The sequence below is a fragment of the Pseudomonas sp. genome (genome assembly GCF_030683065.1).
In the GTDB taxonomy this organism is placed as follows: Bacteria; Pseudomonadota; Gammaproteobacteria; order Pseudomonadales; family Pseudomonadaceae; genus Aquipseudomonas.
Genome location: NZ_JAUXMX010000007.1, coordinates 55,780 through 170,634 on the forward strand (window position 1 = coordinate 55,780; position 114,855 = coordinate 170,634).

The 114,855-nt window shown below is 62.3% G+C and carries 108 protein-coding genes and 2 riboswitches (2 of these 110 cut by a window edge); of the genes, 46 read left to right on the top strand and 62 right to left on the bottom strand.

Annotated features, from left to right (window positions below; translation table 11 throughout):
- Positions 1-201, top strand: partial view of an apolipoprotein N-acyltransferase gene (gene lnt / locus Q8K09_RS01315; protein ID WP_305253178.1) — the final stretch only. The gene continues 1,320 nt to the left of window position 1, outside the view; 201 of the gene's 1,521 nt are visible here — the last part of the coding sequence; the start codon falls outside the window, past its left edge; the stop codon is at positions 199-201.
- Between the two features lie 110 nt (positions 202-311).
- On the opposite strand, the gene Q8K09_RS01320 is transcribed toward lnt, so the two are convergent.
- Entirely contained in the window at positions 312-1,079 is a 768-nt protein-coding gene (locus tag Q8K09_RS01320; RefSeq protein ID WP_305253180.1) for a YdcF family protein, read from the bottom strand.
- 26 nt (positions 1,080-1,105) lie between these two features.
- A complete protein-coding gene (locus Q8K09_RS01325; protein WP_305253182.1) occupies positions 1,106-1,552 on the bottom strand; it encodes a hypothetical protein in 447 nt (148 codons plus the stop codon).
- 201 nt (positions 1,553-1,753) lie between these two features.
- Between Q8K09_RS01325 and leuS the strand changes: the two genes are divergently transcribed.
- The 5 genes from leuS (at position 1,754) to Q8K09_RS01350 (ending at position 7,830) form a co-directional block, all read left to right on the top strand.
- Positions 1,754-4,375, top strand: coding sequence for a leucine--tRNA ligase (gene leuS, locus Q8K09_RS01330; RefSeq protein WP_305253183.1), 2,622 nt, complete (start codon positions 1,754-1,756; stop codon positions 4,373-4,375).
- Positions 4,376-4,450: 75 nt separating this feature from the next.
- Positions 4,451-5,062 carry an LPS assembly lipoprotein LptE gene (gene lptE / locus Q8K09_RS01335; protein WP_305253185.1) on the top strand — a complete coding sequence of 204 codons (612 nt, stop codon included), beginning with the start codon at positions 4,451-4,453 and terminating at the stop codon, positions 5,060-5,062.
- Between the two features lie 42 nt (positions 5,063-5,104).
- Positions 5,105-6,151 (top strand): DNA polymerase III subunit delta, encoded by a 1,047-nt coding sequence (gene holA, locus Q8K09_RS01340; RefSeq protein WP_305253186.1) that lies wholly within the window; start codon positions 5,105-5,107, stop codon positions 6,149-6,151.
- A gap of 155 nt (positions 6,152-6,306) precedes the next feature.
- Positions 6,307-6,465, top strand: a complete 159-nt coding sequence (gene arfA / locus Q8K09_RS01345; RefSeq protein ID WP_305253187.1) for an alternative ribosome rescue factor ArfA — start codon at positions 6,307-6,309, stop codon at positions 6,463-6,465.
- A gap of 72 nt (positions 6,466-6,537) precedes the next feature.
- Complete coding sequence (locus Q8K09_RS01350; RefSeq protein WP_305253189.1) at positions 6,538-7,830, top strand: lytic murein transglycosylase; 1,293 nt, start codon at positions 6,538-6,540, stop codon at positions 7,828-7,830.
- Between the two features lie 229 nt (positions 7,831-8,059).
- On the opposite strand, the gene Q8K09_RS01355 is transcribed toward Q8K09_RS01350, so the two are convergent.
- Positions 8,060-8,869 carry a formate/nitrite transporter family protein gene (locus Q8K09_RS01355; RefSeq protein WP_305253190.1) on the bottom strand — a complete coding sequence of 270 codons (810 nt, stop codon included), beginning with the start codon at positions 8,867-8,869 and terminating at the stop codon, positions 8,060-8,062.
- Between the two features lie 239 nt (positions 8,870-9,108).
- Here Q8K09_RS01355 and lipA point away from each other — a divergent pair, with 239 nt between their 5' ends.
- The gene (gene lipA / locus Q8K09_RS01360; RefSeq protein WP_305253192.1) at positions 9,109-10,161 is read left to right on the top strand and encodes a lipoyl synthase; all 1,053 of its coding nucleotides are present in this window, start codon (positions 9,109-9,111) and stop codon (positions 10,159-10,161) included.
- A gap of 136 nt (positions 10,162-10,297) precedes the next feature.
- On the opposite strand, the gene lipB is transcribed toward lipA, so the two are convergent.
- The 11 genes from lipB to Q8K09_RS01415 form a co-directional block, all read right to left on the bottom strand.
- The gene (gene lipB, locus Q8K09_RS01365; protein WP_305253194.1) at positions 10,298-10,951 is read right to left on the bottom strand and encodes a lipoyl(octanoyl) transferase LipB; all 654 of its coding nucleotides are present in this window, start codon (positions 10,949-10,951) and stop codon (positions 10,298-10,300) included.
- Positions 10,951-11,226, bottom strand: coding sequence for a DUF493 domain-containing protein (locus Q8K09_RS01370; protein ID WP_305253195.1), 276 nt, complete (start codon positions 11,224-11,226; stop codon positions 10,951-10,953). The genes lipB and Q8K09_RS01370 overlap by 1 nt, the downstream gene beginning before the upstream one ends.
- 73 nt (positions 11,227-11,299) lie before the next feature.
- Positions 11,300-12,475 carry a D-alanyl-D-alanine carboxypeptidase family protein gene (locus Q8K09_RS01375; protein ID WP_305253197.1) on the bottom strand — a complete coding sequence of 392 codons (1,176 nt, stop codon included), beginning with the start codon at positions 12,473-12,475 and terminating at the stop codon, positions 11,300-11,302.
- A gap of 122 nt (positions 12,476-12,597) precedes the next feature.
- A complete protein-coding gene (locus Q8K09_RS01380; RefSeq protein WP_305253198.1) occupies positions 12,598-13,608 on the bottom strand; it encodes a septal ring lytic transglycosylase RlpA family protein in 1,011 nt (336 codons plus the stop codon).
- A complete protein-coding gene (gene mltB, locus Q8K09_RS01385; RefSeq protein ID WP_305253200.1) occupies positions 13,608-14,618 on the bottom strand; it encodes a lytic murein transglycosylase B in 1,011 nt (336 codons plus the stop codon). The genes Q8K09_RS01380 and mltB overlap by 1 nt, the downstream gene beginning before the upstream one ends.
- An 18-nt stretch (positions 14,619-14,636) precedes the next feature.
- Positions 14,637-15,740 (bottom strand): rod shape-determining protein RodA, encoded by a 1,104-nt coding sequence (gene rodA / locus Q8K09_RS01390; RefSeq protein WP_305253404.1) that lies wholly within the window; start codon positions 15,738-15,740, stop codon positions 14,637-14,639.
- Between the two features lie 38 nt (positions 15,741-15,778).
- A complete protein-coding gene (mrdA, locus tag Q8K09_RS01395; protein WP_305253201.1) occupies positions 15,779-17,668 on the bottom strand; it encodes a penicillin-binding protein 2 in 1,890 nt (629 codons plus the stop codon).
- Positions 17,669-17,707: 39 nt separating this feature from the next.
- Positions 17,708-18,175, bottom strand: a complete 468-nt coding sequence (gene rlmH, locus Q8K09_RS01400) for a 23S rRNA (pseudouridine(1915)-N(3))-methyltransferase RlmH (RefSeq protein ID WP_271348977.1) — start codon at positions 18,173-18,175, stop codon at positions 17,708-17,710.
- Positions 18,176-18,177: 2 nt separating this feature from the next.
- Complete coding sequence (rsfS, locus tag Q8K09_RS01405) at positions 18,178-18,543, bottom strand: ribosome silencing factor (protein ID WP_305253405.1); 366 nt, start codon at positions 18,541-18,543, stop codon at positions 18,178-18,180.
- A 37-nt stretch (positions 18,544-18,580) separates the two neighbouring features.
- Positions 18,581-19,225 carry a nicotinate-nucleotide adenylyltransferase gene (gene nadD, locus Q8K09_RS01410; protein ID WP_305253203.1) on the bottom strand — a complete coding sequence of 215 codons (645 nt, stop codon included), beginning with the start codon at positions 19,223-19,225 and terminating at the stop codon, positions 18,581-18,583.
- 2 nt (positions 19,226-19,227) lie between these two features.
- Complete coding sequence (locus Q8K09_RS01415) at positions 19,228-20,496, bottom strand: glutamate-5-semialdehyde dehydrogenase (RefSeq protein ID WP_305253204.1); 1,269 nt, start codon at positions 20,494-20,496, stop codon at positions 19,228-19,230.
- Positions 20,497-20,668: 172 nt separating this feature from the next.
- On the opposite strand from Q8K09_RS01415, the gene Q8K09_RS01420 reads away from it, so the two are divergent.
- On the top strand, positions 20,669-21,385 hold the full coding sequence (locus tag Q8K09_RS01420) for a DNA-3-methyladenine glycosylase (protein WP_305253205.1): 717 nt from the start codon (positions 20,669-20,671) through the stop codon (positions 21,383-21,385).
- Positions 21,382-22,698: a bifunctional DedA family/phosphatase PAP2 family protein gene (locus Q8K09_RS01425; protein ID WP_305253206.1), complete on the top strand. Its 1,317-nt coding sequence runs from the start codon at positions 21,382-21,384 to the stop codon at positions 22,696-22,698. The genes Q8K09_RS01420 and Q8K09_RS01425 overlap by 4 nt, the downstream gene beginning before the upstream one ends.
- Here the strand turns inward: Q8K09_RS01425 and Q8K09_RS01430 are convergent.
- The 3 genes from Q8K09_RS01430 to Q8K09_RS01440 are packed head-to-tail and all read right to left on the bottom strand — an operon-like array spanning position 22,692 to position 24,377.
- Positions 22,692-23,288 (bottom strand): LON peptidase substrate-binding domain-containing protein, encoded by a 597-nt coding sequence (locus Q8K09_RS01430; RefSeq protein ID WP_305253207.1) that lies wholly within the window; start codon positions 23,286-23,288, stop codon positions 22,692-22,694. The genes Q8K09_RS01425 and Q8K09_RS01430 overlap by 7 nt on opposite strands.
- A 13-nt stretch (positions 23,289-23,301) precedes the next feature.
- On the bottom strand, positions 23,302-24,018 hold the full coding sequence (locus Q8K09_RS01435) for an LrgB family protein (RefSeq protein ID WP_305253209.1): 717 nt from the start codon (positions 24,016-24,018) through the stop codon (positions 23,302-23,304).
- Positions 24,015-24,377, bottom strand: a complete 363-nt coding sequence (locus Q8K09_RS01440) for a CidA/LrgA family protein (protein ID WP_305253210.1) — start codon at positions 24,375-24,377, stop codon at positions 24,015-24,017. Before Q8K09_RS01440 ends, Q8K09_RS01435 begins: the two co-directional genes overlap by 4 nt.
- A 224-nt stretch (positions 24,378-24,601) precedes the next feature.
- Between Q8K09_RS01440 and Q8K09_RS01445 the strand changes: the two genes are divergently transcribed.
- From Q8K09_RS01445 to Q8K09_RS01470, 6 genes are all read left to right on the top strand, one after another.
- Complete coding sequence (locus Q8K09_RS01445) at positions 24,602-25,057, top strand: MaoC family dehydratase (protein ID WP_305253213.1); 456 nt, start codon at positions 24,602-24,604, stop codon at positions 25,055-25,057.
- A gap of 130 nt (positions 25,058-25,187) precedes the next feature.
- Positions 25,188-26,954 (top strand): C13 family peptidase, encoded by a 1,767-nt coding sequence (locus Q8K09_RS01450; protein ID WP_305253215.1) that lies wholly within the window; start codon positions 25,188-25,190, stop codon positions 26,952-26,954.
- Positions 26,955-27,004: 50 nt separating this feature from the next.
- Complete coding sequence (locus Q8K09_RS01455) at positions 27,005-27,646, top strand: oxidoreductase (protein WP_305253217.1); 642 nt, start codon at positions 27,005-27,007, stop codon at positions 27,644-27,646.
- A 20-nt stretch (positions 27,647-27,666) separates the two neighbouring features.
- Positions 27,667-28,014, top strand: a complete 348-nt coding sequence (locus Q8K09_RS01460; protein ID WP_305253218.1) for a DUF5629 family protein — start codon at positions 27,667-27,669, stop codon at positions 28,012-28,014.
- 19 nt (positions 28,015-28,033) lie between these two features.
- Positions 28,034-28,645, top strand: coding sequence for a class I SAM-dependent methyltransferase (locus tag Q8K09_RS01465; protein WP_305253220.1), 612 nt, complete (start codon positions 28,034-28,036; stop codon positions 28,643-28,645).
- 97 nt (positions 28,646-28,742) lie between these two features.
- Complete coding sequence (locus tag Q8K09_RS01470) at positions 28,743-31,334, top strand: EAL domain-containing protein (protein ID WP_305253222.1); 2,592 nt, start codon at positions 28,743-28,745, stop codon at positions 31,332-31,334.
- 9 nt (positions 31,335-31,343) lie between these two features.
- Here the strand turns inward: Q8K09_RS01470 and Q8K09_RS01475 are convergent, their stop codons facing one another.
- The 4 genes from Q8K09_RS01475 to Q8K09_RS01490 all read right to left on the bottom strand — a co-directional run bounded on the left by Q8K09_RS01475 (position 31,344) and on the right by Q8K09_RS01490 (position 38,287).
- A complete protein-coding gene (locus Q8K09_RS01475; RefSeq protein WP_305253223.1) occupies positions 31,344-32,300 on the bottom strand; it encodes a stealth family protein in 957 nt (318 codons plus the stop codon).
- A 239-nt stretch (positions 32,301-32,539) separates the two neighbouring features.
- Complete coding sequence (locus tag Q8K09_RS01480) at positions 32,540-35,191, bottom strand: EAL domain-containing protein (protein ID WP_305253224.1); 2,652 nt, start codon at positions 35,189-35,191, stop codon at positions 32,540-32,542.
- A gap of 169 nt (positions 35,192-35,360) precedes the next feature.
- Positions 35,361-36,005: a response regulator transcription factor gene (locus tag Q8K09_RS01485; protein ID WP_305253226.1), complete on the bottom strand. Its 645-nt coding sequence runs from the start codon at positions 36,003-36,005 to the stop codon at positions 35,361-35,363.
- The gene (locus tag Q8K09_RS01490; RefSeq protein ID WP_305253228.1) at positions 36,002-38,287 is read right to left on the bottom strand and encodes a PAS domain S-box protein; all 2,286 of its coding nucleotides are present in this window, start codon (positions 38,285-38,287) and stop codon (positions 36,002-36,004) included. The genes Q8K09_RS01485 and Q8K09_RS01490 overlap by 4 nt, the downstream gene beginning before the upstream one ends.
- A gap of 257 nt (positions 38,288-38,544) precedes the next feature.
- On the opposite strand from Q8K09_RS01490, the gene Q8K09_RS01495 reads away from it, so the two are divergent.
- From Q8K09_RS01495 to Q8K09_RS01515, 5 genes are all read left to right on the top strand, one after another.
- On the top strand, positions 38,545-40,167 hold the full coding sequence (locus tag Q8K09_RS01495; RefSeq protein WP_305253230.1) for an acyl-CoA synthetase: 1,623 nt from the start codon (positions 38,545-38,547) through the stop codon (positions 40,165-40,167).
- 122 nt (positions 40,168-40,289) lie between these two features.
- Positions 40,290-41,663, top strand: coding sequence for a solute carrier family 23 protein (locus Q8K09_RS01500; protein WP_305253231.1), 1,374 nt, complete (start codon positions 40,290-40,292; stop codon positions 41,661-41,663).
- 118 nt (positions 41,664-41,781) lie between these two features.
- Positions 41,782-43,554, top strand: a complete 1,773-nt coding sequence (locus tag Q8K09_RS01505; RefSeq protein ID WP_305253232.1) for an acyl-CoA dehydrogenase C-terminal domain-containing protein — start codon at positions 41,782-41,784, stop codon at positions 43,552-43,554.
- Positions 43,555-43,691: 137 nt separating this feature from the next.
- Complete coding sequence (locus Q8K09_RS01510) at positions 43,692-44,873, top strand: acetyl-CoA C-acetyltransferase (protein WP_305253233.1); 1,182 nt, start codon at positions 43,692-43,694, stop codon at positions 44,871-44,873.
- Positions 44,874-44,974: 101 nt separating this feature from the next.
- Positions 44,975-45,841, top strand: a complete 867-nt coding sequence (locus tag Q8K09_RS01515; protein WP_305253406.1) for an MBL fold metallo-hydrolase — start codon at positions 44,975-44,977, stop codon at positions 45,839-45,841.
- 45 nt (positions 45,842-45,886) lie between these two features.
- On the opposite strand, the gene Q8K09_RS01520 is transcribed toward Q8K09_RS01515, so the two are convergent.
- From Q8K09_RS01520 to mpl, 3 genes are all read right to left on the bottom strand, one after another.
- On the bottom strand, positions 45,887-46,165 hold the full coding sequence (locus tag Q8K09_RS01520) for a YceK/YidQ family lipoprotein (protein WP_305253407.1): 279 nt from the start codon (positions 46,163-46,165) through the stop codon (positions 45,887-45,889).
- Between the two features lie 13 nt (positions 46,166-46,178).
- Complete coding sequence (gene ubiX, locus Q8K09_RS01525) at positions 46,179-46,808, bottom strand: flavin prenyltransferase UbiX (RefSeq protein ID WP_305253235.1); 630 nt, start codon at positions 46,806-46,808, stop codon at positions 46,179-46,181.
- A 164-nt stretch (positions 46,809-46,972) separates the two neighbouring features.
- The gene (gene mpl, locus Q8K09_RS01530; RefSeq protein ID WP_305253237.1) at positions 46,973-48,322 is read right to left on the bottom strand and encodes a UDP-N-acetylmuramate:L-alanyl-gamma-D-glutamyl-meso-diaminopimelate ligase; all 1,350 of its coding nucleotides are present in this window, start codon (positions 48,320-48,322) and stop codon (positions 46,973-46,975) included.
- 263 nt (positions 48,323-48,585) lie between these two features.
- On the opposite strand from mpl, the gene Q8K09_RS01535 reads away from it, so the two are divergent.
- On the top strand, positions 48,586-49,041 hold the full coding sequence (locus Q8K09_RS01535; RefSeq protein ID WP_305253238.1) for a GNAT family N-acetyltransferase: 456 nt from the start codon (positions 48,586-48,588) through the stop codon (positions 49,039-49,041).
- Between the two features lie 61 nt (positions 49,042-49,102).
- Here Q8K09_RS01535 and Q8K09_RS01540 read toward each other — a convergent pair whose 3' ends face one another.
- Positions 49,103-50,698 (bottom strand): protein kinase, encoded by a 1,596-nt coding sequence (locus Q8K09_RS01540; protein ID WP_305253239.1) that lies wholly within the window; start codon positions 50,696-50,698, stop codon positions 49,103-49,105.
- A 121-nt stretch (positions 50,699-50,819) separates the two neighbouring features.
- On the opposite strand from Q8K09_RS01540, the gene Q8K09_RS01545 reads away from it, so the two are divergent.
- The 7 genes from Q8K09_RS01545 (at position 50,820) to ispA (ending at position 57,811) form a co-directional block, all read left to right on the top strand.
- Entirely contained in the window at positions 50,820-51,659 is an 840-nt protein-coding gene (locus tag Q8K09_RS01545; RefSeq protein WP_305253242.1) for a zinc-dependent peptidase, read from the top strand.
- Positions 51,660-51,735: 76 nt separating this feature from the next.
- A complete protein-coding gene (ppa, locus tag Q8K09_RS01550) occupies positions 51,736-52,263 on the top strand; it encodes an inorganic diphosphatase (RefSeq protein WP_305253243.1) in 528 nt (175 codons plus the stop codon).
- Positions 52,264-52,412: 149 nt separating this feature from the next.
- Complete coding sequence (locus Q8K09_RS01555; protein ID WP_305253244.1) at positions 52,413-53,345, top strand: ABC transporter substrate-binding protein; 933 nt, start codon at positions 52,413-52,415, stop codon at positions 53,343-53,345.
- A complete protein-coding gene (locus Q8K09_RS01560; protein WP_305253245.1) occupies positions 53,339-55,735 on the top strand; it encodes a bifunctional diguanylate cyclase/phosphodiesterase in 2,397 nt (798 codons plus the stop codon). The genes Q8K09_RS01555 and Q8K09_RS01560 overlap by 7 nt, the downstream gene beginning before the upstream one ends.
- Before the next feature lie 17 nt (positions 55,736-55,752).
- Complete coding sequence (locus Q8K09_RS01565; RefSeq protein WP_305253246.1) at positions 55,753-56,523, top strand: sulfite exporter TauE/SafE family protein; 771 nt, start codon at positions 55,753-55,755, stop codon at positions 56,521-56,523.
- 161 nt (positions 56,524-56,684) lie between these two features.
- The gene (locus Q8K09_RS01570) at positions 56,685-56,927 is read left to right on the top strand and encodes an exodeoxyribonuclease VII small subunit (protein WP_305253247.1); all 243 of its coding nucleotides are present in this window, start codon (positions 56,685-56,687) and stop codon (positions 56,925-56,927) included.
- On the top strand, positions 56,924-57,811 hold the full coding sequence (gene ispA / locus Q8K09_RS01575) for a (2E,6E)-farnesyl diphosphate synthase (protein WP_305253248.1): 888 nt from the start codon (positions 56,924-56,926) through the stop codon (positions 57,809-57,811). Before Q8K09_RS01570 ends, ispA begins: the two co-directional genes overlap by 4 nt.
- 191 nt (positions 57,812-58,002) lie before the next feature.
- On the opposite strand, the gene Q8K09_RS01580 is transcribed toward ispA, so the two are convergent.
- A complete protein-coding gene (locus tag Q8K09_RS01580; RefSeq protein WP_305253249.1) occupies positions 58,003-58,923 on the bottom strand; it encodes a LysR family transcriptional regulator in 921 nt (306 codons plus the stop codon).
- Positions 58,924-59,081: 158 nt separating this feature from the next.
- Between Q8K09_RS01580 and Q8K09_RS01585 the strand changes: the two genes are divergently transcribed.
- From Q8K09_RS01585 to Q8K09_RS01600, 4 genes are all read left to right on the top strand, one after another.
- Positions 59,082-60,773 (top strand): AMP-binding protein, encoded by a 1,692-nt coding sequence (locus Q8K09_RS01585; protein WP_305253251.1) that lies wholly within the window; start codon positions 59,082-59,084, stop codon positions 60,771-60,773.
- Between the two features lie 89 nt (positions 60,774-60,862).
- A complete protein-coding gene (locus tag Q8K09_RS01590; protein WP_305253252.1) occupies positions 60,863-64,144 on the top strand; it encodes a carboxyl transferase domain-containing protein in 3,282 nt (1,093 codons plus the stop codon).
- A 209-nt stretch (positions 64,145-64,353) separates the two neighbouring features.
- A complete protein-coding gene (gene dxs, locus Q8K09_RS01595; protein ID WP_305253253.1) occupies positions 64,354-66,261 on the top strand; it encodes a 1-deoxy-D-xylulose-5-phosphate synthase in 1,908 nt (635 codons plus the stop codon).
- 40 nt (positions 66,262-66,301) lie between these two features.
- A riboswitch (cobalamin riboswitch) is annotated at positions 66,302-66,539 on the top strand.
- Positions 66,540-66,639: 100 nt separating this feature from the next.
- Positions 66,640-68,535: a TonB-dependent receptor domain-containing protein gene (locus tag Q8K09_RS01600; RefSeq protein ID WP_305253255.1), complete on the top strand. Its 1,896-nt coding sequence runs from the start codon at positions 66,640-66,642 to the stop codon at positions 68,533-68,535.
- A 377-nt stretch (positions 68,536-68,912) separates the two neighbouring features.
- Here Q8K09_RS01600 and Q8K09_RS01605 read toward each other — a convergent pair whose 3' ends face one another.
- From Q8K09_RS01605 to nrdR, 12 genes are all read right to left on the bottom strand, one after another.
- Positions 68,913-69,329, bottom strand: coding sequence for an MFS transporter (locus Q8K09_RS01605; RefSeq protein ID WP_305253257.1), 417 nt, complete (start codon positions 69,327-69,329; stop codon positions 68,913-68,915).
- Entirely contained in the window at positions 69,326-69,946 is a 621-nt protein-coding gene (ribA, locus tag Q8K09_RS01610; RefSeq protein WP_305253259.1) for a GTP cyclohydrolase II, read from the bottom strand. Before ribA ends, Q8K09_RS01605 begins: the two co-directional genes overlap by 4 nt.
- 151 nt (positions 69,947-70,097) lie before the next feature.
- Positions 70,098-70,745, bottom strand: a complete 648-nt coding sequence (locus Q8K09_RS01615) for a TIGR02281 family clan AA aspartic protease (protein WP_305253261.1) — start codon at positions 70,743-70,745, stop codon at positions 70,098-70,100.
- Between the two features lie 17 nt (positions 70,746-70,762).
- Positions 70,763-71,488, bottom strand: coding sequence for an ABC transporter substrate-binding protein (locus Q8K09_RS01620; protein WP_305253263.1), 726 nt, complete (start codon positions 71,486-71,488; stop codon positions 70,763-70,765).
- Between the two features lie 16 nt (positions 71,489-71,504).
- Positions 71,505-72,017: a phosphatidylglycerophosphatase A gene (locus tag Q8K09_RS01625; RefSeq protein ID WP_305253265.1), complete on the bottom strand. Its 513-nt coding sequence runs from the start codon at positions 72,015-72,017 to the stop codon at positions 71,505-71,507.
- Complete coding sequence (gene thiL / locus Q8K09_RS01630; RefSeq protein WP_305253408.1) at positions 72,010-72,978, bottom strand: thiamine-phosphate kinase; 969 nt, start codon at positions 72,976-72,978, stop codon at positions 72,010-72,012. Before thiL ends, Q8K09_RS01625 begins: the two co-directional genes overlap by 8 nt.
- 101 nt (positions 72,979-73,079) lie before the next feature.
- The gene (nusB, locus tag Q8K09_RS01635) at positions 73,080-73,571 is read right to left on the bottom strand and encodes a transcription antitermination factor NusB (RefSeq protein ID WP_305253409.1); all 492 of its coding nucleotides are present in this window, start codon (positions 73,569-73,571) and stop codon (positions 73,080-73,082) included.
- 2 nt (positions 73,572-73,573) lie between these two features.
- Positions 73,574-74,050 (bottom strand): 6,7-dimethyl-8-ribityllumazine synthase, encoded by a 477-nt coding sequence (gene ribE / locus Q8K09_RS01640; protein ID WP_305253267.1) that lies wholly within the window; start codon positions 74,048-74,050, stop codon positions 73,574-73,576.
- 51 nt (positions 74,051-74,101) lie between these two features.
- Positions 74,102-75,196 carry a bifunctional 3,4-dihydroxy-2-butanone-4-phosphate synthase/GTP cyclohydrolase II gene (gene ribBA, locus Q8K09_RS01645; RefSeq protein WP_305253269.1) on the bottom strand — a complete coding sequence of 365 codons (1,095 nt, stop codon included), beginning with the start codon at positions 75,194-75,196 and terminating at the stop codon, positions 74,102-74,104.
- Between the two features lie 12 nt (positions 75,197-75,208).
- On the bottom strand, positions 75,209-75,871 hold the full coding sequence (locus Q8K09_RS01650) for a riboflavin synthase (RefSeq protein ID WP_305253270.1): 663 nt from the start codon (positions 75,869-75,871) through the stop codon (positions 75,209-75,211).
- Positions 75,872-75,996: 125 nt separating this feature from the next.
- Positions 75,997-76,159: riboswitch (FMN riboswitch) on the bottom strand.
- Positions 76,160-76,347: 188 nt separating this feature from the next.
- Entirely contained in the window at positions 76,348-77,466 is a 1,119-nt protein-coding gene (ribD, locus tag Q8K09_RS01655) for a bifunctional diaminohydroxyphosphoribosylaminopyrimidine deaminase/5-amino-6-(5-phosphoribosylamino)uracil reductase RibD (protein WP_305253271.1), read from the bottom strand.
- Positions 77,463-77,930, bottom strand: coding sequence for a transcriptional regulator NrdR (gene nrdR / locus Q8K09_RS01660; RefSeq protein ID WP_305253272.1), 468 nt, complete (start codon positions 77,928-77,930; stop codon positions 77,463-77,465). Before nrdR ends, ribD begins: the two co-directional genes overlap by 4 nt.
- 145 nt (positions 77,931-78,075) lie before the next feature.
- Here nrdR and Q8K09_RS01665 point away from each other — a divergent pair, with 145 nt between their 5' ends.
- The 3 genes from Q8K09_RS01665 to trxA all read left to right on the top strand — a co-directional run bounded on the left by Q8K09_RS01665 (position 78,076) and on the right by trxA (position 80,123).
- Positions 78,076-78,525 carry a hypothetical protein gene (locus Q8K09_RS01665; RefSeq protein WP_370869475.1) on the top strand — a complete coding sequence of 150 codons (450 nt, stop codon included), beginning with the start codon at positions 78,076-78,078 and terminating at the stop codon, positions 78,523-78,525.
- Positions 78,522-79,178 carry a methyltransferase gene (locus Q8K09_RS01670; protein WP_305253275.1) on the top strand — a complete coding sequence of 219 codons (657 nt, stop codon included), beginning with the start codon at positions 78,522-78,524 and terminating at the stop codon, positions 79,176-79,178. Before Q8K09_RS01665 ends, Q8K09_RS01670 begins: the two co-directional genes overlap by 4 nt.
- A 72-nt stretch (positions 79,179-79,250) precedes the next feature.
- Positions 79,251-80,123 (top strand): thioredoxin, encoded by an 873-nt coding sequence (gene trxA / locus Q8K09_RS01675; protein WP_305253277.1) that lies wholly within the window; start codon positions 79,251-79,253, stop codon positions 80,121-80,123.
- Positions 80,124-80,233: 110 nt separating this feature from the next.
- On the opposite strand, the gene Q8K09_RS01680 is transcribed toward trxA, so the two are convergent.
- On the bottom strand, positions 80,234-80,575 hold the full coding sequence (locus tag Q8K09_RS01680; protein WP_305253278.1) for a hypothetical protein: 342 nt from the start codon (positions 80,573-80,575) through the stop codon (positions 80,234-80,236).
- 128 nt (positions 80,576-80,703) lie between these two features.
- On the opposite strand from Q8K09_RS01680, the gene Q8K09_RS01685 reads away from it, so the two are divergent.
- From Q8K09_RS01685 to Q8K09_RS01700, 4 genes are all read left to right on the top strand, one after another.
- The gene (locus Q8K09_RS01685) at positions 80,704-81,315 is read left to right on the top strand and encodes a DUF2796 domain-containing protein (protein WP_305253280.1); all 612 of its coding nucleotides are present in this window, start codon (positions 80,704-80,706) and stop codon (positions 81,313-81,315) included.
- Positions 81,316-81,382: 67 nt separating this feature from the next.
- On the top strand, positions 81,383-82,093 hold the full coding sequence (locus Q8K09_RS01690) for an ABC transporter ATP-binding protein (protein ID WP_305253282.1): 711 nt from the start codon (positions 81,383-81,385) through the stop codon (positions 82,091-82,093).
- A gap of 2 nt (positions 82,094-82,095) precedes the next feature.
- The gene (locus Q8K09_RS01695) at positions 82,096-83,361 is read left to right on the top strand and encodes an ABC transporter permease (RefSeq protein ID WP_305253284.1); all 1,266 of its coding nucleotides are present in this window, start codon (positions 82,096-82,098) and stop codon (positions 83,359-83,361) included.
- Positions 83,362-83,398: 37 nt separating this feature from the next.
- Positions 83,399-83,920: a DUF3299 domain-containing protein gene (locus Q8K09_RS01700; protein WP_305253286.1), complete on the top strand. Its 522-nt coding sequence runs from the start codon at positions 83,399-83,401 to the stop codon at positions 83,918-83,920.
- Positions 83,921-84,069: 149 nt separating this feature from the next.
- Here Q8K09_RS01700 and Q8K09_RS01705 read toward each other — a convergent pair whose 3' ends face one another.
- From Q8K09_RS01705 to Q8K09_RS01730, 6 genes are all read right to left on the bottom strand, one after another.
- Complete coding sequence (locus Q8K09_RS01705) at positions 84,070-85,167, bottom strand: hypothetical protein (protein ID WP_305253287.1); 1,098 nt, start codon at positions 85,165-85,167, stop codon at positions 84,070-84,072.
- A gap of 1 nt (position 85,168) precedes the next feature.
- Positions 85,169-85,858 carry an energy transducer TonB gene (locus Q8K09_RS01710; RefSeq protein WP_305253288.1) on the bottom strand — a complete coding sequence of 230 codons (690 nt, stop codon included), beginning with the start codon at positions 85,856-85,858 and terminating at the stop codon, positions 85,169-85,171.
- The gene (locus Q8K09_RS01715; RefSeq protein WP_305253289.1) at positions 85,858-86,268 is read right to left on the bottom strand and encodes a biopolymer transporter ExbD; all 411 of its coding nucleotides are present in this window, start codon (positions 86,266-86,268) and stop codon (positions 85,858-85,860) included. The genes Q8K09_RS01710 and Q8K09_RS01715 overlap by 1 nt, the downstream gene beginning before the upstream one ends.
- A gap of 193 nt (positions 86,269-86,461) precedes the next feature.
- Entirely contained in the window at positions 86,462-86,947 is a 486-nt protein-coding gene (locus Q8K09_RS01720; RefSeq protein ID WP_305253410.1) for a MotA/TolQ/ExbB proton channel family protein, read from the bottom strand.
- A 55-nt stretch (positions 86,948-87,002) separates the two neighbouring features.
- Positions 87,003-88,352, bottom strand: a complete 1,350-nt coding sequence (locus Q8K09_RS01725) for a MotA/TolQ/ExbB proton channel family protein (protein WP_305253290.1) — start codon at positions 88,350-88,352, stop codon at positions 87,003-87,005.
- Complete coding sequence (locus Q8K09_RS01730; RefSeq protein WP_305253291.1) at positions 88,349-89,119, bottom strand: DUF3450 domain-containing protein; 771 nt, start codon at positions 89,117-89,119, stop codon at positions 88,349-88,351. Before Q8K09_RS01730 ends, Q8K09_RS01725 begins: the two co-directional genes overlap by 4 nt.
- A 481-nt stretch (positions 89,120-89,600) precedes the next feature.
- Between Q8K09_RS01730 and Q8K09_RS01735 the strand changes: the two genes are divergently transcribed.
- Positions 89,601-90,287: an OmpW family protein gene (locus tag Q8K09_RS01735; protein ID WP_305253292.1), complete on the top strand. Its 687-nt coding sequence runs from the start codon at positions 89,601-89,603 to the stop codon at positions 90,285-90,287.
- 59 nt (positions 90,288-90,346) lie between these two features.
- Here Q8K09_RS01735 and Q8K09_RS01740 read toward each other — a convergent pair whose 3' ends face one another.
- From Q8K09_RS01740 to Q8K09_RS01755, 4 genes are read right to left on the bottom strand one after another with little or no spacing between them, the layout of a single operon-like run.
- Positions 90,347-91,279, bottom strand: coding sequence for an NAD-dependent epimerase/dehydratase family protein (locus Q8K09_RS01740; protein ID WP_305253293.1), 933 nt, complete (start codon positions 91,277-91,279; stop codon positions 90,347-90,349).
- The gene (locus Q8K09_RS01745) at positions 91,272-92,156 is read right to left on the bottom strand and encodes a sugar nucleotide-binding protein (protein WP_305253294.1); all 885 of its coding nucleotides are present in this window, start codon (positions 92,154-92,156) and stop codon (positions 91,272-91,274) included. Before Q8K09_RS01745 ends, Q8K09_RS01740 begins: the two co-directional genes overlap by 8 nt.
- Before the next feature lie 22 nt (positions 92,157-92,178).
- The gene (locus tag Q8K09_RS01750; protein ID WP_305253295.1) at positions 92,179-92,679 is read right to left on the bottom strand and encodes a single-stranded DNA-binding protein; all 501 of its coding nucleotides are present in this window, start codon (positions 92,677-92,679) and stop codon (positions 92,179-92,181) included.
- Between the two features lie 18 nt (positions 92,680-92,697).
- The gene (locus tag Q8K09_RS01755; protein WP_305253296.1) at positions 92,698-94,086 is read right to left on the bottom strand and encodes an MFS transporter; all 1,389 of its coding nucleotides are present in this window, start codon (positions 94,084-94,086) and stop codon (positions 92,698-92,700) included.
- Between the two features lie 371 nt (positions 94,087-94,457).
- On the opposite strand from Q8K09_RS01755, the gene uvrA reads away from it, so the two are divergent.
- On the top strand, positions 94,458-97,292 hold the full coding sequence (uvrA, locus tag Q8K09_RS01760) for an excinuclease ABC subunit UvrA (RefSeq protein WP_305253297.1): 2,835 nt from the start codon (positions 94,458-94,460) through the stop codon (positions 97,290-97,292).
- A gap of 133 nt (positions 97,293-97,425) precedes the next feature.
- Here the strand turns inward: uvrA and bfr are convergent, their stop codons facing one another.
- The 3 genes from bfr to Q8K09_RS01775 form a co-directional block, all read right to left on the bottom strand.
- Complete coding sequence (bfr, locus tag Q8K09_RS01765; RefSeq protein WP_305253298.1) at positions 97,426-97,890, bottom strand: bacterioferritin; 465 nt, start codon at positions 97,888-97,890, stop codon at positions 97,426-97,428.
- Between the two features lie 112 nt (positions 97,891-98,002).
- Positions 98,003-99,286: a lipid IV(A) 3-deoxy-D-manno-octulosonic acid transferase gene (waaA, locus tag Q8K09_RS01770; RefSeq protein ID WP_305253299.1), complete on the bottom strand. Its 1,284-nt coding sequence runs from the start codon at positions 99,284-99,286 to the stop codon at positions 98,003-98,005.
- Positions 99,287-99,319: 33 nt separating this feature from the next.
- Positions 99,320-100,204, bottom strand: coding sequence for a LysR family transcriptional regulator (locus Q8K09_RS01775; RefSeq protein WP_305253300.1), 885 nt, complete (start codon positions 100,202-100,204; stop codon positions 99,320-99,322).
- Positions 100,205-100,289: 85 nt separating this feature from the next.
- Here Q8K09_RS01775 and Q8K09_RS01780 point away from each other — a divergent pair, with 85 nt between their 5' ends.
- From Q8K09_RS01780 to Q8K09_RS01795, 4 genes are all read left to right on the top strand, one after another.
- The gene (locus Q8K09_RS01780; RefSeq protein ID WP_305253301.1) at positions 100,290-100,622 is read left to right on the top strand and encodes a multidrug efflux SMR transporter; all 333 of its coding nucleotides are present in this window, start codon (positions 100,290-100,292) and stop codon (positions 100,620-100,622) included.
- 69 nt (positions 100,623-100,691) lie between these two features.
- Positions 100,692-101,864: an FAD-binding oxidoreductase gene (locus tag Q8K09_RS01785; protein WP_305253302.1), complete on the top strand. Its 1,173-nt coding sequence runs from the start codon at positions 100,692-100,694 to the stop codon at positions 101,862-101,864.
- The gene (locus Q8K09_RS01790; RefSeq protein ID WP_305253303.1) at positions 101,864-102,673 is read left to right on the top strand and encodes an aldo/keto reductase; all 810 of its coding nucleotides are present in this window, start codon (positions 101,864-101,866) and stop codon (positions 102,671-102,673) included. The genes Q8K09_RS01785 and Q8K09_RS01790 overlap by 1 nt, the downstream gene beginning before the upstream one ends.
- 136 nt (positions 102,674-102,809) lie before the next feature.
- A complete protein-coding gene (locus Q8K09_RS01795; RefSeq protein ID WP_305253304.1) occupies positions 102,810-103,757 on the top strand; it encodes a metal ABC transporter ATPase in 948 nt (315 codons plus the stop codon).
- 111 nt (positions 103,758-103,868) lie between these two features.
- On the opposite strand, the gene hldE is transcribed toward Q8K09_RS01795, so the two are convergent.
- From hldE to Q8K09_RS01810, 3 genes are read right to left on the bottom strand one after another with little or no spacing between them, the layout of a single operon-like run.
- On the bottom strand, positions 103,869-105,290 hold the full coding sequence (gene hldE / locus Q8K09_RS01800) for a bifunctional D-glycero-beta-D-manno-heptose-7-phosphate kinase/D-glycero-beta-D-manno-heptose 1-phosphate adenylyltransferase HldE (protein ID WP_305253305.1): 1,422 nt from the start codon (positions 105,288-105,290) through the stop codon (positions 103,869-103,871).
- 39 nt (positions 105,291-105,329) lie between these two features.
- Positions 105,330-107,138 (bottom strand): lipid A export permease/ATP-binding protein MsbA, encoded by a 1,809-nt coding sequence (gene msbA / locus Q8K09_RS01805; protein ID WP_305253306.1) that lies wholly within the window; start codon positions 107,136-107,138, stop codon positions 105,330-105,332.
- Positions 107,139-107,145: 7 nt separating this feature from the next.
- Entirely contained in the window at positions 107,146-108,327 is a 1,182-nt protein-coding gene (locus Q8K09_RS01810; protein ID WP_305253307.1) for an O-antigen ligase, read from the bottom strand.
- Between the two features lie 177 nt (positions 108,328-108,504).
- Between Q8K09_RS01810 and Q8K09_RS01815 the strand changes: the two genes are divergently transcribed.
- Positions 108,505-109,110, top strand: coding sequence for a toluene tolerance protein (locus Q8K09_RS01815; protein ID WP_305253308.1), 606 nt, complete (start codon positions 108,505-108,507; stop codon positions 109,108-109,110).
- On the opposite strand, the gene Q8K09_RS01820 is transcribed toward Q8K09_RS01815, so the two are convergent.
- The 7 genes from Q8K09_RS01820 to Q8K09_RS01850 all read right to left on the bottom strand — a co-directional run.
- Entirely contained in the window at positions 109,096-109,956 is an 861-nt protein-coding gene (locus tag Q8K09_RS01820; RefSeq protein WP_305253309.1) for a glycosyltransferase, read from the bottom strand. The genes Q8K09_RS01815 and Q8K09_RS01820 overlap by 15 nt on opposite strands.
- Positions 109,957-110,220: 264 nt before the next feature.
- Positions 110,221-110,994: a glycosyltransferase family 2 protein gene (locus Q8K09_RS01825; protein ID WP_305253310.1), complete on the bottom strand. Its 774-nt coding sequence runs from the start codon at positions 110,992-110,994 to the stop codon at positions 110,221-110,223.
- Between the two features lie 3 nt (positions 110,995-110,997).
- Positions 110,998-111,867 (bottom strand): DUF6625 family protein, encoded by an 870-nt coding sequence (locus Q8K09_RS01830; protein ID WP_305253311.1) that lies wholly within the window; start codon positions 111,865-111,867, stop codon positions 110,998-111,000.
- The gene (locus Q8K09_RS01835) at positions 111,864-112,826 is read right to left on the bottom strand and encodes a glycosyltransferase (protein ID WP_305253312.1); all 963 of its coding nucleotides are present in this window, start codon (positions 112,824-112,826) and stop codon (positions 111,864-111,866) included. The genes Q8K09_RS01830 and Q8K09_RS01835 overlap by 4 nt, the downstream gene beginning before the upstream one ends.
- On the bottom strand, positions 112,823-113,548 hold the full coding sequence (locus Q8K09_RS01840; RefSeq protein ID WP_305253313.1) for a CatB-related O-acetyltransferase: 726 nt from the start codon (positions 113,546-113,548) through the stop codon (positions 112,823-112,825). Before Q8K09_RS01840 ends, Q8K09_RS01835 begins: the two co-directional genes overlap by 4 nt.
- A gap of 12 nt (positions 113,549-113,560) precedes the next feature.
- Positions 113,561-114,703: a glycosyltransferase gene (locus tag Q8K09_RS01845; protein WP_370869469.1), complete on the bottom strand. Its 1,143-nt coding sequence runs from the start codon at positions 114,701-114,703 to the stop codon at positions 113,561-113,563.
- Positions 114,675-114,855, bottom strand: the 3' end of a protein-coding gene (locus tag Q8K09_RS01850; protein WP_305253315.1) for a carbamoyltransferase. It continues 1,574 nt past the right edge of the window; 181 of the gene's 1,755 nt are visible here — the last part of the coding sequence; the start codon falls outside the window, past its right edge — the gene reads right to left on this strand; it ends in the stop codon at positions 114,675-114,677. The genes Q8K09_RS01845 and Q8K09_RS01850 overlap by 29 nt, the downstream gene beginning before the upstream one ends.

Sequence of the window (114,855 nt, forward strand, 5' to 3'; positions counted from 1 at the left end):
GGCATGACTGTGCTGATCGACCCCTTCGGCCGAATCACCGAGCAACTGCCACAGTTCGAACAAGGCGTGCTATATGGCGAAGTGGTGCCCATGCAACAACTAACGCCTTACTTGTACTGGCGCGGCTGGCCGTTGCTGATTCTCTGCAGTCTGCTCCTCGCCTGGGCGCTGTTGGCCGCACGCATGGCCAGAACGCTGTAGAGCACAGGCAGGCTTGCGGATCCGGCAGCCTGCTTTCGTAGCCCGGATGCAATCCGGGAAGTTCGCGGACAGAGCCTCTCCCCGGCCTCATCCGGGCTACGTACTGCAACTTACGGCCGGCCGTAGACCACCGGATAGATCAACAAGCCCAGCGCCTCATTGAGCAGCAGGCTACTCTGCCACAACGCCTTGCTTTCCGGCAGCCAGCCACCAGCAGGGCGCCCGTTGGCCACGCCGAGAAACCCAACCGGTGCGCTCAACACCTGAAAACCGGCCTGTTCGAAACACCAGCGCGCCCTGGGCATATGCCACGCCTGAGTGACTAGCACTACACGCTTGATCCCGTCCTTGTGCAGCAATTCAGCGCTGCGGGTCGCATTCTCCCAAGTCGTGCGGCTCGCCTCTTCCTGCCACTGCACCGGCATGCCGTAGTCGCGCAGCAGAACTTGAGCCATCAGGGCGGCCTCGCTGGGCGGCTGGCCATAATGCAGACCACCACTGATCGCCAGCGGCAATCCCGAAGCCTTGGCCAGGCGAGCGGCATAGCGCAGGCGCTCCAGCGCCATCGAACTGGGCTGGTCATCGCCCCAGGCCGGATCACCCTGCTCGCGTCCGCCGCCGAGTACGACAATCACATCCACCTGCTGCGCCAGATCGGCCCAGCGGGCCTCGACCAGCGCGGGTTCACGTTCCAACAGTCGCGCCGACCACTCCACCACAACCGGCAGACTCATCAGCCACAATCCGCCAATCGCCAGACCGAAACAGGCAGCGGCCACTCGCGGAAACCGCTTGCGCAACCACCACGCAACAAGCAACACGAGCAATAACACGCCCGGCGGCAGCAACAACTGCTTGAATAGATAACGAATCGGCATCGGACACCTCTGAGGTGCCCAGCAGCCTAACGGGGATCGCTCGCCCGGAACAACTGCGAGCCGCATGAAGTGCACGCCTTAACACCCTGCCCCGGCTTCCAATCGGCAACCGCACCACAAAGCGCGCAACACAACTGAACCCGGCGTTTGACCAGCGGCTTGAGCTTGCCTGGCGGCCTAGCCGGCGCTCTTGCTGTGGCGCGACTGACTTTGGCTGCGCGTGCGGGCCAACGCTCAATCACCGCCAACTCCTCAGCCGCAGCATGCCAACCACGCAGCCAATTCAGATCGTGATCCATATAGGCATGAATCAGTTCCAGCTCAGCCCCAGTCAGATCGCGCAACTCCAGTTCATCCGGCACCTTGGCAGACAGGCGGGCCATACTGTCGGCCTCATCCAGCGCCACTGACAGGCGCTGCAACAACCGCTCGTACAAACCACCCGACGCCTCTGCACGTCGCAATTCACCCATCCAGTCACCTCATGCCGGGCGCCATCGCCCAACTCATACATCAAGCTTAGCGGCAGCCTTTGAACCAGCCCGCCGCCGCGACAGACGGCGATGCGCAGGCCTGGCGCCTGCCTTGCAGTGCAATCAAGGTTTCCCTCAGTTGCGGGGGGTCATGTATGCTACGGCGTTTCCCGAAAGTCCCTTTCCTTAGCGCCAGTAGCCATGCACGAACAGTATCAGCCACGCGAAATCGAAGCCGCCGCGCAATCCCATTGGGACTCGCAAAAATCCTTTGTAGTGAGCGAACAGCCCGGCAAGGAAACATTCTATTGCCTGTCGATGTTCCCCTACCCCAGCGGCAAGTTGCACATGGGTCATGTGCGCAACTACACCATTGGTGATGTGATTGCCCGCTACCAGCGCATGCTGGGCAAGAACGTGCTGCAGCCGATGGGCTGGGACGCTTTTGGCATGCCGGCAGAAAACGCCGCGATGAAGAACAAGGTCGCACCCGCCAAGTGGACCTACGAAAACATCGAGTACATGAAGACCCAGCTGAAAAGCCTGGGCCTGGCGGTAGACTGGTCGCGCGAAGTGGCTACCTGCAAGCCGGACTACTACCGCTGGGAGCAGTGGTTGTTCACCCGCCTGTTCGAGAAAGGCGTGATCTACCGCAAGAACGGCACGGTCAACTGGGACCCGGTGGACCAAACCGTGCTGGCCAACGAGCAGGTCATCGATGGCCGCGGCTGGCGCTCCGGCGCAGTGATCGAAAAACGCGAAATCCCCATGTACTACTTCAAGATCACCGCCTACGCGGAAGAACTCTTGAGCAGTCTGGACGACCTGGATGGCTGGCCAGAACAGGTCAAGACCATGCAGCGCAACTGGATCGGCAAGTCGCGCGGCATGGAAGTCAGCTTCCCCTATGACGTCGCCAGCATCGGCCAGGCCGGTGCCCTGAAAGTCTTCACCACTCGGCCCGACACCCTGATGGGCGCGACCTATGTCGCGGTGGCCGCCGAGCATGCGCTGGCCGCCATTGCCCTCGACAACCTGGCTGCCGACAAGGCTGCCGAGCTGCGCGCGTTTATTCACGAATGCAAAAGCGGCAGCGTCGCCGAAGCCGACGTTGCCACCCAGGAAAAGAAAGGCCTGCCCACCGGCCTGTTCGTTGAACATCCGCTAACCGGCGAAAAGCTGCCGGTCTGGGTCGCCAATTATGTGCTGATCCATTACGGCGATGGTGCGGTCATGGCCGTACCGGCCCACGACGAGCGCGATTTCGAATTCGCCCATAAATATGACCTGCCAATCAAGCCGGTGATCCGCACCAGCGCTGGCGACGAAACGCCCGCACCCTGGCAGGACGCTTACGGTGAACATGGCCAGCTGATCAATTCCGGCGACTTCAACGAGCTGGACTTCCCGGGCGCTTTCGATGCCATCGAAGTCGCACTGCAGAAGAAGAGCCTCGGTCAATCGCGCACCCAGTTCCGCCTGCGCGACTGGGGCATCAGCCGTCAGCGCTACTGGGGCTGCCCAATCCCGATCATTCATTGCGATACCTGCGGCGACGTGCCGGTACCGGAAGACCAGTTGCCAGTGGTACTGCCCGAAGACGTGGTGCCGGACGGTGCTGGTTCGCCATTGGCGCGCATGCCCGATTTCTACGAATGCAGCTGTCCGAAATGCGGTGCGCCGGCCAAGCGTGAAACCGACACCATGGACACCTTCGTCGAGTCGTCCTGGTACTTTGCCCGCTACACCTCCCCGCAGTACAGCAAAGGCATGGTCGACCCGGCTGCTGCCAACCACTGGCTACCGGTAGATCAATACATCGGCGGTATCGAGCACGCCATTTTGCACCTGCTTTATGCGCGCTTCTTCCACAAGCTGATGCGTGACGAAGGCCTGCTCGACTCCGATGAGCCGTTCAAGAACCTACTGACTCAGGGGATGGTGGTCGCCGATACCTACTACCGCACCCTGGATAACGGCGGCAAAGACTGGTTCAACCCGGCCGATGTCGAGCTGGAGCGTGATGCAAAAGCCAAGGTCATCAGTGCCAAACTGAAAAGCGACGGTCTGCCGGTGGAAATCGGCGGCACCGAGAAGATGTCCAAGTCGAAAAACAACGGCGTCGACCCACAGGCGATGATCGATCAGTTCGGCGCCGACACCTGCCGCCTGTTCATGATGTTCGCTTCACCGCCGGACATGAGCTGCGAATGGTCCGACGCTGGCGTTGAAGGCGCCAATCGCTTCCTGCGCCGCGTCTGGCGCCTGGCGCAGAATCACGTCAACCAGGGCACCGCAGGCGCACTCGACCTTGCAAGCCTTGATGACGAGCAGAAGGCCGTGCGTCGCGCTATTCATCTGGCCATCAAGCAGTCCAGTTTCGATATTGGCCAACACCACAAATTCAACACCGCCATCGCCCACATCATGACGCTGATGAACGTGCTGGAAAAAGCCGCGCAAACCACCACTCAGAATCGCGCCCTGCTCCAGGAAGGCCTGGAAGCAGTGGCCTTGCTGCTGGCCCCAATCACCCCGCATATCAGCCATCAACTGTGGCAGGAACTGGGCCACGATGGCGCGATCATCGACGCCCAGTGGCCGCTGGTGGATGAGTCTGCGCTGGTGCAGGACAGTCTGCAGCTGGTGATCCAGGTAAACGGCAAGCTGCGCGGACATATCGACATGCCTGCTTCGGCCACCCGAGAAGAAGTCGAAGCGGCAGCGCGGGCCAACGAAAACGTAGTGCGCTTCACCGAAGGCTTGAGCATTCGCAAAGTGATTGTGGTGCCGGGCAAGCTGGTCAACATAGTCGCCAACTAAAATAGTCGCCAACCGACAAAACTCGACGCCTCCGCAGGGCGGTGCGTCGAGAGGCTCGCCAAGGGGAGAGCAAAGATGATGAAACGGAATCTGTTGGTAATCGGTCTCGCTGCGCTGCTCGGCGCCTGCGGCTTCCAGCTGCGCGGCACCGGCGACGTCGAGTTTGCCCTCAAGGAACTCGACGTCAGCGCGCGCAACGCCTATGGCGATACAGTCAAGTTGGTAAGCGAGGTACTGCAGAACAATGGCGTGCGCGTTCACCCCGGCGCCGCCTATCGCCTGGTCCTGAGCAACGAGCAGGAAAACCAGCGCGCCGCCAGCTACACCAGCTCCGCACGTACAGCTGAATACGAATTGACCATGACCCTCGATTACGAGATTCGTGGCGCCCAGAACCTGCTACTGAGCAGCAACCAGCTGGAAGTGCAGAACTTCTACGCTCAGGATGGCAACAACCTGACCGGCTCCGATCAGGAAGGCGCCCAACTGCGCAGCGAAATGCGCCGTGAGCTGGTTCAACAGCTGGTTCAGCGCCTGCAACAGGTCACCCCGGCCCAGCTCGACCAGCTGCAACAGACCGCCGAAGCCAGGGCCAAGGCCGAAGCAGACGCCCTGGAAGCTGCACGTCAGCGTGAAGCCGCACAACCGCAGCAGTCGCCCGTGCAACTGCTGACACCCGGCCAGTAAGCCTGCCAGGGCCGCCGCTGCGGCCCTGCCGGTTAACACCTGATGAAACTCACCCCCGCGCAACTTGGCAAACACCTCCAGGGCAACCTGGCTGCGGTGTATGTGGTAAGTGGCGACGAACCCCTGCTGTGCCAGGAAGCGTGCGACGCGATTCGTGCCGCCACCCGCGAGCAGGCATTCAGCGAACGCCAGGTATTCAACGCCGACGCCAGCTTCGACTGGGGCAACCTGCTCCAGGCGGGCGCCAGCATGTCGCTGTTCGCCGATAAGCGCCTGCTGGAGCTGCGCTTGCCCTCCGGCAAGCCCGGCGACAAGGGCGCGGCCGCCCTGCTCGAATACCTGGGCCGCCCGCCGGAAGACACCGTGCTGCTGATCAGCCTGCCAAAACTCGATGGCAGCGCACAGAAAACCAAGTGGGCCAAGGCCCTGATCGATGGCCCGCAGTGTCAGTTCGTGCAGATCTGGCCGATCGATGCTCACCAGTTGCCGCAATGGATTCGCCAACGCCTGGCCCAGGCCGGATTGAGCGCTAGCCAGGAAGCGGTCGAGATGATCGCGGTGCGAGTGGAAGGCAACCTGCTAGCCGCCGCTCAGGAAATCGAAAAACTCAAGCTACTCGCCGACGGCAAACAGATCGAAGTCAGTACCGTGCACGCCGCAGTGGCCGATAGCGCCCGCTTCGACGTGTTTGGCCTGATCGACGCGGCACTCAACGGCGAAGCCGCCCACGCCCTGCGCATGCTCGACGGGTTGCGCGGCGAAGGGATCGAGCCGCCAGTAATCCTCTGGGCCTTGGCCCGCGAAATCCGCCTGCTCGCCACCATCGCCCAGCAATTCGGCCAAGGCATGCCGCTGGACAAGGCCTTCAGCTCGGCACGTCCACCCGTCTGGGACAAACGCCGACCGCTGGTCAGCAAAGCACTGCAACGTCTTTCTGCCGCACGCTGGGCCGCACTTCTGCAAGACGCTCAGCGCATCGACGCGCAGATCAAGGGTCAGGCGGCGGGAGACCCCTGGAGCGGCTTGCGCATGCTGACGCTGAGCCTGTGTGGGCAACGCTTGAGGCTGCCCGGCGACGCCGACCTCTAAAATTGCGCCCACCGGTCAAGATCAGCCAAGCGCACGCCTGATCCGGCAAACGCTGGCGCAACTTTCTCACAGCCAAACTGTCGTCTGGACATTTTTTAACCAGCGAATCATCATTTGCTTACCCGCACCTCGCGGGCTGTTTATGAGGATCCAGCATGGCCAAAAATCGCCAACAACACCCGAACAAAGCTAAATCCATGATTGCTCAGCCACTGTTCCGCTGCCGCCAGGAAAAACCCGGCAAAGGCAAAGGCAGTTATCGCCGCGAAGCCTCCCAGCAAAACTGGGAGGCTTCAGTCCTTCGGGCAGCCTGAAACCCCGCTGTGGCACGCCTACAAGCTCATTCGTGCTAAGGTAACGGCCTGCAAAAATGCCTTGAGACCATCATGCCCAACCTGCTACTTCGCAGCCTGAGCCACATCACCTCGGCCTGCCTCCTGTTACTCCTGACAGCTTGCGCCGAAGCGCCCGCACAGTCGCTGGCCACTGCAGCCGACAGCCCGATCAGCGCCTCGCTCAAACAGCCTGAGCCGCTAGTCGCTGTGGCAAAACTCAGTTTCGCCGACTGGCGCGCCCTGCTACGCAGTGATGCGATTGCCGCAGGCATCGATCCCAAACTGTTTGATCGCGCCTTCGCCGGTATCAGCCCTAACCCCGACGTCCTGGTCGCTGACAGCAGCCAGCCGGAATTCACCCGTCCGGTATGGGAATATCTGGATGGCGCAGTATCTTCACAGCGCATCGCACGCGGCCGCAGCCTGATGTTGCAGCACGGCAATACCCTCTCGCGCATCGAAACACGCTACGGCGTAGACCGGCAAACGCTGGTCGCGATCTGGGGTCTGGAGAGTAACTTCGGCAGCAACATCGGCAATCACAACGTGATCCGCTCGCTCGCCACCCTGGCTTATGAAGGCCGCCGCCAGGTGTTCTGGCGCAGCCAGCTGCTTGCGGTGCTGCAGATCCTCCAGCATGGCGACATCAGCCCGGAACGCCTGGTCGGCTCCTGGGCCGGCGCCATGGGCCAGACCCAGTTCATGCCCACCACCTACAACGAACATGCCGTGGATTTCGACGGCGATGGTCGCCGCGACTTGTGGAGCTCCTCGGCTGACGCCCTCGCCTCGGCTGCTCATTACCTGCAGGCCTCGGGCTGGCAGCAAGGCCAGCCCTGGGGCTATGAGGTGCGCCTGCCAACAGCCTTCGACTACAGCATGGCCGACCCGGAGGTTCGCCGCAGCCTTGCCGAATGGACAGCTCTCGGTGTCGAAGCGCTTACGCCGCCAGCGCAGCATGTGACAAGCGAAACCAAGGCTACCCTGATGCTGCCGGCCGGCCACCGCGGTCCAGCCTTCCTGCTGCTGAGCAATTTCCGCAGCATTCTCAAATACAACAATTCGACCTCCTACGCCCTGGCTATTGGCCTGCTGGCTGATAGCCTGCGCGGTAGTGATGGCGTACGCGCTGCCTGGCCCCGCGAGGAGCGCCAACTGGGTCGCAGCGAGCGCATCGAACTGCAGGAGTTGCTCGCCAAGAATGGCCTGGAGCCAGGACCGGCCGACGGCATCATCGGTGCTAACACACGCAAGGCCGTGCGCGCCTTCCAGCTGCAGCAGGGCTGGCCAGCCGACGGTTACCCAACCCAAGACTTGCTGGTACGTCTGCGCACGCCACTCTGAGAGCGGATGACCGAGCCACCTTGTTTGGGCGTATGCAAATAGGCCGAGGTCGCGCTGCCGAGTGAGCAACGCGACAAAGCCAGTAAGGCACCCCGCCGTCTTTGCGTAGCTGGAGAGGCTTGAGGATCAATCGCGCACCACGCTGTTGATAACAGCGTAAGCCCCGCACACCAACCTCACTTCAGCGGCCAAATAGCCAGATAACGCCAGGCGCCAGCATCGCATTGACTCAGCGGGCATGCGGCTCGTTACGCAGGTAGGCCAGCCAGTAGACGCCTGCGACCAGCAGCGTGCCGCCAACGATATTACCCAGGGTTACCGCCACTAGGTTGCGTCCAACCCCGCCAAGCGCCACCACCCCCTGACCGTCAAGAACCAGCCCATAGGGCAGGAAAAACCAGTTGGCAATCGAGTGCTCGAAGCCGATGGTAACGAAGGCACTGATCGGTAACAGGATGGCCACAATCTTGTCGCAGACACTGCGCCCACCCATGGCCAGCCACACTGCCAGACACACCAGGACGTTGCTGAGGATACCGCGGGCAAAAGCCTCGAGCAGCGACAGCTCGGCCTTGCTTCGCGCAATTTGCACCGCCATTTCACCGACAACACCGCTGCCCATGCTGGCAATATCGGCCCAGACCACCAGCAGCACCGTGCCCAGGCAACCCAGAACATTACCAAGATAGACCAGCCACCAGTTGCGCAGCACCGCGCCGGCGCTGATCAGCTTGCTCGCCCAGGCCATCGCCAAGAGGTTGTTACCGGTGAACAGCTCGGCACCGCCGACTACCACCAATACCAGGCCCAGACTGAAACTCAGTCCACCCAGCAAACGGGTCACGCCAAAACCGAGATTACTGTCGCTAACGACCACAGTGAAAAACAAAGCGCCAAACGAGATGAACGCACCGGCCAGCAACGCCAGCACAAACACGCTCAAGCTATCCGCATGCGCCTTGGCAACGCCCATTTCCTCAACCCGACGCGCGATTTGCCGCGGCTGATAGGCATCGGCAAACAGATGTTCTTCCGCCATGAGCGTTCTACCCTCCCCGCGATCGACAAGATATTCGAGTCCATCCACCTGAACCCGCCCGCCATCAGTCTAGTCACTCGACGCCGGGTTGGAGCGTAAGTCCGAAGCGCCTTATACACCCCTGCCACCAGCCCGGACCGCACGGCGCCCGACGGACTGCACAGTCAGCTCTGTGATAAACTCGGCGACGGTTAAAAACCGTCTCGTCCACGGAGCCTCTAGCGGAGCCCAGATTGCCGATGTCCGATATCTCCCAGCCCAAAACCGTTGCCAGCGGAGAAAAATTCCGCACCACTCAGGGCATCACCGCGATCAAGGACGGGCAAAAGCACCGCGCCTCGAGCGAACCCCAAGTGTTTGAACCCAAGCCCAAGTGGCTGCGGGTCAAGGCCCCTGGCGGCAGTCGCTTTGAAGCGGTCAAGCGCAATGTCAGCGAACACCGGTTAAGCACCGTGTGCCAGGAATCGCATTGCCCGAACATGGGTGAATGTTGGTCCAATGGCACGGCGACCATCATGCTGATGGGTTCGGTATGCACGCGCGCTTGTCGCTTCTGCGCGGTGGATACCGGAAATCCCAACGGCTGGCTAGACCTGGAAGAACCGCAGAACACCGCCAAGTCGGTTGAGCTGATGGCGCTGCGCTATATCGTGCTGACCTCGGTGGATCGCGACGACCTGGATGACGGCGGCGCAAGCCACTACGCCGCCTGCGTGCGAGCGATCAAGGAGCGTACCCCACAGGTGGTTGTGGAGGCCCTGACCCCGGACTTCGACGGTGACCTGCAAGCCATCGAACGCGTAGTGGACTCGGGTCTTGAGGTCTTCGCGCAGAACGTCGAGACCGTCAAGCGCCTGACCCATGAAGTACGCGACCCACGCGCCGGCTACGAGAAAACCCTGCGCGTCCTGGAACACGCCAAGCGCCATCGCCCACAGATGCTGACCAAAACCAGCCTGATGCTGGGCCTGGGCGAGACCGACGCAGAGATCCTGGAAACCATGGATGACCTGCGCGCCATAGGCGTGGACATCCTCACTCTCGGCCAGTACCTGCAGCCCACCCGCAATCACCTCACGGTCAAGCGCTGGGTCAGCCCGGAAGAGTTCAATCGCTTCCGAGAGCTGGGCCTGGAGAAGGGTTTTATGGAAGTGGCCGCCGGCCCACTGGTTCGTTCCAGCTACCGCGCCGACAAGGTGTTCGAGAAGAACAACCTGGGCTTGGCCGCGCCAGTGCCGGTGCCAGGCCAGCAGCTCAACAGTAGCCTGATCCCGACGCTCAATCTGAACTGATCGGGCTGCAGCACAACGCCTGGCCTCGGGTTTTGCCTGGGGCCGGGCGTTTTTTTATGCTCCCGTACCTGGATTCGTAGGGTGCGCCGTGCGCACCAACATCGGCGCTGCCACAGCAGCAGTGCCTGCGTAAGGCTTAGCCGTCTATTGCACCCGCCAGGGTCTGCTGCTCTGGATAGTCGAGGTGTTTGACCAGCTGCTCGCGCAACCGCGCACTGACCTGCGCCATATCCAACGGTTCAGCCACCTGATCGGCCAGCTGGGTAATGGCCATGCCGACATAGCCGCAGGGATTGATACGCTGGAACGGCTGCAGATCCATACCCACATTCAATGCCAAGCCATGAAAGGATCGGCCTTTACGGATGCGCAGGCCGAGCGAGGCGATTTTCGCCCCATCCACATAGACCCCTGGCGCATCTGGTTTGGCCGTGGCAATCACGCCATAGCTGGCCAGCAAGTCAATCAGGCTACGCTCGATCCGGCTGACCAGCTCACGCACGCCAATGCCACTACGGCGCACATCCAGCAGCAGGTAAGCCACCAACTGGCCAGGGCCGTGATAGGTCACCTGACCACCGCGATCCACCTGCACCACCGGAATATCGCCCGGGAACAGCACATGCTCGGCCTTGCCTGCCTGGCCCTGGGTAAATACAGGCGCGTGCTCAAGCAGCCAGATTTCGTCAGGCGTATCCGCACCGCGGGTATCGGTAAAGCGCTGCATCGCATGCCAGGTCGGCTCATAGTCGACCAAGCCAAGCTCGCGAAAGCCGAGCGGCAAACTCATCAGAGCACCATATGGACGATACCGGTCGCGCGCAGGGCGCTGTTGATATCGCGCAACTGGTCTTCACCGGTTGCCTCGATGTGCAGCTGCACAGTGGTGTACTTGCCGTTACGACTCTGGCGCTCGGCCAGGGTACTGAGATCGACCTTGGCATGCTTGCTGAGGATTTCGATCACCATATCCTTGTAAGCGGCTCCAGTGTCGCCAACCACTTTGATCGGGTAATCGGCGCAGGGGAATTCGATTTTGTGCGATTTGACGTCAGGTTGATTCATGGCAGTAACGGCCTCGTAAGCCGTGGCAACAGCAACGCCCCTGCGGGTCGGCAGGAGCGTGCAGGTCGCGATATCAGTTGAATAAGCCGAAGAAGAACAGCCGGATGCTATCCCACAAACGACGGAACAAGCCACCTTCCTCGACAGCCTCCAGGGCCACCAGATCGGCGCTGTGTACGATTTCATCGCCCAGCTTGACGTCGACCTTGCCGATCACATCACCCTGCTGGATGGGTGCGACCAGTTGCGGGTAGAGGGTCATGCCAGCCTGTAACTTGTCCAGCTGACCTTTAGCCATGGTCATGGTCAAGTCACTGGCAAGACCCGCCTTGAGCTGACGGGTGACACCCTTCCAGACTTGGGCCTGCGTCAACTCGACACCTTTCTGATAAAAGGTGCGAGTCTCGAAGAAGCGAAAGCCATAGGTCAACAGCTTCTGGGTTTCTGCGGCGCGAGCTGATTCGCTATCAGTGCCGAACACCGAGGTAATCATCCGCGCACCGTCGCGTACGGCAGAAGCTACCAGGCAATAACCTGCTTCCTCGGTATGGCCGGTTTTAAGCCCGTCGACAGTCTTGTCGCGCCACAGCAGCAGGTTGCGGTTGCCCTGCTTGATGTTGTTCCAGAGGAACTCCTTCTGCGCGTAAATGGCGTAGTGTTCCTGGTCTTCGTTGATGATGGCGCGGGCCAGGATGGCCATGTCGTGAGCACTGGAGTAATGCTCGGGATGCGGCAGACCCGTGGAGTTCATGAAGTGGCTGTTGCTCATGCCCAGTCGCAAAGCGGCTTCATTCATCATGTCGGCGAAGGCATCTTCGCTACCGGCAATATACTCGGCCAGAGCAATGCTGGCGTCGTTACCCGACTGGATGATCACGCCATGCAGCAGGTCGTCGACGCTGGCCTGACTGTTCACCGGTAGAAACATCGTGGAGCCGCCGGAGGCTGCGCCGCCGGTACGCCAGGCGTGCTCGCTGATCGGCACCATGTCCTGCTCGCCGATCTTGCCTTTGCGGATTTCCAGGGTAGCGATGTAGGCGGTCATCAGCTTGGTCAAGCTGGCTGGCGGCAGGCGCTGGTCACCATTGTTTTCTACCAGCACCTGGCCACTGGCGGCATCGAGCAGCACATAAGATTTAGCCGCCAGTTGTGGCGGAGCAGGAATCGCCTGCTGGTTGGCCCAGGCCGCAGGTGCACCAAGCAGAAGAAGTGACAAGAAAACGCGTTGCGCAAAGCAGGTGATATTCATCCGTCTCTCTAAGTTGCTAATGATCGAACATGCCCCAAAAGACACATCAGGTAGTACTGCAAGCCGCAGCATGCCGCGACTTACATCGCATCGTTAGTACGCAAAACTGCGCAAAAGTGCGCTCAATCCGCCTTGACCAGCGTGGGCTGGCCGAGATTGGCCAGGCGCACACTCTGTTGCAGTTGTTCAGCCTCGCCCTGGCTGCTCAACGGCCCCAGACGCACCCGGTGGAGAATCTGCTGATTGCGCACCACTGAGCTGATGAACACCGGCGCAGCCACCGTATCGCTCAATTTGGCCTTGAGCAACTCCGCAGCGTCCGGATTGGCGAAGGCTCCCACCTGGAGATACAGGCCAGAGGCTACGCCTGAATCGTTTTTTTTTGCGTCAATCTGTACCGGCAGTACGGCCGCAGCATGCTGCTGGGCAGGCGGCGTGTACTGCTCAAGGGGTTGCGCAATCGGCTGGGCCACCGTCTTGACCTGCGAGACCTGCTGCGGCTGCGCCAGGACCATGGGCACCGGCTGGCCCTGCTGAGCCCACCACTCATGGGGGTCGATACCCTCGACCTTGACCCGCGCCGTACCGCTCTCGGCATAGCCAAGTTTCTTCGCCGCGGCAAAGGACAGGTCGATAATCCGGTCCGAATAGAACGGCCCGCGGTCGTTGACCCGCAGAATCGCGCTCTTGCCGTTTTCCAGGTTGGTCACCCGTACATAGCTGGGCAGCGGCAACGTCTTGTGCGCGGCGGTCATACCATACAGGTCGTAGGTTTCGCCGTTGGCGGTGGCCTGACCGTGAAACTTGGTGCCATACCAGGACGCCGGGCCTATCGCCTGGTAGCGACGCGCATCGGGGATTGGGTAGTACTGCTTACCAAACACCACATAGGGGCTGGCCTTGACCCGACCATAATGCGGCATCGGCACGGCATCCTGGATCAGCGAGACATCGACATCCCACCACGGCGCCCCGTCCTTGTGCGGACGACTGAAGTCACTAGGGCCGCTAATAGTTGCGCCCGGCTTGGCTGGCGCTACCCCTACTTGCTGCGGTGCACGTGTGGACGTACAGCTGGCCAGCAATAGGGCGAGCGCAGAACAGGCAACAAACTTGAACGGCAAAACCGGCATTAGTTGGCCCCTCGTGCGTCTACCAGCAACTCGGCCAACTGATTGACCGCCATGGCGTACATCACGCTGCGGTTATAGCGGGTGATGACGAAGAAGTTCGGCAGCCCCAACCAATACTCGTCACCTTGAGCACCGTCAAGGCGGAAGGCGGTGACCGGCATTTCGCCGTCCAGCTTATCGCTGCTGGTCCAGCCGAGGCCACGCAACTGGTCGACGTTCAGCTGCGGGTCAAGGCCGGCGCTCAGGCCCTGCTCAACTTGCTCACCCGCCACCGTAGCGGCGCTGACCACCGGCTCGCCCGGCAACCAGCCGTGGCGTTTGAAATAGCTGGCCACGCTGCCAATGGCATCCACTGGATTGGTCCAGATATTGATACGGCCGTCGCCGTCAAAATCCACCGCATAGGCGCGAAAGCTGCTCGGCATAAACTGCGGCAGGCCCATGGCCCCAGCATAGGAACCCTTGAGAGTCAGCGGGTCGACCTGCTCCTCGCGCGAGAGCATCAGGAACTCGCGCAGCTCCTTGCGGAAGAACGGCGCGCGCGGCGGATAATCGAAGGCCAGGGTCGACAGCGCATCCATCACCCGGTAGTTGCCGGTGTTGCCGCCATAAAAGGTTTCAACACCGATGATGGCCACAATCATTTGCGCCGGCACGCCGTATTCGGCCTCGGCGCGCGCCAGGGTCGCCTCATGCTGACGCCAGAAATCCACACCGCGGGCGATGCGCGAGTCGGTGATAAAAATCGGCCGGTATTCCTTCCAGGGCTTGACCTTCTCCGCCGGACGCGAGATGGCGTCGAGAATCGCCTGCTTACGCTGCACTTCGGCGAACAGGCGCCCCAGTTGCTCAGAGGCAAAGCCATAATCGCGGTTCATCTCGACGATGAACTCGCTGACCAGCGGCGAATCATTGTAATCAGCAGCGAACGCCGGCTGAACCATAGCGCAAGCAGCGGCCAAACCGAGCCAATGTGTGTGCCGTGCAGCCCAGCCACGCAATATGTGCATTGAATTCATAACCCCAATTTAAGCCTGTGCAATCCACTTACGGTGTGTGTGAATCGACATCAAAATGCCAAACCCTGCCAGCAGGGTAATCAGCGACGTACCGCCATAGCTGATGAAGGGCAACGGCACCCCCACCACCGGCAACAAGCCGCTGACCATACCGATATTGACGAACACGTAGACGAAGAACGTCATGGTCAGCGCGCCGGCCAGAAGCTTACCGAACAGCGTCTGCGCTTGCACGGTAATCACCAATCCTCGAGCGATCAACAGCAGGTAAACCAGCAGTAACAAACAAACGCCTACCAAGCCAAATTCTTCGGCAAGTACCGCGATAATGAAGTCGGTGTGGCTTTCCGGAAGAAAGTCCAGGTGCGACTGAGTGCCGAGCAGCCAGCCCTTGCCGAGCACTCCGCCCGAGCCGATTGCGGCCTTCGACTGAATGATATTCCAGCCGCTGCCCAACGGATCGCTCTCCGGGTTGAGAAAGGTCAGTACCCGCTGCTTCTGGTACTCACGCAGCACGAACAACCACATAGCCACGGCGATCGGTACCAGCGCCGCCGCTGCACCGATTATCCAGCGCCACTGCAAGCCGGCGATGAACAACACAAACACCCCTGACACAATCACCAGCAGCGAGGTACCCAGATCTGGCTGCAGCAAAATCAGCACGAACGGCAACACAATCAACCCCAGACTGATGGTGATGTGCTTCAAGTTCGGCGGCAGGCTGCGCTTGGCCAGGTACCAGGCGATGGTCGCCGGCATGATGATCTTCATGAACTCCGAAGGCTGAAAGCGAATCACCCCGGGGATATTGATCCAGCGGGTGGCGCCCATGGCGTTATGCCCCATCACGTCCACCACCACCAGCAGGCCGACACCCGCCACATAAGCCAGTGGTACCCAGCGCGCCATGAAGCGCGGTTCAAACTGGGCGATGATGAACATGCCCACCAGACCGATGCCAAAGGAGCTGGCCTGTTTGATCAACAGGTCGACGTTCTTGCCACTGGCCGAATACAGGATGAATAGACTGCCGACTGCCAGGATCATCAACAGCAGCAGCAGAATGCCGTCGATATGCAAGCGCTGCAGCAGGCTGGCACGGCGGCGCAGCACGTCCTCGCTGGACAGCACCCGATCGAAATTACTGTTCATCGCTTACCGACCTCTGCGCTCACGGGTGTAGCGTATTCGGCCTTGAGCTGACCGTTGGCGTCGAGCAACCAGGCATCCATCACCAGCTTGGCCACTGGCGCGGCCACGCCCGAGCCGGACTCGCCGTTCTCGACCATTATCGCCACGACAATTTGCGGGTTATCTGCCGGCGCGTAAGCGACGAACAAGGCGTGGTCGCGATGGCGTTCCTGGATCTTGTTGCGGTCATATTTCTCGCCCTGCCTGATCGCTACCACTTGCGCCGTACCGCTCTTGCCGGCAATTCGATAGGCCGAACTGTCACCCACCTTGCGCGCCGTGCCGCGGGGGCCATGCATCACCTGTTCCATGCCGAAACGAGCAAAATCCCAACTTTTCGGGTCACGTAACTGGATATCCGCCAGCGGCTGGGTATCGACCGGCGGCAAACCCTCGATCGTCTTGGCCAGGTGCGGACGAATCCACTTGCCGCGGGTGGCCATCAGCGCAGTGGCCTGGGCCAATTGCAGCGGCGTGGTTTGCATATAGCCCTGGCCAATGCCGAGAATCAGGGTCTCGCCGGGATACCAGGCCTGACGGTAGCGCGCCCGCTTCCACTCACGCGACGGCATCAATCCGGCAGTTTCCTCGAACATATCCAACGACACTCGCTGCCCCAGGCCGAAACGGGTCATGTAGTCGTGCATGCGGTCGATGCCCATCTTGTGCGCCAAATCGTAGAAATAGGTGTCATTGGAGCGCGAGATGGCCAGCTCCAGACTCACCCAGCCGTCGCCACTGCGATTCCAGTTGCGGTATTTGTGGCTGTGGTTGGCCAGTTGATAGAAACCCGGATCGAATACCCGCGACGTATTAGTGATCACGCCAGCGTCCAGGGCTGCCACGGCCATCATCGGCTTGATGGTCGAGCCCGGCGGGTAGAGACCGCGCAACACGCGGTTGAACAGCGGCTGATCGATCGAGTCACGCAGCTCGGCATAGGCCTTGAAGCTAATACCGGTGACGAATGGGTTAGGGTCGAAGCTCGGCTGACTGACCATCGCCAGCACCTCGCCGGTACTTGGCTGGAGCGCCACGATGGCGCCGCGACGCCCGGCCAATGCCGCCTCTGCAGCTTCCTGCAGGCGCACATCGAGGGTCAGAATGACGTCTTGGCCCGGCAACGGATCAATGCGCTTGAGTACCCGCAGCACCCGGCCACGGGCATTGGTCTCGACCTCTTCGTAGCCGACCTCGCCATGCAAACGCTCTTCGTAGAAACGCTCGACACCGGTTTTACCGATATGGTGGGTGCCGCTGTACGCCACCGAGTCGAGTCCTTTCAACTCCTTCTCATTGATCCGCCCCACGTAGCCGACCGAATGGGCAAAGTGTTCGCGCTGGGGATAATGACGGACCAGTTGCGCCACCACCTCAACCCCGGGCAGGCGGAACTGATTGACCGCGATCGCGGCAATCTGCTCTTCGCTCAACTCGAACAGCACCGGCACCGGCTCGAACGGCCGGCGCCCCTGACGCACGCGCTTCTCGAAGAGTTCCCGCTCGTCCTCGCTCAACCCCAGCACATCGACGATCACATCCAGAACCTGAGCCCAGTCGCCCGCCCGCTCGCGGGTCAGGGTCAGGCTGAAGCTCGGTCGATTGTCGGCAACTATTACGCCGTTGCGATCGAATATCAGGCCACGCGTCGGCGGAATCGGCTGCACGTGAACCCGGTTGTTTTCCGAAAGGGTCGAGTGGTATTCGTACTGCACCACCTGCAGGTAATACATGCGGGCGACCAGAACCGCGGTCAGCAGCAGAAACACCAGAGCACCGACCAGCGCACGCTTGCGGATCAGGCGCGCGTCTTTTTCGTGGTCTTTGAGGCGAATCGGCTGCGGCATCGATGACTGCTGATTAAGGGTGGAAAATCTGCTGGCAAATCATTTGTGGTACGGGTGGCCGGACAATACCGTCCAGGCCCGATACATCTGCTCGCCGATAACAATGCGCACCAGCGGGTGCGGCAGGGTCAGCGGCGACAGCGACCAGCGCTGCTCACTGCGCGCCTGCACTTCCGGCGCCAAGCCTTCGGGGCCGCCCACCATCAGGTTGACGGTGCGCGCATCCAAACGCCACTTGTCCAGCTCGACGGCCAGTTGCTCGGTGCTCCAGGGCCGTCCTTCGACTTCCAGGGTCACGATGCGTTCCCCCGGTTGCACTTTGGCCAGCATGGCCTCGCCTTCCTGGCGAATCATCCGCGCCACATCGGCATTCTTGCCACGGGTGGTCAGGGGAATCTCGACCAGCTCCAAGGCAAGTTCCGCCGGCATGCGCTTGGCGTATTCCTGCCAGCCGTCTTCCACCCAGCGCGGCATGCGCGAACCAACAGCGATCAGTTTAATCCGCACTCTTACTCTTGTTCCGGCTCAGGACTGAACTGCGCACGGCTCTGCTCGGCACCCTGCCAGAGACGCTCAAGGTCGTAGAACTGACGAGCGGTTGGCAGCATCACGTGGACGACGATATCGCCCAGGTCGAGCAACGCCCATTCGCCAGAGTCCAGGCCTTCGCTACCGAGCGGGCGCACGCCTTTTTCCTTGACCTTCTCCAGCACGTTGTCGACCAACGACTTGACGTGACGGCTGGACGTACCGCTGGCAATCACCATGAAGTCGGTGATGCTGGTCTTGTCGCGCACATCAATGGTGATGATGTCTTGCGCCTTGATGTCTTCCAGAGCAGCGATGGCCAGTTTGACCAGATCTTCGCTGAGCATTTTTTGCTTCTTCATAAGTAACTCATTTGCCTTGTGTTCAGTTCGACGCACGGTAAAGCCCGTGCGCATGGATATACGTGAGTACCGCATCGGGCACCAAAAAGCGCACCGATTTACCGCTCGCCAGCAGCGTGCGGATTTGCGTGGCAGACACCGCCAGGGGCGTCTGCCAGATAAAGGAAATCTGCCCGCCGGGACCCTCCAGGGTCAACGGGTCGCTGATGCTGCGGGCTGCCAGCAGGTTGCGCAAGGTTTCTGGCGCCTCGCTGTCCGCATCCGGGCGCTGCAGCACCAGAATATGGCAGTGCTGCAGCAACTCGTCCCAGCGATGCCAGCTGGGTAGCCCGCAAAAGGCATCCCAGCCAAGAATCAGGAATAACTGGTCATCGCCCGCCAACTCGGCACGCAACGACTCCAGGGTGTCGATGCTGTAGGACGGTTTGTCGCGTTTGAGTTCGCGGTCGTCGACACACAGCGGCGCCAAGTCTGCTACAGCCAGCGCGACCATGGTAAGCCGATCAGGCGCCGCAACCTGCGGCGCCCCGCGGTGCGGCGGCCGTGCACTGGGAATCAGGCGCAACTCGTCGAGAGCCATCATATCCGCCACTTCCAGCGCACTGCGCAGGTGGCCGATATGCACCGGATCAAAGGTGCCGCCAAATATACCGATGCGTTTTGGCATTGCTATGCAGTCTGCCCGCGCAACTGGCCGTCGCCGATCACCACATACTTCTCGCAGGTCAGGCCTTCCAGGCCAACCGGGCCACGGGCATGCAGCTTGTCAGTGGAAATACCGATTTCCGCGCCCAGGCCATACTCGAAGCCGTCGGCGAAGCAAGTGGGCGCATTGAGCATCACCGAACTGGAGTCAACCTCGGCGAGAAAGCGCCGGGCACGGCCCTGATGCTCGGTGACAATGGCGTCCGTGTGGTGCGAGCCATAGCGATTGATGTGCTCGATGGCCTGATCCAGGCCGTCGACCACCCGGATCGACAGAATCGGCGCCAGGTATTCGGTGCTCCAGTCTTCTTCGGTCGCAGGCGTGGCCTGGATCAGTGCACGGGTGCGCTCGCAACCACGCAGCTCGACGCCCTTTTCGAGGAACATCCGCTCCATGGCGGGCAGAAATGCAGCCGCCACGGCCTGGTCGACCAGCAGGGTCTCCATCGCGCCGCAGATGCCATAACGGTAGGTCTTGGCGTTGAAGGCAATACCCTGGGCCTTGGGCAACTCGGCCAGGGCGTCGACGTACACATGACAAATACCATCGAGGTGCTTGATCACCGGCACCCGGGCGTCGCGACTGATGCGCTCGATCAAGCCCTTGCCACCGCGCGGCACGATGACATCGACGAACTCAGGCATCGTGATCAGCGCGCCGACTGCGGCGCGATCGGTGGTTTCTACGACTTGCACGGCGGCGGCCGGCAGATCAGCCGCTGCCAGGCCGCGCTGAATGCAGGCGGCTATCGCACGGTTGGAGTGAATCGCCTCAGAGCCGCCACGCAAAATAGTGGCGTTACCGGATTTCAGGCACAGACTCGCGGCGTCGATGGTCACGTTAGGCCGCGATTCATAGATGATGCCGATCACGCCTAGCGGCACGCGCATCTTGCCAACCTGGATACCCGACGGACGGTAGCTCATATCGCGGATCGCGCCGACCGGATCGGCCAGCGCCGCGACCTGGCGCAAGCCTTCAATCATGCTGTCGATACGCGCAGGGGTCAGCGCCAGGCGGTCCAGCAGTGCCGGTTCCAAGCCATTGGCGCGACCAGCGGCCAGATCCAGCTCGTTAGCAGTCGTCAGCTCGGCGCGCGCAGCGTCCAGCGCCTCGGCAGTAGCCTGCAGGGCATGGTTCTTCTGTGCGGTGCTGGCACGGGCGACCACGCAGGCGGCGGCGCGGGCCGCGCGGCCCAAGCGGGTCATATAGTCGAGTACGGACTCGGTCATGGTCTCGGTTAGCCTGGCAATAACTAAAGCGGCTGATTATAGCGGCGCCACCGCCCCGCGCACAGCGGCGCCTGGCGGATACCGTGACAATTACCTGCTCAGCTGGACAAGTCCAGACCCGGTGCTTGTTGTTATCATCGTCGTCTTCGCCTGCCTCAGCTCTCGACCCCACATGCCTGACGCACCCACTCCAAGCCTGCCCTGGCCAGATGCCAAGCCCTTGCCCGCGGGCTTTTTCGACCGTGATGCTCGCCTGCTCGCCCGCGAACTGCTGGGCAAGGTGATTCGCCACCGTGACGGCGAACGCTGGCTAAGCGCGCGCATTATCGAAACCGAAGCCTATTACTGCGCGGAAAAAGGCAGCCATGCCTCGCTCGGCTATACCGAGAAACGCCGCGCGCTGTTTCTCGATGGCGGGTACATCTACATGTATTACGCCCGCGGCGGCGACTCGCTGAATTTCAGCGCCCAGGGCCCAGGCAACGCAGTGCTGATCAAATCGGCCCACCCTTGGCTCGACGCCTGCTCGGACTCTGCCAGCCTGGCGCAGATGCAGGCCAACAACCCGGACGCTCAGGGCCGGCCTCGCCCGCAGGAAAAACTCTGCGCCGGACAGACCCTGCTGTGCAAGGCCCTGGGCCTGAAAGTGCCCGACTGGGATGCCCGGCGTTTCGACCCACAGCGCCTGTTCGTCGAGGATCTCGGCGAGCGCCCAACGCAGGTCGTACAGACGTCGCGCCTGGGCATTCCCGCCGGGCGCGACGAGCACCTGCCTTACCGCTTCGTCGACGCCGCCTTTGCCCGGCATTGCACACGCAACCCATTGCGCCGCGGACAGGTCGAAGGTCGAGACTTTTATCTACTCGGCCCCGAGGATGCACATCGATGAGCCAATGGCTGACTGACGCAACCCTCTGGCTCACAACCAACCCCGAGTGGCTGGGCCTGGCGATCTTCCTCATCGCCTGCCTCGAATGCCTGGCGATTGTCGGCATTCTGGTGCCTGGCACCATTTTGCTGTTCACCGTCGCCGTATTGGCCGGCAGCGGCGCCCTGACGCTCGGCGAAACCCTGCTCCTGGCTTACTGCGGCGGGCTGCTCGGCGACCTGCTGTCCTACGCCGCCGGGCGCTATTTTCACCAGGATATTCGCCGCCTACCGGGGCTGCGCCACCACCCCGAATGGATGGCGGGTGCGGAGTTCTACTTCCAGCGCTATGGCATCGCCAGCCTGCTGGTGGGCCGTTATATCGGCCCGCTGCGACCAATGCTGCCGATGATCGCCGGCATGCTCAACATGCCGTTCGGCCGCTTTGTATTGGTCAGCCTGCTGGCCTCGACCGGCTGGGTCATCGCCTACCTGCTGCCGGGTTGGGCTACCGGCGCGGCACTGCGCCTGCCGCTGCCCGAGGGCTTCTGGCCACAAGCCGCAGTTCTAGCCGCCAGTTTGGCCGCCCTGCTGCTGCTCAGCGTGCATGCCAGCCTGGGCGAGCGCCGCCGCGCCAGCTGGACCGCCGCAGGCTTGAGCCTGCTGCTGTTGTGCGGCGTATTTATCGGCTGGCAACGCCTCGATCAACTCGACCGCGGCCTGCTCGCCCTGGTGCAGGAACAGCGCAGCGCCAGCCTGGACACTATGATGGTGCTGATTACCCGTCTCGGCGACTTCCACAGCCAGCTGGCCGTTGGCGTATTGCTTTGCCTGTTGCTGCTGCTGGCTCGGCAGTGGCGGGCGCTGTTGTTTGCCGGCGGCGCCCTACTTGCGACCGCACTGGCCAATGGCGCACTTAAAGCACTGCTCGCCCGCCAACGTCCGGATGTATTGCTTGAGCCCTTGAGTAGCTTCAGCCTACCCAGCGGCCACAGCTCGGCGGCGTTCGCTTTTTTTCTGGTACTCGGCGTACTCGCAGGACGCGGCGCGCCTGCGCGGCTGCGCCTGGCCTGGCTATTAGTGGCCAGTTTTCCAGCCATGGCGATTGCCATGTCGCGGGTGTATCTGGGGGTGCATTGGCCGAGCGACATCATCGCCGGCGCCCTGCTGGCAGGGGGGATGTGTGCGCTCAGCCTGGGCCTTACGCAATGGCGCACGCCGCAGAGCGCATTACCCGCCAAGGCGTGGTGGCTGATTTTACCGGCATGCCTGGGACTGCTCGGCGCCATCGCCACCTGGCAATTGTCCGCGCAAGTGCTGCGCTATGGCTACTGAACGGCGCCGTTCTCGCCCTGCATCTGGTCGAGCCAGACTTGCAGCTGAGTCAGGCGCGCCTGCGGCATGTCGAGCTCGAGCAACTGGAGCTTCTGCTCGGGCGCCAATGGCAGCAGGTAGGCCAGTTGATTGGCCAAGGCCGCTTGACCGCTGACCCCGCCGGTCATGCCCAGCGCGGCGACCAGCGGATGCTCGGCCAACGCCTCGAGTAACGCGAGCAGATCCGCATGCTCGGAGCCCAGGGGCTGCTCTGCCGGCTCATCCAGCCAATCGACTTCGGCGACAGTCAGTTGATCCGCCAACACCTGCGCGTCACGAACCTTGAAGCGCCGGCCGCCCTCGACACGAATCCCCAGCAGGCCATTGGCTTGCTGCTGAAAGTCGCAGATCCGCGCCTCGCAACCAATCGATGAGAACTGCCCGGCGGCCTCACCGGCTTCCTGCCCGTCGACGATGCACACCACGCCAAAACCTTCGCCCTGCCGCATACAGCGGCTGATCATGTCCAGGTAGCGCGCCTCGAATATCTGCAAATCGAGCAGGCAGCCCGGAAACAACACGGTATTAAGCGCAAACAGGGGGAACGTCATGGGGGGTTGCCTCTCAGAGTAGGAACAGGATCGCCAGCGGCAACAGCACTGCGGTAAGCATACCCATCAGGCTCATCGCCAGGGCGGCGAACGCCCCGCATTCTTCGCTTTCCTGCATGGCCCGCGCCGTCCCGACTGCATGCGCGGTGATGCCCAGGGCCATACCGATGGCTGCGTGATGGCGCACACCGCACCAGCGCAACAGCGGCGGCCCGAGCATCGCCCCAACCACCCCGGTGATCATCACGAAGACCGCGGCCAGCGCGGCAATGCCGCCAATCTGACTGGCCACCAGCATGGCAATCGGCGAGGTCACCGACTTCGGCGCCATGCTCATCAACATGATCGAGTCAGCACCGAACCACCACGCCAGCGCCGTGCCAAGCACCGTCGCCACTACGCCGCCGACCAGCAAGGTCAGCACGGTCGGCCAGAATAACTGGCGAATCCGCCGCAGATTCAGGAACAACGGCACCGCCAAGGCTACGGTAGTCGGACCGAGGAGCAGGGTCAGGGCTTCAGCGCTAACTCGGTACTCGGTAAAACTCAGGCCGCACAACAACAGTACGCCGATCACAATCGCCGTCGACACCAACACCGGCTGCAGGAACATCCAGCGCGTTTTCTCGTACGCAGCAACCGCCAACTGGAATGCCCCCAAGGTGATGCCGATGCCAAACAAGGGGTGATGGATGATCGCCTGCCAGGCAGCATGCCACTCAAGACTCATACGTCCTCCCGGCGACGCTGCTGGCGCTCGATCAGCTTTTGCATCATCCAACCGACAAATACCACCGACAGCACCAGCGACAGCACCAAGGCACCGATCACCGCCCAGAAGTCCGCAGTAATTGCATCGGCGTAGGCCATCACCCCGACTGCCGGCGGTACCAGCAACAGCGGCAGGTACTTGAGCAGGCTGCTGGCGGCAACGTGCAAGGGCTCGTTCACCTCGCCATGCACCAGCAGGAACACCAACAGCAACAGCATGCCGATAATCGGCCCTGGCAACATCGGCAGGAACAATACGTTGAGTCCCGTGCCGAGCAACTGGCAAAGCACCAGCCAGGACAGGCCGCGTAACAGCATGAGTGAATCTCCGATTTAAGTGACGAACAGCGGCGAGCGCATAAGCATAAACGCAGCCATTATAGGCCGGCACCACGCTTGCCTATAACCCGCTATTCAGCAACACAGCGCAGACTTGACCCGGCGGCAGCCCGCGTGATGATCTAGAGACTGAGCGTTTGTAAAAAAACGCTAGGCGATTCGACTCGAAAAACAACAACTACCCGTCTCCTCAAGGAGGAATCATGCCGTCAGTACCCATAGCAGAACTCAATAACTATGTAGGCAAGGAACTGGGACGCTCCGCCTGGTTGACCATCGACCAGCAGCGCATAAATCAATTCGCCGAGTGCACCGGCGACCACCAGTTCATTCACGTCGACCCGGAAAAAGCCAAACTGACTCCCTTCGGCGGCACCATCGCCCACGGCTTTCTCTCGTTGTCGCTGATCCCCATGCTGATGGAAGACATCATGATCATGCCCCAGGGCCTGAAAATGGCCATCAACTATGGCCTCGATAGCGTGCGCTTTATCCAGCCGGTCAAAGTCGACTCCAAGGTTCGCCTGGTGGTGACCCTGACCGACGCCACCGAGAAAAATCCCGGCCAGTGGCTGCTCAAGGCCCGCGCGGTATTGGAAATTGAAGGCCAGGACAAACCGGCCTATGTGGCCGAACCGCTGACCCTCTGTTTCGTCTGATCGACGCCAGCGTCCCCGGCGCTCGCTCAGCCGAGCGAACGCCGGTCATGCCTCAGCCCTTGCGCTACGGCAGCGCAGAGCCAACGGTTTGCGGCATACTTGCGGCAACACCCGAATCTGGATGCTTGCCATGCGCTGCCTCGCCAAACTGGCCCCCCTGAGCCTCACCCTCCTGCTTGCCGCCTGCGGCGACGGCGAACGCTTGCTGCCCGCCGACGCGATCCTGCCCGACGGCTCGCGCTATCGCGGGGAAGTGGTTGACGGCTTGTTACAAGGCGATGGCCGCCTGGATTATCGCAACGGCAGCCAGTTCGTCGGCACCTTCAAGGATGGGCAACGGCACGGCCTCGGCGAATGGCACGACGCGAATGGCGAGCATTATGTCGGCGCATTTGAGCACGGCGACTTTCATGGCCAGGGCACCCTTCGCTACCGTGACGGCAGTACCTACCAAGGTGGTTTTGCCGCGGGCCGACTTGCCGGCGAAGGCACGCTCAAGCGAGAGGGCCTGGTCTATCGCGGCACATTCAAAAATGACCTGTTCCATGGCCTGGGCAGCCTCGAACGCGCAGATGGCAGCAGCTTCCACGGCGAGTTCAGCCAAGGCCTGGCCAATGGTCAGGGCGTCAACAGCGACGAGTATGGCAGCCAGCTCAGCGGCGAATTCGTCAAGGGCCAACTGCACGGCGCCGGCAGCTTCAAGAGCAGTGACGGCGATCTTTACAGCGGCGCATTCAGTGACAATCAGTTCCATGGCACAGGCCGCTACCAGACCGCGGCTGGCGATGTCTGGAGCGGACAGTTTGTTGCCGGCGCACTCAACGGCGCTGGCGAGTTCCAGGGAGCTGACGGCGAGCGCTACCGCGGCGAGTTCCGCGACTGGGCCTACCATGGCCAGGGCACTCTGCACCTAGCTGACGGCAGCGTTTACCAGGGTCACTTCAACGATGGTGAATATGCCGGTAACGGCACCCTGACGCTTGCCGGGGGCACGCAACAGAGCGGCACCTGGAAGCGCGGGCAACGCCTGCGCGACGAACAGGGCCACATGCTGCCCGACCCTCTGGAGCTCGGCCTGCTGGCCCAGGGTCGCCTGCTCGAACAGGCCATCGCCGACCTCCCCGCCTCTACCCCGGCCATCGAGCTGTACGCACTGACTCTGGCCGGCGACGGCAAGCAGAGCGTGTTCATGCGCGAGGCCGATTATGTCGCCAACCTGCTTGGCGAACGCTTCGCCGCCCATGGCCGGATTACCCTGACCAATCATCGCGAGCAGATCAGCAAGCGCCCACTGGCCACCCGCGAAAGCCTGCGCCGCGCACTGCAGGCACTGGCCGAGCGCAGCGGACCGGAGGACCTGATCTTCATTTACCTGACCAGCCACGGGTCGAGCCGGCATGAGCTGAACCTCGACCAACCGCGCCTGCAACTGAGTGACCTGCCGGCCAGCGAACTGGCCGTCCTGCTGCAACCGCTGCGCGAGCGGCACAAGGTGGTGGTGATCTCGGCGTGCTATTCCGGCGGTTTCATTCCCCTGTTGCAAGACGACAAGACCCTGGTGATGACCGCCGCACGGGCTGACCGGGTGTCCTTCGGCTGTTCGGAAGAAAACGACTTTACCTATTTTGGCCGGGCGCTATTCGCCGAAGCCCTCAACGAGACCGATGACCTGCAGCACGCCTTCGAGTTGGCCAAAACAAAAGTTGCCGAGCGCGAGCAAGCCGATGGCTTCGAGGCCTCCGAGCCGCAAATCTGGCCCGCCAAAGCCGTCCTGCAACGCTGGCGTGCCCTGCGCGCGCAACAGGCCGATGGCGAATTGCACAGCGCCGCCGCTGACCCGACAGCCGCCAGTTCCACCCCACCCCGGGATCAAAGTATCGGGCGCAACGCGCAATAGTTTTTCAACGGCCTGTTAAGCTGATTGATATCAGCGGAGACCACACAACCATGTACTTGACGCCCCAGCACATCCTCCTCGCGGGTGCCACCGGCCTGACCGGCGAACACCTGCTGGACCGTCTACTCAACGAACCTACGGTTGCGCGCGTGCTGGCGCCGAGCCGCCGGCCATTGGCCGAGCACCCGCACCTGGAAAACCCGGTGGGCGAACTGCGTGATCTGTTGCCGCAGCTCACCGGCCCCATCGACACGGCTTTCTGCTGCCTGGGCAGCACAATCAAGCAAGCCGGCTCGCAGGAGGCATTTCGCGCTGTCGACCACGACCTGGTCGTGGCGTTTGCCCAACAAGCCCGCGCCCTCGGTGCGCGCCACCTGCTGGTGGTGAGCGCCCTGGGTGCCGACGCCACGTCATCGGTATTCTATAACCGGGTCAAAGGCGAAATGGAGCAGGCGCTGCAAGCCCAGGACTGGCCACAGCTGACCCTGGCACGGCCATCCCTGCTGCTTGGACCGCGCAACGAATTCCGCCTCGGCGAACGCCTGGCTGCGCCGCTGGCGCGCTGGTTGCCAGGCAAGTACCACGGCATCGAAGCCACCGTCCTGGCCCGCGCCCTGTGGCGACTGGCCCTGGAAGAAGGCCGCGGCGTACGCGTCATCGAATCCGACCACCTGCGCCGTCTAGGCCGCTAACCTCCCTACCGAGCAAACCCATGAGCACAGCCCACAGCAGCCTGATCGAAGCCCTAGAAGCCGCCGACATGCTCGAAATCAACGACCTCTACGCCTGGCAATTCAGCCTGGACAAGGAATTGCTGGCTCAAGTCAGCGCCGGCTCGGCCAGTGCCGACAGCCAGGACCAGCCGCTACTGAACATCGACTGCGTCGACGGCAGCGCTCGGCGCCACTGGCAGTTCTCCCTGGCCACGGTCAACGCGGCGCGCTTCGACGCCGACACGGACAGCTGGCGCCTGAACGACGGCGATACAGAGCACCGGATCAAATGCTTCGCGGCGATCAGCGGCAACAATCTCGACAGCGACGACGCCAGCAACGACTGACGCCCCTGCGGAGCGCGCCATGCAACTCTATGACCGCTATATTCTGCCGCACCTGATCGATTTCGCCTGCGGCATGGGCGAAGTGATGCAGACCCGCGCGCAGATCGTCCCGCTGGCCGAGGGACGGGTGCTGGAGATCGGTATCGGTAGCGGCCTCAATCTGGCGTTCTACGATGCTGAAAAAGTCAGCGCGATTGTCGGCGTCGATCCGGCCGCCGAGATGCAACGCCTGGCCCGAGACCGCGCGGCACGCTGCGCCATACCGGTGCAGATGATCGCCCTGGAGCTGGGCCAGATCCAGGCCGACGACGCCAGCTTTGACAGCGTCGTCTGCACCTTCACCCTATGCACCATCCCGGACGCCGTGGCCGCGCTTAGAGAAATGCGTCGGGTCCTGAAACCCGGCGGCCGCCTGCTGTTTTGCGAACATGGCCTGGCCCCGGATGCAGCCGTAGTGCGCTGGCAGAACCGCCTGACGCCCTACTGGAAGCCCCTGGCCGGTGGCTGCCACCTCAATCGGAATATCCCGGCACTGATCGAGAGTGGCGGTTTCATCATCGGCCAACTGCATACCCGCTACCTGCAAGGCCCCAGGCCCATGACGTTCGTCTATCGCGGCTGGGCTCACTAGGTTTGAGACCGCCATGACGGCCTTCTGCCACACGCAATAGAGCCGTATGCTGTCTATGGTTGCTGGATACATTTATAGGATTGAAACCGGTTAGCGCATGAAGCCACCCTCGACACGTCCCTTCACTATCCGCCACACCTGCCTGACCAGCTTGCTGGCACTGTGCATGGTCTGCGCCTCGCCGACCTGGGCACAACCGCGCGAAGTGCGGGTTGGCGTCTACGCCAACGCACCGAAAATCATGCTGGATCAGAACGGGCAAATCTCCGGCATCCTCGGCGAATTGCTGGCTGAAATCGCCCGCCAGGAAAACTGGCGACTCACCCCGGTGGCCTGCGATTGGCAGGCCTGCCTGGATCTGGCGAAAAACGGCACTATCGACCTGCTGCCAGATGTCGCCTTCAGTGAAGCGCGCGCGCAGCAACTGGACTTCCACCAGCAGCCCTCGCTGTATAGCTGGTCGCAGCTGTATAGCCGCGAGGAGACCAACTTGCAGTCGGTCCTCGACCTCGATGATCGACGGATCGCCGTGCTGGCCGGCTCCATCCAACAGAACTATCTGCAAACGCTGCTCGACAGCTTCGGCCTGCAAGCACGGCTGATCCCCGTGCACAGCCTGGCCGAGGGCTTAGAGCTGGTGGCCAGCCAGCAGGCCGAAGCAGTAGTGGCCAATCAACAATATGGTGACTTCCATGCACCGTACTACCGGCTCCGCAGCACGCCAATCATGTTTCAGCCTGCGCAGCTGTTCTATGCCACCCGCAAGGGTGCCAACAGTGACCTGTTGAGCAGTATCGATCGCCATTTGCTGGCGTGGAAAAGTACGCCCTCCTCGTATTACTACCAGACCCTGCAGCGCTGGGGCGGCCAGCAACCCCAATGGCGGATACCGGTGGCTGCCTGGTGGGGCTTGGCCATCCTCGCCGGCCTGCTGATGGCGGCGCTCGGTGGCGCCCTGCTGCTGCGCCGCCAAGTCGCCGAAAAGACTCGCCACCTGACCGCCAGCGAGCAGCGCCTGAATACCATTCTCGACAGTGTTGAAGCCTACATCTACATCAAGGATCCCGAGCTGCGTTACCAGTACGCCAACCGCAAGGTCTGCGAGCTGTTCGGCCTGCAGCTAGCGCAGGTGGTCGGTCAGACCGATGACAGCTTCTTCGACGTGACTACCGCAGCCAACCTGCATGAGAACGATCGTCGTGTGCTGCTGCTCGGCGAGCGGGTGGATACCGAGGAAGTCAACCGTAGCCCGGACGGCGCCCGCGAGCAGACCTTCCTCTCAGTGAAGCTGCCGCTGCGCCGCCCTGACGGCAGCATCTATGCCTTGTGCGGCATATCCACCGACATCAGCGAACACAAGAAGAACCTCGAACAGATCCATCGCCTGGCCTTCTACGACCTGCTCACCGGTCTGCCCAACCGCCGCTTGCTGCTCGATCGCCTGCAACATGCCCTGGCCCAAGGCGTGCGCGGCCATTTGGATGGCGCGCTATTGTTCATCGACCTGGACAACTTCAAGGATCTCAACGACACCCAGGGCCACGACATGGGCGACCAGTTGCTGCAGCAGGTGGCCCAGCGCCTGAGCAGCCATGTGCGCGAGGAGGACACCTTGGCCCGCCTCGGCGGCGACGAGTTCGTACTCATGCTTGAAGGGCTGCACCCGCAGCACTCCGAGGCCATCGCACAAATCGACAAAGTGGCGGCCAAGCTGCTGCAGACCCTCGCCGAGCCCTATAGCCTGCTCGGGCGCAGCTACAGCAGCACCGCCAGCATCGGCATCGCCCTGTTTTCCGAGGCCCAGGGCACGGTGGACGAACTGCTCAAGCGTGCCGACCTTGCCATGTACAAGGCCAAGGCCGCCGGACGCAACACCCTGAGATTCTTCAACCCTGAGATGCAGGCTGAGGTCAGCGCCCGCGCCACCCTGGAAAACGACCTGCGCCAGAGTCTGAGCGCACAGCACTTCGTGCTGCACTACCAACCACAGGTCAACGCGCAGGGCCAACTGTTCGGCGCCGAAGCCCTGGTGCGCTGGCAACACCCCAGTCGTGGCCTGGTAGCGCCGGGGGAATTTATCCCACTGACGGAAAGCACTGGCCTGATTCTGCCGCTCGGCCGCTGGATCTTGCACAGCGCCTGCCAGCAACTGGTGACCTGGGCTGCAGATGCCGAGCGCGAGCACCTGATCATGGCGGTCAACGTCAGCGCCAAGCAATTTCACCACCGCGACTTCGTCGCCGAGGTGCTTGCCGTGCTCGATGAAACCGGCGCCAACCCGCAGCGCCTGGAGCTGGAGCTGACCGAGAGTCATCTGGTGCAGGACGTCGAGGCCATGATCGTCAAGATGGGCCAGCTCAAGGCGCGCGGCGTGCGTTTCGCGCTGGACGACTTCGGCACCGGCTACTCGTCACTCAGCCACCTCAAGCGCTTGCCCCTTAACCAGCTGAAGATCGACCGCTGTTTCGTCCGCGACCTGCTCAGCGCACCCAACGATGCCGCCATCGTGCGCACCATAGTCGCATTGGGCGACAGCCTGAACCTGGACGTGATTGCCGAAGGCGTGGAAACCCCGGCCCAACGCGACGCCTTGCTGCTCCTGGGCTGTAAGCGGTTTCAGGGATATCTGTTCGGCAGACCGGCACCGGCGCTGAAGCTCGAACAGTGGTCCGACGCCAGCAACAGCTGAACCGGCGCCTCAGGCAACCTCGGTAAAGAGGTTTTCCATGACCATCCGTAGCGCCTGCGGTACACGCTTGAGCTCGCGGTCATCGCCTTGGTCATTGATGCACAGGCTGAGCTTGCGACCCAGTACATCCGCCGCAATAAACTCGGCGACCTGCGCTGGCGACTGCTCCAGTGCATCAGTAAACAGGTAGGCGCATTGATTGTTACGCACCTCGCCGCGCCCCTGGCTCAGGCACCAGTCGCCATACAGATTGGCGAGAATGCTCTGACCACTGCTGCGTCTGAACTTCTCCTCGCGCACCTCGGCAAACATCTGCGGATGACGTTGTTCCAGCTTATCCATCCAGCTCTTGCGCACGCCCCTGGGGGCATGTTCCATGATGCGATTGACGGATGAGCGACCGTAATGCTCGAGCATCCAGCGCCGGGCATTCAGCGCATCGTTGTACCCTGACAAGGTCTGCGCATCACTGCTGGCGGGCAATGCCTCGTCAGTCAGGTACACCACACACCCCAGGGTGCCGAAGAAGTCCGCAAAATCGGCGGGGCGCATCAGAAACACATCATCATTGAAGGCAACGAAATGCTCGGCGATACCTGGAATCAGGTGCAGGGACGCTTCAATCGCCCGCGAAGAAAACGTCGGCAGGTACTCGGCCGCAATAAAGTCGCGATGATCGACCAGTTCGACTTCAGGGAACTCGTCAAGAAAGTGTGGCCGCTGCCCGGCAGTCACCAAGAAGATCCGGCGCAAGCCGGTGCAGAAGGCGCGCAAGGAATACAACAGGTAGCGTAACTCGCCGTTATCGCGAAAGCGCCCCTCCACGTTACTGGTCGACAAGGTCTGCTGCTGGTTCACTTCGCCCTGATGCAATGCCCTGATTGCACGCCACAGTGGATCAGCGCCATTAACCCAGGTAATCACCACATCGAACGGTTGCGGCCTGGTACTGCTATCCACATCCATGAATACGGTTGCTCATTGAAATACCGTGAAAGTCACGCCCACTCATGACGCTGGCAAACCGGGCACAGTAGGCGCCCGGTTTACAGGACCGTTTGCTTGCTTCAGCCAAGTAACCCAAGGCGTCCGGCCAGGCAGGACCACCGCTGAGGCAGGGAGAGGTTCGGCTTGCAGCTTGATAATGAAAAAACTCGTCACGCATGGTAACAAAGCCCCGGCGAACGCGAGCAGTACACTGCTATTCAACTAGCGGACGCTGGTGCATCGGCCCTCGGCTGAAACAAGGCAGAGGCTTCAAAACTCTGCACAGCCATGGGACGGCCAAAATAGTAACCCTGAAAGTGCGAACAACCATTGCTCAGCAGACTGTCACGCTGCTCCAGCACCTCCACACCTTCGGCAATCACTTCCAGATTGAGACTTTGCGCCAAGGCGATAGTGGCGCGCACGATGGCCAGGCTGCCGCTATTGTCCGGCAACTGACGCGTGAAAGATTGATCGATCTTCAGTTGATCCAGAGGCAGCTGCTGCAGGTAGGCCATGGACGAATAACCCGTGCCGAAGTCGTCGATGGAGAAGCGGATGCCGATGTCCCTGAGCTTCTGCATGCGCACGATGGCTTCATCCATGTCTGTCAGCAGCAATGACTCGGTCAGCTCCAGCTTGAGGCGCTGGGGGTTTGCGCCGCTATGCCGCAGCGTCTGCTTCAGCGTCTCGACAAAGCCTGCCTGATACAGCAGGCGCGCACTGAGGTTTACCGACAGGCTCAAGCCGGCGCTGTGCGGCTGGCGCGCCCACTGCGCGAGCACCTTGCAGGCGGCATCGAGCACCTGCATGTCCAGGGCCTCGATCAGCCCGCAGCGCTCGGCGATGCTGATAAAAGCCCCTGGCGCCAATAAGCCGCGCTGCGGATGCTGCCAGCGCACCAGCGCCTCAGCACCGGTCAGGCGCCCCACCTGATCCACCTGGGCCTGCAGGTACAGAAGGAACTCGCCGGCCCGTAACCCGCGGTGCATATCCTCTTCCAGTTGCAGGCGAGCGCTCACCGCTTCCTGCATCTGTGGGTCGTAAAAGCTCAAGGCGTTCTTGCCCTCGGCCTTGGCCGTATACATCGACAAATCGGCGCACTGCATCAGCTCATCCACCGAGTACTGCTCGTCACAGAACAGCACCACACCCAAGCTGGCACTGCTGAACAGGCTATGACCGCCAATCTGATAGGGCTGGCGCAGGGCATCGAGCACCTTGCCCCCCAGGTGTTCGACCTGGGAGGCAGCTTCCTCGGCACAGCTATCAAGCCCTTCAAGCATAACCACGAACTCGTCGCCGCCCAGGCGGGCCACGGTGTCGCGCTCACGCAAACTATGGCGCAAGCGCTCGGCGACCTGGCACAGCAGTTCGTCACCGACCTGATGACCATACAGGTCGTTCACATTCTTGAAGTTGTCGAGGTCGAGAAATACCAGCGCGGCATACTCGCCACTGCGCCGACTCAAAGCGCGCGCCTGCTGCAGACGGTCACGTAGCAGACGCCGATTAGGCAGGCCGGTGAGGGCATCATAAAACGCCAGGTGCTTGATCTTTTCCTCGGCGGACTTGCGCTCGCTGATATCGGTCAACGAAGCCACATAATTGATGACCATGCCCTTCTCATCGCGCACCGCGCTGATGGCCAGCCACTCGGGAAACACTTCGCCATTCTTGCGCCGGTTCCAGATTTCCCCCTCCCAGATGCCGGTCTCGATCAGGGCTTGCCACATGGCCTGATAGAACTCCGGCCCCTGGCGACCGGAGCCGAGCATCTGGGTGGACTGGCCGATGACTTCGGCGGCGCTGTAGCCCGTGATCTGGCTGAAGGCCCGATTGACCTTGAGGATCCGCGTGCTGGCATCGGTAATCAGCATGCCCTGCTGGGACTCGAAGGCAATTGCCGCAATCCGCCGATCGAGTTCGAAATTGACCCTTTCGGTAATATCACGGGCAATAAACACCACCGCCCGCTTGCCCTGCAGCGGGGTATCCAGACGTTTGGCGCGCCCCTCGAACAGCCGGTGGCCGGAAGGCGTCTGCATCCCGTATTCCAGGGTTTGCGCGCTGTCGCTGGCCAGGGTACGGGCAATAAACGCCATGAACAGCTCCGACTGCCCCACAGGCAGTACCTCGCTCAGGCACTTGCCCAGCAAATCCTTGCCGCCGCCGTGCAGCAGCTGCGGATCGGGGGCCATCACCTCCAGGTAGCGCCCCTCCTCGTCCAGCACCAGGGTCAAATCCGGACTGGCCTCATTGATCGCGCGCAGGCGCGCCTCGCTCTCGCGCAGGGCCTGGCGATCACGGGTCTGCAGGTAAATGTCCTGCAGCAGCAACCCCAACAGCAGGGTGGCCGGCGTCAGCACCAGGAAAATAGAAATGGCCACCTGCGGCAACGCCTGACTGAAATCCCTGACGGGTAACAGGCCCAAGCTCAGCGCCAGCAACAGATTCACCAGGGCACCAAACAGCAGCAACTGCCAGACACCTATGCGCAACCAGTTGCGCTGGCAGGCCGCCCGATAGGCCAGGCCCATCAGTAACGGCATGACGACATTGAACAGCCCCACATGCGTCCCGACACCGCCCAGCCAGAGCCGATAGGCGCCGGCGATCAGCCCGGCTATGGCTCCCACCAGCGGGCCGCCGAACAACCCAGCCATGCTCAGTACCACGCTGCGCGCATCGAAGATCAAGCCCTCGCTGAGCGTTAGCGGAGCCAACATACCAATCACGCAGGTAGCCCCGAACAGACCACCGGCCACCAGTTGGCGCAACAGTTGCTGCTGGATGTAGCGCATATTCAGGGCATGCAGCCAGCACAACGCGATCAGCAGAGCCGCGCTCTCGATAAATTTCAGAATCATTAGACAACTCGACGGGGTTACCGGCACTGGCCAGCGGTGGGGAGTGACCGGAAAGGCCACATAATAGCAATTTACCAGCAGCAGATCAGGCCACAGGTCGGTCGTTTTTGGCGACCCGGATCACTCGCAGCAGCCGGCGGCGCTGGCGTGGAGCGCCTGCGACGCAACCCTAAGGCAGCGCACGCAACTGCAGGGCGTCCACCAGACCCGCAGCGATGGCCATACCGACCAGATCGGCGAGGGTATCGGCCTGCATGCGCTTCATCACCCGCGAACGGTAGAGGTCAACGGTTTTGACGCTGATCGCCAGCTGTTCGGCCACCTCCCGGTTGGTGTAACCGCACACCAGCGGCAGCAGTACATCGCGCTCGCGCGGGGTGAGACTGTCGAGGCGCGCCTGCACCGCCTGCAAGCGTTGATCCGCCAGCGGCGTCGCCGGTTGCCGACTCAATGCCTGCTGCACGCTGTCGAGCAGCAACTGCTCGTTGTAGGGTTTCTCGATAAAGTCCACCGCGCCCGCACGAAAGGCGCGCACCACAATCGGCACATCGGCATGACCGCTGACAAAAATAATTGGCATGTCGATGCCGCGCGCTCGCAGCGCTTCCTGCACATTCAAGCCACCCATGCCGGGCATCCGGACATCGAGCAACACACAGCCGCGAGTCTCGGCCGCGCAGGCCTCGAGAAACGCCCGGCCGCTGGTAAAGGGCAACGCCTTGAGCCCCACCGACTCCAGCAACCACACGGTGGAGTCGAGCATGCCCTGGTCATCGTCGACCACATACACCTGGTGTTGCATTTGCCCGCTCATCCCCTGCTCCTCGTATTGTTCTCGTCGACTCGCCCCAGCGGCAACCGGCATTCCAGGCACAGGCCGCCCGCCTGACCTGGATGAGCCTCCAGGGCGCCACCAAAGCCTTCGATAATGCTGCGGCTCATCGACAGCCCCAGGCCCAGCCCTTCCGCCTTGCTGGTGTAGAACGGGGTAAAGATATGCTCCAGCTGCGCCGCCGCCACGCCCGGCCCCTGGTCACTGACCCAGACACACAACTGGCCGCCACGCTCGCCGGCGCTCAGTTCGATGCGCGAGGGCTTACCCGGGTGCGCTTCACGGTTGGCGTCAATAGCATTGCGCAGCAGGTTGAGCAGCACCTGTTCGAGCAGCACCCGGTCGGCATACACCGGCGGCAGATTATCCGCCAGTTGCTCGACGATATTCACCTGCCAGTTGCTCGCCTCCCACTGACACAGGCGCATCGCCTCGCGGGCCACCTGGGCCATGTCCAGCGCCTGGGTGCGGCGCTGCCCCTTGCGCAGGAAGGCGCGCAGGCGCTTGATCACCTCGGCGGCGTGGTTGGCGTGCTCGGTGATGCGCTCCAGCCCCTGGGCGACTTTGTCTGCCGCCTCGGGATTAGTGCCCAGAACCTTGAGGTAGCGCTGGCTGGCCCCGGCGTAATTGACCACCGCCGCCAGTGGCTGGTTGATCTCATGGGCAATCCCCGAGGCCAGTTCACCGAGGGTGACCAGCCGCGCGGTGTGCGCTAGCTCATCCTGGTGATGGCGCTGCTGAGCCTCGCGCAATTCGCGCTCGGTCATGTCGCGGGCCACCAGCGAATAGTAATGCTCGCCGCCACTGCCGCGATGGGCCAGCAGCACCAGCGACACCAGCAAGGGCGCCGGCTGCCCCAGTGGTCGCAGGCGCACCTCGGCGCTCCACACGCCACGGCTATCGGCGGCGGCCCAACCGTGGGCCTGCAATTGCTGCAAATCATCTTCGGCGAGCAGCGCATCCAACTCTGGCAGAGGCTGATCTGCGGCGATATGCAGGGCATGCCGAGCCGACGGATTGAGGTAGGTCAGGCGCCCGGCCGGGTCGATAAACAACACCAGGTCGGTGTTGGCCTCGACCACCTCGGCCAGCCGCCGTTTGTTCTCCTCCGCCTGCACGCGCGCAGTAATGTCGCGCGACACGCTGACCACTTCGACCACCGCGCCGGTGTAGGTTTCGCGGATTGCCCGGCTGGCTGTCTCGAACCACAGGTAGTGGCCGTCACGGTGGGCAATGCGGAAGGTCATGGTGTGGTAGCCGTCCTGCTCCAGCGCTTCGTGTGTGCGCTGCACCAGTTGCGCCTTACCCTGGCGATGGAGCAGCGCCTGCACCCGGGTGCCGCGCAATTCTTCGGGCCAGTAGCCGAGCAGCGTCCAGCTGGCCGGCGAGGCATCCAGGAACCGCCCGTCCGGGGTGTGCCGGGAAATCAGGTCCGTGGTGTTCTCGGTGATCAGGCGATACAGGCGGCTGGCTTTGGCCGCCTCACGTTCGGCGCGTACCTGGGCGGTGGCCAACCGACAACGGGCCAGCACCCGCTGCTCGAGGGGATCGGGCACGAACAGCCAGATCAGAATCTGCCCGTCGACCTGCGCCTCAACCTCCTCAATGGCCCGATCCTGCTGCAAACAGGCGCGCACCAGTTGCGCGGCATTGACCGGCAAAAAAGCCGCCACCGCCGGCAACGGCCGCTCACCCAGCAGCTTGAGCATGGCCGCATTCAGCTGCAGCGGCTGCGCCTGCGCATCCAGCAGCAGGCTCGGCTGCGGATCGGCACCAAGCAAGGCCGTGCCGCGCGCCTGCGCGGGCAGGCTGGCCAGCAGGGTCAGTAACAACTCATGGATAAAGCCAAGCCAGTCGAGACTGACGCCCTCCTGCAGCTCGATCAGCAGCAAACCGGGCCGCCCCTCATCCAGCTGCAAGGCCAGCACCTGACCGTGACTGAGGCCAGCGCGGCGCACCCGCCCGGCCAACCAGCAGGGCAAGCCGCGCAACTCGGCCAGATCCAGCCGCGGCTGCTGAGCCAGCGCCTCGAACAACAGCTGGTCGCTGGCCTGCAAGGGATCGCCAAAACCAGGCGGCAGGTGCGGGGCGCTGCCTTCATGGCTGTAGATACCGGTGCCCGGCTGCCAACCCAGAAAGAACGCCTGACGCACTTCGGGACAAGCGTGCAGGGTGCGGCGCAAGGCATCGGCGCGCACCGCCAGGGGCAACGCCTCGCGCTGTAAAGCCAGCCAGCTGTGCAGCTGCACGCGAATTTCACTCATTTAAATCTGCTTCCTCACAGCGGGCTACCCGCAGGTGCGTGTTGACCATCCGCAAGCATCACGGCAACGCACGCGCAACGCAAAGCGACCAAGGGATATACCCCACAGAGCAATATAGTAAACATACTATAGAACTATGGTTTAACTTCCATATTTTACTAGGTGAATATATAAATGCCCCCCAGTTGAAACATGAAACGCCTATTCGCCAGCCGAACTGGCGCTACAAGAGCAAATAATCTGCCATGGGTACTCGCATGTCGATCTACGAACAAGGCCTTGCGCCTGCCCCCGTTAACCACATCGCCCTCTCGCCGTTGAGCTTTCTCGAGCGCACCGCAAGCGTCTACCCGCATTACCCGGCGGTGATCCATGGCTCGATTCGTCGCGACTGGGCCGAAACCTATGCCCGTTGCCGGCGCCTGGCGTCGGCCCTGGCCGGCCGCGGTATCGGCAAGGGCGACACGGTGGCACTGATGCTGCCCAATACCCCGGCGATGCTCGAAGCGCATTTCGGCGTGCCGATGATCGGCGCAGTGCTCAACCCGCTTAACGTGCGCCTGGATGCCGAGGCCATCGCCTTTATGCTGCAGCATGGCGAGGCCAAGGTGCTGATCACCGACCGCGAGTTCTATGACGTGATCCACGCCGCCGTCGGCATGCTCGACCACCCGCCGCTGGTGATCGACGTCGATGACCCTGAATATGGCGAAGGCCAGGCGGTCAGTGACCTCGACTACGAGGCCCTGCTGGCCGAAGGCGACCCGCAATTCGCCTGGCAATGGCCGGATGACGAATGGCAGGCCATCAGCCTCAACTACACCTCCGGCACCACCGGCAACCCCAAGGGCGTGGTCTACCACCACCGCGGCGCCTACCTGAACTCGCTGGGCAACCAGATGACCTGGGCCATGGGCCACCACCCGGTGTACCTCTGGACCCTGCCAATGTTCCACTGCAACGGCTGGTGCTACCCCTGGACCATCACGGCCCTGGCGGGCGTGCATGTGTTTTTGCGTCGGGTCGACCCGCAGAAAATTCTGCACCTGATCCGCGAGCACAAGGTCAGCCACCTGTGCGGCGCACCGATCGTGCTCAACGCACTGGTCAACATGCCCGAGTCGGCCAAGGCTGCCATCGAGCACCCGGTCAATGCCATGGTCGCCGGCGCGGCGCCACCGGCCAAGGTCATCGGCGCAGTGGAAGAGATGGGCATCAAGGTCACCCACGTCTACGGCCTCACCGAGGTCTACGGCCCGGTCACCGTGTGCGCCTGGCATGCCGAATGGGATGCGTTGCCGCTGGAGCAGCGGGCGCAGATCAAGTCGCGTCAGGGCGTGCGCTATCCGACCCTGGAAGGCCTGATGGTCGGCGATCCTAAAACCCTGGAGCCGACCCCACGCGATGGCGAAACCATCGGCGAAATCTTCATGCGTGGCAACACAGTGATGAAGGGCTACCTGAAGAACCCCAGCGCCACCGCCGAGGCCTTCGAGGGCGGCTGGTTCCATACCGGCGACCTGGCCGTGTGTCACCCCGATGGCTACGTGGAAATCAAGGACCGGCTGAAAGACATCATCATCTCCGGTGGCGAGAACATCTCCACCATCGAGGTGGAAGCCGTGCTCTACCGCCACCCCGCCGTGCTGGAAGCAGCCGTGGTCGCCCGCCCGGATGAGAAGTGGGGCGAAACCCCCTGTGCCTTCATCACCCTCAAGGTCGACCAGCAGACTGCTCGCGAGGCCGACATCATCGCCTTCTGCCGCGAGCACCTGGCTGGCTTCAAGGTCCCGAAAACCGTGGTCTTCACCCAGTTGCCGAAGACCAGCACCGGCAAGATCCAGAAGTTCGTCCTGCGCGACATGGCCAAGGCGCTCTGATTGACCAACCGCGCTCGCCCCAGCGAGGGGCGAGCGGCTGTTTACCCCTTTCAACAGCAATAAAACACAACAACAAAAAGCGTCATGCGCGCTGAATGCGCGGTGCCGACGGAGGCAACCCTATGCAACTGTACAAACGCAAAGATGGCGAACAGCAACCGTGCTGGTCTTTCGGGCCTTTTCGGGTACGCCTGCCGTTTATCCACTACCGTTGGGAAACCGCGGAGATGCTCCAGGCCCTGATCATGTTCGTGGTCAGCCTGGCGATGATTCCGCTGCTGGAAAAATACCTTGGCCTGCCCTACGACGTGGCCCTGGCCTATGTGGTGGTGTGCGGCATCGGCTTTATGCTGCCGGCGCTGCTCGGCGTGCCTTTCGTGCCCGGCTGGATCACCCCGGGCATCCCGGTGGTGCTGCTGTTCCTGGGCAACTTCGAGCCCGGCCCGGAAGCGATTCAGGCGCTGTTTGCCCTGCAGTTCCTGGTCTTCGTGATCTTCCTGGTGCTCGGCGTCACCCGCCTGGGCAGTACCCTGGTGAAGGTCATTCCCAACTCGATGAAAGGCGGGATCATCATCGGCGCCGGTATCGCCGCACTGATGGGCGAAATCTCCACCGGCGGACGCCTGGCCAACACCCCGATCTCCCTGGTGCTGGGCAGCCTGATCTGCCTCTACCTGATGTTCTCGGTATCCTTCAAGGGCCTCACCGAGCGCGTGCCCCTGGCCCGCAAGATCGTCAACTACGGCATGGTGCCGGGGATGCTGATCGCCATCTTTATCGGCATCGCCGTCGGCGAGTACAAGATGCCCGACGTGAAATTCGGCATCACCGCACCAGCCTTCGCCGAGATGTGGAACTACCTGCCGTTCAACGTCGGCTTCCCCGGCCTGGACGTGTTCCTGCTGGCGGTACCCACTGCCGTAATCGCCTACATCATCGCCTTCGGCGACATCATCGTCGGCCAGTCGCTGATGCAGCGCGCCGACGAACTGCGCCCAGATGAAGTGATCGAGAACAACATCGACCGGGTACACCTGGTAACCGCCCTGCGCAACGCCCTGCACGCCTTCTTCGCCCCCTACCCAGGCCTGGCTGGCCCGCTGTGGACTGCCGTCGCGGCAACCATGGCGGAGCGTTACAAGTACGGGCGCAAGGCCATGGACTCGATTTACAGCGGCGGTGGCACCTTCTGGATCACCGGTTTCATCGCCCTGTTCATGCTGCCACTGGTGAGCTTCTTCCAGCCGGTACTGCCGATTGCCCTGTCGCTGACCCTGATCCTCACTGGCTACATCTGCCTGATGGTCGGTTTCGAGCAGCTCAACAACAACACCGAACGCGGCGTCGCCGGCACCATGGGTGTCGTTCTGGCTGTCTATGGCGCAGGCTGGGGCCTGGCCGCCGGTGCAGCACTGTACATCCTGGTCGAGCGTACCCACCTGCTCAAGTTCACCTCGGCCAAGGACAAGACCAGCGGCGCGCCAGAGGTCGACTGACGCGCTATACCCCTACTGAGAGCCTGTTGCCGGCTCATCGCACAGCGCGATGAAACGGCCGCAGCCCCTGGTTTCCACGCCGCAGGTTCACCTGCGGCACTCTGCTTTGAGGTGCCCCATGCCTGACTACAACGCCCCCCTGCGCGATCTGCGTTTCGTCCTCCACGAAGTCTTCGACGCCCCCACCTTGTGGGCACGCTTGCCAGCGTTGGCCGAGACCGTAGACGCCGACACCGCCGACGCCATCCTCGAAGAGGCGGCCAAGGTCACCGGCACCCTGATCGCCCCGCTCAACCGCAGCGGCGACGAGGAAGGCGCGCAGTGGATCGCCGGCGAGGTGCGCACCCCGGCTGGCTTCAAGCAGGCTTACACCACCTATATCGAAGGCGGCTGGGTCGGCCTGTCCGGCAACCCGGCCTACGGCGGCATGGGCATGCCCAAGATGCTCGCGGTGGCCTTCGAGGAAATGCTCTATGGCGCCAACAACAGCTTCGCTCTTTATTCAGCGCTGAGTTCCGGCGCCTGCCTGGCCATCGACGCCCACGCCAGCGAAGCCTTGAAGACCACCTATTTGCCGCCGATGTACGAAGGCCGCTGGGCCGGCTCCATGTGCCTGACTGAAGCCCATGCCGGTACCGATCTGGGCCTGATCCGCACCAAGGCCGAAGCGCATACCGACGGCAGCTACGCGATCAGCGGCAGCAAGATCTTCATCACCGGCGGCGAGCAGGACCTGACCGAAAACATCATCCACCTGGTGCTGGCCAAGCTGCCAGGCGCGCCGGCCGGGCCCAAGGGCATTTCGCTGTTTCTGGTGCCAAAGGTGATGGTCAATGCTGACGGCAGCCTGGGCCCGCGCAACGCGGTGAGCTGTGGTTCGATCGAACACAAGATGGGCATCAAGGCCTCGGCCACCTGCGTGATCAACTTCGACGCCGCCAGCGGCTACCTGATCGGCGAGCCGAACAAAGGTCTGGCGGCGATGTTCACCATGATGAACTACGAGCGCCTGTCTATCGGCATCCAGGGCATCGGCTGCGCAGAAGCCTCTTACCAGGCTGCCGCCGCTTACGCCCGCGACCGCCTGCAGAGCCGCGCCGCCACCGGTAAAGTGGCGCCTGAGAAGGCCGCCGACCCGATCATCGTGCACGCCGACGTGCGCCGCATGCTGCTCAGCATGAAAGCCATGACTGAAGGCGGCCGCGCGTTTGCCTGCTACGTCGGCCAGCAACTGGACCTGGCGAAGTTCTCCGCAGACGCCGAGGAACGCCAACAGGCCGAAGCCCTGGTCGCCCTGCTCACCCCGTTGGCCAAGGCCTTCTTCACCGACATTGGCCTGGAAAGCTGCGTGCACGGCCAGCAGGTATTCGGCGGCCACGGCTACATTCGCGAGTGGGGCCAGGAGCAACTGGTGCGCGACGTGCGCATCGCGCAGATCTACGAAGGCACCAATGGCATCCAGGCCCTCGACCTGCTCGGACGCAAGGTGGTGGCCAACGGTGGTGCCGGGCTGCGCCAGTTCGCAGCCGAAGTTCGCCACTTTGCCCACCAGCATGAAACGCCCTATGGCAGCGAACTGGTCACCGCCCTGGAGCGCCTGGAGGCGGTCAGCGGCTGGCTGCTTGAACAAGCCAAGACGGACGCCAATGCAGTAGGCGCCGCCTCGGTGGAGTACCTGCACCTGTTCGGCTACGTCGCCTACGCCTATATGTGGGCCCGCATGGTCGCGGTAGCCGAGGCCAAGCGCGACGAGGAGCCAGCGTTCTACAGTGGCAAGCTGGCCACTGCGTCGTTCTATTTCACCCGCTTGTTACCGCGCACCCTGAGCCTGGAAGCCAGCATCCGTGCCGGCAGTGCGCCGTTGTATGAGCTGGACGCCGAGCAGTTCTAAGCAGCAATAGTTGAGCGTTTGCGCGACGTCCCCACCGAGGCGTCGCGTTTTTTTATTCAAGCCGTCAGGTACGCGGGGCCGCCCAGGCCACGCGCACCCGATACTATCGCCAGGCGCATCGCCTGCGAGGAAACCTTATGCGTGAAGTCGTCATAGTCGCCGCCACCCGCACTGCCGTTGGCAGCTTCCAGGGCTCGCTGAGCCGGATCCCGGCGCCAGAACTGGGCGCCGCGGTGATCCGCCGCCTGCTTGCCGACAGCGGCCTGCCCGCCGAGCAACTCGACGAGGTGATCCTCGGCCAGGTACTCACCGCAGGCGCCGGGCAGAACCCCGCGCGCCAGTCGGTGCTCAAGGCCGGCCTGCCACACACAGTGCCCGCCATGACCCTGAACAAGGTCTGCGGCTCCGGCCTCAAGGCGGTAATCCTCGCCGCCCAGGCCATCCGTTGCGGCGATGCCGATGCGATCATCGCCGGCGGCCAGGAGAACATGAGCCTGTCGCCCTACGTCATGGCGCAGGCGCGCAATGGCCTGCGCATGGGCCACGGGCGGCTGCTCGACAGCATGATCCACGACGGCCTGTGGGATGCGTCCAACGATTACCACATGGGCATCACCGCAGAAAACCTGGCCGAGCAATATGGCATCACCCGCGAAGAACAGGATGCCTTCGCCGCCCGCTCGCAGCAGCGCGCATGCGCGGCCATTGAGGCTGGACGCTTCGCCACGGAAATCACCCCGATCGAAATCCCCCAGCGCTATGCCGACAGCCTGCTGTTCCAGGTGGATGAGCAACCCCGCGTCGACAGCAGTCTCGACTCGCTGGGCAAACTGCGTCCGGCCTTCAAGCCTGACGGCAGCGTCACCGCCGGCAACTCCTCGACCCTCAACGATGGCGCGGCCGCCGTGCTGCTGATGAGCGCCGAGAAAGCCGCCGCCTTAGGCCTGCCGATACTGGCGCGGATCAAGGCCCATGCCAGCGCCGGAGTCGACCCGTCGATCATGGGTATCGGCCCAGTGTTCGCCACCGGCAAGGCCCTGGAAAAAGCCGGCTGGAGCCTCGACCAACTCGACCTGATCGAGGCCAACGAAGCCTTTGCCGCCCAGGCCATCGCCGTCGGCCGCGAACTCGGTTGGGACAGTGCCAAAGTCAACGTCAACGGCGGCGCCATCGCCCTCGGCCATCCCATCGGCGCGTCCGGTTGCCGTATCCTGGTCAGCCTGATTCACGAGATGGTTCGCCGCGACGCGCACAAGGGCCTGGCCACCCTGTGCATCGGCGGCGGTCAGGGCGTGGCCCTGGCCATCGAGCGCGACTGAACCGCACCCCGACCTTAGGGTGCGCGCGGCCGCCCAGGGGCCTGCCGAACCGTGCCTCGCGTCCGCGTGCGCACCCAAAGCAGCTCCTGGAGGAGAATATGATGCGCACCCTGACCACCCTCACCGGCAACAGCCAGAAACTCGACGGCGGCGCCATGTTCGGCAACGCCCCCAAGGCGCTGTGGCAGCGCTGGATGAGGCCCGACGAACTGAACCGCATCGACCTCGGCTGCCGCGCCCTGCTGGTGCAGGACGCCGAGCGCAATATCCTGGTGGAAACCGGCATCGGCGCTTTCTTCAGCCCCGAGCTGAAACAGCGTTTCGGCGTCCAGGAAGAGCGCCACGTACTGCTCGACAGCCTGGCCGAACTGGGCCTGAGCGATGCCGATATCGACATCGTGGTGCTTAGCCACCTGCACTTCGACCACGCCGGCGGCCTGCTGGCTGCCTGGGAAAAAGATCAACCGGCGCGGCTGCTGTTCCCCAATGCCCGCTTCGTTACCGGTAAGCGCCAGTGGCAACGCGCCTGCCAGCCCCATGCCCGCGACCGCGCCTCGTATATCCCGGAGCTGCTGACCTTGCTGGAAAGCAGCGGCCGCCTGACCCTGCTGGAAGAAACCGCACATTGCCAACTGCTCGGCCCAGACTGGCGCCTGCACTGGAGCGATGGCCATACCCCAGGGCTGTTGCTGCCGGAAGTGGCCATGCCTGGCGGGCCGGTGGTCTTCCCCAGCGACTTGATCCCTGGTGCGCCTTGGGTGCACCTGCCGATCACCATGGGCTATGACCGCTTTGCCGAAGGCCTGATCGAAGAGAAAACGGCACTACTGGCGGACTTGGTCGAGCGCGGCGGTCGCCTGGTATTCACCCATGACCCACAGATCGCCATGGGCCGGGTCGCGCGCGATGAAAAGGGCCGTTACGGCCTTGCGGATGCCCAGGCCGGCGTGTGCAAGCTGGCCGAATAAGCAGTCAATGATTTGGTGCGCACTCCGCCGTGCGCACCGCTGCCGTTAAAGCCCGCCGCTGACGCCCAGGCTTACGCCCAATTCGGTCGCCAGCGAGAACGGCAACAACAGAGTGTCCAGCAGGGCACTGGCGGGTAGGTCGATGCCGGGGTATCTGGGCGCCTCGGCACCGAAGCGCGCCTCGGCGCAGCAGCCATTGTTCAACGCATACAGGTCCAGGCGGGTGCCGGCATAAATCACCGGCGCGCCCGGTTTGGCGGCATCCAGGGTGCGCACCGTGGCGCAACCGCTGCTCAGCAGGATGAGCAGCAGCAGACAGCCCATCCGCGCGACTCGGTTACTCACCCGACACCTGATGGTGTTCGCCCCAACGTGGCAGCATGTCCTGGGGCACGCCCAGGCAATTGAGGATCCGCGCGACCACAAAGTCGATCAGATCGTCGATGGTCTGCGGCTGGTGATAAAAGCCCGGCGCAGCCGGCAGGATCACCGCGCCCATGTTCGACAGCTTGAGCATGTTCTCCAGATGGATGCTGGAGAACGGCGCCTCGCGCGGCACCAGGATCAACTGCCGCCGCTCCTTGAGCACCACATCGGCGGCGCGCTCGATCAGGTTGTTGCAGGCACCCATGGCAATCGCCGACAAGGTGCCCGTGCTGCAGGGCACCACCACCATCGCCGAGGGCGCGCCAGAGCCGGAGGCCGCCGGTGCCATCCAGTCTTCTTTGCCATAAACGCGAATCTGCCCCGGCGTAGCGCCGGTGTACTCGTTAAGAAACGCCTGCATGGCGCGGGGGTTGGCCGGCAGACTCACATCGGTCTCAGTCGCAAGCACCAGCTGCGCGGCCTTGGATATCAGAAAATGCACTTCACGATCTTCCCGCACCAGGCAGTCGAGCAGGCGCAGGCCGTACTGGGCGCCGGAAGCGCCGGTCATGGCCAGGGTTATACGTTCAGGTCCGCTCATAAATTCACTCTCAAAGCTGCTGCGCTTGCTTATGCTGCGTTGAAAGCCTGCTCGGAATGCTCATTTACAGCAGTAAACTCGCGTGCGAGCTCAGTCCGCTTCCTCGCAGGCTTTCGCCTTGCCTAATCTGCGCTCGCGACGCTTTGAGCGCGAATTTTGGCTCTCTATAAAAGGGCCGCGGCCAGCTTGCCGTGCAAACCGCCAAAACCGCCGTTGCTCATCACCACTATCTGAGTACCCGGCGCGGCCTCGGCCTTGACCCCGGCGATGATCGCCTCCAGGGAGTCGCAGACCTGGGTCGGCACCGTGGATGCAGCCACGGTCGCCGCCAGATCCCAGCCGAGGTTGCTCGGGGCGTACCAGTACACCGAATCGGCTTGCACCACAGACGCCGGCAGGCCATCGCGATGGGCGCCAAGCTTCATCGAATTGGAGCGCGGCTCGACGATGGCGATCAGCTTCGCGCTACCTATGCGCTTGCGCAGGCCATCGAGGGTAGTGGCGATAGCGGTCGGGTGATGGGCAAAGTCATCGAAGATGGTCACGCCATTCACTTCGGCGACCTTTTCCATGCGCCGCTTGGCGTTGATAAAGCTGCACAGCGCGGCGATGCCGAGTTCTGGCACCACGCCGACATGCCGCGCCGCCGCCAGGACCGCCAGGGCATTGGCCACGTTGTGCTGGCCCGTCAGTTGCCAATCGACCACGCCAGCGGTTTTACCCTCGAAACTCACCTCGAAACGCGAACCGTCGGCGTTGAGCAGCCGCGCCAGCCACTGGCCGCCTTCGCCAGTGGTGGCGACCGGGGTCCAGCAGCCCATCTCGATCACCCGCTGCAGCGCAACGTCCGCCGCTGGGTGAATGATCAGCCCTTCACCGGGAATGGTCCGCACCAGATGGTGGAACTGCCGCTCGATAGCCGCCAGATCCGGGAAGATGTCCGCGTGATCAAACTCCAGGTTATTGAGGATCGCGGTGCGCGGGCGGTAGTGGACGAACTTGCTGCGTTTGTCGAAGAAGGCGCTGTCGTACTCGTCAGCCTCGACCACGAAGAACGGCGTGCCTCCCAGGCGCGCAGAAATTCCGAAATTCTGCGGCACCCCGCCGATCAGAAAGCCCGGGCTCATGCCGGCGTGCTCCAGCACCCAGGCCAGCATGCTGGCGCTACTGGTCTTGCCATGGGTGCCGGCCACTGCCAGCACCCAGCGCCCCTGCAACACATGGTCGGCCAGCCACTGTGGGCCGCTGACGTAGGGCAGGCCCTTGTTCAGTACGTACTCAACGGCCGGATTGCCCCGCGACAGGGCATTGCCGATCACCACCAGATCCGGCGCCGGCTCGAGTTGCGCGGCATCGTAGCCCTGGGTCAATTCGATGCCCTGGGCCTGCAACTGGGTGCTCATCGGCGGGTAGACATTGGCGTCGGAGCCGGTGACGCGATGCCCCAACTCCTTGGCCAGCACGGCCAGCGAACCCATGAAGGTGCCGCAAATACCGAGAATATGGATATGCATGATTTACCTTAAAGGCGTCCTCAAAAACCGGCCAGAACAGGCGCTGAAAAATCTTGCCGCAGGTTAGCACAGCGCCTGGCGCTCGATCTCGGCGTGTAGTGTGCAGACTTCGACCGATCATCCACGGACACGTTTCAGGGCACGACGAAAAATCAAACGCTTGCTTGGATTGCACTTTCCAAAAGCATTAGGCAGCATCGAAACGTCCGCTGGCATAGCTCATGCAGTGCCAACCCAGCCAACTACTAATGCCGAGGCTCGCCATGCGTATCGTCCCAGCCACCCTGGAACACTTGGACCTGCTGACCCCGCTGTTCGTCAAATACCGTGAATTCTATGGCGAACTGGCTTTTCCCGACTCCTCGCGCAAGTTCCTGGAAACCCGTCTGCGCCGCAAGGAATCGGTGATTTACCTGGCGATGGCCGACGATGAAGACAAACTCCTCGGCTTCTGTCAGCTCTACCCCAGTTATTCCTCGCTCTCGCTCAAGCGCGTGTGGATCCTCAACGACATCTACGTCGCCGAAGAGGCGCGGCGCCAGCTGGTTGCCGATCGTCTGCTGCAAACCGCCAAGAAAATGGCCAAGGAAACCAACGCCGTGCGCATGCGCGTCGCCACCAGCCGGGATAACGAGGTGGCGCAAAAGGTCTACGAGTCAATCGGCTTCGTCGAAGACGAGCAGTTCAAGAACTACATACTGCCTATCAGCAGCGACTGAGCGGGTAGCGCCGCCCCGCCCAGCAGACAGATCAGCCACTGAGCGGGAATCGCGCGCGCACCTACAGCTGCAGGCTCAGCCATAAACCAACCCCCAGTTGAGCCACCAGGCCAGCGAGCAACACCAGCCGCCAAGGCTGAGTGCGCAGACTGGCCCGGGCTGGGGCTGGCGGGTGTTGCAGGGGCTGTTTCAACGCCTGGCGAAACTCCGACAGCGCCTCGAACCGTGCAGCAGGTTGCGGCGCCAAGGCCCGCGCCAGCACTCCGTCCCAGCCAGCGGGCAAGTGCGTGGCAAAGTTGGCCAGCGGAACATAACGACTCGACGATGCGCCTTCCGGGCGCGCGATTTCCGGCCACTGCCCACAGATCAACCAATAGGCCAGTGCCGCCAGGGCGAACTGATCGGCACGCCCATCCACCCGCTGCTCACCGCGCAACTCCGGCGCCAGCGGAATAGCCTCGGCGGGCAACTGCTGACGTGGTACGCCCGGTAATAGCGCGGCATGCTCCGGCAACAGCAGCAGACGCCCGTTCGGGCTGATCAGGATGTTCCGCGGGTTCAGCCACAACCCCTGCATGCCGCGGCGCTGCAGAGCGCGCACCGCCGCAATGGCCTGATCGAGCAAGGCCAGCAGAGTGACCGCATCCACGGGTCCATGAGCCGCCACCCAATCGACCAGGCTGCGCAAGCCCGCTGCAGGCGACTCGAACAACATGAAGGCATGCTGGCGCGGCCAGTGCGACGATAAAACCCGTGGCAAGCTGGCCACCGGGCTGCGCCGCAACGCCCACTCACGCTGCCAGAACACCTCGTCTGCCGCCTGCTCGGCGAGCCACAGCAAGGCCTCGCGCCCGCTTTCGTCACGCGCCTGGAACAACCGACCGGGCGGCCCGAACGAACACTCGCCGAGCAACGTCCAACCATCCAACTGGCTTCCCGCAACGGCCCCGGGCGCTGCCGGCCACTGCTCCCGCAGCGTAGGCGGCGCCAGGTTTGCGGGCGCGCCCGGCAGCAGCAAAACGGCAGCACCTGGCGCCCTGAGCCAGGGCGCCAACAGCGCAGGCATGCCCTGCACCGCAAGCCCCGCACAACCGGCACGGAAGGCATCCAGATCGGCTATAGCAAGCAACGGCTGCGGCGCCAGCAACAATGCCTCCCCCTCAGCCAACGGCAAACTGTGCTGTACCAGCGCCAACTCGGCCTGCATACCCAGCTGCAGATCATCACGCCCCGGCAGGCTCTGCAAATCCCCACCCTTGTAGCGCAGCAAACCCACCGCACCAGCCTGCAGGAACTGCGCATCGCCGCCCTGCAGCAATAGCAGCCCAGCATCCATACGCGGCACACTGCGTCCCGTCTGCCGGCGGCGGAACAGTTCCTGATTGAGCGCCGCCAACACCTGACGCGCCGCCTGCGCCTCGCTCCAGCCCGCAGGCGTGCAGCGATAGTCAGCCAACAGCGCATCCAGATAATGCTCCAACTGTTGCACCACATCGGGGCACTCACGCGTCCACAACAGAGCCACCAGCAACAGCGGCGGCCGCCCTTGGCGGCCCGCCACCCACATCGCCCGCGCCCGCGCAGCCTGGGCTGGCAGGTCTATGCCGTAGCCCAGCAGCAGGCTGACGGTCGGATGATCCATGCGTTCTATCGACATCGGCAGCCCTCCCCGCGTACCACTGCCCAATCCACTGCAGCCTTTATGCCGGTTCGCTGCAGCTTGCCGCACACACACGCGCCGCTTATGGTGAGCAGCCATACAAACCGAGCCTGTTCCCATGTGGTCGTTCCGCGCCTGGCGCCGCCAGCGCATCATTGCCCGCCATCCCGTAAGCGCCTCGACCTGGGCCGAGGTGCGTCAGCGCCTGCCCCTGCTCGATGGCCTAAGCACCCGCGAAGAGCAGCGCCTGCGCGAACGTGCCGTGCTGTTTTTACATGGCAAACACCTGAGCGCCCTGCCCGGCCTCGAGCTGGACGCCATCGATCGCCTGACCCTGGGGGCGCAGGCCGAGCTGCCGCTGCTGCACCTAGCAGACCTCAACTGGTACCAGAGCTTTCATGAAATCGTTCTCTACCCGGACGACTTCGTCAGCCCGCAACGCCACCGCGACGCCAGCGGCGTGGTTCACGAATGGGATGGCGCGCACAGTGGCGAAGCCTGGCAGCAAGGGCCAGTGATCCTCGCCTGGCCTGGCGTGTGCGCCAGCGGTGGCTGGGACGGCTACAACCTGGTGATCCACGAACTGGCGCACAAACTGGACATGCTCAATGGCGCCGCCAATGGCCTGCCGCCGCTGCACAGCAGCATGCGCATCAGCGACTGGGCCAGCGCCATGCAAAGCGCGTATGACGCCATGAACGCCCAGCTCGACGCCGACCCGCACAGCGCAACCGCCATCGACCCTTACGCAGCCGAAGACCCGGCAGAGTTCTTTGCCGTCACCAGCGAGTACTTCTTCAGCGCTCCGGATCTGCTCGTCGAGGCCTTCCCCGCGGTCTATGCGCAGCTGGCGTTGTTCTACCGCCAGAACCCGCTGGCGCGCCTGCAGCGTTTGCAAGTGGAGCATCCTGACTATCGCGCTACGCCTAAAGACCGCCACCACACGACCAATGGCTAGCCACCCCGGCATAGCAACGGCTGGGGAATATGCCTATAATCGCGCCACTTTTTTAGCCCTAACCGGGAGTCACTCCATGAGCTACAGCAAGATTCCAGCCGGTCTCGACCTGCCGAACGACATCTACGTCGCCATCGAAATCCCGGCCAACCATGCGCCGATCAAATACGAAATCGACCACGACATCGATTGCCTGATGGTCGACCGTTTTATGGCTACCCCGATGTTCTACCCGGCCAACTACGGCTACATCCCCAACACCCTGGCCGACGACGGCGACGCCCTCGACGTGCTGGTCGTGACCCCGTACCCAGTGGCTCCGGGCTCGGTCATCCGCGCCCGTCCGGTCGGCGTGCTGCACATGAGCGACGAAGCCGGTGGCGACGCCAAGCTGATCGCCGTGCCCCACGACAAACTCACCGTGTTGTACAAAGACGTACAGGAATACACCGACCTGCCCGCCCTGCTGATCGAGCAGATCAAGCACTTCTTCGAGAACTACAAGGATCTCGAGAAAGGCAAATGGGTCAAGGTTGAAGGCTGGGGCGGCGCTGAAGAAGCCCGCGACTTGATTCTCAAGGCAGTGGCGGCTTACCAAAAATAAGCTGACACCACCCCCTAAAAACCGGCCACAAGCCGGTTTTTTTATGCCTGCCCTTTGACCTTTCAACGACAGTCTCCTTAGACATTGTGGGGATTCCACGGGCACTGGCATTCCGCTACCATCAAACTTTGTGACAGTGGAGCGGTTACATGCGCAGAGTCGTTCTCCTGCTTGTCTGCCTGACCTTGTTGGCTTGCCAGGGAGAGCAGGAAGAGCTGCGCATCGGCGGCAACCGCTGGCTGGGCTATGCGCCTTTCTATTTGACCGATGAGCTGCAGCAGCTGCAAGCCAGCGGTCTGCGCTTGGTCGAGTACCCCAACGCCACCGGCGTGCTGCGCGGTTTTCGAAACGGCCTGCTGGATGCCGCGCTGCTCACCCTGGACGAAGCACTCGCCCTGCAGAGCAGCGGTCTTGATCTGGAGTTGCTGCTCGTCACCGATATTTCCGCAGGTGCCGACGCCCTGTTCGCTCGGCCGCCGATCATGCGTATCAGTGAACTCAAAGGGCAGCGCATCGGCGTGGAAAACACCGCCCTGGGTGCCTTTATGCTTGCCCGCGTGCTGGACAAGGCTGGCCTTCAACGCAGCGACGTAAAAGTGATCGATCTGCCCGTACATGAGCAGGTCGGTGCGCTGCGCCATGCGCGTATCGACGCGGTTATCAGCTTCGCCTCCGAAGGGCCGGCTCTTGAAGCACTGGGGGCTCGACGCATCTTCGACAGCCGGGAAATACCCGAAGAAATCATCGATGTTCTGGTGGTCGAGCGCAGTCGGGTCGACGAAGAGAGCCGCGAGCGCATCAAACAGTTGTGGTATGAATCCCTAGACAACTGGCAGCAAAATCGCGCCCGCAGTGACCCCCATCTGCACACACGCCTGAACCTGGATCCGCAAAGCCTGAAGGTAACGCTTGACGGCTTGGTGATGGGAGACCGGGCGCTCAACCAGCAGATGCTTAATGAGGGCCTACTACTGCAGCGCATGCAACGGGTTCACCAATACATGCTCGACTATCAGTTACTCAAACAGCCTGGTCAGCCAGAAGCCATGTTGCCCGCAGCCTGTGGGAGACGCGAATGCTGAACCGCCTGCCCTTGCGCAAGTCACTACCCCTGCTGCTGGGGTTGTTCGCCGTGGTATTCACGCTGCTGCAGACCTCGATCTATCTGCCGCGCAGTGTCGACAACGCCCTGCACAGCTGGCGCACCCACAGCAGCCAGATATTTGTGCTGCTGCAGAGCAGCCTGGGCGATCATCTGCGCCAGGGTCGCCAGGAAGAGCGGGCCACCGAACTGTCCGACTTGGCCAGCCTGCGCGGCGTGCGCTGGGCCATGGTGGTCGATCAGAATCAGCACGTGATCGCCACCAGTCGCCTGGGCTTGCACACCGAACAGATCAGTCAGCTCGACAGCGCCGAGCTGCATAAGCGTATCGCCAGCGGCCAACCCAGCTGGCTCGAACTTGGTCCGCAGCGCTACCTGGCGATCTACCCTCTGGAACGCGGACACCAGGACACCAGCGTCGACCTCCAGGCGCTCTTGGTGGAGATGGATTTCACCCCCCTGCTGTGGCAGACCAAACGCACTGCCTGGCTGCACTTGGCGCAGACGCTTGGCCTGTTATTGCTGCTAGGCCTGCTGCTTAACCACCTGTATGGCCGCCTGCTGACCAAGCGTCTGGCGCGCATCGAACAGGCGGCCACGCAGTTTGCCGAAGATCAGCAACCCCGGACAATTGAGGTTACAGGCCATGATGAAATCGGCCAGTTAGCCACCAGCTTTGAACAGATGATGACCCAGCTCAACCAGCGCCAGCGCGATGTACGCGAAAGCGAAGCGCTGTTTCGTAGCCTGATCGACAGCGCGCCACTGGGCATGCTGGTGGTGGATAGGGAGCTGCGTGTGGAGCAGGCCAACCCCGCTGCCGCCGCGCTGTTTGGCTGCAGCACGACGCAGCTGCTGGGCAACTTGCCAGCTGATCGCCTGGTAGAAAGCAGCGCAGTAGAGCGCCTGCAGCAAACACCACCCAATGTCGCCATCGAGCTGACCGGTCGACGCGGCGCACAGCATGTACCCTTGGAAATCACCTGCACGCCCTTTGTGCGTCACGGCAAGCGCTATTCCCTGATACTGCTGCGCGATATCAGCGATCGCCTCAAGGCTGAGCAGCGCCTGCGCTTTCTCGCCCATTTCGACCCGTTGACGCGCCTGGCCAACCGTCACTCCATGGTGCAGCGCCTGGAGCAGTTGCTTTTGGCTAACTGCCGCCTGGGCCTGCTATTTATCGACCTGGATCACTTCAAACGCATCAACGATACCCTCGGCCATGAGATCGGCGACAACTTGCTGGTGGAAATCGCCGGCCGCCTACAGGTGCACCTACCCAAACAAAGCCTGCTGGCGCGTAGCGGTGGTGACGAATTCATCGTGCTACTGGAGGGTGCCAGCCTTCGCGAAACCCATGCGCTTGCCGAACAGTTAGTGGGGCATTTCGTGTTGCCCTTCCAGGTACGTCAATACGAGTGCTTTATCAGCCCCAGCATTGGCCTAACCCATTGCAATAGCCATGGCAGCAGCGCCAGTGAGCTACTCAAGCAGGCCGACCTGGCCCTGTATGCAGCCAAGGATCGCGGACGCAATTGTATCGCCAGCTTCAGCGCCGAGCTAAGCAGCGCCGCCGAACTGCGACGCCAGCTGGAGACGGAGCTGCGCCGAGCCATCGACCAGCAGGAGTTTGCCCTGCATTACCAGTTACAGGTGGACAACCAGGGCCAGCCACAAGCCATGGAAGCGCTGCTGCGCTGGTACTCGCCAACTCGCGGACTGGTTTCTCCGGCCGAGTTCATTCCCATTCTGGAAGAAAGCGGCATGATCATCGAAACCACCCGCTGGGTGTTCCGTACGGCCTGCCGCCAGGCCTGCCAGTGGCGAGATGAAGGGCGTGGGCTGCGCATTGCCATCAACTTGTCACCCCTGGACTTCCGCCAGGCTGACCTGGCCGGCAACCTGCTGCGCATCCTCGCTGAAGAAGGTGCAGAAGCCGAACTGCTGGAACTGGAGATCACCGAAAGCGCCTTATTGGATAGCGGCGACGAGGTACAGCAATGCCTGGCCCGACTTAAAGCTGCCGGTTTCCTCCTGCTGCTGGACGACTTTGGTACCGGCTACGCCTCGCTGACTTACCTGCAGCGCTTCCCCTTCGACGGCATCAAAATCGACCGCCAGTTCGTCGCCGGCCTGCCAGACAGCCCGCACTCGGTCGCCCTGGTGCGCGGTATTCTGACCATGGCCAAGCACCTGGGCCTGCATGTGGTTGCCGAGGGCGTGGAAAACCAGCGCCAGGCGGCCTTTCTGCGCCTGAATGCATGCCCCAGCCTGCAAGGCTTCCTTTATGCGCGCCCATTGCCCGCCGAGCAGTGTCATGCCAAGCGCCTGGATGGCAAACTGGTTAGATTAAATCCGCAGGATTACTGACAGGCTCGCTCATTTTCATGCCCTTATTCGATATTGCCTTGCTCGCCCTGGCCGGCTTCGCCGCCGGCGGCATGAATGCCCTGGCCGGTGGCGGCACCTTTTTCTCCTTCCCGGCGCTGCTCGCTGCCGGTCTGCCGCCGGTCACGGCCAATGCCACTAATGCCGTGGCACTGTGGCCCGCCAGCCTGGCCGGGGCCTGGGCCGCGCGCGCCTCGCTGCGCCCGCTCGGTCGCTACCTGCTGCCGCTGCTGGCGGCCGGGCTGGCGGGCGGGTTGCTCGGCGGCCTGTTACTGCTGGCCGGCGGCGACGATGTGTTTGCCAACCTGATCCCCTGGCTGCTGCTTACCGCCACCGCACTGTTCGCCGCCAGTCCTTGGCTCAGCCGCTGGCTGGCGGCGCGGCGCGCCGAAGCCGCGCAGCCACCGCACAACAAACTGTCGCTTGGGGCGCATATCGGCGTGTCGATCTACGGCGGCTATTTCGGCGCAGGCATGGGTATTCTGCAGCTGGCGGCATTTTCCATCGAAGGCCACCCGCTGGGTCGCGCCAATGCCCTGAAGAACCTGATTTCGGCGGTGATCTACAGCGTCGCCAGCATCACCTTTATCGTCGCCGGGCGGGTCAGTTGGTATGAACTGGCCATTCTGCTGGTCGGCGCAACACTCGGCGGCTATGCCGGCGGCGCCTTGGGCCAGCGCTTGCCGCCGACGTTGCTGCGCACCTTGGTGATTGTGGTGGGTGGCAGCATGACCCTCTATTATTTCTGGGTGACCTACTTCGCCGGATGAGTTGATGCGCAGCAGTTCACACGTGTCGGGCGTTGCGCAGCCCGGCCCAGGTCGCCAACCAAGAAGTAGGTAAATTCCGTCGATTTGCCCACGCGGCGAGGCTCTGCTAGTGTCGCGCCGGTTACAATCCCCGCCCGAGCCTCTGCCAGAGAATGCCCGCCATGGCCCGTAAAAAAGCCTCACTCGACTTCGAGCAATCCCTCACCGATTTGCAAACCCTGGTCGAGCGCCTGGAAAACGGCGAGTTATCGCTGGAAGATTCACTGACTGCCTTCGAACAAGGTATCCGCCTGACCCGCGACTGCCAGGCCGCCCTGACTCAGGCCGAGCAGAAGGTACAAATCCTCATGGAACGCGATGGCGAACTCGAGGAAGCCCCCTTCGACGCGGATCGACAGGCATGATCGCGACCTACCAGGCGCAGTGCCAGCAGCGTGTCGACACGGCGCTGGCAAGCCTGTTCGCGGCCCCGCATAGCGAGTTGCAACGCCTCTATCAAGCCATGTGTTACAGCGTGACCAACGGTGGCAAACGGGTCCGCCCGCTACTGGTTTACGCCGCCTGTGAAGCCCTCGGCGGCCAGCCGGAACAGGCCGATGGCGCGGCTTGCGCAGTCGAACTGATCCACGCCTATTCGCTGGTGCACGATGATTTGCCGGCGATGGACGATGACGACCTGCGCCGTGGCCAGCCCACCACCCACAAGGCGTTCGACGAAGCCCTGGCCATCCTCGCCGGCGATGCTCTGCAGAGCCTGGCCTTCGAAGTGCTCGCCGACCCAGTACGCAACCCGCATGACGCCGAGTTGCGCCTGACCATGATTACCAGCCTGGCCCACGCCGCTGGCCCGGCCGGCATGGTCGGCGGCCAGGCCATCGACCTCGGCTCAGTCGGTCATAAGCTCGATCAAGCGGCACTGGAGCTTATGCACAGGCACAAGACCGGCGCCCTGATCGAAGCCAGCGTGCGCCTTGGCGCTCTGGCCAGTGCCCGCGCCGATGATCGCGAACTGCAAGCACTGCACACCTATGCCCGCGCCATCGGCCTGGCATTCCAGGTGCAGGACGACATCCTCGACGTGGAAAGCGACACCACCACCCTGGGCAAAACCCAGGGCAAGGATCAGGCCCACGACAAACCGACCTACCCGGCACTGCTCGGCCTCGACGCGGCCAAGGCCTACGCCCTGGAGCTACGCGATCAGGCACTACACGCCCTGCGCCCCTTCGACCACGCCGCCGAGCCACTACGCGAGTTGGCCCGTTATATCGTCGAACGCCAGCACTAGCAGTGCTGTCGGGTTTAGGGCTCTTGTAGCCCGGATGAAATCCGGGGAACTCCAGTACCGAGCAACCGCTCCCGGATTGCATCCGGGCTACGCTCAAGCAACCCGTATATCATTGATTTTATAGGTTATGACGTTTTCTGTAGGAGCGGGCGAGGGAACTCCCACCTTAATCGGATACAGCCGTCACCCGATCAAAACCGCTGCCGCACCAACTCCAATAATTGCCCGCGCAGCCATTGACTGCCCGGCTCATTCTCGGCCTGGCGCGACCAGTACAGATTGAGGGTCACCGGCGGCAGTACCAGGGGCATCGCCAGTAGGCGGTTGTCCAGCCCGGCATTGATCAGCTCTGCATAGCGCCTGGGCATGGTCAGCAACCAGTCGCTGCGCGCCACCAGCAGCGCCGCGGTCAAGTAATGCTGGCAGCGCTGGCGCACCTGACGAACCAGACCAAGATGGCCGAGGGCCAGATCTTCCACGCAGATCCCGCGGCGGCGCGAGGTGACCGCCACATGCTCGGCGGCCAGGTAGCGCTCGGCGCTCAGTTCGCCCGTGAAGGCCGGGCCGGCGACCACGCACAGCGGCTCCTGCAGCAGTAATTGTTGGCGCAGCTCGGCATCGGTGGGACGGGCGATCTCGATGGCCAGATCAACTCGCCCGGCGATCAGCTCCAGCTTCAGCGCCGCCCAATGCACGCTGCTGCTGCGCACCTCCAGTTGCGGCGCGAGCTGGCGCAATTGGCCGAGGATGCCCGGCAGCACCAGGGGTTCCAGCTGCTCCGGCATATTCAGGCTGAATACACGCCGATCGTGCTGCGGGTCGAAGCCATGGCCGCGGCCGAGATTGCGCCGCAGCCCCTCCAGCGCATCCTGAATGCCCGGCGCCAACTGCTCGGCCAGGGCCGTCGGCGCCACCCCGCGTCCCGAGCGGACGAACAGTGGATCGCCCAGCTGCTCGCGCAAGCGCGCCAGGGCGTGGCTGACCGCCGACTGACTGAGGTGCAGCAATAGCGCCGCGCGGGTCAGGTTGCGCTCGCGGTAGACCACCTCGAACACCCGAAACAGGTTGAGGTCGAGGCGCTCCAGGGTTGGCCATTCATGCGCTTGATTCATGGTTATTTCCGCATTATCCGAATCAGTCCGAGCCTAGCAGTGCCAAGCCTCGGCGCAACCATGCATAGCATTCATGGATGGCGATGCATAAGCATCAGTTCTGCTCCTCAGCCCGACCGCCTAAGCTGCCCGCAGAGCCAAACGACAGGGCACAACAGATGACCGAAGACCTCTACCTGCAACAGCTGCATGCACTGCAGGCGGCCGCCTGGCCGATCGGCACGCCGCGCGAGCCGGATTACCCGCACGGCCAGCAGCCGCTGTCCGAGTACCTGCGCACCTGGGCCCGCCTGCAGCCCGAGGCCCCGGCCCTGGACTTCTATGGACTGTCCCTGAGCTATGCCGAACTGGATCGGCTGTCTGATCGCTGCGCCGCGCTGCTGGTGGAACTGGGGGTTGCGGCGGGGGATCGGGTCGCACTGTTCATGCCCAACTGTCCGCAGCTGCACATCGCCTTCTACGCCATCCTCAAGTGCGGCGCGGTCTATGCGCCGGTCAGCCCACTGAGCAAGGCGCTGGAACTGAGCTACCAGCTCAAGGACAGCGGCGCGCGCACCATCCTCTGTTTCGACCAGTTGCTGCCGCTGGTCCGGGCGGTGCGCGAGGACTGTCAGCTCGTCCATGTGCTGGCGACCAGCCTGTCCGAACTCTGCCCGGCCGAGCCGAGTATCCCCGTGCCGGATCTGCTGCTGGCGGCGAAGGTCACGGGGGACGATTTCATCGACTTCTACCCGGCGCTGTCGGCCTGCAAGGCGCCGACTCCGACGCATCGTCCGCAGCTCGACGACATCGCCGCGCTCAACTACACCGGCGGCACCACGGGTCTGCCCAAGGGCTGCGTGCATAGCCATGGCGACATGCTCTACACCTGCGCCAGCTTCCTTGCGGTGGCTCTGCAACTGCGCCCGGACAGCGTGCTGCTCAACTTCCTCCCGGAGTTCTGGATCGCCGGGGAAAACGCCGGCCTGCTGTTCCCGGTATTTAGCGGCTGCCGCCTGGTATTGCTGGCGCGCTGGGATGCGCTGGCTTTCATGGGCGCGGTCGAGCACTACCGGGTCAGCCACTGCGGCCTGCTGGTGGACAATGCCGCCGAGGTGCTGGAACACCCACGGGTCGGCGATTATGACTTCGGCTCGCTGCAGCAGACCGGCAGCATCTCCTTTATCAAGAAACTCACCCCTCAATACCGTCGCCGATGGCACGCGCTGACCGGAACCAGTCTGTTCGAGTTCAGTTTCGGCATGACCGAGAGCCATACCTGCGACACCTTCACCGCCGGCATGCAACAGGACGACTTCGACCTCAGGAGCGCGCCGACCTTCGTCGGCCTGCCAGTGCCGGGCACCCAGTTCAAGGTCTGCGACTTCGCCACTGGCGAACTGCTGCCGCTGGGCCAGGAGGGCGAGCTGTGCCTGCGCAGCCCTTCGCTGTTCAAAGGTTACTGGAATCGCCCGGAGGAATCCGCCACGACGCTACGCGACGGCTGGCTGCACAGCGGCGACATCGGCCAGATCACTGATCAGGGCTTTATCCGCTACCTCGGCCGGCGCAAGGAAATGCTCAAGGTCAACGGCATGAGCGTATTCCCCAGCGAGCTGGAGGCCCTGCTCGGCCAGCACCCGGCGATCCTCGCCAGCGCCGTGCTCGGCCGCAGCGACGACCACAGCGGCCAGCGCCCGGTGGCCTTCGTGGTGCTCAAGCCCGGCAGCGGCGCCAGCACGGACAGCCTGCAGGCCTGGTGTCGCGAGGCTATGGCGGTTTACAAGGTGCCGGAAATCCGCCTGCTCGACAGCCTGCCGATGACCGCCACTGGCAAGGTGAAGAAGAACGAACTCGAAGCCCTGCTCTAGGAACCTGTGGGGCTTGACCGTTCGCCCGACAGGCTCCTAAGCCCCCAATCAACCCAACCGGTGCGCACGCCGCACCCTATGGAGCCACTATGCCCTTTACCGCCCTGCTGATCGCCAACCGCGGCGAGATCGCCATCCGCATCGCCCGCGCCGCCGCCGAACTGGGCATTCGCTCGGTGGCGGTGTACGCCGAGGACGACGCAGCCTCCCTGCATGTGCGCAAGGCCGACAGCGCGGTCGCCCTCAAGGGTCGCGGGGTGCCGGCCTATCTGGACATGGACCAGCTGATCGCCATCGCCGAGGAACAGGGTTGCGCGGCGATCCATCCCGGTTACGGCTTTCTCGCCGAGAACGCCGAGTTTGCCCGCCGCTGTCAGGCTGCCGGCCTGTGCTTTATCGGCCCCGCTGCCGAGGTGTTGGAACTGTTCGGCGACAAAGCCGCGGCGCGCGCACTGGCCGAACGCTGCGATGTGCCCCTGGTGCGCGGGCTCAATCACGCAGTCAGCCTGGATCAGGCCCGCGAGTTCCTGCGCAGCCTGGGCGACGGTGGCGCGGTGATGCTCAAGGCCCTGGCCGGCGGCGGCGGTCGCGGCATGCGCCCGGTATTCGCCGCAGCGGAACTGGACGAGGCCTTCGCCCGCTGCCAGTCGGAAGCCCGTGCGGCCTTCGGCAGTGACGCGTTGTATATCGAGCAGCTGGTGGGCGATGCCCGGCATATCGAAATCCAGGTGCTGGGCGACCATACGGGCGCGGTCAGCCACCTGTGGGAGCGCGATTGCAGCCTGCAGCGGCGCCAGCAGAAGCTGGTGGAGATCGCCCCCAGCCCGGACCTGCCAGCGGCCACCCGCGCGCGGATGATCGCCGCCGCGCTGAAGCTGGCCGGTGCGGCGCGCTATCAGGGCCTGGGCACCTTCGAGTTCCTGCTGGATAACCAGCAGCCCGAACGCTTCTACTTTATGGAAGCCAACCCGCGCATCCAGGTCGAGCACACGGTCACCGAGCAGGTCACCCGCATCGACCTGCTGCAGACCCAGCTCAGGCTGGCCGCCGGGCACAGCCTGGCGCAACTGAACCTGCTGCAGCCGCCGGCCCTCACTGGCTGCGCCGTGCAACTGCGGATCAACCTGGAAAGCATGAGCGCCGATGGCAGCACCCACCCGGCCGCCGGCACATTGACGGCTTACGATCCACCCAGCGGCCCCGGCCTGCGTGTCGACGGCTATGGCTACGCCGGCTACCCGGTCAGCCCCAGCTACGATTCGCTGCTGGCCAAACTGATCGCCCACGCGCCGGACTACCCGAGCGCACTGCGCCGCGCCTACCGCGCGCTCTGCGAGTTCCGCCTGGAGGGCGTGGCGAGCAACCTGCACCTGCTGCAGAACCTGTTGCGCCTGCCAGAAGTTGCCGCCAATCAGGTCAGCACACGCTTGGTCGAAGGCCGGCTGGCGCAATTGCTGGCACCCCAGCAGCAGGCCCATCCCCACCTGTTCTTTGCCGGCAGCCCAGCGGCGGCCGGTGCGGCGCAGCAGGCGATCGATGCGCCGCCCGGCTGCCTGTCCTTGCACGCGCCGAGCAGCGGCGTACTGGTGTGCCTGGAGGTAGCCGAGGGCGATGCCGTGGCGGTCGGCCAGAGCATCGCCGTGCTGGAGGCGATGAAGATGGAGTTCGTGGTCAAGGCCAGCCACAGCGGTATCGTCCGCGCCCTCACCGTGCAGCCCGGCAGCGTGGTCGGCGAAGGCCAGCCGCTGCTGTTTATCGAACCGGCCGAGGTCGACGCCGATCAGGCGCAAAGCGAGCAAAGCCTGGACCTCGAACATATCCGCGCGGATCTCGCCGAGGTGTTCGAGCGTCACGCCATGACCCGCGACGAACGCCGCCCACTGGCCGTGGCCAAGCGGCGCAAGACCGGCCAGCGGACAGTACGCGAGAACCTCGCCGAGCTGCTCGATGACGGCAGCTTCAACGAATACGGCGCCCTGGCCCTGGCCGCGCAACGTCGGCGGCGTTCGTTGGAGGAGCTGATCGAACAGAGCCCGGCCGATGGCCTGGTGGCCGGCATCGGCACAGTCAACGCCGACGTGTTCGGTAGCCAGGCGGCGCGCTGCATGGCCATCGCCTACGACTACACGGTATTCGCCGGCACCCAGGGGGTGATGAATCACAAGAAGACCGACCGCATGCTCGGCCTCGCCGAACAGTGGCGCCTGCCTCTGGTGCTGTTCGCTGAGGGCGGTGGCGGCCGGCCGGGTGACAGCGATTTCGTCGGCGTCGCCGGACTCGACTGCCACACCTTCGTCGGCATGGCCAGGTTGTCCGGGCTGGTACCTCTGGTGGGGGTGGTCTCCGGGCGCTGCTTCGCCGGCAATGCGGCGCTGCTCGGCTGCTGCGATGTGATTATCGCCACCGAGAACGCAACCATCGGCATGGCCGGCCCGGCGATGATCGAAGGCGGCGGCCTCGGTAGCTTCACCGCGGAGCAGGTCGGACCGGTCTCGGTGCAGGGGCCGAACGGGGTGATAGACGTACTGGTCGCCGATGAGGCCGAGGCGGTGCGCGTGGCCAAGCAGTACCTGAGCTACTTCCAGGGCGCGCTAACGGATTGGCAGTGTGCGGATCAGCGCGCGCTGCGCCATTTGATCCCGGAAAACCGCCTGCGCGTCTATGACATTCGCCAGGTAATCGCCATCCTGGCCGACAGCGGATCGGTACTGGAACTGCGCCGGCAGTTCGCCCCCGGCCTGATCACCGCCTTGGTGCGTATCGAGGGCCGGCCCTTTGGCCTGCTCGCCAACAACCCCGCGCACCTGGGCGGCGCCATCGATGCCGTGGCCGGCGACAAGGCTGCGCGCTTTATGCAGCTGTGCGATGCCTTCGACATCCCCATGCTGTCGCTGTGCGACACCCCCGGCTTTATGGTCGGCCCGGAAGCCGAAAAACAGGCCACGGTGCGCCATGTGTCGCGTATGTTCGTCGCCGCCGCCAGCCTGACGGTGCCTTTTTTCACCGTGGTCTTGCGCAAGGGCTACGGCCTCGGCGCCCAGGCCATGGCCGCCGGCAGCTTCCATTCACCGCTGTTCACCATCGCCTGGCCCAGCGGAGAATTCGGCGCCATGGGCCTGGAAGGCGCGGTGCGACTGGGTTTCGCCAAGGAGCTGGCAGCCGTCGAGGAGCCTGGCGCCCGCCAGCAGCTGTTCGACAAACTGGTGGCCAAGGCCTACCAGAGCGGCAAGGGCATCAACATGGCCAGCTTTCTGGAGATCGATGCGGTGATCGACCCACTGGAAACTCGCGCCTGGCTGGTGCGCGGGCTGAATGCGGCGCCACTGCCGGCAACACGCGCGGGTAAGAAGCGCTGCGTCGATAGTTGGTAGCAGGTTCGAAGTAGCCCGGATGCAATCCGGGGAGCCCCGGACAACATCCCCCGGATTGCATCCGGGCTACTAGAGCCGGGTGGATGTCGCAGACCTTGCACATGAACATAGGATCTACGGGTTGCGCCGATCCGAAGCTTGTTTGGGCAGTGACCGGCGCTTCGGGTAAACTGCTGCATCTTTTGCACCTAGAACGAACGATCAGCCTGATGCCGACGACCTTCCACGAGATTCCTCGCGAACGCCCACTGACGCCCTTGCTCGACTGCGCCAACACGCCGGACGAACTGCGCCGACTGGGCGAAGCCGAGCTGGAAACCCTGGCCGACGAACTGCGCCAGTACCTGCTCTACACGGTCGGCCAGACCGGTGGGCATTTCGGTGCGGGCCTTGGTGTGATCGAGCTGACTGTCGCCCTGCATTACGTCTTCGACACCCCGGATGACCGCGTGGTGTGGGATGTCGGCCACCAGGCCTATCCACACAAGATCCTCACCGGCCGCCGCGAACGCATGTCCAGCCTGCGCCAGAAAGACGGCATCGCCGCCTTCCCGCGCCGCTCCGAGAGCGAGTACGACACCTTTGGCGTCGGCCACTCCAGCACTAGCATCAGCGCCGCCCTAGGCATGGCCATCGCCGCACGCATCCAGGGCAGCAAGCGCAAGAGTGTGGCGGTGATCGGCGACGGCGCACTGACCGCCGGCATGGCCTTCGAGGCGCTCAATCACGCCAGCGACGTCAATGCCAACATGCTGGTGATCCTCAACGACAACGACATGTCGATCTCGCAAAATGTCGGTGGCCTGTCCAACTACCTGGCCAAGATTCTCTCCAGCCGCACCTACGCCAGCATGCGCGAGGGCAGCAAGAAGATCCTCTCGCGCCTGCCCGGCGCCTGGGAAATCGCGCGCAAGACCGAAGAACACGCCAAGGGCATGCTGGTGCCCGGCACCCTCTTCGAGGAACTGGGCTGGAACTACATCGGCCCGATCGACGGCCATGACCTGCCCACCCTGCTGGCGACCCTGCGCAATATGCGCGACCTCGATGGCCCGCAGTTCCTTCACGTGATCACCAAGAAAGGTAAGGGTTTCGCGCCGGCCGAGGCCGACCCAATCGGTTACCACGCAATCACCAAGCTGGAGCCGATCAACACCCCGCTCGCCGCGCCGAAGAAAGTCGCCGGCCCTAAGTACTCTGGTGTGTTCGGCCAGTGGCTGTGCGACATGGCCGCCGAAGACTCGCGCCTGGTTGGCATCACCCCGGCGATGAAAGAAGGCTCGGACCTGGTGACCTTCAGCGAACGCTATCCCGAGCGCTATTTCGACGTAGCCATCGCCGAGCAGCACGCGGTGACCCTGGCCGCGGGCATGGCCTGCGATGGCATCAAGCCGGTGGTGGCGATCTACTCGACCTTTCTCCAGCGCGCCTATGACCAGTTGATCCACGACGTGGCGGTGCAGCACCTCGACGTACTGTTCGCCATCGACCGCGCCGGCCTGGTAGGCGAAGACGGCCCGACCCACGCCGGCAGCTTCGACCTGTCCTACCTGCGCTGCATCCCCGGCATGCTGGTGATGACCCCCAGTGACGAGAACGAATTGCGCCGCATGCTCAGCACCGGCTACCTGTTCGACGGCCCGGCTGCGGTGCGCTATCCACGCGGCAGTGGCCCCAACGCGGTGATCGAGCCGGGCCTTGCGCCACTGGAAATCGGCAAGGGCGTCGTGCGCCGCCATGGCCAAGGCACAGCCCTGCTGGTGTTCGGCGTGCAACTGGCCGAAGCGCTGCAAGTCGGCGAGACCCTGAACGCCACGGTGGTCGACATGCGCTTCGTCAAACCGCTCGACGAAGCCCTGATTCGACAGCTCGCCGACAACCACGACCTGCTGGTAAGCATCGAAGAAAACAGCATCATGGGCGGCGCCGGCAGTGCCGTCAGCGAATTCCTTGCCGGGGAAAACATCCTCAAGCCGATGCTGCACCTCGGCCTGCCCGACTATTACGTCGAGCACGCCAAACCGACCCAGATGCTCGCCGAATGCGGCCTCGACGCCGCCGGCATCGAAGCTGCCGTGCGCCAGCGCCGCGCGCTGCTGGAAACGCCGCAAACGTAGGCGCGGCTTGTACTTCTATCCGCAGCACTTTATGGTGCGCGGCGTTTTACTTGTCCGAGGTCGCCGACAGCCGCAAGGCCCAGGCGTGAAAAGGGAAGCAGGTGCGTAGCCGTCAATTCGACAGCCACAATGCCTGCGCTGCCCCCGCAACGGTAACCGACAGCCCCGACCAGCACGGTCAGGGCACACACTTTCTCGATACGCCACTGGGTTCGCCCGGGAAGGCGGGAAAGTGCCAGTCGGCAGCCCGGAGACCTGCCTCGGCGCAATGTGACTGGTGTTGCGGAGGGCATCACCGTCAAGCGCTGGCTATCGCCTCCTTGCCCGGTGCTTGTCCCTGCCCTCCTCAAAAGTTTTCTGCCTTTTGAGGATTTACCAATGAAATTGTCCCGAATTGCCCTGGCTGTAGCGCTGCTGCCGCTGGGTGCTCATGCTGAAGAAGTCAGCAGCCCTGCCAAATCACTCGAACTACAGCCGCTGATCGTGACCTCCGGTCGGCACGCCGAACCGGCCCGGCAGGCAACAGCTGCAACCACAGTATTTACCCGTAAGGACATCGAACGCCTACAAGTACGCAGCGTGGCAGAGCTACTCGAGCGAGTCCCAGGCGTCAGCGTCAACCGGACTGGCGGCGCGGGTAGCCAGACCGGCCTGTTCGTCCGCGGCACTTCGACCGCGCAAACCCTAGTCCTGGTAGATGGCCAACGTATTTCCGCCGCCTCCAGTGGCACCAGCAGCCTGGAATTTCTCAGCCCGGAGCAGATCGAGCGAGTGGAAGTGGTGCGTGGCGCCCGTTCAGCGCTCTATGGCTCCGATGCCATTGGCGGGGTTGTGCAGATTTTCACCCGCCAAGGCAGCGGCGACGGACTCAAGCCCTACGTTCGCCTTGGCGTCGGCAGCAACCAGACCTTCGAACGCAGCCTTGGCGTGTCCGGCGGCGACGCGCAAACCCGCTTCAACCTCGGCGCCGCACTCGATGAAACCCAGGGTATCGACGCCACACGCGACAATTTCGGTGCCAACGGCGATGACGATGCCTACCGAAATAAGTCGCTGAGCTTGAACGTGTCGCACCGCTTCAATGACGACCTGAAGATCGGCTTCAGCGCCCTTGATCAACACGGCCAGGTCGAGTTCGAGGACATCTTCAATACTTCGCTGCCTACCACGGACTTCCAGCTCAGCAGCCTGTCGAGCTACATCGATGCCAACCTCAGCGACGTCTGGAATAGCCGCCTGGAAATCGGCCACAGCGAGGACAAGCGCGACACCGGCAACGATCAGCCACAGGCCGGTGCGGACTCGTTTTACAGCCTCAATACCTACCGCGACTCGGCAAATTGGGTTAACACCCTAGCACTCAACGATCGCCACCAAGTGCTGCTGGGTGCCGATTGGTATGAAGATCGGGTTACGGGCAGCGAGGACTTTGCTGAGGACTCACGCTGGAACCAGGCAGCATTTATCCAACACCGTTACAAGGCCGAAGGTTTTTCGACAGAACTGGGCATGCGTCATGATAAGAACCAACAGTTCGGCAGCGAAAACAATTGGAACGCGGCACTGACCGTGCCATTCAACAGCAGCAACGATTTGATCCTGTCCTACAGCGAAGGCTTCCGCGCACCGACCTTCAACGACCTATATTATCCAGACTTGTGCTACCCGGGCTTCGGATGCTTTACCAGCGCCAACCCGGAACTCAGCCCGGAAAAATCTAAGAGCTATGAGGCCCAATGGCGCAGCCGCTACAGCGAAACCGGCGCACTGGAGCTTTCGCTGTACCGTATCGACCTGCAGGACGCGATTGTTCTCGACCAGAGCTTCATTCCGCAAAACGTCCAGACCGCTCGCATCAATGGCTTCGAGGCTGCGCTCCAACAAGAGCTCTTCGGCTGGCGGGGCAACCTGGCACTCGCCCTGATCGACCCGCGGGATCGCGCCACTGGCCACACCCTCGCACGCCGCGCCAAACGTACACTGAGCCTGGACCTGGATCGCCCGTTCGGTGACTTTGCGGTGGGTGCCAGCTGGCGCGCAGTCAGTGGCCGCTATGACGATGCCGACAACACTCAAGAGTTGGGTGGTTACGGCCTGCTCAGCCTGCGTGGCAAATGGCAAGCCAGCCAGGAAGTGGCCTTCGACCTGAAACTGAACAATCTTTTCGACAAGGACTATGCCGAGGCGACCTATAGCACAAGCAACGGACGTTTCGGCTACAACAGCGAAGGCCGCACCGCTCTGTTTGCCGTGACCTGGACACCTCAGCTTTAAGACGTTACCCGGCAGCGGCAGCGCAAGAGGACGTGCAACTCAGCGTCGGCTATCGCTTCTAACCTGGCGCAAACGGCAAGGAGCCTGACCAAGTCGTGCTCAATAGCACACTGTAGGAGCCAGCTTGCTGGCGATCTGTGTGATCTGTCAGCGGATCGCCAGCAAGCTGGCTCCTACAACTCCGGCTAACTTCAAGCGGGCAGCCGGTTCGGCCGGGGCAACGGTTATTACCCATTCGCTGCAGTGGCCGAGGAGCAGTCCCGGAATACATCCGGCCGCGATGCCGGCGTGGGTGTCAGCGCGTCTCGGCCAACGGTAAGCCGCCAGCACCATCACGCCGCAGCTCAGGGAGGACAGTCAGGCGCCGCGACGGGAGCTCAGCCGAGCTGGCGGGGGATGCGGTAGAGGTACAGGATCACGACGCTGGACAGCGCCAGGAGAATCAACGGGATCGCTTCCAGCCCGGCAAACACCGCGAGGGCGGCAATCCAGGCCGGTAGACCGGCACCAAACAACGCCAGGCGACGCCGAGCAGCCAAAGCAATCCAGGCAGCTGGCTCTTCGGGGCTATCCAGGGCCTTTTCGGTCGCCAGCAGCTCGCGTTTGTAAGCGTGGAACAGCGGCAGGCTGACGAACATCGCGGCCATCCCGGCGACGAACAAGGGCATGGCGAAGACAGTCAGCGACCGTCCAGCACCAAACAGCAGATTGAGTACCAACAACGGCGCCAGGGTCAGCACCAGTTGCTGCCACCACTCAAGCGCCAGTCGACGGCGCAGATTACTCCGGGTCACAGGCTTCCCTCGACCTCGCCCTGATGCAGGCTGCCGAGCATGTGCCCAAGCTTGCCGGCCTTGGTCGCCAGGTACTTCTTGTTGTGCGGGTTATGGTCGATTTGCAACGGTACGCGGGTGGCCACGTTGATGCCCATATCGCCCAGCGCCTTGACCTTGCGTGGGTTGTTGGTCATCAGCTTGAGTGCCTTGATGTGCAGGTGTTCAAGCATCGGCAGGCAGATCGCGTATTCACGCTGATCGGCACCGAAACCGAGGAGCTCGTTGGCCTCGACCGTATCGGCACCACCATCCTGCAGTTCGTAGGCGCGGATCTTGTTCAGCAGGCCAATGCCACGGCCCTCCTGACGCAGATAGAGCAGCACGCCACGCCCTTCGGCGGCAATCGCACGCATGGCGGCTTCGAGCTGGAAGCCGCAATCACAGCGCAGACTGAACAGCGCATCGCCGGTCAGGCACTCGGAATGCAGGCGCCCTAGCACCGGCTCGCCATCGGCAACATCGCCGAAGGTCAGCGCGACATGCTCCTTGCCCGTGGCCGTTTCGAGAAAGCCATGCATGATAAACACCCCGAACGGGGTAGGCAGCTGGGAGGCGGCGACGAATACGACAGACACCGAATGCTCCTAAATAGATAAGGGCTGGGAATTTCGAGGGCGCATTGTAACAGCAGCCCCCGCCAGCGGGTCAGCTTGAATTACCGATGATAAGGATCGGATAAACCACATGCCGCTTACCACGCCGGCCGTCTGAGCATTCAGGCGACGCTTATAGTTTCGACTCCAGCACCAGCAGATCCTGCTCAACCCGCCAGCCGACCCGACCAAGGAAGCTCATGCCGAGCAGCGCCTCGGTGGGCGAGCCGCCTTCCAGCACGACCCCCTCGACCCCAAGCACTTCCAACGTGCCAACCTTCACACTGTTGAGCGTAACCCGCCAGCCGCGCACCGTACCGCTGGCCGTGCTGACCTGCAGGGGTCGACCGTCCACTCGGTAGTCGATGCCCAGACGGCGAGCGTGCCCCTCATTGAGGGCGACCGAGGTGGCACCCGTGTCGACCAGGAACTGCATCGGATGGCCATCCACCGAACCGGCAATCCAGTAGTGCCCGCCAATGCCTTTGGCAATGCTCAGCTGACGCGTGCTTGGCTCGGCGAAGCCGTTACTGTATTCGCGACTCAGGCTGTACGCGCGCTCCACGCCATCCACCCGCAGTACGGCACCACGGCTGTCGGCACTGATCACCACCACGCCGCCAGGGCCGGTCTGGCCGACCTTCACCAGCTTGCGCTGGCCGTCGACATTGAGCACCGCGGCGCCGGGGAACAAACCGACCACCAACACCTGAGGCGCCGCCCAGCTCAACCCGCAGGCCAAGGACAGCGCAGCGACAGCCAATAATTTAAGTCCAGCCATCGGGCTCTCTCATTCGGTCAATCGAAGGGGTAGGGCTGCTGCCAACGCTCGAACAGCGGGCGCAAGCTGCGCAGCTCGACTAATTGCTCCATGCGTCGATCGTACAACTGAGCCAGTGCCCGCCCCCGTGGGTTATCGGCAAAGCCCAGATACAGCGGCAAGCGAAGCAACGGGGTGACGCGGTAACGGGCCTGATCCGCCGCCCCCACCAGCACCTCATCGACCTCGGTCTGCGCATCAATGTAAAAATCCGCATGGCCGTAATCGAGCATCGGCAGAATACCGTTGCGGCGCTGAATTTCCCGGTAGTGCTTCAGGTTTGGCAAATAACGCTGATATTCGTAGCCGCGTACCCAGACCAGCCGAAACTCGCCCAGTGTTGCCTGACTCGGCACCGGCTGATCGACCAAGCCCAACGCGCTGATTTGATCAGCGTCATAGTGCCAGCGCGGGTAGAACACGCCCTCATCCACCTCATTGCGGTAGGAACCGACCCAGGCATCGGCTTCGCCGCGCTGAACCAGACCGATGGAGCGGGTGTAGGGCACGCTCTGGATCAGCAACTCGATGCCTTCCGGCTCGAACACCTGGCGCAGAACATCCCATGCCAGGCCACTGCCATCGGCATTGGTATGGCCTTCCCACACCTCGCTGGCCAGACGAATGTCCTGCAGCGCAGGCTCTGCCTGGACGGATGAAACACCCAGCGCGCCAAGCAGCAGCCCCAGCCACCACCTCGTCATAGCCGACCTCACACGGTTAAAAACCTAAACCCGCCGCCAGCCCATTGGCCCAGCCCCACACGAGCAACTGCAACGCCAGCCAGGCGAATACCCCAGCAAGCACATCGTCAAGCATGATGCCGACACCGCCATGCACGTGCCGGTCGATCCAGCTAATCGGCCAGGGCTTGAAAATGTCGAACAGCCGGAACAGCAGGAAACCCGCCAACAGCCAGCCCCAGCCTTCCGGCACCAGCCACAGGGTGATCCACATGCCGACCATTTCGTCCCAGACGATACCTTCATGGTCATGCACACGCAGGTCTTCGGCCACTTTGCCACACAACCAGAAACCAAACAGTATGGTGACGCCAAGCATCAGCCAGTAGCCCCAGTCCGGCAGCATCTGCCACAGCGGGATAAATGGCAAAGCCACCAGCGAACCCCAGGTTCCCGGCGCTTTTGGCAAGGTGCCCGAGCCGAAACCAAAGGCAATAAAATGCCATGGATTGCGCCATACCGATGGCGGCACGTTTAGCGGTTCAGTCACCGTCACTCCCAAAATGTTGATAGCCGCGTACCTGCGGCGTGATGCATTGACCGCGCTGATCCAGCAGCCGCACACCTGATCCAGCCTCGACGCGACCGATCACATAGATCGGCCAACCCAGCGCTTGCAGTCCGGCAAGCTGCTCAGCCGGCAGGGTAAAGGCCAACAGGTAATCGTCGCCGCCACTCAATGCGCAATCACGCGCGTCACTGATGCCAAGCAAGGCCAGCAACGCCTGCGACAGCGGCAGGCGCGCCTGCTCGACCAGCAGCGCCACGCCAGAGGCGGCGGCGATGTGCCCGCAGTCGGCCAACAGTCCATCGGATATATCCAGCGCGGCCGTGGCTTTGCCGCGTAGCGCCACGCCCAGGTCAAGCTGCGGTCGCGGCGACCAATAACGCGCCAGCAAGGGTTCGGTAATCGCCGACGCAGCCTGACGTTGGCCGAGCACCAGCGGCAAGGCGCCGGCACCGTCGCCTAGCTCGCCGCCAACGCAGAGCAAATCGCCGACCCGGGCACCCGCCCGGGTCAATGCCAGGCCCTTAGGCACCCGTCCAAATACCGTCAGGGTCAGGGCCAGCGGGCCACGCGAGGTATCGCCACCGATCAGGCGCAGCGCACAGTGCTGGGCCATCTGATCGAGACCACGGGCAAAGCCCTGCAACCAGGCCGGTTCGGCATGGGGCAAGGTCAGCGCCAGGGTGAACCCGATCGGCGTCGCGCCCATGGCGGCCAAGTCACTGACCGACACGCCCAGCGCACGCTGAGCCAGCAGAAACGGATCGGATGAATCGGGAAAATGCACCCCGGCAACCAGGGTGTCGGTGGAAACAGCCAGCTGTTCGCCGACTGGTAATTCCAGCAGGGCGCAGTCATCGCCGATCCCCAGCGCCACGCCTTCGCCGGCCTGCGCGCAGGACGCAGCGGCGAAGTAATGACGGATCAGCTCGAACTCACCCACAGGCAGCAACGCCATACAGCAGCACCGCGTCACGTGCAGTTGCCAAACGGATGACCGGGGCGCTTGGCACGTGAACCTCGCCGCAACTGTTCAAGGGGCTATCAGCGCCGGTTGGCGCGGACTTCATCAGCGCGCAAACGCGGCGCCAGCTTGTCCAGTACGCCGTTGACGAACTTGTGCCCGTCGGTGGCGCCGAACACTTTGGCCAACTCGATGCCTTCGTTGATCACCACACGATAAGGCACATCGATACGGTTCTTCAGCTCGTAGGTCGACAGACGCAGGATCGACAATTCAACCGGGTCGATCTCCGCGATAGGGCGATCCAGCAGAGGCTCGAAAGCGCCGTCGATCTCGGTTTTCTGCCGCGGCACGCCGTGCAGGATTTCGTGAAAGTAGGCGCCGTCGACCGCAGTAAAATCGTTATCGACGCGAAACTGTGCCTCGATCTCGTTTACCTGCTGACCGGCCATGTGCCAGGAGTACAGCGCCTGCATGGCCAGGGTACGCGCCTGACGGCGCGCAAGGGTTTTGCCACTCGGCGCTTTCGGGCCTTTGGCTGGCTGCGGCTTTTGCGGGCTACCGTCGTTCAGGCTCACTTGGCCTCCAACTGCGCCAGCAGGCTGACCATTTCCAGGGCGGACATTGCAGCTTCCGCACCTTTGTTACCGGCCTTGGTGCCGGAACGCTCGATGGCTTGCTCGATGGAGTCGACGGTCAATACACCAAAGGCTACCGGTACGCCGAACTCCATGGACACCTGGGCCAGGCCCTTGGTGCACTCGCCAGCCACGTATTCAAAATGCGGGGTACCGCCACGAATTACTGCGCCGAGGGCGATGATCGCGTCGAAATCGCCACGCTGAGCGACTTTTTGCGCAACCAGCGGAATTTCGAAAGCACCTGGGGCGCGGATAATGGTGATGTTGCTTTCGCTGACGCCATGGCGAACCAGCGCGTCAACGGCACCGCTTACCAGGCTTTCAACAACAAAGCTGTTGAAGCGGCCGACCACCAGGGCAAAGCTGCCCTTGGGGGCGATAAAAGTACCTTCGATGGTCTTCAGTGTCATAGCGGGTCTCGTCTATTTAAAGAGCCGGGCCGTCGTGGACGGCCCTTGGGATTATTCAGAGGGCAAGTATTCTACAACTTCCAGGTCGAAACCGGATATCGCATTGAACTTCATTGGCGAACTCATCAGGCGCATCTTGCGCACACCCAGGTCACGCAGGATCTGCGAACCGGCACCGACGGTGCTGTAGGTAGTCGGGCTGGCCACCTTCCCCTCGCCGCCCAACTGGCGCTCCAGGTGTGCCAGCAAGTCCGGACCAGTCAACGGGTTACCCAGCAACAGCACCACGCCACTGCCATCCTTGGCCACTTCGGCCATGGCCGCGCGCAGGCTCCAGCGGCCGGGCTGCTTGACCATGAACAGGTCGCGCAGCGGGTCCATGTTGTGCACCCGCACCAGGGTCGGTTCATCGGCACAGATGGTGCCCAGAGTCAGCGCCATGTGCACGTCCTCCTCCACCGAGTCGCTGTAGGTCACCAGGTTGAATTGGCCCAACTCGCTGTCCAGGGTCTGCTCACTGACACGCTCGACGGTGCGTTCATGGATCAGTCGGTAATGGATCAAATCAGCGATGGTGCCGACCTTGATACCGTGCAGCGCGGCGAACTCTTCCAGCTCGGGGCGCCGGGCCATGGTGCCGTCATCGTTCATGATCTCGCAGATCACCCCGCTCGGCTCAAAACCGCCCATGCGCGCCAAGTCGCACGCCGCTTCGGTGTGGCCGGCACGGGCCAGCACGCCGCCAGGCTGAGCCATCAGCGGGAAGATATGGCCAGGGCTGACGATGTCATCAGCCACAGCATTCTTGGCTGCAGCTGCCTGCACGGTGCACGCACGATCGGCAGCAGAAATACCGGTGGTCACGCCGACAGCGGCCTCGATCGAAACGGTGAACTTGGTGCCGAAACCGGAGCCATTGCGCGGCGCCATCAGCGGCAACTTGAGGGTTTCGCAGCGCTCGCGGGTCATCGGCATACAGATCAACCCACGGGCGAAGCGCGCCATGAAGTTGATGTGCTCGGCAGTCACACACTCGGAGGCGATGATTAAATCGCCTTCGTTCTCGCGGTCTTCGTCATCCATGAGGATGACCATTTTGCCAGCGCGGATGTCTTCGATCAGTTCTTCAATACTGTTGAGAGCCATGCTCGCGATTCCTTAATTCTTCAGGTAGCCGTGTTCGGCCAGAAAACCTTCTGTCATGCCCGAGGCACTTGGCTCGGCGGCCTTATCACCGAGGAGCAAACGCTCCAGGTAACGCGCCAGCAGGTCGACCTCAAGGTTGACCTTATGCCCGGGGCGGTAGTCGAGCATGATGGTTTCGGCCAGGGTGTGCGGCACGATGGTCAACTCGAACTCGGCGCCATTCACCGAATTGACGGTCAGACTGACGCCGTCGACGGTGATCGAACCTTTATGGGCGATGTACTTGGCCAGCTCTTTCGGCGCGCGCACGGTGAATTGCCAGGCGCGGGCGTTTTCAGCCAGGGCGACGATCTCGCCGACGCCATCGATATGGCCGCTGACCAAATGACCGCCGAGGCGACTGGTCGGCGTCAGGGCCTTTTCCAGATTGACCTTGCTGCCAGGCTTGAAGTCGACAAACGCGGTGCGCGCCAGGGTTTCGCGGCTGACATCAGCCCAGAACCCGTCGCCGGGCAGCTCCACCGCGGTCAGGCAGACGCCGTTGACTGCGATACTGTCGCCCAGTTTGACGTCGCCCAGATCGAGCTTGCCGGTGGCCACATAGACCCGCACGTCGCCGCCCTTGGGCGTCAGCGCGCGAATGCTACCAATGGATTCGATTATGCCGGTGAACATGCGCCCTCCGGTACTCGAGTGATGGTGATGTTGAACAGCATGAATGAACTCCTGTTTTGAGCAAAACAGAGCACTGCCGATCGATAGGGATTTCACGGGTACGCACACGGCGCCCGAGGAGGGAATCCCGCTCTCTCTTTATCCGGACTATACCGTCGGCCCCGGAATCACACCGGGTCTGCTGACCTTGCTAGCGACCCGACCAAGGGCTGCCAGCAAGCGCTCGCGGGCTAGATGCACTGCATCATTACCGCCGGTGGGGAATCGCACCCCGCCCTGAGAACGTTGTAGCCACCACAGTGGCCGAGACGCGTTTTACCATAATTGCCGCACGACTGCATCGCCGCGCGACGGTTTGTAGTGGCCGATGGCCGATATGCCGCAGCGTGCATGGCCGGCCGGGGTTCTGACTCGCAACGCGCTAGTGGGTTAGCCACCCATAGGAGCGGCGGGGACGCCCAGCCCAACCGACAGCATCAGGCTTCGCGCTGCGGCACCGCGATAATCAGCCAGTCATCACCGACGGCGCGCATCTCGACGATTTTCAGTGCCGGTGCCTCGGCCATGCGCGCCAGCGGCAGGTCGAGCAAGGGCCGCGCACTGGAACCGAGAAACTTCGGCGCAACGAACAACTGGTACTCGTCGACCAGCCCCGCGCGGGCGAACGCGCCGGCCAGGCGCGGCCCGGCTTCGACCAGCACTTCGTTGGCGCCGCGCCCGGCCAGCTCACCCAGCAGTTTGTGCAGATCGACATGCCCACCACTGCCCGGCACAGCCAATAATTCATGGCCGGCGCCCTGGTAGCGCTCATACGCCGCAGTGGCTAAGCAAGTCGCCACCAGCGTTGCGCCAGCCTGGAAGAACGGTGCATCCAGCGGCACCCGCAGGCGACCATCGACCAGCACCCGTAACGGCGGTCGGCTCGCCGCCAGCGCGGTCAGTTCGGCGTCCAGGCCAAGTTCAGCGGGGCGCACGGTCAAACGGGCATTATCCGCCAGCACAGTGTCGGCGCCGCTCAGCACCACGCTGGCGCTGGCCCGCAAACGCTGCACGGCGGCGCGAGCAGCCGGCCCGGTAATCCACTGGCTTTCGCCGCTGGCCATGGCGGTGCGGCCATCCAGGCTCATCGCCAGTTTGACCCGCACCAAGGGCAAGCCCTGCTCCATGCGCTTGATAAAGCCGGCGTTGAGCGCCCGCGCTTCGGCTTCCAGCACGCCAGAGTGGACTTCAATTCCAGCCTGCTGCAGACGCGCCAGGCCATTACCGGCGACCTGCGGATTGGGATCCTGCATGGCCACTACCACCCGCGCGACACCGGCGGCGACCAATGCGTCGGCGCACGGCGGAGTGCGGCCGTGATGGCTGCAGGGTTCCAGGGTCACATAGGCGGTGGCGCCCCGCGCCTGCTCGCCAGCCTGGCGCAGCGCATGCACCTCGGCGTGCGGCTCACCGGCACGCACATGCCAGCCTTCGCCAACAATGCATCCGTCGCGCGCGATGACGCAGCCGACCCGCGGGTTCGGGTGAGTGGAATACAGGCCTTTGCGGGCCAGTTCGAGGGCGCGGGCCATACAGGCGTGATCGAAACCCATCATTGTTGCTTCGCGGGTTCGCGAGACAGCCGGTCGATTTCTTCGCGGAACTCGTTGAGATCCTGGAAGCGCCGGTACACCGAGGCGAAGCGGATGTAGGCAACTTCGTCGAGTTTTTGCAACTCGCTCATCACCAACTCACCAAGCACCAGCGACTTGATCTCGCGCTCGCCAGTGGCACGCAACTGGTGCTTGATATGGGCAATGGCCGCCTCCAGACGCTCGATACTCACCGGGCGTTTCTCCAGGGCGCGCTGCATGCCGGCACGCAGCTTGTCTTCATCGAACGGCTGGCGACTGCCGTCCTGTTTGATCAGCCGCGGCATCACCAGCTCGGCAGTTTCAAAGGTGGTAAAGCGCTCTTCGCAGGCCAGGCATTCACGCCGACGGCGCACTTGCCCACCCTCTGCTACCAGACGCGAATCGATGACCTTGGTGTCGTTGGCACCGCAGAAGGGACAGTGCATAGCAGGGCAGCCACCTTGAACAGGAAAACGCCATGGTAGCGCATCCCGCGGGCAAGACAAGCCGTGGACTTTGCGGTATACAAGCGCGCGCCCAGCTACTCTTTTCAGGCACAGCGCTTCATTCAGGCATCCCCCTTAGATGAACATTGCTATACGACTGCTCGCCCCACTTACCCTGGCCGTATTGCTCGCGGCATGCGCCAGCGCACCCGCCGTGACGCCCCAGGCCGCGACCAAGCCGGCACCTGCAGCAAGCATCGCGGCGGCGCCCGCGCCTCTGCCGGCGCACCAACGTGAACTCAGTGGCAGCCTGCTCGGCGTACCCAGCGGAGGCGAAGTCGAACTGGCCCTGCTACTGGTCGATGCGCGCGGCCTGCCGCAAGGCCTGCTCGGCAATCTTCGCCTGACCGGCAGCGGCGCGGCACTGCCCTTTCGCCTGCCCTTCAACCCTGAGGCATTTATTCCCGGGGTCAAGGTCGAGCTACGCGGACGGGTTAATCAAGCCGGCCGCCTGATCCTGCGCCTGCCGCCACAAGCAATTCAACACAACGACAGCCAGCAACTCGGCGAGTTGCGCCTGGTGCCGGCGCCGTGAGCACAACGGCGGCCCTGCAGACGGCGCTGAGCGAGCTGCTCGGTGACGCCAGGCTGGTGGCCGAGCATTTACCCGCTACCGAATTGAAACTCTGGCTGATTGATGCCGCCAATATGGCGCGCGCCTTCAACCCGGAGGAAACCCGGCGCATTCTCGAAGATCCACCTTACTGGTGCTTCTGCTGGGCCAGCGGCCTGGTGCTGGCGCGCTGGCTGGCCGAGCACCCACAGTGGGTGCGCGGCAAGCGCGTACTGGATTTTGGCGCCGGCTCCGGCGTCGCGGCTATTGCGGCAGCCAAGGCTGGCGCCCTCGAAGTGGTGGCCTGCGACATCGACCCGCTGGCCCTTGCGGCCTGCCGGGCCAATGCCGCACTCAACGACGTGGCGCTGAGCTACTCGGCGGACTTTTTCCAGGAAACTGACCGTTTCGACCTGATCCTGGTCGCCGACGTGCTCTACGACCGCGCCAACCTGCCGCTACTCGACCAGTTCCTCAGCCGTGGGCGCCAGGCGCTGGTGGCCGACTCACGGGTGCGCGATTTTCAGCATCCGCTGTACCGGCGCCTGGGCATACTGGACGCCTGCACCTTGCCGGATCTGGCCGAACCCGCCGAGTTTCGCCAGGTCAGCCTGTATCACGCGCAGCGCGACTGAAATACGCCTTGTTTCCGTAATCAGGCGCCCACATTTATAGTGACAGCCATTTTTCGCCCAGCGAGACCGACCATGAGCGACACCTCATATATTTTCGACGTATCCGGCAGCGCCCAATTCGAGCAGTTGGTGATCGAGAACTCCTTCCACAAACCGGTGCTGGTCGACTTCTGGGCCGAATGGTGCGCGCCCTGCAAGGCACTGATGCCCCTGCTGGCGCAGATCACCGAGGGCTACCAGGGCGAGCTGCTGCTGGCCAAGGTCAACTGCGACCTCGAACAGGACCTGGTCGCGCGCTTCGGCATTCGCAGCTTGCCTACCGTGGTGCTGTTCAAGAACGGTCAGCCGGTCGACGGCTTCTCCGGCGCGCAGCCTGAGTCGGCGATCCGCGAACTGCTCAAGCCCCACGTAAACGAGCCCGCACCCGCCGCGGCCGACCCCCTGGAGGCCGCCCAGACTTTGTTCGCCGAAGGGCGCATCGCCGACGCCGAAGCGTTACTCAAGCAGTTGCTCGGAGCAGACAACGAAAATGCCCTGGCACTGATCCTCTATGCCCGCTGCCTGGCCGAACGCGGCGAACTGGACGAAGCGCAAAGCGTGCTCGATGCGGTCAAGGGCGACGACCACAAGCCAGCCTTGGCTGGCGCCCTTGCGCAACTGACCTTCCTCCGCCAGGCGGCGGATCTGCCGGATGTCGCCAGCCTGAAAACCCGCCTGGCGCAAAACGGCGAAGACGATGGGGCCGCCTACCAGTTGGCCATCCAGCAGCTGGCCCGCCAACAATACGAGCCGGCCCTGGAGGCCCTGCTGCAACTGTTCACGCGCAACCGCAATTACGCCGACGGCGCGGCACACAAGACCCTGTTGCAAGTGTTCGACCTGCTCGGTACCCAGCACCCGCTGGTCACCACTTACCGGCGCAAGCTGTATCAGGCGATCTACTAGACAGGCCTGGGCCTGTCGGGCTTCGCGGCTAAAGCGGAATGCCACCGCTTTAGCCGCGACAGGTCGGAGACGGATAACCTGTCGCGGTGCGGCCACCCCATCGGGGCTTATTACCCGACCCAGTGATAGATGGGCGCATCCACAGCGGTTTCCATGCGCACCTGGGCGCTATGGCGCAAGCGCACCAGCAGGCGTTTGCCCGCCATTTCACTGCCGGCTAATGCGCTCAGCTGAGCAAGCAGCTGCGGCCCTTCGACTTGCCCGGCCTGGCGCAGCAACTCCAGGGTGGTCTGCCAAAGCGCATCCGTTTTTACGGCTGCAGCAACAGCTGGCGGCTCGCCCATGACGGCGGCCGGCGCAATATGCTGCGCCAGTTGCGCCCAGTCCTGCGCGTCCAGTTCCACAGTCAGATCCACCGGCCAATCACCGATCCGTCCACGGATTCGCATCATTTTGCTGCCCTCGAATTAATAGCCGGCATGCTCCCACGTCAGCTGCAGCCCGCCAAGGGAAGCTGGCCAGACGCACATAAAAATTGTTATAACGTAACGAGTAAATAGAATCCCGACCGGAGATAACCATGCGTCGTTTGCTGCTTGCCCTGCCTTTTGCTCTACTGCCGCTGGCCGTTGCCCACGCCAACGAGCACAAACACGAACACGCCCATGAACACGCCGAACACGCCGAACACGCCGAACACGGCAGCCTCAACGCCCACGAGCATGGCGTCGCCCTGCTCAACGTGGTGCTGGACGGCACGTCTCTGGAACTGCAGCTGGAAAGCCCGGCCATGAACCTGGTCGGCTTCGAACATGCAGCCAACAGCGCCGCCGACAAGGCTAAGGTCGCCGCCGCGCGCAGCCAGCTGGAGCAACCGCTGGCCCTATTCGGCATAGCGAGCGGTGATTGCACGGTGAGCATGCAAGAACTGGAAAGCCCGCTGTTCGAGGGTGCTGCCCACGACGAGCACGCACACGACGAGCACCACGCTGATGCAGGCGACAGTGAACACAGCGAAATCCATGCGCATTACCAGCTCGACTGCAAAAAACCGGGCGAACTGAAACAATTGAACCTAAGCGAACTGTTCAAGCGCTTCCCCGCCACCGAGAAAATTCAGGTACAACTGATCGCACCGAGCGGCCAGCAAGGCCTCGAGTTAACGCCTGCCAACGCCTCACTGAGCTTTTAATCAGCCCATTCGCAGCAGCACGGCCGGGGGGGTTACCCGGCCGTTATTTCATGAGTTACGCATTGCCATGAGTTCAGCCCTGATCCAACTGTCCAATCTCGGTTTCGCCTGGCCCGGCCAGGCGCAACTGCTGGACATCCCCAGCTTCACCCTGCAACGCGGCGAAAGCCTGTTTCTCAAGGGGCCCAGCGGCAGTGGCAAGACCACCCTACTCGGCCTGCTCGGCGGCGTACAAACGCCCAATCGCGGCAGCATCCGCTTGCTCGACCAGGAACTCAGTGCACTGTCGGCCAGTGCCCGCGACCGCTTTCGCGTCGACCATACCGGCTACATCTTCCAGCAGTTCAACCTGCTGCCGTTTCTCTCGGTGCGCGAAAACGTCGAACTGCCCTGCCACTTTTCAAGGTTGCGCGCTAGCCGCGCCATCAAGCGCCACGGCAGCATCGACCAAGCCGCTGCCACCCTGCTCGCCCACCTGGGGTTGAAAGAAGCAACACTGCTCGATCGCCGTGCCGATGAACTGTCCATCGGCCAGCAGCAACGGGTTGCCGCTGCCAGAGCATTGATCGGCCAGCCAGAATTGGTAATCGCTGACGAGCCGACCTCGGCGCTGGACGCCGACGCCCGCGAGGCTTTTCTGCAACTGCTGTTCGCCGAATGCCGCGAGGCGGGTGCCAGCCTGCTGTTTGTCAGTCACGACCAGAGCCTGGCGCACTTGTTCGACCGCAGCCTATCGCTGGCCGAACTCAATCGCGCCGCCACCGCACTGGAGGTCTGAAGGTGTACCTATTACGTCTGGCCCTGGCTAGCCTGGGCAACCGCCGTTTCACCGCACTGCTCACCGTATTTGCCATCGCCCTTTCCGTTTGCCTGCTGTTGGCCGTGGAGCGCGTACGCACCGAAGCGCGGGCCAGCTTCGCCAATACCATCAGCGGTACCGACCTGATCGTCGGCGCCCGTTCCGGCAGCGTCAATCTGCTGCTGTATTCGGTATTCCGTATTGGCAATGCGACCAACAATATTCGCTGGGACAGCTTCGAGCGCTTCGCCGAACACCGTCAGGTCAAGTGGGCGATCCCCATCTCCCTCGGCGACTCGCACCGCGGCTACCGAGTGATGGGCACCAGCCCGGCCTACTTCGAACACTTCCGCTATGCCCGCAGCCAGCCGCTGCAGATCAGCCAGGGGCGCGCCTTTGCCGACGATCCGTTCGAGGTGGTGCTCGGCGCGGAAGTCGCCAAGGCGCTGAACTACAGCCTCGGCGAAAAGCTGGTACTGGCCCATGGTGTGGCCACCATCAGCCTGCTCAAGCACGACGACAAGCCCTTCAACGTCGTCGGCGTACTCGAACGCACCGGCACTCCGGTGGATCGCACGCTGCATATTTCCCTGGCCGGCATGGAAGCCCTGCACATCGACTGGCAGAACGGCATGCCTGGCCGCGGCGCAGCGCAGATCAGCGCCGAGCAAGCGCGCGCCATGGATCTTCAGCCCAAACAGATCACCGCTTTTTTGCTCGGTCTCAATAGCAAGATCGCCACCTTCAGCCTGCAACGCGAGCTCAACGAATTCCGCGGTGAACCGCTGCTGGCGATCCTTCCCGGCGTGGCCCTGCAGGAGCTATGGAGCCTGATGGGTACGGCGGAAAAGGCGCTGTTCGTGGTCTCGCTGTTCGTAGTGCTGACCGGGCTGATCGGCATGCTCACGGCAATCCTCACCAGCCTCAACGAACGCCGCCGGGAAATGGCGATTCTGCGCTCGGTGGGTGCGCGGCCCTGGCATATCGCCAGCCTGCTGATCCTGGAAGCCTTCGCCCTGGCCCTGGCCGGCGTAGTACTGGGCCTGCTCTTGCTGTATGCGGGCATCGCCGGTGCACAGGGTTATGTGCAGGCCAACTACGGTCTCTATCTGCCGCTTGACCTGCCAACGGCCTATGAGTGGACGCTGCTCGGCGCTATCCTGAGCGCTGCCCTGCTAATGGGCTGCGTCCCAGCCTGGCGTGCCTATCGGCAGTCATTGGCCGATGGTCTATCGATTCGTTTGTGACGCCGCTTATAGCCTTTTATTGATACGAGGTAGCACCATGCTCCGCCCCCTGCTCGCTGCTGTGCTTATCGCCCTGGCCGCGCCGTTATCGGCCGCCGAGGTACGCGAGCTGAACTGGTCGGACATGGTCCCGGCCGACGCGCCGCCACAGGTGGTCGAGCAGATGCCCATCCATGACCTGTCGCAACTCGCCGAGGCGTTGTCCGAAGCCGGTCCGGCCGCCATGCAACAATCGCCGGCCGCGCCCGTGGTCAAGGAACTGGACGGCCAGGCAGTGAAGCTGCCGGGTTACATCGTGCCGCTGGACGTGACCGAAGAAGGGCGCGTTACCGAGTTCCTGCTGGTGCCTTACTTCGGCGCCTGCATCCATGTACCGCCACCGCCATCGAACCAGATCGTGCACGTCACCACCGAGCTGGGCGTGCTGCTGGATGCGCTCTATCAGCCGTTCTGGATCGAAGGCGCAATGAAGGTCGAGCAGAGCAGCAGCGAACTGGCCGAAGCCGGTTACCAGATGCAGGCGGACAAGATCTACGCCTACGAGCTGCCGGATAGCTGAGTGCTTCCGTCCGTAGGGTGCGCCGTGCGCACCAACTGACCCGCCAGGCGCACCCGAAGCTAGACCTGCGCTCCCGCCCTAGAGCACCGCCGTGGCCCATACCTGTAATCGGTGCGCGCGGCGCACCCTACGGATAACAGCAGCAGGCTCTAGCCAGCGCTGGCCAGACGTTTTTCCTGCTCGAGACTCAGTTCGCTTTCCGCCCATCTACGCCACGAGCGCACCTTGCCGCGCTCTGCACCGGCGCGCTCGGCCTTGGTCAAGGCTTCCAGGCCGGCTCGCCAGTGGGCTTGCTCCATCTCCAGCTGGGCCAGGTGCAGCCAATGTTTGGCGCTGCCCGAACGCCCCGCCAATTCGCGGTAGATCCGCGCTGCCGACGCACGCTCGCGGGCCTGCCACCAGAACAGCGCCAGGCGCTCTTCGCGGGCGCTGGTAAGCGGCAGCAGGCCCTGTTCGAGCATGCCGCTGAGCAGCTTGGCGCCTTGCCAGGGCTGCTCGGCAGCACCGGCCAGCAACACCAGGTTGTCGAGCTCGGCTTCATTGAAACGCAGACCCTTGCTGTGCGCAGCACGCAGGGTGGCCAAGGCTTTGTCGTGGCTACCGCTCAGTTGCTGCAGGGCGGCCAGTTGCCGCCATCCCTGAGCATGATCGGGTTGACGGCCGAGCAACTGGCGCTGCCAGCGCTCGGCGGCGGAATAACGCTTGAGGTCGGCATTTACCGCGACCAGAAACTGCAACCAGCTGTCCGCCGCCCGCGGATTAGCCTGCACATAGCGCTCGGCCAGCGGCAACGCCTTGGCCGGCTGCCCCAACCCCTGGTAGGCCTGCACCAGCAGCTGCAGGACCTCTTCATTGGCCGTTGCCTGCTGCGGTAGCAACAGGCTGACAACCTGGGCGTAGCGACGCTCGACCAGATTGAGCCGGGCCAGATTCAGTTGCTCGCTGGCCTGCGTCTCGGCGTCCAGCTTGCCACTGCCCAACGCTTTGCCCAAGAGCTTGATAGCCTTGGCATTCTGCCCTTCGGCCCAGGCCAGGTAACCGCGACTGCGCCACAGCAAGGCTTGCTCCAGGCTATCCGGCTTGGCCTTGGCCGCATCCAGCGCGCGCTTGGCCGCGGCATAATCGCCCTGCTGCTGAGCCTCTTGGGCAGCATTCAGGGCAGCAAATACGCCTGGATCGACGCGCTGCCCGGCGGCTTGCACCGTACCTGCAGCGCATAGCACCACTAACAACAATAAACGATACATCTCAGCTACCTCCCTCAAGACGGAAGTACAGGGTTTTCACGGCTTCGCGGGCCACCGCCAAACCGCTTTCGGTGCGCGGGGCAAAACGCCAACGCACAGCAGCGCGGCGCGCCTCACGCTCGAATACATTCTGCGGGCTGGCTTCGATCACTCGGATATTTTCCACGGCACCCGCGCGATTGATGGTGAACGCCAGTTTGACGTGCCCTTCGATACCACGTTGCAAGGCGTAGCGCGGATAGTCCGGACTGACATCGTTGAGCGGCATCACCTCGCTTTCCGGGCCGCCGGCCTGGCCAGCGGACTCGCTTAGCGCTGACGCTGGCGCGCTGGGGGCGGCAGCGCCTGCGCTCAAACCACTGAGGCTCGGGGTCGGCGCACTGTTGACGGCAATCCCGCTACTCAGACTCGGCAATTGCAGATCCAGCGCCGGCAGGTTGGCACTCGGCGTTGCCGCTACCGGCGTGGGCGGCGTCGGCGGTTGCGGGGTTTGTGGCTGGGGTGGCTGTGGCGCCTGCTGACGGGTGCGCGTCGCAGTGTCGCTGGCATTGCTATCGAGGCGTACGAAGCTAGCCACCGTCACCGGTTTGTCCGATGGCTGGCTACGCGGCGGCGCGACCATGTACAGCATCAAGGCGAATAACGCCAAGGCCATCAGACAAGCACCGAGAAAAGCCAGCGGCACCCGCATCAAAGCGCTCCCGAGGTAGCGGCCAGGGCGACATCCTGCACCCCGGCCAGGCGCGCCTGATCCATCACCTGCACCACCAGGCCGGTACGCGCATCCTGATCGGCCTGCACCACCACCGAGCCTTCCGGCTGGTCGACGCGCATGCGCTCGACGTGGGCGCGCACACTGCGCACATCGACGACTTTCTTGTCCATCCACACCTGACCGTCAGCAGTCACGGCAATGAGGATATTGCCCTTGTCCTGCGCGCTGGCAGTTTGCGCCTGGGGGCGCTGCACTTCGACGCCTGACTCCTTGATAAAGGAGCTGGTGACGATAAAGAAGATCAGCATGATGAAGACCACGTCGAGCATCGGCGTCAGGTCGATGCCGGTGTCTTCGTCTTGCTGGTGGTGTCGGCGCATTCGCATGATCAAACTCTTATCAAACTAAAAATAATTCGTTGATTTATATAGGAACTTAATCCGCATAAATTCTTGTAGGAGCCAGTTTGCTGTGGTTCGGCACTCCGACGATCCCGGCAGATCAAAAGCATCGCCAGCAAGCTGGCTCCTACACAATTTGTTGCGCGTCAGCGCTCCGTCGCAGACGGTGGGCAAACGCTCACTCGTGACGCAGCTGGTCAGTCAGCCGCTCGAGGGCCCGGCGCGCATCGCGTTCGAGGCGCGCCAGGCTGAACAATCCAGTAATGGCCAGGACCATGCCGGCCATCGTCGGCAGGGTCGCCTGCCAGACGCCGGCGGCCATGCCGCGCGGGTTGCCGGTACCGTTAATGGCAAGCACATCGAACACCGCGACCATGCCACTGACGGTGCCAAGCAAGCCGAGCAGCGGGTACATCGCCACCAAGGTCTTGCTCAGACGCAGCGGGCCCAGCAGGTGTTGTCGCGCTTGCGCCAGCCAGGCAGCGCGCACTGCCCGCTGCCAGTTGCCGTTGTCGTCTTGCAGCACCTGCTGCCAGGCGTTGCGTCGCTCGCGCGCCCAGCGCGGGAAGACCCGGCGCACGTACCAGAAGCGCTCGAACACCAGGGTCCAGAACACCACACAGAGCCCGGCCAACGCCCACATCACCACGCCGCCAGCGCTCATGAAGTCGAGCAGCGCGTAGCTGCTGTCGACCAGACGCAGCCAAAAGCCCAGCCAATCAGCCACGACGCGGCGCCCCGGACAGATGCAGCGCGATCAAGCCGGCACTTTGCTGCTCGAGCAACTGAATCAGGCTCTTGCTGCGACTGGCCAGCAGGCTGTGCAGGAACAGCAGCGGAATCGCCACCACCAGCCCCAGCACCGTGGTCACCAGGGCCTGGGAAATCCCGTCGGCCATTAGCCGTGAATCGCCACCACCACCCTGGGTAATGGCCTGGAAGGTGACGATCATGCCAGTCACGGTACCGAGCAGACCGAGCAGCGGCGCCACCGCGCAAAGCAGCTTGAGCAGGCTCTGGCCTTTTTCCAGCGGCGGAGTCTCCTGCAGGATCGCCTCGTCGAGCCTCAGCTCCAGCGTCTCCAGATCGGACAGCTGCGGCTGCGGCCCCAGTACACCGATCACCCGGCCCAGCGGATTATCGTCACGCGGCGCACTCAGATCACGCATCTGCGCGCTCACCCCATGCCCGACCCGGGCCAGATGAACCATCCGCCAAATGGCCAGGAGCAGACCCACAACGCCCAATGTGACGATCACCCAACCGACCAGGCCGCCTTGTTGCAGGCGATCCCACAGCGTCGGCTGACGCTGCAGTTGCGCCAATAACGTGCCACGACTAGGGTCGACAGGCAGGCTGGCAAGCGCTTCGCTACTGTCCAGATAATCACTAACCCGGCCCAGCCCGGACGGCTGTCGTGGCGGCGCCAGCAACTCGCCAGCATCGGCGTCGTAACGCAGGAAAGCGGCGTCGCTGAAAGCCGAGAAAGCGCCAACACGCAGCACCGACTGCTCACTGCGCTTGCCGTCAGCGGCCACCACCGGCAATTGCAACTGCTCGACCCGGCCACTGGCGGCCAGGTCTTCCAGCAGCAGCATCCAATAGCCATCGAGATCTGCGGCGGACGGTAAAGTGCGGCTCTCGGCCAGCGCCTTGAGACGCTGCAATCGCTCGGGGTACTGCGCATTGAGCAGGCTGTCCTGCCATTGCCCAGCGACATCGCCAGCACTCTGCCGGACCACACCGAACAATTCACCCAGATGACCGACACGCTGGCCAAGGAGTTTTTCCTGCTCGGCCAGTTCGGCCTCCTGACGATCAAACTCGGCTTTCAAGCGCTCGGCTTGAGCCTTCTGCACCTGCAAGGCCGCTCGCGCGCTGTCGAGCAACTGTGCACGCTCGCCACGCTCGGCGACAAACGCCTGCTCACGACTCTGCATGGCGGTGACTTCGGCGGCGCGTTCGCTGCGAATGCGCTGCAGCAGCTGGTCAGGACTGAGCGGCGCAGCAGCAGCGGCAATCGCCGGCAACAACGCCAGGGTCAAAATAGCGAGAACACGACGGCTCATTGCTTGGCCTCCTGAGCCAGGGTTTTCACGGGAAGGTCGAGCAGAACCGGGGCCTGTTCCTGACGGGCAATGGCGATGGCCTTGTGCAGCGGGCGCCGGGCACTGCCATCGAGGATTTGCCAACTGCGGCTTTGCGGGTTCCACCAGCCACTTTCATGGCCGTCGAGAGTCTGGAAGTACAGCATCACCCGGCCTAGACGCAGGAACTCGACGCTGCGCGAACCGCCATCGACCGGCAACTCGCCACGCCAGGCTTCCAGGGTGCGGCCGTAGTCGCTCTCGACCTGATAGGCCTCAAGGATGCGGCGGTATTTTTCCGCCAAGCTGACATCGGCACGTGGCAACAAGTCCTGCAGCTGCGCCAGACGATCACTGCGTTCGTCTGGCAGGAATGGCAGGTCGGCAGATATGAATTCGCCGAGCACCTCGACCATCCGCTGCATCTGTGGCGTGACCGCCTCCTGGGTGCGCTCGATACCGTCCAACTGCTCCTGGTACCCCGCCAGCTCTTGGCGCTGCGCGACGACCAGCTGTTGCAGCTGCTGGTTGTAACCTTTCAACGCCTCGGCCTGCTGTAAAGCATTGCGGTACTCGCCAAGCATCTCGCGACTGGCATCGTCGAGCTGCTCAATACGCGCCTGGGACGCCTTGGCCTCTGCGGCCAGCCGCTGACTCTCATCCAGCGCGGCGTCCAGCGGTGCGGCCAGTAACGGCGTACTGCTCAGCAATAGGGCTGCGCCCAGTGAACGCAGGGGGTACAAGTTCATGCGAAGGGAATCCTCGAGCAGTGGGCTCATATTAAAAAGAAACATTATAACCTTTCTTAACCTCAAGCTACGCCAAGGCTGCGGCCCATTTGATAACGCACTGTCATCGCGCGCCGCAGGGCGGACTTCAACCGACCGCCACCAAGCTGGAGGCTGGCGCGCAAGACTGCAGAGCATCCAGCCACTAAAGATAACCATTATCAACTGCATTAGCATCAAGCAGCAACCGCAGATGTTCGACGTGTAGGCAATCTCTTGCCCCGAGCGCGCCACTGCCTAGCACCAGCAGGCCACCGAGAGGGCAGGCATGCAGCCACGACAGAGGGGAGGATGATTCTTGAGTGCAGGCGAGAAATCGAGCGCAATCCCCAATAGGCCCTCGTCAACAGACCAATTCATTGAGCTGGGTCAACACTCGATTTGCTTAGGCCCCTAACATTGACATCAGCCCAATCAACTGATGACTCGACCGGAGTTCACCATGCGCAAGTCCTTGCTCGCTCTTTCAATCCTGGCCACCGCATTGGCCGCCCCCCTTGCCCAGGCCTACCAGGCAGGCGACATCATCGTTCGCGCTGGTGCGATTACTGTTGATCCGCATGAAAGCAGCAGTGACATCTGGGTAGGCGCGTTGAACACTGACGTAGCTGGCACCAAGGCCACACTGAACAGCGACACTCAACTGGGCCTGACTGGCACTTACATGTTCACCAGTCACGTCGGCATCGAACTCCTGGCCGCCACACCGTTCAGCCATGATGTTGGGGTAAAAGGCATGCCAGGCCCATTTGCCGGACTGAACGGCAACCTGGGTGAACTCAAGCACCTGCCGCCAACCCTGAGCGTCGTGTACTACCCGCTCGACGGTGCCTCGGCCTTCCAACCCTATGCGGGCGTGGGCATCAACTACACCTGGTTCTTCGATACAGAGCTGAGCAGCGAAGCCGAATCCAAGGGTTTCAGCGGCCTGGACATGAAAGATTCCTGGGGTCTCGCGGCTCAAGTGGGCATGGACTACATGCTGACCGACAACCTCTTGTTCAACGCCAGCGTGCGTTATATCGACATCGAAACCACCGGCACCACCTCCTATGGCGGCGCGAAGGTCAAGGTTGATGTAGACGTAGATCCGATGGTCTACATGGTCGGCCTGGGCTACAAGTTCTAAGCCAAACCGACACCCACAAAAAAGCCGGCATTCGAAGCCGGCTTTTTTGTGGGTGCAGATCAGCCCTGCGCCAGCAACCTGCGCAGCCCTTCGCGCATGCTGGTCGCAGGCGGCAAGCGGTAACAGGCTTGCAAACGCTGGTTATTCGCCCGCGAATGACGAATATCGCCAGGCCGCGCCGCCTGATAGTCAATCGCCGGCAAGCTACCGTTTACAGCGCCGATCTCGGCCAGCAACTGGTTCAGGCTCACCGCCTGATTCCAGCCCACATTCACGGCACCCACCACAACCTGCGGCATGGCCAGCGCCTGCGTTAGCAGCACCAGCAGATCGCCAATATAGAAGAAATCACGGGTCTGCTCGCCATCGCCGAACACCCGGATCGGCAGCCCTTGCTGCGCTCGCTGGGTGAAGATGCTGATCACCCCGGAGTAGGGCGAGGACGGATCCTGACGCGGCCCGAATATATTGAAGAAGCGAAAAATCGCCGGCTCCAGACCGTGCTGGCGACGATAAAAATCCAGGTAGTGCTCGCCGGCCAGTTTGTCCGCCGCATAAGGCGTCAGCGGCGTCTTAGGGGTCGCTTCGTCAATCGCCTGGCCTTCGCCATTATTGCCATAGACCGCCGCACTCGACGCGTAGACAACCCGCCGGACACCATGCAAACGCATGGCCTCGCAGACGTTGAGAGTGCCGACAAAGTTGCTTTGGTGCGTACTTACCGGATCGTCCACCGAGGCTTGCACCGAGGCCACTGCAGCCAGGTGCACCACCGCCGCACACCCGGCCACGGCCTGACCGACTAATGCTGCATCGGCCACATCGCCCTCAAGCAACTGCAGGCGCGGGTTATCCAGCGGCAGGTTGGCGCGCTTGCCCATCGAGAAGTTATCTAGCACGCGCACCGCATGGCCTTGTGCCAGTAGCGCATCAACCAGGTGCGAGCCGATAAAGCCGGCGCCGCCGGTAATCAGAATAGGTGCATCAGACATGGCGGTAGTATCGATCCAGCAGGCTTGGCAGCCCAGAGCGCCAGGCACGCGGCTTGACCCCGAAGGTATGCAGAATTTTCTTGCAGGCCAGCACCGCGTGCTGCGGCTCCTCGGCAGCATCCGGGCGCGCGGCATGGGCCTGCGCCGTGATGCTTTCGAGCAAATCACTGCGCACGTTGCGCGCCTCACTCAGCACTGCCTGACCCAATGCCAGCGACGTGGTTGCTTCCTGGCCACCGTAGTGGAAGGTCCCCCATAACGGTGCCTGGCAATCAAGCTGATTGAGTACCGCAAGGATTACCCGCGCGGCATCGTCGACCAGGGTCGGATTGCCACGCCGATCATCGGCGAGCGTAATGCTTTCATCGCGCTCGGCACGCAACAGGAAGCGCCCAAGCCGACCATCCGGACTTTCATCCAGCAGCCAGCCAAAACGCAACAACACATGCCGCGGGCACGTCGCCCGGACGCGCTGCTCGATCCGCCACAAGGCCTGACCACGCACACCCAGGGGCACCGGCTCTTCTTTTTCGCTGTAGGCACTAATGCGCGAACCATCGAATACCCGGTAACTGGACGGTTGCAGCAGGCGAATTTCATGATGTTGACAAAGCTCGGCCAGCCGCTCGACCGACTTTTCCTGGGCAAGCAGACGCGCCTTGCTCACGTCTTCGGCCTGAAACCAGTCGAAGTAGTAAGCAAGGTTGATCAGTGCATCAGGACGGGTGTCGTCAAGGAGTTGGGTCAGGCTGGCGACATCCCAGCCTGCTTCCGGAGGGCGCGGCGCGAGGAAACCAATGTCTTCCTCGGCGCCGAGACGAATCAACGCCTGCCCCAGAGCATTCCCGCCACCTAGCAGCATGAGCCGCATACGCATGATAGAGAGCCGACTCAGCTAATCAAAACGGGATATCGTCGTCAAAGCTGTCGAAATCCTGCGCAGGCTTGGCCGGCTGCTGCGGAACCGGGCGTGGCGCCTGCTGCTGCTCGCGCTGCGGTTCACGTTGCTGTGCAGGGCGCTGCTGACGCGGCGCAGAGTCACCACCGGCGTTATCCGGACGACCACCGAGCAGTTGCATGGTGCCCTGCATGTCGACGACGATTTCCGTGGTGTAACGCTTGATGCCGTCTTTTTCCCACTCGCGGGTCTGCAGCTTGCCTTCGATATACACCTGCGAACCTTTACGCAGGTATTCGCCGGCGATTTCAGCAACCTTGCCGAACAGCGAGACACGGTGCCATTCGGTTTTCTCGACCTTTTGTCCGGTCTGCTTGTCGGTCCACTGCTCGCTGGTGGCGAGACTCAGGTTGGTCACTGCGTTGCCGCTGGGCAGATAACGCGTTTCCGGATCCTGTCCGCAGGTACCGACCAGAATAACTTTGTTAACCCCACGGGCCATAACTTTCTCCTAGAGCTTTCAGCACGTCGCCGGCGCCGCTTCGATCAGGCGCTCGAGGGACATGCGATCCAATTGTTGGGTATCTACTTTGATATAGATGGCGGCTTCTTCACGCACCACCACCACATCCGCCACGCCAGGCACAGCCTGTAAACGTTCGGCCAACCCTAATTCGTCCAATGCCGCGGCTGAAAGCGGCAAACGCAGGCTAGTCACATAAGGCGGTTCGCGCATAGTAACAGCAAAGCCTAGCCAGAGAAGAGCCATGGCAGCGCAACCGAGGAACACCCCCGACAGGCTGTAATGCTGGTACAGCCAACCGCCGAGAATACCGCCCACAGCCGCGCCGAGAAACTGACTGGTCGAATAAACGCCCATTGCAGTGCCCTTGCCACCGGCAGGCGCAACCTTGCTGATCAGCGAAGGCAGCGACGCCTCTAGCAGATTGAATGCGGTAAAAAACACCACGGTGCCCAGCACCAAAGCACGCAGGCTGGTGCCGAATTGCCAGAAGTACACTTCACAGGCGAGCAGCACTGCCACTGCCCCGACCAACACATGCTTCATACGGCGCCGTTTCTCGCCATAGATGATAAACGGCAGCATGCCGAAGAAGCCTACGAGCAAGGCGACCAGATACACCCACCAGTGATCTTCCTTGGGCAGCCCGCCCTGCTCCACCAGCGCCAGCGGCAAGGCGATGAAGCTGGCCATCAGAATGGCGTGCAAGGCCAGGATGCCGAAGTCCAGGCGCAACAGATCGACATGCTTCAGGGTCGGCCACAGCGCTTGCCGGGCGACGCCAGACTCGCGGTGCTGCAGCGGCCCGGCCGTGCGCGGCACCACCCCGGCGACGATAACGATGCCGAGCAAGGCCATGGCGGCGGTGGCCATAAACAAACCGGACAAGCCAAAGGCGCGGGTCAGCAGCGGGCCGACCACCATGGCCACTGCGAAGGATAAGCCAATGCTGATGCCGATCATGGCCATGGCCTTGGTGCGGTGTTGTTCACGGGTCAGATCGGAGAGCAGCGCCATCACTGCGGCGGAAATCGCCCCGGCACCCTGCAACACCCGGCCGGCGATTACGCCCCAGATGGAGTCAGCATTAGCGGCAAGCACACTGCCAGCGGCGAAAATCAGCAGCCCGACATAGATAACCGGACGCCGCCCAATACGGTCGGACAGCATGCCGAAGGGTATTTGCAGGAACGCCTGGGTCAAGCCGTAAGCGCCGATGGCCAGGCCAATCAATGCCGGCGTACTGCCGCGCAACTCCATACCATAGGTCGCCAGCACTGGCAGAACCATGAACATACCGAGCATGCGAAAGGCAAACACTAGCGCCAGCCCAGCGGCCGCAAGGGTTTCACCGCTACTCATGCGCTCGCTGTAGGGATCATGCATGGAAAACGCCTTGTCGAAATAGGCGGCGATTATAGGGTCTGTTGAGGCTTCGCGGCGAGTCACGTTGCTGTGGCAAATGGCACCAGGCAGACCATGCCCGCGCCCGGAGAGTTTGCGGCATTCAGCCCAGCCCTGAAGATTGTGCAGAACGCCGGGAGTGGCGGCCCCCGAGCAAGCGCGGCAACGCCACATGCGCTCAGTTAACACGCCACACGGGCGTACGCACCCAACGTGCAGCGCCGCCACGGCTAGCGCTAAACATCAGCCGAGCTTGGCAGCACTCGACACGCTATAGCCGTCACGCTTTGCCGCGTTGCGTCGCAGGGCCGTATACTCGTTGGTTTTCCGCCCGCCATGCGAGGCCGCTGTTTGTGGACAAGATTCTGATCCGGGGTGCACGCACCCATAACCTGAAAAACATCGACCTGACCCTGCCGCGCGACAAGCTGATCGTGATCACCGGGCTATCCGGTTCCGGCAAATCTTCGCTCGCCTTCGACACGCTCTACGCCGAGGGCCAGCGTCGTTACGTCGAGTCGCTGTCGGCCTACGCCCGGCAGTTCCTGTCGATGATGGAAAAGCCCGATGTCGACACCATCGAAGGCCTGTCGCCGGCAATTTCCATCGAGCAGAAGTCCACCTCGCACAACCCGCGCTCCACCGTCGGCACCATCACCGAGATCTACGACTACCTGCGCCTGCTCTACGCTCGCGCCGGTATTCCGCGCTGCCCGGATCACGACCTGCCACTGGAAGCACAGACCGTCAGCCAGATGGTCGACCAGGTACTGGCGTTACCGGAAGGCAGCAAGCTGATGCTGTTGGCTCCGGTGATCCGCGAGCGCAAGGGCGAACACCTGGCGGTGTTCGACGAACTGCGCGCCCAGGGTTTCGTCCGGGTGCGGGTCAACGGCAAGATTTACGAACTGGATGAGCTGCCCAAGCTCGACAAACAAAAGAAGCACAGCATTGATGCCGTGGTGGATCGCTTCAAGGCTCGCGGCGATCTGCAGCAGCGCCTGGCCGAGTCGTTCGAGACCGCGCTAAAGCTGGCCGATGGCCTGGCCCTGATCGCCCCGATGGAAGGTGAAGTCGGAGAAGAAATGATCTTCTCCGCACGCTTCGCCTGCCCGGTATGCGGCCACTCGATCAGCGAACTGGAACCCAAGCTGTTCTCCTTCAACAACCCGGCCGGCGCCTGCCCGACCTGCGACGGCCTGGGGGTCAAGCAGTTCTTCGACATCAAGCGTCTGATCAACGGCGAGATGACCTTGGCCGAGGGCGCGATCCGCGGCTGGGACCGGCGCAACATCTATTACTTCCAGATGCTCGGCTCACTGGCTGGGCATTACGGCTTCAGCCTGGAAATCCCCTTCGACGACCTGGCAGCCGAACAGCAAAAGTGCATCTTGTACGGCAGCGGCACGCAGAACGTCGACTTCAAATACCTCAACGACCGTGGCGATATCGTCAAGCGCTCGCACCCGTTCGAAGGCATAGTGCCGAACCTGGAACGCCGTTATCGCGAGACCGAATCGGCCAGCGTGCGCGAGGAGCTGGCCAAGTTCCTCAGCACCCAGGCCTGCCAGGACTGCCGCGGCACTCGCCTGCGCCGCGAGGCGCGGCATGTCTGGGTGGGCGAAAAAACCCTGCCAGCGGTCACCGGCATGCCGATTGGCGACGCTACCGAGTATTTCGGCAGCCTGGCGCTACCCGGCCGCCGCGGCGAGATTGCCGAAAAGATCCTCAAGGAAATTCGTGAGCGCCTGCAGTTTCTGGTCAACGTCGGCCTGGACTACCTGACCCTGGATCGCAGCGCCGATACCCTCTCCGGTGGCGAAGCCCAGCGCATCCGCCTGGCGAGCCAGATCGGTGCCGGCCTGGTTGGGGTCATGTACATCCTCGACGAACCTTCGATCGGCCTGCACCAGCGCGACAATGAACGCCTGCTCGGCACCCTGCGCCACCTGCGCGATATCGGCAATACTGTGATCGTGGTCGAGCACGACGAAGACGCTATCCGCATGGCCGACTACGTGGTCGATATCGGCCCCGGCGCTGGCGTACATGGTGGCCGTATCGTCGCCCAAGGCACCGCAGCCGAGGTGATGGCCCACCCGGACTCGCTGACGGGTAAATACCTCTCCGGGCGGGTGAAAATCGCCGTGCCGGCCAAGCGCACGCCACGGGACAAGAAGCTCTCGCTGAAGATCAAAGGCGCGCGGGGCAACAACCTGCGCAACGTCGACCTGGATATTCCGATCGGTCTGTTGACCTGCGTCACCGGCGTGTCCGGCTCGGGCAAGTCAACCCTGATCAACAACACCCTGTATCCGCTCAGCGCCACCGCGCTGAACGGCGCGACTACCCTGGAGGCCGCCGCCCACGACGGCATTGATGGCCTGCAGCATTTGGACAAGGTGGTCGACATCGATCAAAGCCCGATTGGCCGCACCCCGCGCTCCAACCCTGCGACCTACACCGGCCTGTTCACCCCGATCCGCGAGCTGTTCGCCGGCGTGCCAGAGTCGCGCTCGCGCGGCTACGGCCCAGGCCGCTTCAGTTTCAACGTCAAGGGTGGGCGCTGCGAAGCCTGCCAGGGCGACGGCCTGATCAAGGTGGAGATGCACTTTCTGCCGGACATCTACGTGCCCTGCGACGTGTGCAAAAGCAAGCGCTACAACCGCGAGACTCTGGAAGTGAAGTACAAGAGCAAGAACATCCACGAGGTGCTGGAAATGACCATCGAGGAAGCGCGCGTGTTCTTCGATGCCGTACCAGCCCTGGCGCGCAAGCTGCAAACCCTGATGGATGTAGGCCTGTCCTATATCAAGCTGGGGCAGAGCGCGACCACCCTGTCCGGGGGCGAGGCGCAGCGGGTCAAGTTGTCGCGCGAGCTGAGCAAGCGCGACACCGGCAAGACTCTGTATATCCTCGATGAGCCAACCACCGGCCTGCACTTCGCCGATATCCAGCAGCTGCTCGACGTGCTGCACCGCTTGCGCGACCACGGCAACACCGTGGTGGTGATCGAGCACAACCTGGACGTAATCAAGACCGCGGACTGGCTCATCGACCTCGGTCCGGAAGGCGGTTCCAAGGGTGGTCAGATCATCGCCGTGGGCACCCCGGAAGAAGTGGCCGAGATGCCGCAGTCGCATACCGGCTTCTTCCTCAAACCATTGCTGGAACGTGACCGCGCGTAGACCAGGCAACATCACCGCGGCGGGGCCAGCGTGCTGGCCCTGATCGGCTCATCAGCAGCAATAGCGCGTACAAAAAAGCCAGAGAGGGCTCGCCCTGCTCTGGCTTTTTCACGTGTTGCTTATGGCTGAAACGCTACATCTGCGCCTGCAGGTAATTCTGCAGACCCACTTTGTCGATCAACCCCAGCTGAATCTCCAGCCAATAGGCGTGATCTTCTTCAGTATCCTTGAGCTGAACCAGCAGGATGTCGCGGGTCTGATAATCCTGATGCTGCTCGCACAACTCGATACCTTTACTCAACGCCGCGCGCACGTGGTATTCGAGGGCCAGGTCGAGCTTGAGCATTTCGGGCACTGTCTGGCCGAAGACAAAGGCATCAGGCGTCATGTCCGGCGTACCCTCGAGAAACAGAATGCGCCGGAGCAAGGCATCGGCGTGCTGCGTCTCTTCTTCCATTTCATGGTTGATGCGCTCATAGAGCTTGCTGAAGCCCCAATCCTCATAAAAACGCGAATGCACGAAATACTGATCGCGCGCTGCCAACTCGCCTTTGAGCAGCATTTTCAAATAGTCGATAACTTCAGCGTGGCCTTTCATCAGGCAATTCCTTGAACGTAGCGCATAAACAGGCATACATGCTGGTCGCCTGGCGTGTTGGGGTCAAGCACAACGCCACAAGCGAGCCTGATGCGCACGGCAGGAAAGCAGCTCAACCAAGCAAACGCGCCAGCCCCGCCAACAGGCGCGCCAATGCGCCCTGGTTGGCCTGCATCACGCCCAGGCCCGCCTCGCGCATGCGCTGCGCCTGAGCCGGCTCGCGCCAAAGCTGCTCGACCTGCTGCGCAAGGTCGCTGGCATCAGCCACTTCACGCAGCGCCCCGGCCTCGCGCAGTTGTGCGGCAATCTCGAGAAAATTGAACAGGTGCGGCCCGCTAAGTACCGGCTTGCCCAGTGCGGCAGGCTCCAGCAGGTTATGCCCGCCATTGCCGACCAGGCTGCCGCCGACGAAAGCCAGATCAGCCAAGGCATAGAGAAACAGCAACTCGCCCATGGTGTCGCCAAGCAACACCTGATCGCCCGCCAGCAGCGCTTCGCCAGTGGAGCGCCGGCGCGTGGCGAAACCTTGGCGCTGACACAACTCGAACACCGAAGCGAAGCGCTCTGGATGCCGCGGCACCAGTATCAGCAAAGCATCGGGGCGCTGCTCAAGCAGCAGGCGGTGTGCCGCCAGGACAATTTCGTCTTCGCCAGCATGGGTACTGGCGGCGATCCACACCGGGCGCGGGGTCGCGCCCCACTGCTCGCGTAACTCGCTGGCACGCGCCAGCAGCGCGGGGTCGATGGTCAGGTCGAACTTGATCGAGCCGGTGACTTCGACGCACTCGGGCCGCGCGCCCAGGCGGCGAAAGCGCTCGGCCTCAGTCGCCGTCTGCACCGCAATCAGGCTCAGCTCGGCCAGCATCGGCGCGGTCAGTTTGGCGAAGCGCGCGTAACCACGCGCCGAACGCTCGGACAACCGCGCATTGGCCAGGGCCACGGGAATGCCACGGCGGGCGCACTGATGGATGTGGTTGGGCCACAACTCGGTCTCCATGACCACTGCCAGCCGAGGCTGGGCACGCTCGAGAAAGCGCGCCGCGGCCCAAGGCATGTCATAGGGCAGATAGCAGTGCTGCACGCGCCCGGCATACTCAGGCCCGGCGAACATGGCCTGAATCCGCTCGGAGCCGGTCGGCGTCATGCAGGTGACGGTGATCGGCAGCTGCGGGTAGCGCGCCAGCAATTCACGAATCAGCGGCGCGGCAGCGATGCTCTCGCCCACCGACACCGCATGCAGCCAGATGCCTCCGGGCTTGAGCGGCGGCAAGCCGAGGGCAAAGCGCTCACCAATGCGTTTGGCATACGCCGGTGCGCGCCACGCGCGCCAGACCAGACGCCCGGCGACCAGAGGCAAGCCGAGATGCAACAGTAGGCTGTAGAGGACTCTATTCATGGGCGCGCAGCTTAGCAGAGCAGACGCCAGCAATCAGCCGATGGCTTGCAAGCGCTCGGCAAAGCAATCAGCCAGCCACAGTGCCGCCGGCCCCAAGGCTTCATCGCGACGACAAACTAACTCAACCACCAGCGGCGGCGGCGTCCAGTCGCTGCTTAGCTCCACAAGCTGGCCCTGGTAGGTCGGGTACTGCACCACATGGCGAGGCAGCCAGGCCCAGCCCAGGTTACGCATCAACAACTCAGCCATGACATAGAAGCTGTCGGTGCGCCAGACCGACGGGCTGACCTGCTCGCCACCTGGGTAGTGACTGTCCTGCGGCGCCATCAATAACTGCCGATGGCGCGCCAGTTCACGGCGATCGACATGCCCCGCTCCAGCCAGCGCATGCCCGGCACCACACACCGTAACCATTTCGATAGTGCCCAACCGCTGACGCTCGAGAGCTTCGGGCATGCGCTCATGGTGAAACAACAAGCCGAGATCGGCGCGCCGCTCCAGCAGCTTGCGGGCGACATCACCCTGGGCGCCACTGGCGAGCTGCACTTCCAGCAGCGGAAAAGCCTGGGCCAAGGCTTCGAGGCTGTCGAGCACCGGCTGATAAGGCATGGCCTCATCCTGGGCCAGGCGCAAACGCACTTCTTCACCGCGCACCAACCCCAGCGCCCGCCCCTCCAGCCGCTCGCACTGGCGCAGCACCTCACGCGCTTCTTCCAGCAACGATGCTCCGGCAGCTGTCAGACGTGGCTGACGACCACTGCTGCGCTCGAACAGCAGCACGCCGAGATCGGTTTCGAGCAGGGCGATCGCCGTGCTCACGGCTGATTGCCCGCGATTCATCTGCCGGGCCACCGCAGAAAACGACTGGCCCTCGGCCACGCTGACGAACAGGCGAATTTGCTCCAGGTTCCACTGCATAACCCATCTCCAGATCAGATAGGTAATCACTTTATCCCATCCGCTGAACGACTAGAATGGCGAGTAACTTAACAGGAGGCCCATCATGAGCGGCTATATCTATCTCGCTGTCGCTATCACCGCCGAAGTCATCGCAACCACCTCGATGAAGGCGCTGGACGGCTTCAACAAACCGCTACCCTTGCTGCTGGTGGTGGTTGGCTACGTCATCTCCTTCTGGATGCTCAGCCTGGTGGTCAAAACCATTCCGGTCGGCGTGGCCTACGCCGTCTGGGCGGGCCTGGGCATCGTACTGGTGAGCATTGCCGCGGTGTTTCTCTACGAGCAACGCCTCGACTTGCCAGCCATGCTCGGCATGGGCTTGATCGTTTGCGGCGTGGTAGTGATTCAAATGTTCTCGCACAGCGTCGCCCATTGAGGCGGCCTGGAAGCCTGACACAAGCACTTGCCGTTATACTGCCGGTCTGATTATTTATGAGGCCCTCGCATGTCCCAGGCTCTAAGCACTGACATTCTGATCGTCGGCGGTGGTATCGCCGGCCTCTGGCTGAATGCGCGCTTGCGCCGTCAAGGCTTTGCCACCCTGCTGGTGGAAAAAGCCAGCCTGGGCGGCGAGCAGAGCGTCAAATCCCAAGGCATCATCCACGGCGGCGCCAAGTACGCCCTGCACGGCGCCCTGACCGGCGCCTCGGAAGCCATCGCCGACATGCCGCGGCGCTGGCGTGAGGCACTGGCCGGTAATGGCGAATTGGACCTGAGTGGCGTGCGTCTGCTGTCCGAAGCCCATTACCTATGGTCGCCCGGCAGCCTGGCCGGCAATATCACCAGTTTCTTCGCCAGCAAGGCAGTGCGCGGCCGCGTTGACCAGGTCAAGGGCGAACAACTGCCGCCCGCCCTGCAACACCCGAAATTCAAGGGCAAGGTCTACCGCCTGGCCGAACTGGTGCTGGATGTGCCCAGCCTGATCGCCCGCCTGGCCGAACTGGCTGGGGACGGCCTGCTGGCCGCCGAGTCCATAACGCCCCTGCACGAGCAGGGTCAGCTGGTCGGGCTGGTCGTCGACGGCCGCGAGATTCGCGCGCAGCGCATCGTGCTCAGCGCTGGCCGCGGCAACGCCGAACTGCTCGCGACCCTGGGCCTGACTCAGCCCGCACAGCAACTGCGACCGCTGCACATGGTGCTGGTCAAGGGACCGACCCTGAAACCGCTGTACGCCCACTGCCTCGGCGCCGGCCCAAAACCACGGGTCACCGTCACCACCCATCCTGCCGCCGATGGCGAGTGGGTCTGGTACCTCGGTGGCGACCTGGCCGAAGCAGACGGCGTGGCCCGTGACTCAGCCGCGCAGATTAAAGCCGCGCAGCAAGAAATCGGCGCCCTGCTGCCCTGGGTCGATTTCTCCAGTGCCCGCTGGGCAACCCTGCGCGTCGAGCGTGCCGAGCCGGCGCAGTCCGGCCTGACGCGCCCGGACAACGCCTTCCTCACCGAGCAAGGCCAACTGCTGGTCGGCTGGCCGACTAAACTGGCGTTAGCCCCGGATTTCGCCGACCGCGTGCTGGCGGCTCTCGACCGTGCTGGCATCCAGCCTGCCAGCCATGCGCCGCTACCGCCACTGCCCCGCCCGACCGTGGCGCACCCCGCCTGGGAGGAATTGTTCTGATGCACACCTTGCACAACCTGCACCGCCCATTCGGCTCGACCGAGCTGCTGGTCTCGCCGCTGGGCCTCGGCACGGTAAAGATCGGCCGCGACCAGGGCGTGAAGTACCCCAACGGCTTCACTATCCCGGACGACGCCGCGGTACTTGAGTTACTCGCCCAGGCCCATGATCTGGGGATCAACCTGATCGACACCGCCCCCGCCTACGGCACCAGCGAAAGCCGCCTTGGCCCGCTATTGCGCGGTCGGCGTCAACAATGGGTGATCGTCAGCAAGGTCGGCGAAGAGTTCGAGGGCGGTCACTCCAGCTTCGACTTCAGCCCGGCGCACACGCGCTTCTCGGTGGAACGCAGCCTCAAACGCCTGCAAACCGACTTTATCGACTTGGTGCTGGTGCATTCCGACGGCAACGACCTCGCCATCCTGCAAGACAGCGGCGTCTACGAGACCCTCGCCGAGCTCAAGCGTGAAGGCAAGATTCGCGGCTTCGGCCTGTCCGGCAAAACCGTCGCGGGCGGCCTGCGCGCACTCGAACAAGGCGACTGCGCGATGGTCACCTACAACCTCAATGAGCAGAGTGAACTGCCGGTACTCGACTACGCTGAGCAGCACGGCAAAGGCATCCTGATCAAGAAAGCCCTGGCCAGCGGGCATGCCTGCCTGGCCCCGGGGCAAGACCCGGTGCGTGCCAGCTTCGAGCTGCTTTTTGCCCACCCGGCAGTCAGCTGTGCGATTGTCGGCACCATCAACGCGCAGCACCTGGCCCATAACGTCGCGACTGCCGCGGCAGTCATTCAGGATATTGCCTGAGCGCCCATGACGCGCTGCGCGCAATTGTAGGTGCGGCCGGGCGGCGCTCCGCTTCAGCTATGCGACCACACCCGACAGCTGGATGGAGGCCTTGCCCCGTCCGCCTGACGAACTGCCCGCCCCAAGAGGAGCCGACATGTCGCGCATGCTTAACCGCCATGACCCCAGCACCTTCAAGACCCTACCCTTATTCGTCGAGGCTACCCCGGACGGCCTCAGCTACCAGAGCCTGGGCCGGCCACTGAACTTCAGCGAGATGCTTGAGCGCCGCCGCACCATCGAGGTGAGCGACAGTCAGCGCTTCGCAGTTGAGCTGGCCAACCTGGGGGTTTCGGTGCGCCTGACCCTGAACTGGCAAGGCCGGGACTATTGGGTGCTGGTACGTCAACGGCGCCTGGACCGGGACGATGTAGTGCTCAAGCTGATTTCCGGCTACGTACCCGCTCACGAACTCACTCTGCCGCTGCTGACCGCCATCCAGGAAGTGGCCGAGGAGTGTCTACTGGAAACCCCCGAGGGCTGGTTGGGTGGCCGCTTCGGCGAAACCTGGCTGCCCTCGCCCTATCAAGACGTTTTGCATTATCGCGAGACCCTGCACTTTCAACTCAGCCCACTGTCCGGCGCCGCGCGCCCGGTGCAATGCGGCAACCTGACCCTGCTGGAACGCCCGCGCGCCTATGTGCACCTGCCCACGGCCTCACTGCAACTGGTCTATGACCTACGCCTGGAACTGCCCAAAGAGGCCAGGCAACTCAGCCTGTTCCACGTCGACGAACGCCTGGAGGACGGCAAGCTAGTCGCTCGCCTCGACCGCAGCCGCCCGGACCTGTACTTGATACCGCTGCAGCACGGGCGACCCACCGCCGAATTGCTGACGCTGAACAAAGGCCAATTGCAAGCCGCCAGCACCCGCGGCCTATGGCTGGCAGAGAGTTTCGCGGCGCAGGATGGCTGGCTGGTCCGCGACGAGCGCATCCGCTGGAAGGACTGGCTGAGCCAACAACAGCTCAATGCTGCGGCGGCAAAACCTGAAGCAGCAGCCCCGTCAGCAGCGCCCAAGCTGAATGCCGCTCATCTGGGCTGAGCGGCATACTCAGTCGAGCACCGTAGCGAGAACGTCCGCAGGTTTTCGCGGCGGGCGCTTGGCGGCGTTCGCAACAGTCGAGCGTTTTCCACCCGCGCCAACTCGGACAGATCAGTTGTTGCGGATTTTCTCGACGATAGCCGTGGTCGAGCTGTTTGCCACCAGCCCCAGCACCCGCACTTCGCCACCGTAGGCACTGACGATGTCGGCGCCGACCACCTGATCGATGCCGTAGTCACCGCCCTTGACCAATACGTCCGGCTTGACCTCGCGCAGCAGGTTTTCCGGGGTGTCTTCGCTGAAGCTCACCACCCAATCTACCGCACCGAGGCCGGCAAGCACGGCCATGCGCCGATCCACCGAGTTGATCGGTCGACCCGGGCCTTTCAGGCGACTGACCGACGCGTCATCGTTGACCGCCAGCACCAACCGATCGCCCTGGGCACGGGCCTGCTCCAGGTAAGCCACGTGACCGGCGTGCAGAATGTCGAAACAGCCGTTGGTGAAGACGATCTTCTCGCCATGGGCGCGGGCATCCTCAATGGCCAGCAACAACTGATCCGGACTCAGCACGCCACGCTCGGAACCCGCCTCGCGCTGAATCGCCCGACGCAGTTCCGGTGCGCTGATGGCGGCGGTACCCAGCTTGCCGACCACGATACCGGCGGCCAGATTGGCCAAGGCCACGGCCTGAGGCAACTCCTCGCCCGCGGCCAAGGAGGCGGCCAGGGTCGAGATCACCGTGTCACCAGCGCCGGTCACATCGAATACTTCACGGGCACGAGCTGGCAGGTGCAACGCCGGATGATCGGGGCGCAGCAGGGTCATGCCGTGCTCGCCACGGGTAATCAACAGCGCGCCCAGCTCCAGCTCGCACATCAGGCGCGCGCCCTTAGCCACTAACTCGGCCTCATCGACACAGTGGCCAACAATGGTCTCGAACTCATTAAGATTCGGCGTGATCAGGCTGACGCCGCGGTAGATCGAGAAATCCTTGCCCTTGGGATCAGCCAGCACGGCGATGCCCTTAGCCAGCGCCGCCTGGATCAACACCTGATGATTCTTTAGCGCACCCTTACCGTAGTCAGACAGCACCAGCACCTTGACCCCGGCAAGCAACGCCTCGACCTCGACCGCCAAGGCCGCAGCATCGGTATTGAAGGGCTGCTCGAAGTCCATACGCAGCAGTTGCTGGTGCCGGCTCATGACCCGCAGCTTGACGATAGTCGGCTGATCGACGATGCGCTGGAAATGGGTCTTGACCCCCACCGCCTGCAGCCGATCGCTCAAACTGACAGCCGCCTCATCGTCGCCGGTCACACCGACCAATATCGCCGGCGCACCCAGCGCGGCAATATTCAACGCCACGTTGGCAGCACCACCTGGACGGTCTTCGATCTGCTCGACCTTGACCACCGGCACCGGCGCCTCCGGGGAAATCCGCGAGGTACTGCCATGCCAATAGCGGTCGAGCATGACATCACCCACCACCAGAACAGGGGCTTGGTCGAAACGGGGCATGGACAACTTCATGTTAACTCCGGTGGCCTCAAATGGCGGGCGCGTAGTTTATCAGGCGATATCCAATGGCGCGCTTTCATCCAGTCCCAGCGCATGCAACCGCGCATAGAAACCGTTTTGTTCAAGCAGCGCGGCATGCGTACCCCGCTCAACGATCCGCCCCTGATCCATCACCAGAATCAGGTCGGCTTTTTCGATGGTCGACAGGCGGTGTGCAATCACCAGCGTGGTCCGTCCGGTCATCACCCGATCCAGGGCGGCCTGAATATGCCGCTCGGATTCGGTATCCAGTGCCGAAGTCGCCTCATCCAACACCAGGATCGGCGCGTCCTTGAGCAAGGCCCGGGCAATCGCCAGACGCTGCCGCTGGCCGCCGGAAAGCAGCACGCCATTCTCGCCGACCTCGGTATCCAGCCCCTGCGGCAATTTGTCGATGAATTCCTTGGCGTAAGCCGCCTCTACCGCCTGCTCAATGGCATCGCGCGGCGCATCGGCCAGGTCGCCATAGGCAATGTTATTGGCCACGCTGTCGTTGAACAGAGTGACTTGCTGAGTTACCAAGGCGATATGCCGGCGCAGATTGCGCAATTTGTAATCTTCCACATCCACGCCGTCGAGCAAAATCTGCCCGGTTTCATGGTGATAGAAACGTGGAATCAGGCTGGCCAGGGTTGACTTGCCGCTACCGGAGCGCCCGACCAGGGCGATCATCTGCCCGGGCTCGGCACTGAAGGATATATCGCTAAGCACCGGCTTCTCGGCTCCAGGGTACTGGAAGCTCAGATTGCGCACCTCCAGACGACCACTGACTCGCTCAAGCTCTACCGTGCCGTGATCGACCTCGGGGGCTTCGTCGAGCTGCTCAAAGATGCTGTCAGCGGCAGCCAGGCCTTTTTGGATATTGGCGCTGACCTCGGAGAGCTGGCGAATCGGCTTGGGCAGTAAGCCGGCGGCGGTGATATAAGCCACCAGATCGCCCGCCGTGGCATCGCCGCGCAGGAGTAGCACCAGGAACATCAAGACCGCCATGGCGCTGTAAATCACCAGTTGCAGCATAGGTGTGTAGACCGCGCCGGTCTTGGTCATGCGCAGTTGCTTATTGGTGTTGTCCTGGCTGGCCGAAGTAAATCGCGTGGACTCATAGGCCTCGCCACCAAAACTGCGCACCACCCGATAACCCTGGATGGTCTCGGAGGCGACATGGGTGACATCGCCCATAGCCACCTGGATCTTCTTGCTTTGCTTGCGGAATTTTTTGCTCGCACTGCCCACCATCAAAGCAATCACCGGCAGAATGGCCAGCATCACCAAGGTCAGTTGCCAATTCATCCAGAGCAGATAGGCAAACAGGAACACTACCGTCAAGCCTTCGCGAATCACCACTTTGATCGCGTCGGTCGCGGCACTTGTGACCATGGTCACATTGAAGGTGATACGCGAGATCAGATGCCCGGAGTTGTGACTATCGAAATAGCGGTTGGGCAGCGCCAGCAGACTGTTGAACAACGAAACGCGCAAATCGTGCACCAGCCCCAAGGAAACCTTAGCCAAAAAGTAGTTGCCCAGATAGGCCCCAATTCCCTGCCAGGCAGCGATCAGCACAATCAGCAGCGGCACCGCCTGTAACAGTTGCAGATCACGCAGGTAGGGCACCGTCGGAAAGAGCACGACTTCGGGGTTGGACAGGCCATCGACGAAATACTTGAGGATGCCGGCCAGCATCGGCTGAGTAGAGGCGAAGATCACATAGCCGATGATGCTGATCGCGAAGTAGCCGATGTAAGGCGTTACGTAGCCGAGAAGGCGGAGATATATTTTTAGGCTCGACTGCTGAACCACATCATGCGGGCTGGCACTCATTGATTGCTCATCGGTCTGGAAACTGGCCAGGCAGTTTAGCACAGCCCTCTCCAGGACCTACATGCGAGGGCAGGACTGTCGCCAATGCAAGCGGCAGCCAGGTAATAAACCACTCGGCCCTCGGCGTGCCCCAGAGGCTGGCCGCATCAAACTGCATCGCCACACTGGAAAAAACCAGCAGTATCAACACCGAACAACCAAGATCGGTTCGGCGTGACAGCCAAGCAACTCTCGCCGCACCCAACCAGAGGATGGCCCCAAGAAGCAAGGCGGGAAGGCCCAATTCAACAGCAATATGTAGCGGCAGGTTATGGGTATGATCGAAGCTGCGGCTCGTTCCCAAGATAGGTACCCGATACTCAACTCCCAACCCAACCCCCCAGGGATTAGCCTCAATAAGCCTCAGACTATTGATGAATATCTCAGGGCGATACGAGACACCTCGCGACATGATTAGAGGTTCAAACATCCAGAAACCGAGCATAGCTAATGCCAGGACGCCCAGGGCCAGCACCCAGACCAGCTTGCCCCTCATCAACAATGGCAGCAGCAGGACTGAGACCAACAATGCGGCACAGGCGCCCCGGCTCTGGGTGAGCACAACGAATGCCAGCAAGCAGCCCACCGCCGACAGGCTAGCCAAACGGGCCCACAGTGTTTTGGGCATTAGACACAGCAACCAAACAACCGCAGCGCCCATCACATACCCCCCAAGAATGGGGTGATCAAGCTCACCAATTCCCTGCAGGCGCGCAGTCCACGCGTGTCCTTGCCACACGTAGAAGTTCAACATGCTGACCAACGCCGCCAACCCGAGCCCGAGCCCCGATACCTGAAGCAGCAACGACAGGCGCGTATCACTCTCACGCAAAAGAACGAACGAAACCATGAAAAAACTGACGTAAAGCAAGCGTTTTAGCTCGCGCACCGGTTCCTCAACCACCGCCCACCAGAGACTACATGCGGCCCAAAGTAACAAAGCCATGAAAGCCATGCATTCGATACGGCGTGTTCGCCAAAACACTAACAGATGCTCTCGTCCGGACCAGAGAAAAGCCAGCGTCGGCAACCATAGCACGGCCACCAAGCCCTGTTGATAAAGCTTATTACTCGGCATCCAGGCAATGCCTAGAAGAAACCACAGCAGCCCCCCCATCAACCAGAATTGCACCCAACGATTCGCGTACATCACATCCCCTAGCATTTTCACTTCGATTTATTGTGTTGCTGTAGCAGCTGAGGCGCACGGAAAAACACATCATAGTTACAAATAGGCTGCGCATACCCGCTCATGGTTAAACGCTGAGCTTTTCGGCATCATGACGTCTCTTTCACCGTCACCACCACAGCCAAGAGTCACGTCGCGATGCAATCTTACCAACTGCCACAAGCTACTCTCAGCACCCTCATCGAAGGCGCCCAACTGCTTGAGGAGGACAGTCATGGGCCAAAAGTCTATCGCCTGCGTGATGGTGACTTCCTCAAGATATTCCGACGCAAGCGGCTACTCTCGTCCACCCTCTGGTGCCCTTATTCAAAAAGCTTTTGCAAGAATGCGCTGCGCTTGCAGCAACTGGGCATTCCCACGCTCAGCCCAATTGCACATTACCAGCTCGAACAACCCGGGCTGACCGCGGTTCATTATCAAGCCCTGCCCGGAGAAACTCTCGGTCAACTTTCCAAGTCGCCCGACTTCAATTGGCAACATCTGCTGCCACATCTGACTGGACTGATCCACCGACTGCACGAATCGGGGGTTTACTTTCGCTCCCTGCATCTGGGTAACATCGTCTTAACGCCCGAGAATGAACTTGGCCTGATAGATATTTCCGACATGCGTTTCTTTCGACGTCCACTATCAAAGTGGATGCGGCGTCGTAATCTTGACCATTTCAATCGCTACCTTGAGCGAGAGGGGCTGACCGATAGCTTCCCCATGAGCAGCCTGAAAAAAGCCCTACTCGATAGTTAACAACTGCTCGCAGGTGTTACTAAAGCGCCGCCAAGCTTTCTCCGCATTCAACGCATGTGCCTGGCGCTCTGCCACCTTAGCGCCATCAAGCTCTAGGCATCGTTCGAGGCCACCGACCCAGGCCAAGGTGTCACCTGCCTTGGCATAAAGTCCCGACTCGCCCAACTGCTCATGAAATACCGGGAGGTCACTGACTATTACCGGAACACTGGCCATTACCGCCTCCTGCAAAACCAAGCCAAGCCCCTCGGCAGACGATGGGATGAGAACCCAGTCAAATGCCTGGTAGAGGCTCGCCACATCATCTCTATGGCCAGGCATGCTTACCCTATCCTCAAGCCCCAACTCTACAATGCGCTGCTCGAGGATCGTGCGCGATTCGCCCTCTCCGAGGATCATTAACTGCAATACCCGCTGCTCTTGCGCCACCGCGGCGAAAGCCTCGATCAATGTTTCGAATCCCTTATCCGGCACCAACCGCCCAACCGCGCCCATGACCAGGCAATCGTCATCCAAGCTAAGCTTTCTCCGTGCAGCCTGACGCTCGAGCAGATTTTGTCTAAACCTCGCAGGCTCCATTGCGCTGCGCAAGGCGGTGACTGGAATAGCGAGCTCATGACTGAGCGCAGCGGTCAACACCTCGGAAACCGCAACAACACGCAAGCGAGCGGTGGGAAACTCATTCAGCAGCGTGAGATCGCTTCTGCGCAGAGAGGCATGACCATGAAATATCACAACGCCATGTATACCCGGCATGCGCGATATGACTGGCAACAAAATACGCGCTGCGCCCATGCCGTCAATCAGAACCAGCCTCGCGCCGCAGTCTTGCAGGGCTCGACGCATGGCCCAGTGCCAGGGTAACTGCAGCCAACGCCATATATGTCGCCCCTTCAACAAACGCTTTGACAGCTGCCAGAAACGCCCTCCCCTCGGAGCATCGAGACCGAGCCCAGCGTTACCTTGGAGCAACCAGGTCTCCCGAGGCACCCGCTCATCGGCATGGGACAATATCAACTGGTGAACCTTATGCACCGAGGCAAAAGCATAACCGCTACCCCACAAAACGTTAACGATGGTCACTGCTTGGCCTCCCGGGCATATGATGCATCACCACGGCAACGCCCCTAGAGCAAACCCGCACGCCAGTCCCAGCACCGCACACAACACCATTTTCCAGCGATCGATCCTGCGTCGAGACTTCTTGCGCGAGCGCTCCTTCGGTACCACTACATGAGCCTCGAAGCCGGTATGCAAAACCGCATCACCTTCCAATACCATCGCAGTCAAACCTAGCTCGGCATAATCGATTGACAGCCTCTTCTCCCCCCCTTTCTCGGCGTAGGGCGCAAGGCGTTGATAATCCGCCAAACGACGGAGTCCTGGATTAAAGGAAAAACCTTGCCAATCCGGTTTGTCGGAGAGCAGCGGGTAGCAGGCCACACCAGCGATCATCCGCCGCGGCCCGAGATGATGGTAGGGGCTGTGAATCCTGATGTCGTGCGCGTAGCTGCGCAACCAAACCTGCAGCACAGTGGGTACGGCCTCGAGAATTGCCAAAGAGTCCTCGATAAAGCCCGGCCGATAGAACTCCCAGTCATCCTCACAGTGGAAGATTAGGGATGTCCTCACCTCGGCATAAGCCATGTCGATAGACGCAATCTGACCCAACTGGGGACGATTGATAAAAACCCGGGTAAACGGTCGCCAACTGTGCGGAATCGCCTGATGAACGCCTTCGTTACCGGAGTCCTCGGTAATCAGCACTTCCCGAATGGGGGCCGTGTTGTAGCGATCGAAACTTTCTAGCGTTTTCTGCAACAGGTCCAGGCGCCCGCAACTGGTCAACACCAGCGTGATATTGCTGTCATTGGCAAAATGCACTGTTCAAACCTCTCTAAATCCCTGAGCAGTTACGCTCCAGGCTGGTTGGCTAACCAATTCATTCGAGGGAACCAGTTCGCTGGCGGCGCAGTTTTGCCACTCAGTCCCCTTCCAAGCGATGAAGTGAAAATAGGGAAACTCACGATCAGCATTCCGATCGTTGCGCAAGAATCCTGTATTCCAGATCCAGCGATCAGGGAAGTCCTTAGTGCCATCCAGCCACAGAATTCGCCCGTTCGGGGTGCTGAACGCCTCGACGAATTCACTGTTGCGACGCAAAGGATTTAACCGACCGACGAGCTGCTGAAGCGGCTGCGGCCAATTTTTCCAACGAATAAACAAGCGGCTGAAATCACCTTCGTCAAAGGCTTCATGTTCAGTATTCTCGAAACTGTCCCTCCAACCTGACACCCGCATGAAAGCACTACGCATGTTCTCGTTGTTACGAATCAGGCACAAGTGGCCAGAGACCCTACGCTCATGAGTCGACAAGAGGTCAAAACGGGCCAGTCGCGCTTCCGTGAAATAATGCCGCAGGTTTCCGTAGATCAGATCAATGTCGCTGAAGCCCCAGAACTCCACATCCTGCAGGCGATCTGCATGGATATAGCCGAGCGCGGGCTTGATATCGCAGAGCTTGTAGGGACTCTTCGGCCTGAAGAATATGCCCAGGTGCTCACCCACCATGGCACAGTATTGAGCAAAGGACATTGGCTCCAGCGTGATGTTGGCCGGCATCGACTCAAGCTCACCGCAGTCGGTGAAGAACAACCACTCTATATCTGGGTTATAGCGACAACTTTCGACAAAAAATGGCATCCAGAACGGCCAGCGACCAAAATAGGGAATGATGAATCGGATGCGGCTTCTCATGACAGCCAACTCCATCGTGCCCTCAGACGCTCCCGCATGGACAGCGGCGGATGCTCACGCATGGGGCTACGCATTGCCTCGACGATGGCTTCACCTAGTGCTGCAAAACTGTAGCGCTGCACGACCATTTGCTGCCCAGCCCGGGCGATACGCTCAGCAAGCTGCGGATCATCACGCAGAAGGCGCAGCTTGCCACACAGTTCCGCCACGCTCTGGTACAACACCAGATTTTGCATATCCACGAACCCCAGTGCGTGCTCTTCTCCGCCGCCCTGGTTATATGCGAGCAAGACACAACCGCAGGCCATGGCCTCGAAGTTCTTGATCATGTATTCCCCCATACCCACATCAGCACTGACGAAAAAGCGGATGCGATTAAGAATATTGAGGTATTCCTCTCCCGACTTGGTGCGGGTGACAGTCACCTTTTCTAGGCGCTGCAGCTCATCCAACAACGCCTTGCGGCCGCTGTAGGTGGTACTTTTGGTGCTACCGACGAACGCCAGGTCGATGTCACGAGGCAACACGAGATCATGTAGTAATGCCTGGTCATACCCCTTAGGCACGAAGCAGGCGTCTACTCCTTCTTCGCCCAACCGATGGGCAACCTGTGCTCCCGATGTGATCACCCTCACTCCGGGCAAACGTCGATAGTGCTTGCTAAATTTGCCGGTGTACTTACATGGGATGTAGTTCTGGTAGGCATCGTGCTCGAGGATTACCAGATTGGGAATCGAGCGAATGAAACCGACTTGTCTGATTTCCTGTTTGAAACGCAGAAAGAAGACGATCCGGTCATAGCGCGTGACATCCACCTGCTCACGAAAATAGCGACGCAAGTCGGCTTGCTCTTCTCGGCTCAACCAACGCAGATCACAGTTGCAATGTGCCGCTACGGCGTGGTAGAGGCGATCGAGAATAACGCGCTGTTCAAGCTGTACTAGAAATAGAATATTCATTGCTTAGCGGGACTCCTTAGATGCTCCGCAGCCAGTTCACTCCAACCTGAACGGCTCACTGACACCCTTCTATACGCAACTTTGGTGACAGGCTCACCCCGGCATTGCTGAATGAACGCTTCTGGCTTATTCAATGGGCGCCGCAGTAAATCCTCCACGGAGCCTTCCCACCACTCACTGGCCAGCAAATCGGCAATAATCTCGGAGGAATGACGGTAGCGGATAATGCGTGCCGGAACGCCTGCGACTATGGCGTACGCAGGAACATCCCGAGTAACCAGGGCTCGGCTGGCGATGACTGCACCGATGCCTATAGTGACCCCTTCCATGATCATAGAGTCACGGCCAATCCACACATCATGTCCGATTTCTACGGCTGACAATTGTCCCTCGTAGACAAGCTGAGGGGCATCATGCTGAAAAGGGTGCGAACTGACCCAACCCAATGGATGGGCAGCTTTATCCTGACCAATCACAACGCCATTGCCGATTGAACAGAAACGACCGATTTTCCCGACATTAAGCAGTTCTACCGAACTACGCATGTAAGTCATGGCGCCAACCATAAGCAAGCGAAACTCCATTTTCGCTATGCTTATGGAGACGCCTTCCTCCATGATCAGAGTTGCTCCCTTGCCCAGTGCAAAAGGGCCAGAAACCAACTTGATGCCATACCCCCTCAGCCAACGTTTGCAGTAACGAGCTTTCAAAAAACCAATCACACGCAACTCCGCTCAGTAGATTGATGGCGGAGAAATCAATCGCCGAACCAACGGCAACTGCCAAAAGCTTGTTCGCACTGCCACGTCGGAAAAAACCCCGGAAAGCCGCTCAATGGATGGCGTAGTCCATACATCGACAGCTGCTGGTTCACATTGCAGCAGGCAGCCAGCAAGAGCCATAGCATCGCCTAGCGAAAACAACAACCCGACGCCCTCCAAGACTTCCCGCCCCCCGCCGCAATCACTGCATATCACCGGCACGCCTGCAGCCATGGCCTCAAGCAGCACCATGCCAAATGGCTCGTGGTCGGAGGTCAGGGCAAAAACGTCGAACGCCTTGAAATATCGGCGCCCGTTCGCTACTTGACCAAGGAAGCGCACGGATTCGGCGACGCCCAACTCACTGGCCAGCGCTTTGAGCGAATCTTCAAGACGACCACTTCCCATAATCGCCAGCAAACTACCCGCTGGTAAATTTGGTAAAGCGAGTGCAAAACCACGGATTAGCGTGGCCTGGTCCTTGTCCGGGTGCAGTCGGCCGACATTACCAACCACCCAGGCGTCCTGCGGCAACCCTAGATGCTCGCGCGCCAACTCCCGTGAAACCTGTTCGGCCTGTACCGCCTCCACATCGATGCGGTTGTACAGGGTTTCGATACGCTCAGGGGGCCAGCCAGCCAGGTGGCTGCGCATCTCGTCGCGCACGGCATTGGATACACCGAGCAGCAACAGGCGCTGCCTGAAGCGGTTAATAAACAGGCGACGCGAGAAGCGGCTGTATACACCGAAGGCATGGTGCACGCCGATCACCGGCAGTTTGCAGGCGAGCAAACTGATATAGATCGGTTTGAAACGGTGGGCGATGCAGAATTTGAAATCGCGGCCCGCGAGGATTCGCCTGATATCGCGAATCGCTTTCAGCTTGAGACCGCGAACCTCGCGGCTCGAGTAGTCGAGAAAGATCACTTCGTCGGATGCCGAGCCAGCCTCCACCTCTGCACTGGGTGCGCCGGTCAGGTAGACCGTCGTCACCTTGTATTCAGTGCCGGCGAACAGCACAGCATACTGCCGGGCACAGTCAAGGAAAGGCCCGTCATAACCGTGACAGAGCTGCAGGACGCGCGACTCAGGCTTGCTCATGCCAATCCATACCATCCTTGACCACCAGAATATCTTCCATGATCAGGTACTGCAGGTCTGACCCAAAGAACATGTTCAGCGCATCGGTGGGCGAGCAGATCATCGGTTCGCCGCGGCGGTTCAGTGAGGTGTTGAGCGACACGCCGTTGCCGGTGAGTTTTTCCAGC

Coding starts and splice junctions, on each gene's coding strand:
- Q8K09_RS01320 (WP_305253180.1), bottom strand. CDS start 1,079: ATGCCGATTCGTTATCTATTCAAGCAGTTGTTGCTGCCGCCGGGCGTG.
- Q8K09_RS01325 (WP_305253182.1), bottom strand. CDS start 1,552: ATGGGTGAATTGCGACGTGCAGAGGCGTCGGGTGGTTTGTACGAGCGG.
- leuS (WP_305253183.1), top strand. CDS start 1,754: ATGCACGAACAGTATCAGCCACGCGAAATCGAAGCCGCCGCGCAATCC.
- lptE (WP_305253185.1), top strand. CDS start 4,451: ATGATGAAACGGAATCTGTTGGTAATCGGTCTCGCTGCGCTGCTCGGC.
- holA (WP_305253186.1), top strand. CDS start 5,105: ATGAAACTCACCCCCGCGCAACTTGGCAAACACCTCCAGGGCAACCTG.
- arfA (WP_305253187.1), top strand. CDS start 6,307: ATGGCCAAAAATCGCCAACAACACCCGAACAAAGCTAAATCCATGATT.
- Q8K09_RS01350 (WP_305253189.1), top strand. CDS start 6,538: ATGCCCAACCTGCTACTTCGCAGCCTGAGCCACATCACCTCGGCCTGC.
- Q8K09_RS01355 (WP_305253190.1), bottom strand. CDS start 8,869: ATGGCGGAAGAACATCTGTTTGCCGATGCCTATCAGCCGCGGCAAATC.
- lipA (WP_305253192.1), top strand. CDS start 9,109: ATGTCCGATATCTCCCAGCCCAAAACCGTTGCCAGCGGAGAAAAATTC.
- lipB (WP_305253194.1), bottom strand. CDS start 10,951: ATGAGTTTGCCGCTCGGCTTTCGCGAGCTTGGCTTGGTCGACTATGAG.
- Q8K09_RS01370 (WP_305253195.1), bottom strand. CDS start 11,226: ATGAATCAACCTGACGTCAAATCGCACAAAATCGAATTCCCCTGCGCC.
- Q8K09_RS01375 (WP_305253197.1), bottom strand. CDS start 12,475: ATGAATATCACCTGCTTTGCGCAACGCGTTTTCTTGTCACTTCTTCTG.
- Q8K09_RS01380 (WP_305253198.1), bottom strand. CDS start 13,608: ATGCCGGTTTTGCCGTTCAAGTTTGTTGCCTGTTCTGCGCTCGCCCTA.
- mltB (WP_305253200.1), bottom strand. CDS start 14,618: ATGCACATATTGCGTGGCTGGGCTGCACGGCACACACATTGGCTCGGT.
- mrdA (WP_305253201.1), bottom strand. CDS start 17,668: ATGCCGCAGCCGATTCGCCTCAAAGACCACGAAAAAGACGCGCGCCTG.
- rsfS (WP_305253405.1), bottom strand. CDS start 18,543: ATGCTCAGCGAAGATCTGGTCAAACTGGCCATCGCTGCTCTGGAAGAC.
- nadD (WP_305253203.1), bottom strand. CDS start 19,225: ATGCCAAAACGCATCGGTATATTTGGCGGCACCTTTGATCCGGTGCAT.
- Q8K09_RS01415 (WP_305253204.1), bottom strand. CDS start 20,496: ATGACCGAGTCCGTACTCGACTATATGACCCGCTTGGGCCGCGCGGCC.
- Q8K09_RS01420 (WP_305253205.1), top strand. CDS start 20,669: ATGCCTGACGCACCCACTCCAAGCCTGCCCTGGCCAGATGCCAAGCCC.
- Q8K09_RS01425 (WP_305253206.1), top strand. CDS start 21,382: ATGAGCCAATGGCTGACTGACGCAACCCTCTGGCTCACAACCAACCCC.
- Q8K09_RS01430 (WP_305253207.1), bottom strand. CDS start 23,288: ATGACGTTCCCCCTGTTTGCGCTTAATACCGTGTTGTTTCCGGGCTGC.
- Q8K09_RS01435 (WP_305253209.1), bottom strand. CDS start 24,018: ATGAGTCTTGAGTGGCATGCTGCCTGGCAGGCGATCATCCATCACCCC.
- Q8K09_RS01440 (WP_305253210.1), bottom strand. CDS start 24,377: ATGCTGTTACGCGGCCTGTCCTGGCTGGTGCTTTGCCAGTTGCTCGGC.
- Q8K09_RS01445 (WP_305253213.1), top strand. CDS start 24,602: ATGCCGTCAGTACCCATAGCAGAACTCAATAACTATGTAGGCAAGGAA.
- Q8K09_RS01450 (WP_305253215.1), top strand. CDS start 25,188: ATGCGCTGCCTCGCCAAACTGGCCCCCCTGAGCCTCACCCTCCTGCTT.
- Q8K09_RS01455 (WP_305253217.1), top strand. CDS start 27,005: ATGTACTTGACGCCCCAGCACATCCTCCTCGCGGGTGCCACCGGCCTG.
- Q8K09_RS01460 (WP_305253218.1), top strand. CDS start 27,667: ATGAGCACAGCCCACAGCAGCCTGATCGAAGCCCTAGAAGCCGCCGAC.
- Q8K09_RS01465 (WP_305253220.1), top strand. CDS start 28,034: ATGCAACTCTATGACCGCTATATTCTGCCGCACCTGATCGATTTCGCC.
- Q8K09_RS01470 (WP_305253222.1), top strand. CDS start 28,743: ATGAAGCCACCCTCGACACGTCCCTTCACTATCCGCCACACCTGCCTG.
- Q8K09_RS01475 (WP_305253223.1), bottom strand. CDS start 32,300: ATGGATGTGGATAGCAGTACCAGGCCGCAACCGTTCGATGTGGTGATT.
- Q8K09_RS01480 (WP_305253224.1), bottom strand. CDS start 35,191: ATGATTCTGAAATTTATCGAGAGCGCGGCTCTGCTGATCGCGTTGTGC.
- Q8K09_RS01485 (WP_305253226.1), bottom strand. CDS start 36,005: ATGAGCGGGCAAATGCAACACCAGGTGTATGTGGTCGACGATGACCAG.
- Q8K09_RS01490 (WP_305253228.1), bottom strand. CDS start 38,287: ATGAGTGAAATTCGCGTGCAGCTGCACAGCTGGCTGGCTTTACAGCGC.
- Q8K09_RS01495 (WP_305253230.1), top strand. CDS start 38,545: ATGTCGATCTACGAACAAGGCCTTGCGCCTGCCCCCGTTAACCACATC.
- Q8K09_RS01500 (WP_305253231.1), top strand. CDS start 40,290: ATGCAACTGTACAAACGCAAAGATGGCGAACAGCAACCGTGCTGGTCT.
- Q8K09_RS01505 (WP_305253232.1), top strand. CDS start 41,782: ATGCCTGACTACAACGCCCCCCTGCGCGATCTGCGTTTCGTCCTCCAC.
- Q8K09_RS01510 (WP_305253233.1), top strand. CDS start 43,692: ATGCGTGAAGTCGTCATAGTCGCCGCCACCCGCACTGCCGTTGGCAGC.
- Q8K09_RS01515 (WP_305253406.1), top strand. CDS start 44,975: ATGCGCACCCTGACCACCCTCACCGGCAACAGCCAGAAACTCGACGGC.
- Q8K09_RS01520 (WP_305253407.1), bottom strand. CDS start 46,165: ATGGGCTGTCTGCTGCTGCTCATCCTGCTGAGCAGCGGTTGCGCCACG.
- ubiX (WP_305253235.1), bottom strand. CDS start 46,808: ATGAGCGGACCTGAACGTATAACCCTGGCCATGACCGGCGCTTCCGGC.
- mpl (WP_305253237.1), bottom strand. CDS start 48,322: ATGCATATCCATATTCTCGGTATTTGCGGCACCTTCATGGGTTCGCTG.
- Q8K09_RS01535 (WP_305253238.1), top strand. CDS start 48,586: ATGCGTATCGTCCCAGCCACCCTGGAACACTTGGACCTGCTGACCCCG.
- Q8K09_RS01540 (WP_305253239.1), bottom strand. CDS start 50,698: ATGTCGATAGAACGCATGGATCATCCGACCGTCAGCCTGCTGCTGGGC.
- Q8K09_RS01545 (WP_305253242.1), top strand. CDS start 50,820: ATGTGGTCGTTCCGCGCCTGGCGCCGCCAGCGCATCATTGCCCGCCAT.
- ppa (WP_305253243.1), top strand. CDS start 51,736: ATGAGCTACAGCAAGATTCCAGCCGGTCTCGACCTGCCGAACGACATC.
- Q8K09_RS01555 (WP_305253244.1), top strand. CDS start 52,413: ATGCGCAGAGTCGTTCTCCTGCTTGTCTGCCTGACCTTGTTGGCTTGC.
- Q8K09_RS01560 (WP_305253245.1), top strand. CDS start 53,339: ATGCTGAACCGCCTGCCCTTGCGCAAGTCACTACCCCTGCTGCTGGGG.
- Q8K09_RS01565 (WP_305253246.1), top strand. CDS start 55,753: ATGCCCTTATTCGATATTGCCTTGCTCGCCCTGGCCGGCTTCGCCGCC.
- Q8K09_RS01570 (WP_305253247.1), top strand. CDS start 56,685: ATGGCCCGTAAAAAAGCCTCACTCGACTTCGAGCAATCCCTCACCGAT.
- ispA (WP_305253248.1), top strand. CDS start 56,924: ATGATCGCGACCTACCAGGCGCAGTGCCAGCAGCGTGTCGACACGGCG.
- Q8K09_RS01580 (WP_305253249.1), bottom strand. CDS start 58,923: ATGAATCAAGCGCATGAATGGCCAACCCTGGAGCGCCTCGACCTCAAC.
- Q8K09_RS01585 (WP_305253251.1), top strand. CDS start 59,082: ATGACCGAAGACCTCTACCTGCAACAGCTGCATGCACTGCAGGCGGCC.
- Q8K09_RS01590 (WP_305253252.1), top strand. CDS start 60,863: ATGCCCTTTACCGCCCTGCTGATCGCCAACCGCGGCGAGATCGCCATC.
- dxs (WP_305253253.1), top strand. CDS start 64,354: ATGCCGACGACCTTCCACGAGATTCCTCGCGAACGCCCACTGACGCCC.
- Q8K09_RS01600 (WP_305253255.1), top strand. CDS start 66,640: ATGAAATTGTCCCGAATTGCCCTGGCTGTAGCGCTGCTGCCGCTGGGT.
- Q8K09_RS01615 (WP_305253261.1), bottom strand. CDS start 70,745: ATGGCTGGACTTAAATTATTGGCTGTCGCTGCGCTGTCCTTGGCCTGC.
- Q8K09_RS01620 (WP_305253263.1), bottom strand. CDS start 71,488: ATGACGAGGTGGTGGCTGGGGCTGCTGCTTGGCGCGCTGGGTGTTTCA.
- ribE (WP_305253267.1), bottom strand. CDS start 74,050: ATGACACTGAAGACCATCGAAGGTACTTTTATCGCCCCCAAGGGCAGC.
- ribBA (WP_305253269.1), bottom strand. CDS start 75,196: ATGGCTCTCAACAGTATTGAAGAACTGATCGAAGACATCCGCGCTGGC.
- Q8K09_RS01650 (WP_305253270.1), bottom strand. CDS start 75,871: ATGTTCACCGGCATAATCGAATCCATTGGTAGCATTCGCGCGCTGACG.
- ribD (WP_305253271.1), bottom strand. CDS start 77,466: ATGATGGGTTTCGATCACGCCTGTATGGCCCGCGCCCTCGAACTGGCC.
- nrdR (WP_305253272.1), bottom strand. CDS start 77,930: ATGCACTGTCCCTTCTGCGGTGCCAACGACACCAAGGTCATCGATTCG.
- trxA (WP_305253277.1), top strand. CDS start 79,251: ATGAGCGACACCTCATATATTTTCGACGTATCCGGCAGCGCCCAATTC.
- Q8K09_RS01680 (WP_305253278.1), bottom strand. CDS start 80,575: ATGATGCGAATCCGTGGACGGATCGGTGATTGGCCGGTGGATCTGACT.
- Q8K09_RS01685 (WP_305253280.1), top strand. CDS start 80,704: ATGCGTCGTTTGCTGCTTGCCCTGCCTTTTGCTCTACTGCCGCTGGCC.
- Q8K09_RS01690 (WP_305253282.1), top strand. CDS start 81,383: ATGAGTTCAGCCCTGATCCAACTGTCCAATCTCGGTTTCGCCTGGCCC.
- Q8K09_RS01700 (WP_305253286.1), top strand. CDS start 83,399: ATGCTCCGCCCCCTGCTCGCTGCTGTGCTTATCGCCCTGGCCGCGCCG.
- Q8K09_RS01705 (WP_305253287.1), bottom strand. CDS start 85,167: ATGTATCGTTTATTGTTGTTAGTGGTGCTATGCGCTGCAGGTACGGTG.
- Q8K09_RS01710 (WP_305253288.1), bottom strand. CDS start 85,858: ATGCGGGTGCCGCTGGCTTTTCTCGGTGCTTGTCTGATGGCCTTGGCG.
- Q8K09_RS01715 (WP_305253289.1), bottom strand. CDS start 86,268: ATGCGAATGCGCCGACACCACCAGCAAGACGAAGACACCGGCATCGAC.
- Q8K09_RS01720 (WP_305253410.1), bottom strand. CDS start 86,947: ATGAGCGCTGGCGGCGTGGTGATGTGGGCGTTGGCCGGGCTCTGTGTG.
- Q8K09_RS01725 (WP_305253290.1), bottom strand. CDS start 88,352: ATGAGCCGTCGTGTTCTCGCTATTTTGACCCTGGCGTTGTTGCCGGCG.
- Q8K09_RS01730 (WP_305253291.1), bottom strand. CDS start 89,119: ATGAACTTGTACCCCCTGCGTTCACTGGGCGCAGCCCTATTGCTGAGC.
- Q8K09_RS01735 (WP_305253292.1), top strand. CDS start 89,601: ATGCGCAAGTCCTTGCTCGCTCTTTCAATCCTGGCCACCGCATTGGCC.
- Q8K09_RS01740 (WP_305253293.1), bottom strand. CDS start 91,279: ATGTCTGATGCACCTATTCTGATTACCGGCGGCGCCGGCTTTATCGGC.
- Q8K09_RS01745 (WP_305253294.1), bottom strand. CDS start 92,156: ATGCGTATGCGGCTCATGCTGCTAGGTGGCGGGAATGCTCTGGGGCAG.
- Q8K09_RS01750 (WP_305253295.1), bottom strand. CDS start 92,679: ATGGCCCGTGGGGTTAACAAAGTTATTCTGGTCGGTACCTGCGGACAG.
- Q8K09_RS01755 (WP_305253296.1), bottom strand. CDS start 94,086: ATGCATGATCCCTACAGCGAGCGCATGAGTAGCGGTGAAACCCTTGCG.
- bfr (WP_305253298.1), bottom strand. CDS start 97,890: ATGAAAGGCCACGCTGAAGTTATCGACTATTTGAAAATGCTGCTCAAA.
- waaA (WP_305253299.1), bottom strand. CDS start 99,286: ATGAATAGAGTCCTCTACAGCCTACTGTTGCATCTCGGCTTGCCTCTG.
- Q8K09_RS01775 (WP_305253300.1), bottom strand. CDS start 100,204: ATGCAGTGGAACCTGGAGCAAATTCGCCTGTTCGTCAGCGTGGCCGAG.
- Q8K09_RS01780 (WP_305253301.1), top strand. CDS start 100,290: ATGAGCGGCTATATCTATCTCGCTGTCGCTATCACCGCCGAAGTCATC.
- Q8K09_RS01785 (WP_305253302.1), top strand. CDS start 100,692: ATGTCCCAGGCTCTAAGCACTGACATTCTGATCGTCGGCGGTGGTATC.
- Q8K09_RS01790 (WP_305253303.1), top strand. CDS start 101,864: ATGCACACCTTGCACAACCTGCACCGCCCATTCGGCTCGACCGAGCTG.
- Q8K09_RS01795 (WP_305253304.1), top strand. CDS start 102,810: ATGTCGCGCATGCTTAACCGCCATGACCCCAGCACCTTCAAGACCCTA.
- hldE (WP_305253305.1), bottom strand. CDS start 105,290: ATGAAGTTGTCCATGCCCCGTTTCGACCAAGCCCCTGTTCTGGTGGTG.
- msbA (WP_305253306.1), bottom strand. CDS start 107,138: ATGAGTGCCAGCCCGCATGATGTGGTTCAGCAGTCGAGCCTAAAAATA.
- Q8K09_RS01810 (WP_305253307.1), bottom strand. CDS start 108,327: ATGTACGCGAATCGTTGGGTGCAATTCTGGTTGATGGGGGGGCTGCTG.
- Q8K09_RS01815 (WP_305253308.1), top strand. CDS start 108,505: ATGCAATCTTACCAACTGCCACAAGCTACTCTCAGCACCCTCATCGAA.
- Q8K09_RS01820 (WP_305253309.1), bottom strand. CDS start 109,956: ATGCGTCGAGCCCTGCAAGACTGCGGCGCGAGGCTGGTTCTGATTGAC.
- Q8K09_RS01830 (WP_305253311.1), bottom strand. CDS start 111,867: ATGAGAAGCCGCATCCGATTCATCATTCCCTATTTTGGTCGCTGGCCG.
- Q8K09_RS01835 (WP_305253312.1), bottom strand. CDS start 112,826: ATGAATATTCTATTTCTAGTACAGCTTGAACAGCGCGTTATTCTCGAT.
- Q8K09_RS01845 (WP_370869469.1), bottom strand. CDS start 114,703: ATGGTATGGATTGGCATGAGCAAGCCTGAGTCGCGCGTCCTGCAGCTC.